Origin of the sequence: Butyrivibrio sp. MC2021 (genome assembly GCF_000621605.1) — a bacterium.
In the GTDB taxonomy this organism is placed as follows: Bacteria; Bacillota; Clostridia; order Lachnospirales; family Lachnospiraceae; genus Butyrivibrio.
The window spans coordinates 1-115,343 of sequence record NZ_JHXX01000006.1 but is presented as its reverse complement, the minus strand read 5'-3'; the positions used below and the strand labels follow the sequence as shown (position 1 = coordinate 115,343).

The window sequence follows — 115,343 nt, the reverse complement described above, 5'->3', positions numbered from 1 at the left end:
ATGCTTTTTATCCCCTTGTTGAACAGCTCAGAGAGACTGACGGTGCAGCTGATTTCCTTCAGAATCTGAAGGGTGCCGTAGGTTTTACCAAGCAGTTCACCAATACGGAGTTTGTTTCAGGTAATGCTAAGTACATTGAGAATACTTATATCGATGTTCTCAATAAGGCTTCAACAGCTGATTGGAACAGTCTTTCAGAGAATTTCTCAGGACTTGCTTCATCAATCCAGAGCACCCATGAGACTCTTAACAGATTCAATTCATTTCTTGGTCTTAACATAGGTGACACACCTATGTACATGGTTCAGACTGCTTTTTCCACCAAGCATTTCCTGCTTCTTTTAGGTGCGATCGCAGTTCCTGCACTGGCTGCTCTTACACAGTGGATCAATGTTAAGCTTATGCCTCAGGCAGCTGATAACAACAACGGTGGTAAGGTTGATCCTGATGATCCGACAGCTCAGATGGCTCAGTCCATGAAGACCATGAACCTTATGATGCCTATCATGTCAGCAATCTTCTGCTTGAATCTTCCCGCAGGTATGGGCATTTACTGGATTGCCGGTGCGGTAGTCAGATCCATTCAGCAGATCGTTATCAACAAGCACATTGATAATACAGACATCGATGCAGAGATAGCCAAGAACACTGAGAAGTATAAGAAGAAAATGGAAAAGATGAAGACTTCTCCTCAGATGAACCGCTATGCAAACATGTCTACAAGAAATATCAACAATACTCAGACTATCTCAGCTTCCAAGGAAGCCAATGAGAAGGCTCTTGAGAAGACCAGATCAATATACCAGGGAAAAGAGATCAAGAAGAATTCTCTTTTAGCCAAGGCAAATATGGTAAAAGAATTTAACGAGAATAATAACAAGCAATAATAATGCTTATGAATGTGGGAGGTTATAATGGAGTTCAAGGAGTTTACTGCAAAAAACGTCGATGATGCTATCACAGAAGCTTGCGAAAGCTTCCTGGTAACCAGCGACAGACTTGAGTATGAAGTAGTATCACAGGGTTCATCAGGATTTTTGGGAATCAATGCTAAGCCCGCTATCATCAAGGCAAGGGTTAAAGAGGAAAAGCCTGAGGTAGTTGAAGAGGTTAAGAAGCCTGTAGAGTCCAAGCCCGTTAAAGAAAACAAGCCTGCTAAGGAAGTTAAGGAAGTTAAAGAGAACAAGCCCGCTCCCAAGGCAGAAGAGAAGAAGGAAGAGAAGGCTAAGGCTTCCAATGTTAACGGTGATGAGCTCGTTGCAAGAGCCAATGCTTTTCTTGATGAAGTATTCGGTGCAATGAAGATGGAAGTTAAGATCAACGCCAAGTACAACGAGAATGACAGAATTCTTGATGTTGATCTTAGCGGAGATGAGATGGGAGTTCTTATCGGTAAGAGAGGACAGACCCTTGATTCACTCCAGTATCTGATTTCCCTTGTAGTTAACAGAGATGCTGCTGATTACATTCATGTAAAGGTTGATACAGAGAACTACCGTGAGAGAAGAAAGGCTACACTTGAGAACCTGGCTAAGAACATTTCTTACAAGGTAAGAAAGTCAAGACAGTCCGTTGCTCTTGAGCCTATGAATCCTTACGAGAGAAGAATCATTCATTCAGCACTTCAGAATGACAGATATGTTACAACACACAGTGAGGGTGATGAGCCTTTCCGCCGTGTAGTTGTTACACTGAAGAAATAATAACTATTAAAAAGAACCTGCTTCCTTTAACCCGTTGACAGAGTGAGCGGGTTCTTTTTATGTCTGTTGTGCTATAGTATTAATAGCGAGGTATGGGCTATGAGTTCAGTGTTGAATAATTTCGGAGATGATACAATTTGTGCGATTGCCACTGCTATGTCTGATGCCGGTATCGGTATTATCAGAGTCAGCGGAAAAAGGGCTGTCGAAATATGTGATGAGATCTATGTTTCCCCTAAGGGAGTACATACTCTCACAGAGCATAAGCCAAACACTATCAAGTATGGCTTTATTGTTGATGATTCAAAGTCGGAAGAAAACAAGATCATCGATGAAGTTATGGTTTCTTTTATGAAGGGACCCCATAGTTATACCAGAGAAGATGTGATCGAAATCAATTCCCATGGTGGAATGTTGGTGATGAATCAGATCTTGCAGCTTCTTCTGGACAAGGGCTGCAGACTGGCTGAGCCCGGTGAGTTCACCAAGAGAGCATTTTTGAACGGAAGAATTGATCTGACCAAAGCCGAAGCTATCATGGATCTTATCAGTGCACAGAACAATTTTGCACTGGAGAGTTCCAGGGAGCAGCTTCGCGGAAGTGTTTATAAAAAGATAAAATCCATAAGAGAGAAGATTCTTTATCAGATGGCATTTATAGAATCAGCTCTTGATGATCCTGAGAATTATGATCTTACAGGATTTCCTGAAAAGCTGGATGAGATAATAAACGGTCTTTCAAAAGAAATCGGACAGCTGTTATCCTCCGCTGATGAAGGAAAGATTAGAAAAGACGGAATTAAAACAGTTATTGTAGGAAAGCCCAATGCCGGCAAGTCCTCACTTCTTAATGCACTGACAGGAGATGAGAGGGCCATAGTTACTGACATTGCGGGAACTACAAGAGATATTATTGAAGAGACAGTTAGACTTGGAGACATTGTTCTTCACGTTATAGATACAGCCGGAATCAGAAACACCGATGACATCATCGAAAAGATAGGTGTTGATAAGGCAAAAGAAAAAGTTCAGGAAGCGGATCTTGTTTTGTATATCCTTGATTCCACTTCTGAGCTGGATGAAGAGGACAAGGGAATTATCTCCCTTTGTCACAATAAGAAGACTATTGTTCTTCTTAATAAAGATGACTTGCAGGATGATATTAAGATAACAGACGATATCGTTCGTATGCATTTTTCAGACTCAAAAGACGATACTTTACCCATAATAAGAACTTCAATGCTTAAAGGAAACGGTCTTGAAGATCTTAAGGATGCGGTATCGAAATTGTTCCTTAATGGAGATATTGTTCCTAAGCAGGAACTTTATATAACTAACCTTCGTCATAAGGATCTTTTGAAAAAATCATATGACAGTCTGCAGCTTGTAAAGCAGAGTATTGAACTTGGTCTCACAGAGGATTTCTTTACGGTGGACCTGACTAATGCTTACGCTTTTCTTGGAGAAATAATTGGTGAAGAAGTTGGTGATGATCTTGTTGAAGAGATTTTCTCCAAATTCTGTATGGGAAAATAATTTATGACAGAGATACGTGAAAAAATTGATGTTGCTGTAATAGGTGCCGGTCATGCCGGATGTGAAGCGGCTTTGGCCTGCGCAAGACTTGGCCTGGAGACTGTGATCTTTACCATGAGTGCTGACAATATAGCATTTATGCCCTGCAATCCACATATCGGCGGATCATCCAAGGGCCATCTTGTAAGAGAAATCGATGCTCTCGGCGGAGAGATGGGAAAGAATATCGACAAGACTTTTCTTCAGTCCAAGATGCTGAATACTTCCAAGGGTCCTGCGGTTCATTCCCTGAGATGCCAGGCTGACAAGATGGAATATTCCAAAGCTATGAAAAAAGTTTTGGAGAATCAGAAGAACCTGACTATAAAGCAGGCCGAGGTTTCAGAGATTCTTTTTGAAGAAGCAACAGAAGAAGAGAAGAAGAGCGGTTATCATAACACAATTGTCGGTGTAAAGATTTTCTCCGGAATCATTTATGAAGCCAAGACTGTTATTCTTTGTACCGGTACTTATTTAAAGAGCAGATGTCTAACCGGTGAGGCTATCACTTACTCAGGTCCCAACGGACTTCAGCCTTCTAATCTGTTATCTGATTCCCTTATTAAAGCAGGTATTGAACTTCGTAGATTCAAGACAGGAACCCCTGCAAGAATGGATGGCAATTCAATCGACTATTCAAAAATGTCTGAACAGTTTGGTGACACTCCTGTAATTCCATTTTCCTTTGATACAGATGCGAAAACTATTCAAAAAGAACAAGTTTCCTGCTGGCTTACATACACAAATGAGAAGACCCATGAAATAATCAGAGACAATATTCACAGGTCCCCGATCTATGCCGGAATCATAGAAGGTATCGGCCCCAGATATTGTCCTTCCATAGAAGATAAAGTTGTGAAGTTCCCTGATCATGAGAGACATCAGGTATTTGTTGAGCCTGAGGGAACCTTTACTAATGAGATGTACATTGACGGAATGAGTTCTTCACTTCCTGAGGATGTACAGCTTGCAATGTACAGAACAGTTCCCGGCCTGGAAAACTGTAAGATTGTAAAATCAGCTTATGCTATCGAGTATGACTGCCTCTGTCCCGGACAGCTTTCACCTTACCTTGAGATCAAAAATGTGAAAGGTCTTTTCTCCGCCGGACAGTTTAATGGTAGCAGCGGTTATGAAGAGGCTGCGGCCCAGGGACTTTATGCAGGAATCAATGCTGCAATGCAGATTTTCGAAAAGCCCTATCTTGAGATTGACAGGTCAGAGGGTTACATAGGAGTTCTTGTGGATGATCTTGTTACCAAAGAAAATCTCGAGCCCTACAGAATGATGACCTCAAGAGCAGAGTACAGATTACTACTTCGTCAGGATAATGCAGACATCAGACTTCGTAAAAAAGGTTATGAAGTTGGACTTATTGATGAAGATAGATATAACAAGTTAGTTGCTAAGATCGATGCTATTGATAAAGAGGTTGAGAGATTAAAGAAGACCACAGTTGGAGCTAATGCCAGAATTCAGAAATTTATGGAAGACCATGGAAGTTCCACACTTAAGACAGCAACTTCTTTGGCAGAACTTATCTGCAGACCTGAGTTTGATTATGAGTCTCTTGCTGAAATTGATTCTGAGAGATGTGAACTTCCCAAGGATGTAATTGAACAGGTGGAGATCACCATCAGATATGAGGGTTACATCCAGAGACAGGAAAGACAGGTTGAGCAGTTCAAAAAACTTGAGAAGAGACTTATCCCTGATGATATAAACTATGATGATGTATCAAGTCTTCGTCTTGAAGCAAGACAGAAGCTTGAGAAGTTCAGACCAAAGAATATCGGACAGGCATCAAGAATCGGTGGAGTTAATCCCGCCGATGTATCTGTACTTATAATTTACCTTGATTCAATAAACAGAGGAAACAATGATGAGAACTAAGTATGCTAAGATGATCAATGATTTTTCTAAGTTGGGATTATCATTGTCGGACAAACAGCTTCATCAGTTTGATGATTATTTCAATATGCTGGTGGAGACCAATAAGGTAATGAACCTTACAGCCATCACTGAATTTGATGATGTATGTAAGCTTCATTTTGTTGACAGTGTATCCGCAGCTGCATATTTTTATTTTTCAAAAAAAGCATATTCACTGGTGGATATTGGTACCGGCGCAGGCTTTCCCGGGATTCCTCTGAAGATCATGTTTCCGAATCTCAATGTGACATTACTAGATTCTTTGAATAAGAGACTTAACTTCCTTAATGATGTTATAGAAAAATTAGACCTTAACAGTGAGGGTAGTATACATACCCTTCACGGAAGAGCAGAAGATTTTTCTATGGCGAAGGAAGGTTCCCTCAGAGAAACTTTTGACATTGCTGTTTCCAGAGCGGTAGCTAATATGGCTACATTATCCGAGTATTGTTTACCCTATGTAAAGGTGGGCGGTAAGTTCATCGCTTTCAAGAGCGAGAAGGCCTCCGAAGAATTACAGAATGCAAAGGGTGCATTACATCTCCTGGGTGGTAAGCTTTCTGATTGCCAGGAGTTCATGTTACCGAATTCAGATATCAGCAGAACTATATGTATAGTTGATAAGGTTGAGAAAACTTCCAAAAAGTATCCTCGTAAAGCAGGGGTTCCGTCAAAACAACCCCTTCAATAATATATCTAGTGTCAATTAAAAAAATATAAATAAATGTTTCACGTGAAACATTTCAATTTAAAAGAGAATTAATACTAAAAATTGTTTCACGTGAAACATTAAGACCCAAGATATTGTGTAAAAACCGTGAAACATTAATAGAATATCGATAATTGTACTGCTTTTGAATACAATTAGACACCACAATATATAGAAAACTGACCGGATCACTTAAAAAGTTAAGCAAAAGAAATCTTAGTGTGCTACAATCATAGTAGTGTTTATAAATGAGTGGAGGAGAAATGGGAAGAATCATCGCAATCGCTAACCAAAAAGGTGGAGTAGGAAAGACTACTACATCAATCAATCTTGCAGCAGCTCTTGCTGAAAAAGGTAAGAAAGTTCTTGTTATTGATACCGATCCCCAGGGTAATACCACCAGTGGATTTGGTCTTGATAAGAACGAATTGGAAAACACCATCTACGAACTTATGATAGGGGAGTGTTCAGTAGATGAAGCAATCAACAAAAATGTTGTTGAAGGTCTGGAGGGATTAGACATCATTCCTTCCAATGTTAATCTCGCTGCTGTCGAGATAGAACTTATCGACGCAGATCAGAAGGAGTATATCCTTAAAGAAGCAATCGAGAAAGTAAAAGATAATTACGATTTCATTATTATTGATTGTCCGCCATCACTTAGTATGCTGACAATCAATTCTATGACTACAGCCAGTACAGTACTTGTACCTATTCAGTGTGAGTACTATGCGCTGGAGGGATTAGGACAGCTGGTTCATACAGTTAACCTTGTAAAAGAAAGACTTAATCCTGAACTTGAGATGGAAGGTGTAGTATTTACTATGTTCGATGCAAGAACCAACCTTTCACTTCAGGTAGTAGAGAATGTAAAAGAGCACATCGAGGAGAATGTCTACAAGACAATCATCCCAAGAAATATCAGACTGGCAGAGGCACCCAGTTACGGACTTCCGATCAATTTATATGAACCAAAGTCCGCCGGAGCAGAAGCATACAGACTTCTTGCCGATGAAGTAATAGCAAGAGAGTTCTGATTTTAATTAGTTGGAGGAGAACATGGCACCAAAGAATGCAAAAAGAGGTTTGGGAAAAGGAATTGATTCCCTTATCCCTGCCAAGGTAGCACCTTCCAAGGCAAAAGAAACCAAGGAAGCGGAAGTACCTGTTGAAGGACAGGTTACCAAAGTTAAGATCACCAAGATTGAACCTAACAGAAAGCAGCCAAGAAAGACTTTTGATGAAGATAAGTTATTGGAACTTGCAGATTCAATCAAGCAGTACGGAATCATCGAACCACTTACTGTTGTAGACAGAGGCGAACACTATGAGATCGTCGGTGGTGAGAGAAGATGGAGAGCAGCTCAGAAGCTTGGTCTCAAAGAAGTACCGGTAATAATCAGAAATCTTACTGAGCAGGAGATCGCTGAGATTTCCCTTATCGATAACCTGCAAAGAGAAGATATAAATTCCATTGAAGAGGCGGAAGCCTTCAAGCAGCTTATTGATGAGTTCGGTTACACTCAGGAACAGGTTGCTGAGAAGATGTCCAAGAGCAGAGTATATATCACCAACTCACTTCGTCTCTTGAAGCTCTGTCCTCAGGTAAGACAGATGGTAATCGATGAACAGATCACCAGCGGTCATGCCAGAGCACTTATCTCAGTGGAGAATCCTGAGGAACAGTTCCAGCTGGCTCAGCAGGTATTCGATCAGAAGCTCAGCGTTCGTGAAACCGAGAAGCTGGTTAAGAATCTTGGTAAGACATCCAAGAAGAAGGCTCCCAAAAAGAATGAAAGTCTTGAAGCTGTATATGCCAGTGTTGCAGAAAAGTGCAAGCAGGCCATCGGAACCAAGGTTGAGATTGTTTCCAAGGGAGACGGAAGCGGCAAGATCGAAATCGAATTCTATAGCAGCGACGATTTAGAGAAAATCACTGACAGACTTTGCAAAGAGTAATAAATTGTTTGGGGGATAAAACATGGAGAGCGGCATTTTTTCTGCGATAGGTCTGGCCAGTCTGGACCCTGCGATACTGTTTATTGTACTTTTGGTCCTTTTGATAGTAGTATTTGTTTTGTTCATTCTTCAGAGTAAGAAGTTGAAGAACCTTGAGAGGAAATACAATAAGTTCATGCAGGGAAAAGAAGCTGAGTCCCTGGAGGAAGAAATTGTTGGAATTTTCCACAACAACAGAGCTATCAAAGCTGAAAATGATAAAAACAGAAAAGACATAATTGATATCAACAAAAGAATGGCTCACACCGTTCAGAAAATCGGTCTTCACAAGTATGATGCTTTTGATCAGACCGGTGGAAAACTTTCTTATGCCATCTGTTTTCTGGATGAGGAAGATAACGGAATCCTTATCAACTCAGTGCACAGCGCTGATGGAATCAACTATTCATATACAAAGGACATCACAGCGGGAGTTGCCGATGTGGAGCTCACCGGTGAGGAGAGAAAGGCCTTTGATCTCGCACTGCAGAGTGTGAATAGATAAATTAAATTGTATACAATTAAAAATAATATAAATATTTTGGAGGAATACAGGAATGATCGACATTAAGTTTTTACGTGAGAATCCTGACGTAGTAAGAGAGAACATCAAGAAGAAATTTCAGGACGAGAAGCTTCCCCTTGTGGATGAAGTGATCAAACTGGACGAGGAGAGAAGAGCCAATCAGCAGGAAGCTGATCAGATCCGTGCCAACAAGAACAAGATTTCCAAGGAAATCGGCGCACTTATGGCTCAGGGCAAGAAGGAAGAAGGAATGGCCCTTAAGGATGAGGTTGCTAAAGAGGCAGCTCGTCTTGAGGAGCTTGAAGCTAAGCAGAAGGAACTGGATGAGGAAGTTACCAACAAGATGATGATCATTCCTCAGATCATTGATGAGTCGGTTCCGATCGGAAAAGATGATTCACAGAACGTAGAGATTGAGAAATTCGGTGAGCCTGTAGTTCCCGATTTCGAGATCCCTTATCACACAGATATCATGGAGAGCTTTGACGGTATCGACCTTGACGCAGCAAGAAGAGTTGCAGGTAATGGTTTCTATTATCTCATGGGCGACATCGCAAGACTTCATTCAGCAGTTATTTCTTATGCAAGAGATTTCATGATAGACAGAGGCTTCACATATTGCGTACCTCCTTTCATGATCCATGGCAACGTAGTTGCAGGTGTTATGAGCTTCCCTGAGATGGAGGCCATGATGTACAAGATCGAGGGCGAGGACCTTTACCTTATCGGAACATCAGAGCACTCAATGATCGGTAAGTTCATCGACCAGATTATTCCTGAGGAAGAGATGCCCAAGGCTCTTACCAGCTACTCACCTTGCTTCAGAAAAGAGAAGGGTGCTCACGGTATCGAGGAGAGAGGTGTTTACAGAATCCACCAGTTCGAGAAGCAGGAGATGGTTGTTATCTGTAAGCCTGAAGAGTCCAAGGTTTGGTATGACAAGCTCTGGAAGAACACTGTAGATCTCTTCAGATCCATGGATATTCCTGTACGTACTCTTGAGTGCTGCTCAGGAGATCTTGCAGATCTTAAGTGCAAGTCCTGCGACGTTGAGGCATGGTCACCAAGACAGAAGAAGTACTTCGAAGTTGGCAGCTGTTCTAACCTTGGCGATGCACAGGCAAGAAGACTTAAGATCAGAATCAAAGGTAAAGACGGAAACTACCTTGCACATACCCTTAATAACACTGTTGTTGCTCCTCCGAGAATGCTCATCGCATTCCTTGAGAACAACCTTCAGGCAGACGGTTCAGTCAGAATCCCTGAGGTTCTTCGTCCTTACATGGGTGGCAAGGAAGTTCTTGTTCCTAAAAAATAATTATTAGAAAAGAGGTAGTTTTTTTGCATAAGTTCTTGCGGGCAGTAGGGTTTTCCCAGATAAAGGACAGAAAAGAACTGATCAAGATGATAACCGCATCGATTCAGAATGCTGAGAAAAGATCCTACGTAACAACTAAAGATAATGTGATGCTTGCAGAGTTTGCAAAGGATTACGCAGACAGGATAGGTGTTGCTGTATGTGGTGAATTTGATGATGAAGATAAATTCATCTACGAATATTACTATCCATATCTTATTCCCACCGGTGTCAGCACCGAGGAGGATATCAATGTTGAACGCCACGCAGCACAGTATTCCTATGCCGGCGTTGTAAACGAACCAAGAATCGGCGTTACACTTATCTACTACTTACAGAATATGGTGCCCTATGTGAAGCTGGAAAATGAGAACAAGTTCCCCATCAAGGGAACGACCCTCAGTCTTTCCTCCCTTTCCGTCCAGGGCCAGATCCTTATGCCCATAGCCAAGACCGATGAAGAGAAGGCTGTGGCAAGGAAAAAGACAAATTACAGAAATAACCTTATCAATAATGCCAGACGAGGAGACGAATCAGCCATTGAGTCTCTGACTCTGGATGATATGGATCTTTATACTTCAATCTCAAGGAAGATCAGAAAGCAGGATGTCTTCAGTCTTGTGGACACTTACTTCATGCCCTACGGTGTGGAGTGCGATCATTACTCAGTGCTGGGTGAGATCATAGAATGTACCAGGGTTACCAACTATGTGACCGGGGAAAATATCCACATAATGAGGATCAACTGCAACGACCTTGAGTTTGACGTATGTATCAACGAGGTTGACCTTCTGGGTGAGCCTGCAGTTGGCAGAAGATTTAAAGGAAACATCTGGATGCAGGGTGTTATCAACTTTGCAGAGATGAATCCTTGATAATGCTGATAATCTACAAAAAGAAAGGAGATTAGTATGGCAACACCACATAACAGTGCAGAAAAAGGTGACATTGCAAAAACCGTCCTTATGCCGGGAGATCCGCTTCGTGCGAAATTTATTGCAGAGAATTTCCTCACAGATATAAAGTGCTTTAACGAAGTAAGAGGAATGCTGGGCTTCACCGGTAAGTATGAAGGAAAAGAAGTGTCTGTAATGGGACATGGAATGGGAATTCCTTCAATCGGTATCTACACCTACGAGCTTTTCAATTTTTATGATGTTGATAATATCATCAGAGTTGGCTCAGCAGGCGGACTTCAGGACAATGTCAACGTTATGGATATAATTTTTGCCATGGGTGCACACACAGATTCCAACTACGGATTCCAGTTCGGACTTCCAGGAACCTTTGCTCCCACAGCAAGCTACAATATTCTTGAGAAGGCAGTAGCCATTGCCAAGGATAAAGGCGTTACTTATCACGTAGGAGATGTTCTCTCCTCAGATGCATTCTATAAGAAGTGCAATGAGAGCGAGCTTTACAGAAACTTCGGAGCCCTTGCGGTTGAGATGGAGACACCTGCTCTTTACATGAACGCTGCAGAGGCAGGCAAGAACGCTCTTACAATTCTTACAATTTCCGATCATCTCTTCAAGGCTCAGGAGCTTTCCGCACAGGAGAGACAGACCAGTTTCACAGACATGATGGAGATCGCGCTTAAGACAGCTATACAATTATAATTGTTGGGGTTTTTATGGGAAATATTTCAGTAATACTCGTTTCTATTGCGGTTTTCACTGCATTGGTCCTGTATCTGACCATCAATCAGGACAACCGTGAGAAATGGGTAGGCTTTGCTTTTTCAATCGCAGCTCTCTCGGGACTTACCATATACGGATTATCATATTCCAGAAGTCCTGATCCCGGGATAGTTGAGGTTTTGAGAACAGTAATAGACACAGGCCGTATGTTTGCCGGCATGAATAACGTGGCGGTATTCACAGAGGTAGTGGGAGAGGGATCCCCCTGGCTTATTCTGTTCTGGAGCGCACACTTTTTAGCCTATTATTCAATGGCCAGCGTTTTTATCCTGGTACTGGGAAAAAGCGCCATCAGCAAATTCAGATCCTGGCTCCTTCGGATCAACGATGTGGAGCTTATTTACGGAATCAACAAGAGCTCTTTGGAATACGGCAGAACAGTAGCCGAGGGAAAAAGAGTGTCTGTGGTGTTTGTGGATACAGATGCCATGAAGTGGGAATCCGACATAAGGCAGATAGGTGCTCTTATCTACTCGGACCCTTCAGCCCTGAATCCTGACAAGAAACTTTTGAAGAGACTTGGGGTAAAAAAAGGTAAAGGCAAGTTCCATCTCACAGCCCTTTCAGATAATGCGGATCAGAATTTTGATTATGCTAAAAAGCTGCTGAGCAGCCTTGAGAAAGCAAACATCAATCCTGAACAGACAGGAATAACCATTATCGGAAGAGAAGAGATGGAGGGCATAAGGCTTCTGGCCAGTCCCGGATACTACGGCTACGGACAGGTCAAGGTTTTTGAAAAAACTGAGCTTATCGCCAGACTTCTTTTACAGAAATTCCCCCTCTGCGACGTGGTTGAATTCGATGATGAGGCAAAGGCACACAACGGAATCGAGATCGTCCTTATCGGTTTTGGAAGACTTGGTCAGGAAAGCCTTAAAAAGCTTGTGGCCAACGGCCAGTTTGAGGGAAGTTCTTTTAAAGTAAGAGTCTTTGATCCGAATTTCCACAACATAGACGGTTACTATCACTACAGATATAAGACCATGCTTGAAACCTACGACATAGAGTTTTTTGCGGCGGATGGAAGAAGCAGACAGCTGACTGACTACATTCTTGAGAACGCAGAGACTATCAACTATGTGGTGACAGCGGTGGGTGACAATGAACTTGGAAGAGAGATTGCCACCAATATTCTCGATCTTTTTCATGAGAGAAAGAGAGTTGTGCCGGTTTATCAGTGTACAAGCGACAGCGTATGGTGCTATAAGTACGGCGAAGAGAGAAAGATCTGGAGTCTCAACGACGCCGATATTCTCTACGGCGGCAAGATGGATGACAGAGCCAAAGAGATCAACCACTACTACTGCGGCGAAGAGGGTGATGTGGACAGACAGTGGGCTGAATGTGATTACTTCAGCCGCATGAGCTGCAGAGCCAGCGCAGACTTTTTGACAGCGCTTTTCAAGAGACTTGAGATCGTGGGAAAAGATTCCGTTTCTCCGGAGGTTCTTGAGAATCTTGCCAGAACCGAGCATCTTCGCTGGAGCGCATTCCATTATTCCATGGGCTTTTCCGGCATGACCCCTGAAACCCTCAAGGAGAGGGCGGAGCTGTTTAAGACTGACACCTCCATCAGGATTACTAAGGATATGGCCGGTAAGCAGCATGCCTGTCTTATTCCCTGGGAGGAGCTGGATGCTCTTTCAGATTTTGAGAATAAGATCACAGGAAAAAATGTTGATTACAAGCAGATGGATCGTGACAACATAAATGTCATGATAAGTCTTTTGGCAAAAGTTAAGAAGAAATAATAAAGATAAAGGTGCATGACCTTGGGGCCATGCACCTTGTTTTTATATTTCGGATTTAGCTTTTTCCTGGGCAGCGATAACCTTGTCGCAGAACTCGTCAAACTCAGGATCCTCCTGATATCTATCCAAATGTGCAAGTATATAATCAAGAGAAATTCTAACTCCCTCGTGGAAGGGAATGTTGGTGGTCATCTGAGGAACAAGGCGTTTGAGTTTGCTGTTATCAAAAATGACAGATACCGACTTATCTCCCAAAAGGCTTCCGGTGAAGTCATAGCCGTATTTTTCTCCGGCGTCAGCAAGAAACTTAGAGGCTACATAGTAAGGCTTTAACTCTACACCCAGGGCATCTGCGATGGTCTGATAAATCTGATTCCAGGACAGGATCTCGTCTCCCGTGATCTGGAAAGCCTCTCCGATAGCGTGTCTGTTGCCCATAAGTCCTGTAAAGCCAACAGCAAAGTCGCTGTTAAAGGTAAGAGCCCAAAGGGATGAGCCGTCCCCCTGGATGATAACAGGTTTGCCTTCCTGCATACGGCGGATCACCTGATAAAATCCTTTGTTTCCATGAACTCCGAGAGGGATAGTCCTCTCATCATAGGTGTGGCTTGGCCTAACGATTGTAATAGGGAAGCCTTCCTCTCTGTACTTTTTCAAAAGAAATTCTTCGCAGGCAATCTTGTTTCTTGAATATTCCCAATATGGATTGGCCAGGGTTGTGCCCTCGGTTATAACGTGATGAGCCGCGGGCTTGTTGTAAGCAGAGGCAGAGCTTATGAAAATATATTGTTTTGTCTTATCTTTGAAAAGTCTGTAATCCCGCTCCACTGCTGAAGGAGCGAAGGCAATGAAATCGCTGACTACGTCAAAGCTCATGCCTTCAAGTTTTTTTGCCACGCCTGCTTCATCATTTATATCTGCGGTAATGAGATTAACTCCTTCGGGAATCTCGTCTTTGCGGTTGCCTCTGTTGAGAAGATAAACATCCCAGAGAGGATCCTGTGAAAGGAGCCTGACGATTCCCATGGAGATTGTGCCGGTTCCACCGATAAATAGAGCTTTCATAGTTCGCCTCCCTTATACCATCATCTCATAGATCTTTGTGCAGTCGTCAGTGTTAAGAGTAACAAAGCCTGATATACTGCCGCCGAAGCGCTTAACATATTTTCCTGCGTCATTTTCTGTATCTTTTCCAAATGCAAAGTAGGCAGGCTATTGTTCAGGCTTTTATCGGAAGCCAGATCTCTGAGTAGTAATCAGGGTCCTGGGAGCCCAGTTTATACTTGGTTTCATCACTGTAGAATTCGATGTTGAGGCCCGCAGCCAGCTCATAATTGCTGGAGGGAAGCCACTCGTTGAAAACTTCGGTGTTAACGCTCTGCAGAGCCTGTGGCATCGCGCCGCGGCAAGGGAACACTGCCCAGGTGTACTCGGGGATTTCCCTGACTTCATATCCCTTTTCCCTGGCCAGATCTTCGTTATAGTTATCTGCGATATAGTAGCGGAACTGATCTCCGGGAATCTCGTCATCGCAGATACCATACTGTCCCATTATCTTGTTATCAGGATTTGCAAACACTTCGTCCCAAAACTTGGGAACAGTGCCATAGCTATTGGTATAATCGATGTTCTTCGATACGCCCATAATCTTAAATGCCGGTTTTTTCTCGATTCTGTAATCCATAGTTTTTCCTCCATCTAACGTCAGCTTGATATGCAGCGGTGGAAAAGCTTTTATGTTTCCACCCTTATTTCTTACATCAGTTGGGGTGATCCCATGAAATCTTGTGAACGCTTTGGTGAAGCTGTCTGCTGAATCATAGCCGTACTTTACGGCGAGATCGATGACCTTGATGTCTGTGGAGATCAGCTCTTCTCCTGCAAGAGAGAGCCTTCTCATCCGGACATATTCTCCAACGGTGTATCCGCATAGCATGGAAAAGCCTTTCTGGAAATAAAAAGCGGATGTGTTTACTTCCTCAGCAATTCTGCCCACCGTCAGGTCCGAAGTCAGGTTAGCCTCAATAAATTTGATTGCGTCTTCAATGATCTTCGTCCAGTTCATAAGTTACCTCCAACTTGATTGTATCTTTAGTATAGAGGATTTGTACAGCCCATTCCCGACATTAAATGCTTTCTTTTGTCGGCGGTTTTAAATTAGCAAAACAAAAGGAGCACGATGATATCGTACTCCTTGTTCTAGCTTGTTTTAGTTTGACTTATGCAACTGTGTCGTCATAAGACTTTTCCGGCTGTGTGGTCTGCTCTGCTGCCTTTTTAGCTTTTACTGAAATGATAACAGCAAATACAACACAGATCGGCACTGAAAGTAATAATCCCATAAACAGTGATCCAACAATGCAAGCGATGAAGCCGCCGATTGCAAGACCATTGAATTTCTTCTTAAGTCCAAGAAGAAGTGGAACTAAACCTACAAGTGCTCCGGCAACCAATGAGCCAACAATTGCACCAATTGCAAAAGCAACCTGATTTGCGTCCATATTTATTTCCTCCCAACAAATTTTGACAAAATTATATCATACAGGAATTTATATCACAATCAGAATCACTTTTTTGCCTGATCAATTTCCTGAAGAGATTGGGGTCAGACCCCAATCTCTTTTTTGTACAAATGGACCACAAACCCCGTCCCCCAGGTCCATCACCATACTATGTATAAATCCAATGGTCTGTTATAATTACGGGGAAAATAACGGAAAATTAGCATAGGTATTGGAACAAAGAGCATGAATTATTTATATTGTCCTGCAGGGAACTATGAGGATTTCGCCAGTGGAAGAGTGATACACGGCGCCAAAGGAATCCCGAATTTCCCTGTCAGATTAATTGCAGAAATTTTTGGACGGGCGATGGCGGTTTCACCTAAGAAAGACCATCTGGTGGTTTATGATCCCTGCTGTGGAGGCGCATATTCCCTGGCAATCATTGGCTTTTTTTACGGAAGCAGTATTGAAAAAATCTATGGAAGTGATATTTCCGAAGATATGATCGAATGTGCCCGAAAGAACCTGGAACTTCTTACTTATGAAGGGCTGGACAGAAGGCACAGCGAGCTTCAAAAGCTATATGAGGAATTCGGAAAAGACTCACACCGTGATGCAATAGGGAGCGTAGAGACATTAAGGCAAAGGCTGGGCGGAGAGATCGCGTCAGAGGCTTTTGTTGCTGATTGTACCAAGGCGCTTCCTGACATAAAGCCGGATATAATCATAACGGATATTCCCTATGGGAACCTCGTGGACTGGGGCGGCGAGGGCGAGATAAGCGCCATGATGGAAAGCCTGTACAATATAGCAGGCGATGGTACCATTCTGGCTGTATGTATGGATAAGAGCCAGAAGATTACCGGCGATAAGTGGCAGCGCACTGCCAAACAGAATATAGGAAAAAGGCGATTTGAGATTTTGTGCAAAAAACAGCTATAACCGATTGCACTATATTATTCAGCGTTTGAGGGCTGTATGATAATTCTTGTCAGGAGGACAGAGCAATGGAATACAGAGCAACAGTTGAGTCAGCAATTGACTATGGCAAACAGGAAAAAATGGATGACTGGATTCATCAATACCTTAACGCGGAGGGGAAAAACGTTCCTCTTTCGGAGGGGTTAAAGAGTAGCAACAAGTATTATTTCAGTCCTGCAAAGTTCCCAATAAGCCTGTTCAAAAGGTGTTCAGGTCCGGAAGATAATATGAAGTACTGCGTTGATAAGGGCTGGTGGGAGTACAAGATTTCTGAACTTACCAAGGTAATACAGTCGGGAGTAGAAGTAGCCCCCATCATTGTAAATTACGTGGACGGAGAGTTTGAACTGAACGATGGCAACCACAGGTTGCAGGTGTATCAGGATCTTGGAATCTCGCAAAGCTGGGTTATTATCTGGATCAATGAGGAGCAGGAAGTAAAAGATTTTATGTGCAAATATGGGGACTATGTCAAGAATTGCACAGTTATAAAAAGATAAGTTGGAGGGAACTTAAATGAAACTGTATATTATCACCGGATGCTGCGGCTCCGGAAAATCAACAATGAAGGATGCTTTAGCAGACATTCTCGACCAGAATAGATTTGCCTGTATAGACAGCGATGAAGTGGGCCTTAACTGGTGGGACTATAAGGGAACTGAGAGAGAATCCAAATATATAAGGATGATACTATGGCCAAGGCGGTAGAAATGGCAGGTGGTAAAGACCTTGTTTTTGTCTCCTGCATCAATCCTCAGGACTACATCGCAAGCCAGGAAATCCCTGAGTGTGTCGAGTCCACAGACTTTATTGTCCTTTGTCCCGCTGATGAGGAGATAGTTAAGCGCCTTAAGGCAAGACCTGAGGAGAGAGGCTTTACTTCTTACGATAAGATTGAACCCCATGTTGGTTTTAACAGGTGGTTTAGAAAAAACAAAGGGAAGTTTTCAATGTTCATCGACAATACGGATAAGAGTGTCGATGAGACAGCAAAGATGATAGAGTTGTTTTTGATTAAATGAAAAAGGAGCCTCAGACAGGCTCCTTTCGCCTAAAAATCAACCATAAACTGAGCTCTTTGTATAGCCAAGATGTTTTTCCATCATGAAGCATTTAGCTGCATTGACAATTCTTCCATGACCAGATCTATATTATTGCTTCTTACAAATAATAGTTTTTGATCTTTTCCTTTCACTGACATTAGCTTGTAGTATGCAGCATGAGAAAGAACTTCTGTGTTACAGATTATATAGTCCTTGTCTTTTACTGCAGCAGCAGGAAAGGTCTTGTTTTCGGAATTTAAGTATGTCCATTCCGGAAACTCAGTTTTCATTTTGCTTTGCCAGTTGTCGTGGCCTCCTATAACGACCACTTTTCTGCCTAACCAGTTGTCGTAATCTATATCTGACTCTTTTGGGCCTGCACTATTTGAATCATCTTTACTAAGCAAATATACATAATTCCGTAGCGCAGTAAGATCTTTTGCGGCATTTTCATGCTGCTTTTTCATAGATTCATTTTCTTCACGAAGGCGGGTAATTTCCTGATTTAGTGAAGTGACTTCTTCTTCAAAATCATGAAGAGAATTTTGGATGTAAAGTTTTTCTTTGTTAAGATATTTCTTTTCTAAAGATAATGATTCTTTTTCCTTTTCATAAGAATATTTTTCAAGAGGAGATAAAGTCTCAATAAAACTGGTTACACGTTTCTCAAGTTCTGCGATGTACTTACACAGTGATGAAATATGTAAAGCATACCAATAGTTTCTTTTATTCCATGTGGGCATTAAACCCAATAAGTTATTGATCTCCGAATCTGTGAGGTTATAATGAGCCAGTTTTCTTGGACTTATCCCATAACTTTGCATAAGCTGCCTAACCATATCGCTTTGAGGAGCAGTTGTAACATCAAAAGAAGAGTTTGGCATGTATATTTCTGTAGTTGATGACAATGTTCCATACTCACTTTTAAATTTTTCCAAAAAATCTTTGTGAGTATTGGTGTTTTCATTAGTTATTGAAAGATTTTTTTGACTATCAGATTGCTCTTCACATATAAATTCATCAATATAGCCTGCTAATGAATTAAGCATAATTAGCATGTCATAATCAAGGATAAGGGGTAAATCCATATTCTCGGCCAGGACTAACGATATTGGTACGATACACATTTTGTACAGGAAAGGAATGGAAGCAGTATTTAGCTCTTTTTTGACAATATCACGTAGAACATCAGAATTTATACCATTTGATCTTTTTAGAATCTTTTTTATATGAGGAAAGCCATTACTAATTAGTTCAATGAAGCTTTTATAGATATCCTCTGATTTTTCAATTCGCATTATTTCAAGCATTGCATAAAGCATACGAGAGTATGGAATAAGGTGAGCTCTTAAGTTGCTTTCAAATACAGTATTTTCTTTCATGTTTGTTAAGTAAAACGAATAATACTCCGGATGCTCAAGCCACAGTTCTTTTAGCTTCGTATGGCATTTTTCCTGGTTTACAATCCCGTAGATTAAATAGTAGTCAATTTTAAATGATTGAGAGCACTCCGACTTTAACAATGGAGTAAGATACCCGATATAATAAGCTTTGTCGCGGTCTGAAAGACTAGAATCGCTAAGAAATTTCTCTGTTTTACCAGCGGCTGCTATATCAAATATTTTCACAAGATCATCCTCGTCGAGAGAAACACTGTGAAATTTGGAATCGAAAGAGGCAATCTTATTATACAGATCAAGTTGTTCTATCACCGCTGACTCCATAATATGTTTTAAAAATATTTCTCTGGTTTCCGGAATAGATAAAATTTTCCTTACAAATGCTTTTTTGCCTGACACAGAATAGTCTAAGCCCTTAAATATTATTTTTTCCCCTAAATCCATTTTTCCTCCAACAAATATAAAAATATTAATAGCAAGTGGATAAATAAACGATCTGTTTAAGAAAACATTAGAATTGTTTAGAACCACAGGACTGTATTATAGAAAAATCGATTAGAAATGTCAACACGCTAATGGACCTGGGGGACGGGGTTTGTGGTCCATTTCGCTGTATCTACGATTCGTATACATCGGTATATCGTCAAAAATATACTCCATTTTGCAGACTTTTTCAGAAGCTTCAAGCTGCTTTTTTCTTCTAAAAGTTATTCCGATGAAGAGCTTATGCAGTTATCAGAAAAATCAGAACATGCCTTAAGCTTTGGTATAAAGACCACGCTTCTTGCCGGTATCTGTGTTGTACTGATTGGTTTCGTTGTCTTCATGCAACATCTGTCTGACCCTGCGACCATCGGAGCAAACCTTGCTGTAATGGTGCTTACTTCACTTTATGCCTGCATAATCTCTCTTATTCTTCTGATAATCAAGGGAAGGCTTCATCGCTTTCATGCATAGTCAGTAGTTCCTGAAGAGATTGGGGTCAATCTCTTTTTGGTATAAATGGACCACAAACCCCGTCCCCCAGGTCCATACATTCCGCCACTCACTTAAGTCGCACCGGAGAGGGAGAGGCTCTTTTTTTCTTGCGAGACGAGCATCCATCCGAAATGGGATAACATTGTGAAAAGGGGAGAAGTAACAGAATCTTGTGGGGGAGGCAGACACCCTTCGGCGGAATGGAAATTCGCGAGTCATTCGTACGACGATGATGATTTAGGAGCGCTTCAGACAGTCAGGCAGGCGAGTGTTCTGAACTACGTGAAATGAGACTGACTGGCTGGATGAAGCGCCCTAAATCACTGAGCCGGCGAAGCGAGCAAATTTTCATTTCGCCGGAGGGCGGCTTCCTCCCTCATAAGATTCAGCACATCCCCCTCTTACGCCAATATCCCCATTCGGATGGATGCGGACTCCCAACAGCACAAAAAAAGAGCCTCGGTAAAGAGGCTCCGGACTGTTCCCGATGCGATTCGAACGCACGACCTTTCGCTTAGGAGGCGAACGCTCTATCCTGCTGAGCTACGGAAACATGCTTGATAACCAAGACTTATCTATACTAGCACATACCAAAGAGTTTATCAAGAAATAATAGAGAATTCATATTTTATATAGTAAAATATAGATTAACAATAAACCTTATTGCGTTTGTGAGAGAAGAGGATATGAGCAAAAACTCAAACAGTTTGCTTTTTAGATTTGTTGCTATATTTATTGCATTTATCTTGATGGTTCTGACAGCCTGCGGCCTTTCGACTTACTTTATGCAGATGAGCACCTACCAGGCACAGGTGGAGCAGAATGCCCACAACCTGGCCAATTATCTCCAGGAGCTCATCAAGGCTGATAAACAGGACTTCATTGAATATCAGAACTGCATTCTTCGGTATAACGACAAGATTAAGGTTCCCTATAATTTCGATGGGGACTATTTACCTGCCATGGCAGAGTATTACAGCATTTTGGCTGAGGAGTATCCCGGAATGTCCGTGGATGACGACATTCCTTTTGAGGAACTCTCCGACAGAGCCAAGATCGCTTTTGCCGTGTATACCCATGAGTACTGGCTCAACGTATTTGAGAAGGCCAGAGATACCTTTGGCGCCAGATACTGCTATTACGTTACTCCATTTCCTCACGAAGATGAATACATGATATATATCATCGATTTCATGAGGGAGGAAGTCCAAATTGACGGCGAAAGCTGCATAGCTCTAGGAGTTGTTGCCGAGCATCCCAGGGATGAATTCAAGAACATGTGGCAGGCATGGGAAACCGGACAGGTACCTTCCGGCTATGATATCGCGGACAATGAGTTTGGCAAGACCTATGAGTATTATGCCCCTCTTATAATTGACGGTGAGACCATCGGCGTCATCACAGTTGAGATGGATGCGGTCCAGCTGAACAAGGAGATCCTCAGACTGACATACATACAGATTTTAGGGGCCGCTATTATGCTGGTACTCTGCGTTCTGTTACTGCTTTGGTTCCTGAACCGGAAGTTTATCAGAAGGCTGGGCTTTGTGGTTGAATGCGTCAAGGAATACACCATTGAGAAAAATCCCGGAATTGCAGATAAGCTGGATGATATAGCCAAAACGAGGGACGAGATAGGCGCCCTGGCAAGAGAAATCTCTGTCATGATAAGGGAGCTGGATAAATTTGTAAACAATCTCGTGAAGACCACCAGGGAGCTTACCGCCACCAAGAAGCATGCGGACGAGCTGAAGGCCCTTGCCAACAAAGACGCCCTCACCGGAGTCAGAAACAAGGTCTCCTATGACAATGAAGTTAAGCGTCTGGACCAGGAGCTTGAGTACGGCGAAAAGAGATTCGGAATCTGCATAATGGACATCAATTTCCTTAAGAAGGCCAACGACGAATATGGCCACGACAAGGGAAATATTGCAATCAAAAAACTTTGTGATATGATATGCAAAGTGTTCAGACATTCCCCTATCTTCAGAATAGGCGGGGATGAATTCGCCATAATCCTCAGAAACAGTGATTATGACGACGTAGAGGCGCTCATTAAGCAGTTTGATGAAAACATGATGAAGCTCGTCTCCGGAGAGAACTTAGCACCCTGGGAAAAGATCACTGCGGCTGTGGGATATGCCGTTTTTGACCCGGAGAAGGACCATTGCGTTGAGGATGTATTCCGCAGGGCAGATGCTGCAATGTATGAGAAAAAAGTACAGATGAAAACAGAGGGGAAAGTATAATCTGTAAAGAATGGGAAAAAGTTTTGGCGGGATAAAAAGAATACTAATGACACTAATGGCAGGAGCAGTAATGCTTCTGCTTTCGTCATGCGCAAATTCCGAAAGACAAAAGGCAGTGGAGTACATCTCTGAGAAGTACACCGTGCCCTCAGAGAATCAGCTTATCGTCTACACTTCTCACAAGGAAGAGGTCTATCTTCCCATAATCCGTGAATTTGAAAACAGAACCGGCATCTGGGTTGAGATCCACGCCGGGGGCACCGCAGAAATGCTGGAGCAGGCAAGACTTGCTTCGGAAAAAGGCCAGTGCGACATCATGTTCGGCGGGGGAATCGAAAGCTATGAGGCCTCCAAGGACCTCTTTTTGCCCTACAGAGCCCTGGACAGGGAAAAGCTTGATTCCAACTACGTCTCAGAGGGAAACTATTATACTCCTTTTACCGAACTTCCCATTGTATTTATCTATAATTCCAAGCTGGTGGACACCAAGGACGCCCCCAGGACCTGGTCCGATCTTTTTAATTCCAAATGGAAGGGAAAAATAGCCTTTGCGGACCTGTGGAATTCAGGCACCAGCTACACCATCGTCTCCACCATGGAGCAGCTCTTTGACGAGCCCGCAGACAGCCTTCTGCCCAGGTTCTATGAGCAGCTGGAGGGCAGAGTGCTGGGCTCCTCAGGCCAGGTAATTCCCAAGGTTTCAGACGGTTCTTTTCTTGTGGGCATAACCCTGGAGGAGACCGCCAAGAAGTACATGAACGCCGGCTATGACATATCCATGATCTACCCCCAGGACGGCACCAGCGCTGTACCCGACGGCTGCGCCATGGTAAAAAATGCGCCCCACAGCTATAATGCCGGACTCTTCATCGACTTTGTGGTGAGCGCCGATACCCAGAACTACGCCATGGAGAAGTTTTACCGAAGACCGGTACGAGGGGATATTCAGCTGCAAAAGAGCTACGGCAGGATAAAACAGATCGAGTTCGACATAGAAAGATCAGCCCGGGAAGAGCCAGAAGTTTTCAGTCTGTGGGATCAGCTCACAGGCAGGGAAGGGGGCTGAGCCATGAGATTTATAAGACAGTCCTTTAAAAGACAGATCTTCGTGGTGTTCCTTTCCGTCACGCTTTTGCTGGTCATCTTCGGCGGAATTCTGACCCTGCAGGGCTTCCAGGCCAGGGTAAAACAGGACTATGAAAAAAGAGACAGAGAGCAGGAGAAGATCATCGGGGAAAAGATCCTGAGTATGATCAGCCTCTCGGAGGCGGCCCTGGACGGCATCGAAGCCGATGAAGTCCTGGTGGATTCCCTGACTCCCGGAAGAAAGAATACCATTGAGATTTACGCCTCCCTTTATGACAAGACCAAGGATATAAGAGGCTTTTCCACCATAGACATGTACATGGGGGAGAACTGCATGTACAGCACCAGAAGCGGTTACAAGTCAGACCCCCTTCCCCTGGAGTACTCAGTTCTCAAGGATGCAGATACGAAAAACGGAAAGACCGCCTACGGCCTTGACCCGGGAAATGCCTCCGAGAGCGGAGCTCCCCTGATTCTGGCAAGAAAAATCGTGGATGGAAACAAGCCCGGTTTTGCAGTGATAAGAATAGGACAGGAGGCCATAGAAAGCGAGTTGGGAAGCCAGTTAAATGCCAAGGACGGCTTTATGCTCACCAACAGATTCTTCAGACCCTTTTGCCTGATAGGAGCAGCACAGGACGGCAAGACCTTAAGCCAGATCAGAGGAAACCTCATGGGGGGAATCCTCTACAACACAGGCCTTAAAGGGAACATCTACATAGAAGAGCTGGAGGACTACGGCCTTCTGACAATATATACAACGCCCCCGGCACTGGAGGAAAGTGCCATCAAGGCGGGCTACCAGATCATCCTCATACAGGTTGTCATCAGCGTTATCGTGTGCCTTCTGGTGGCTTCAAGGCTCAGCGGGTATCTCTCAAAGCCCATCGGAACTCTGGCCCTTGCCATGAAGCGCTTCAGAAAAGGAGATTTCGACACCAAGATAGAGCTCTCCAGAGAGGATGAGTTTGAGCAGCTGGCCACGGGCTTTAACAAGATGACCACACAGCTGAAGGAGACCATGGAAGAGCAGGTTCAGGCCGAAAGGCAGGTCAACGAGACCAGGATACAGATGATGCAGGCCCAGCTCAATCCTCACTTTTTGTACAACACCTTAGATACCATCAAGTGGGTTGCCAAGGCCAATCAGGTGCCGGAGGTGGCCACCATGTCCGCATCCCTGGCGGGAATCCTTCGTACCAGTATCTCCGAGAGCCAGTTTTGTCCTTTGTCAAAGGAGCTGGAGCTGGTGCAGAACTACTGCGAGATACAAAAGATCAGATTTGATGACAAGTTCCAGATAACCATAGATGTGCCAAAGGAGCTCCAGAGCGCTGTTATCCCCAAGCTGATCCTGCAGCCCATCGTAGAAAATGCCATTATCCACGGCATGGACGAATCCATCAACGGCCATATCTACGTGGCTGCCATAAGAGACAGGAGAGATGGGAAGGACCTTCTCAAGATCTCCGTCCAGGACGACGGAAAGGGCATCAGCGATGAGATGATGCAGGCCCTTAACAATGATGATGTGGAGACTTTGAAGGGCCATCTTGGACTTAACAATGTGAATACAATTATCAGACTCTACTACGGAAAAGAGTATGGTGTCATGGCCTTCAGGCCCACCCAGGGCGGAACGGTAATGATAGTAACTCTGCCTTATTCAGAAGAGGAACCCCAATGACAAAAGTAATGATCGTTGATGATGAAAAATACGTCCGCATGGGCATAAAAGGAGACACCGACTGGGCCCTTATCGGCTGCGAAGTGGTGGGTGAAGCCTCCAACGGCAAAGAAGCCCTTGAGGTGGCAGGGCAGGTGCAGCCTGACCTTGTGATCTCCGACATCAGAATGCCACAGATGGACGGCATAGAATTTACCGAGAAGCTCCTGGAGAGATTTCCTGACACCAAAGTCATTTTTCTCACCGCCTACAGTGAGTTCGAATACGCCAGACAGGCAGTGCGTCTTGGGGTATCCGATTATCTCCTGAAACCCTTCCAGGACGGCGAACTGGAGGCTGCCATACAGAGACTTCTTCACCTTCATCCGGAGAACTCCGCCTCTGCAAAGGATCTGGAGGAAGAGCTGATCCCTCTTAAGAAAAAGAATGAGATCCAGAACCGCTACGTTCAGACCGCCATTGAGTATATCGAGAAGCACTTTGCGGACACAGATTTTTCCGTGGGTAAGCTGGCGGAATCCATGAGCGTCTCCGAAGGTCATATCAGCAGGCTTTTTAAATCCGAGACCGACACCAGTATCGGCAACTACCTGACCAAGTACAGGATAAAAAAGGCCATGGACTACCTGAAGGACATAAACGTCAAAGTCTACGAAGTGGCAGAAAGAGTGGGCTATCAGGACATCGCTTATTTTTCCAATACCTTCAAAAAGCTGGTGGGAAAGAGCCCTTCGGACTATCAGAGCAAAGGGCTTGAATGATCTTTTTTAATAATTGAATAAAGAAGTCAGATTTCTACAAAAAATATCAGAGTAGTCATCTGCAAATGTGAACAGACTATGAATAAACTGTAACTATACAGAGCCAAGCAGAAATATATGAAATGCTGCTATCGAACTTGTTCGAATAGAAGTATTTCATAATATTTCTATTTGGCGGATATCCGACAATGAGGAAGTGCTTGCACTTCCGAGTTTGGCTCTGTATAGTTACTTTTTTTATTCAAAAGGAGGGTAAATCATTGAAGAAGAAAGTTTTAGCTACAATTCTGACGTTTGCAATGGTAGTTACATCACTTGCAGGTTGTGGAAGCTCAGGAAACGGAGGATCAACATCTGCTCCGGCAACTGATACACAGCAGACAGCAACAGCACAGACACAGACAACTGACAATACAGCAGCAGCAGAGACTCCCGCAGCTGAGCCTGCAGCAGAGCTCACAGGTATCGATGCCATCATCGCAGAGGCAGAGGGCATGACCATGGAAGAGCTGGCTAACAAGGCCATCGAGGAGTCCAACGGAAAGACCTTCTACGGTGTAGGTAACAGTAGCCGTGGTAAGTCCGCACTTCCTCTTTTCATCGAGTATCTGCAGACCATCGATCCTAATTACAGCATGGAATTCGAGTGGCAGCAGCCCAAGAACAACAAGATCTTCGAGCAGCTCACATCAGATTCCCTTAAGAGCGAAGGCACTTTTGCCATGACTCTTATCCAGGACGGTAACCAGATCCAGTCCAAGATGGTTGATACAGCTATCTTAAAGACCTTTATCCCTAAGGAGTGGGCAGAAGCCAACGGCACCACAGCCGATGCTTACACAGGCTTCCTTCCTCTTCAGACTCTTAACAAAGTATTCATGTACAACAACACAGGTTCAGCAACCTATAACAACTGCTGGGATTTCGTTTATGACGGCGCACATCCTCTTTTCATGGGCGTTGACTCTGAGATCGTAGGAAAGAACTTCCTGATGATGCTCACAGAAGACAAGTACGCTACATGGCTTAAGGAAGCTTATGACGCTCTTGATGACACCAAGAAGGCATACTTCGAGCCCACTATCCAGGCTATGCAGGCAGATGCAGGCGACCTTGGCCTTGGCGCAAACGGCGCTTATGCTCTTGCATGGATCAAGCTCTGGGTTAACAACTACAACGAGCAGACCGACGACGGCCCTATCTGCAACACCCTTGTTGATGCTTCCGCTACAGATCAGGCAGGACTTCTTGTTTATTCAAAGCTTCGTTCCGTTGAGGAATCAGCTTCCGTATCAGTTAACAACATCAATGTAGCAGCTTACCAGGATGGCTACACAGGAATCGGCGGCTATGGCTATTGTCACTATCTGTTCCTTACAAAGAACAGTCCTCTTCCTTGGACAGCATGCGCATTCATCGCTTACATGACCTGCACAGAGAAGGGCTTTGAGGCCTGGGGTAAGGACATGGGCGGATATTCAGCTAACCCTAACGTAGCAGCTGAGATCGAGGCTACCTTCCAGCATTCACAGGGCGGCGGAGATGAGTTCCCTGCAAAGAACGACCGCGGCTATGACTGGTGGACAACAGAGGGCGAGCTGGTTCTCGAGGATCCTGTATACTGCTCAGAAGTATCCTTCACAGTAGGCAGCTGGATCGACGTTCTCGACCACTATTCACCCGGGGAATAATTAATATCAGATAACTAACGGTGGGGTCTGTCCTCGGACAGGCCCCATATAATGAGAAAAGGGGAAGAGCATGCAGCAAGTCGCAAAACCGGACAAAGGAGCGATTTTCAGGAATAAGGTTAAGACATGGTTTTCACAACCCCAGAATATAATATTGCTTCTGTTTGGAATTGTGTTAACCTTCAGTACCGTCGCACCTATCGTCGCAATAGTAAAAGATACCTTCGCGATCCATCCGGGAACCATTGATCAGCACCTGACCAAGAGGGCCACCGGATACACCATCGTCAACTACACAGACCTTTTTACCAGTAAGCTGGCAAAGACCAATCTGTGGAATCCGCTGTTAAACACAGTGATCCTTTCAGTGCTTACCTGCTTCATATCAATTCTTTTCGGAGGCCTTTTCGCTTTCCTTGTAACAAGAACCGATATGAAGTTCAAGAAGTACTTAAGCTCAATCTTTATTTTCCCATACATCATGCCCCAGTGGACTCTGGCTGTTGTATGGCAGCACATGTTTTATTCAAATAAGATAACCGGTACATCGGACGGTCTTCTGGCCGCCATTTTCCATGTGTACTTCCCCCATTGGTGGTGTCAGGGCGTGTTCCCCAGTGCCATGGTTCTTGGCCTTCACTATGCGCCTTTTGCCTATATCCTTATAGGAGGCATCTTCAAAAACATGGATGCCAACCTGGAGGAAGCCGCAACAATCCTGGATACTCCCAAGTGGAAGATCATGTTTAAGGTTACGCTCCCTATGATCAAGCCCGCTATCCTTTCCACCATTCTTCTGGTGTTCGGAAGCGCCATGGGAAGCTACCCCGTACCTCATTACCTGAATCTTACAACACTTTCAACCAAGTACATTTCCATGAACAGTAAGTACACCGGCGAAGCCAGTATCCTGGCCATCATCATGATGATCTTCGGCGTCCTTATCCTGGGAATGAACCAGCTCTCACTTAAGAGCCGCAAGAACTACACCACAGTAACGGGTAAATCCGGTCAGCTCACCAAGCTCTCCCTCGGAAAAGCAGGAAAATGGATCGTTGGAATCATTTTCATCGTGATCACTTTCTTTACCAGCATCTGGCCCATCCTTCTTTTCGCACTGGAGACCTTTCTGCCTAACCCCGGTGACTACAGCTTCCTGTACTCCGGCAACCTGGCACACCTGACCAGCAAGTGGTGGGTAACCAACGAAAATATCACAGAAAACGGAATGTACGGCCAGCCCGGTATCCTCTACAACAAGACCATTTGGCACGCCTTCTTCGGAACTCTTTTCCTGGCAGTTGTGTGTGCCCTGATAGCAGGTACCATCGGAACTCTCATCGGCTACGCCGTGGCAAAAAAGAGAAGGAACAAGTGGGCAAACTACGTAAACAACGTGGCATTCCTGCCTTACCTTATGCCTTCCATCGCCGTGGGAGCAGCGTTCTTTATCCTGTTCTCCAACGAGCATATCAATCTGTTTAACACATACACACTTCTGATCATTGCAGGTGTTGTAAAATACATACCTTTTGCTTCCAGGAGCTCCTTAAATTCCATGCTCCAGATCAGTAACGAGCTGGAGGAAGCAGCAGTGATCATGAATACCTCATGGATAAAGAGAATGACCAGGATCATCATTCCCATTCAGAAGTCATCCATCATCAGCGGATATCTGCTTCCGTTCATGACCTGCCTTCGTGAACTTTCACTGTTCCTGCTTCTCTGCACCCAGGGCTTCATCCTTTCAACGACCCTGGACTACTTCGATGAGATGGGATTGTATGCATTCTCAAGTGCCATCAACCTGATCCTCATCGTTACGATCTTAGTATTTAACACACTGGTAAACAAGCTGACTGGCGCAAGCCTTGACAGTGGAATCGGAGGAAAATAATAATGCCGGAAATCATTTTGGAAAATATCACAAAGCGTTGGGGAAAATTTTTTGGCGTTGATAATGTGAGCCTCAATATTCCCGACAATTCTTTTATCACACTTCTTGGACCGTCAGGCTGCGGAAAGACCACCATTCTTCGAATGATCGCAGGTCTTGAGACCCCCACCGAGGGCCGCATCACCATCGGCGACAAGGTTGTTTTTGATTCAAACGCAGGTATCAACGTGCCTACCAACAAGCGTAGGGTGGGCTTCCTTTTCCAGAACTACGCCCTGTGGCCCAACATGACAGTTTATGAGAACATCTCTTTTGGTTTAAAGAACATCCACGAGGAGATGCCTGTTCTGGACGTGGCTGCCAAGAGGGCCGGTGACATGGTAAGAGCCCTTCAGAACGGTCACAAGGTAAAAGAGGTCATCGAGGAGTGCCGCGACAAGAACGGCAAGCTGGATGAGAACAAGGCTTATGTTAAGCTCATCGACAACTACAGCCTTTCTATCTTTACAGCAAAAGAGCTCTTTGGCCTTGGAATCCACACATCATCAGATCCTCAGGCCGCAGCCAAGACCAAGCTCTCCGAGTATGAGAATAAGCTCTCTGAGATAAAGAAGAAATACGAAGCTGAGGGAAAAGGCTTAAACGACAAATATGAAGTAACAAAAGACGGAATGGCTATTCTGGAAAACAGAAAGCTCACCAAGGAGGAGATCGACTCAAGGGTAAGGGCCTGCTCCCGTATCGTTAAGATCGGAATGTTCATGGACAGATATCCCGCAGAGCTCTCCGGCGGACAGCAGCAGAGAGTTGCAATCGCAAGAACACTGGCTCCGGAGCCACAGGTTCTTTTCATGGATGAGCCCCTTTCAAACCTGGATGCCAAGCTTCGTCTTGAGATGAGATACGAGCTCCAGAGACTTCATGTGGAGACCGGTTCCACCTTCGTATATGTAACCCACGATCAGATGGAAGCCATGACTCTGGCCACCAAGATCTGCCTTGTCAGCAACGGTGTGCTTCAGCAGTATGCGCCGCCTCTGACAGTTTACAACCGCCCTTCAAACCTCTTTGTTGCGGATTTCGTTGGCAATCCTTCCATGAACTTTGTGGATGCCAAGGGAATGCAGGATCCGGACGGAAACCTGACCCTGACAATCTTAGGGGATAAAAAGGTAAGATTTATTCCTGAGTATGCCCTGGATATGAATGCCTGGAGGCATGTGAGAGATCAGAGCATCGAGGAAAAGGCCAAAGCTGAAAAAGAGCGTCTTTCCAAGAAGGGTGCTGTGGAAAAGAGTAACAAAGACGAGGTATTCAAATACCACGTTCAGAGAGTGGAAGAGCAGGACGACAGTATCGCAGACGAGCCTGTGATCACCGATGAGGACTTTGTTATCGGTATCCGCCCTGAGGCCATTGACCTTGATGAAAACGGCAGGATCGATGCCACCATTTACGGCGCGATGCCCACAGGTATGGAATCCACATTGAAGCTCAGAGTTGGCGAGTTCCTCCTTACAGGAGTTATCTTTGGAAATTCTCTTTTCAAAATCGGCCAGGAAGAGAAGATAAATATATCAGGAAATGACATACTCTTATTTGATCGAAAGTCAGGCAGGCTCATATGTGCCGGCAGTCTTGAACTATAATAATTAAAAAAGGGAGGGAATCCGGAATTGTTCCAGATTCCCTCCTATTTCATTTGTCAAAGTCTTTCGGGTTGCCCTGTAAATTACTTCTCAAACTCGGCTGCTACATCCTTAAGCAGTGCGCGAATCTCCAGGTGCTGCGGGCAGACAGCTTCGCAGCCGCCGCATTCGATGCAGGCGCTGGCCTTGCCACTGGTGGCTGTTAAATTGCCGTAGTACATGTTCTGGTTCCAGTCGTTGAATACCTTCTTGGTATTCAGACATGCAAACAGCTCAGGAATCTTGATGTCCATAGGACAGTGATTCTCCTCCACGCAGTAGTGGCAGGCTGTACATGGGATCATATCAAGACCCTTGTAGATAGCTGTAACCTTCGCAATAGCTCCAAGCTCTGCTTCAGACAGAGGCTTGAAATCCTTCATGAAGGAAACATTGTCCTTCATCTGAGCCATGTCGCTCATTCCCGAAAGAACAATTCTGATGCCCTCCTGGTGTGCCGCAAAGCGGATAGCATAGCTGGCATTGGAAAGACCGTCCCCAAGCTCCTCGTATACTTTTGCTGCTGCATCAGGGAGTTTCACAAGGCTTCCGCCCTTAACAGGCTCCATAACGATGATGGGCTTGCCGTGCTTTCTGCAGACGTCATAAACCTTTTTACTCTGAACAGAAGGATCATCATAATCCACATAGTTGAACTGGATCTGAACGACCTCAATCTCAGGATAAGTTGTAAGAATGTTATCAAGAACCTCAGCCTTGTCGTGGAAGGACAGGCCCACATGTCTTATTTTTCCTTCCTTCTTCAGTTCAAAAGCTGTCTCATAGGCCTTGCATTTTTTGAAGTGCTCAAAGTTCACAGCATTCTGTGCGTGCATCAGATAAAAATCGAAGTACTCCACACCGCAGGCCTCCAGCTGACTCTGGAAGAAGGGGCGGATCTCCTCCTGGCTGTGGAAATAGGGCTCCGTGAGCTTGTCTGTCAGAAGATACTTATCTCTGGGATATCTGTCTGTCAGCGCCACCTTGATAGCCTTCTCCGACTTGCCGTCAATATAGCCGTGAGCTGTGTCAAAATAGTTAAATCCGTTGTTAATGAAATAGTCGGTCATCTCCTTGAACTGCTCGATATCTACCTCCGAGCCGATCATAGGAAGTCTCATACATCCAAAGCCAAAGAATGTTTTAATTTCTGGAAATGATCTGTCCATCGCTTGCCCTCCGAACATGAATATCTATTCAACTGGTTCTTATATTGTATCATAAAAGATTATCGAATTTTAATATATTTATTATATATATCTTGGTATAATATAAATTGACACCTTTTCATAATTTTGATTCTTTTTTGTCGGATTTACAAGGATGTTATCATGGACAATATTCCTATTTCAGTAGTATTAGAAAACCTGCTTAGACTAAGCCCCGCCGGGATTTTCTGGAAAGATACAGAACGGCGTTTTCTTGGTGCGAACCAGATGTTTTTGGATTACTATGGCCTGGAGTCAGTGGAGAATCTGATTGGAAAAACAGACGAAGATATGGGCTGGCATATAGACCCGGCTCCCTTCAGGGCAGAGGAACTCAGAGTGATCCATAACAACGAGGTCTCCTACAAAGTTCCCGGACAGTGTATCGTCAAGGGAAAGGTCCGACAGATCCAGGCAACCAAGCATCCCCTTATCATGGACGGCAAGACCGTGGGTCTCATGGGATATTTTGTGGATGTCACCGAGACTATGGCAGAGAGGGACCGCCTGGCTGTGCTGTCCCAGACCGATGAACTCACAGGACTTTTGAACCGCAGGGCCTACACAGAGATCGCATCTCAGTATGAGCAGCAGTATTACAAGGAAGGCACTGATTTTGTGCTGTATATGCTGGATTTTGACAACTTCAAAAATATAAATGACAGGCATGGCCACGAATACGGCAATCTCATTCTTCGCTCCGTCAGCAAAGCCCTTACCCAGGCTGCATCGGATAACAGCGTGCTGTTCCGTTACGGTGGCGATGAATTTGTAATCCTCCATCAGTACAAGGATATGGAGGATATAGATACTTTGGAAAAAAAGCTTATGAAGGCCGTGGTGATACCCAGAAACATAGACGGAATAAGTATTCAGGTGAAGGCCAGCATCGGTCATTCCTGCTTTTCCGAGACCGGTTATCTCTCCGATATGATCGAAATGGCTGACAGGCGTATGTACGACATGAAGGCTGAACACAGGAAAGAAAATAAGTAGAATTTGTGAACAATTCGCGGATTTGTTGAAGTGAAGGTGGCGATATGCTAGGATTATTCTTGGCTTATCGCCATTTTTTTGAAAAAAGTATTGTGTTGGAAGGAGAATTACTAAATGGCAAACGAAGAGAATTTACAGCAGACAGAAACAGAGAAGATTCTTGAGGCAGAGGCAGTTCAGGAGAACACCGGATTAGGAATCGTAGGTGCGATCCTTGGCTCACTGGTTGGCGTTGCAGCCATCGTCCTCATCGGACAGCTGGGCTATGTAGCAGCTATCGGTGGCGTGGTTATGGCTCTTGCAACTTTCTTTGGCTATGAGAAGCTTGGCAAAAAGCTTACAACCAAGGGCATCGTTATCTGCACAGTCATCATGATCGCAATGGTATTTGTTGCAGCAATGGTTGATTGCACAATTGCTATCTGCAGCGGCATTGGTGATGTAGGATTCTTTGATGTATTCTTTAAACTGTTCCCATTACTCAGCTATGCTGATGCTATGGGTGAGTTCTTCGGAGAACTTGCACTTCTTTATTTATTCACAGCTCTCGGAGCAGTGCCTTATATCAGACGCAAGCTCGCTGAGAGAAAGCACATCAATGAAGTGTTAGACAAGTCCGGAAGAGCAGCTTAATTGCTATAAATATAAGCCTGTCTCCCGTTGTTTTGTAACGGGGCAGGCTTTTTTGTTTAATAGTTAGTCTTGTATTATATTATGTTTTATAAGAGGTTATATTTATGAAAAGACAGACAAAAAGAATCATGGCAATCATACTGGTTGTCCTTATGGTGGGCGGAACCGTGGCCAGCTGCGGAAGCTCACTGGGTGATAATGTAGAGGTATCTCAGTCGGGAGATGAGGACGGCGCAGACGCCGACTCTGACCCGGCCCTATCGGACACCGAGACGGCACAGGAAGCGCAGGAGCAGAAAGGGGTTGATGATATGGAGATAACAAGAACCATAAAGCTTGATACAAGCAAGATCCAGACCTTTAATGATACCAACGGCGACGGCTACGGCGAGTTTCAGGGCTGGGGCACATCCCTTTGCTGGTGGGCCAACAGATGCGGCTACAGCGAGGCTCTGACTGAGGCCACAGCAGAGGCTTTTTACAATGCAGACACCGGCCTTGGCATGAACATCGGTCGTTACAACATAGGTGGCGGAGACAATGTCACAAACGAGGACGTTACCGCTGCCATGAAGGAAGAAAATCCATTTTTACATAAAGAGCATATAAGACGCTCCGACTCAGTGGTTCCGGGCTATTGCAAGGATGTGACCAAGATTGATCTTAGCAAAAACAGCAGGGACTACTACAGGGAGAACTTCGAGAGAGCTGATTTTGACTGCGGTTTCGCCTGGAACTATGACTGGGACGCAGACAAAAATCAGATGAATATCCTCATCGCTGCGGCTAAGGCAGCAGGGGACGAGTTCATCGGAGAAGCTTTTTCCAATTCCCCGCCGTATTTTATGACGGTTTCAGGCTGCTCCTCAGGAGGGGAGGACCCTTCCGTGGACAACCTGAGAGAGGATTCCTACACAGCCTTTGCCTGCTACATGGCGGACGTTATGGAGCACTGGGCAAAAGAGGGCGTGATGAACTTCCAGAGCGTGGCACCCATGAACGAGCCTGCCACCAGCTACTGGAAGATGTGGAGCGACAAGCAGGAGGGCTGCCATTTTACCCAGGGAGAGTCCCAGTCAAGGATCCTGGTGGAGCTCAGCAAAGAGCTGGAAAGCAAAGGCCTTGAGAGCATCATTTCCGCCTCCGACGAGACCAGCATTGAAGCGGCCATCATGTCCTACAAGCACCTGACCCCCGAGGCAAAAGAGGTGGTGGGCAGGATCGATACCCACAGCTATCAGGGAACCCAGCGTGATATGCTCAGGAACACAGCCATGGAGGGCGGCGTGAACCTCTGGATGAGCGAAGTTGACGGAACCTTCTCCATCGGCAAAAAAGACACCGGAATGAGCGCAGCCCTTGGCTTTGCGGATGCCATCAGACAGGACCTGAACGGAATGCTTCCCAGCGCCTGGATCATGTGGGACGCAGTGGACCTTCACGTGGATTCCAATAATAAATGGGACACCTGCAAGAGAGAGGAAGCGGACAAGATAATAGAAGAGGGCACTCCTTTCTGGGGAATTGCCATCGCTGACCACGACAAGCAGGAGCTCCTTCTCAGCAAAAAATACTATGCCTACGGCCAGTTTTCCCGTTACATCCGCCCGGGCTACACACTGGTGGGCTCCAGTGATTTCACTGTGGCAGCGGTTAACAAAGAGGACAACAGTGCGGTTATCGTAGCCATCAACACCAACTCCGACGACCTTCTTTGGGAGTTTGACCTGTCCAAGTTCGATGTGGGCTGCAACAGTGTGACCGCCATCCGCACCAGCAAAGATGAGGACTGGGCCAATGTCACCAAGTTTGTGGGAACAAAGATAGATGGGAATAAGTTTTCCGCCTTTGTAAAGGGAAGCTCCATAACAACGTTTATTATCAGATAAAGAGAGAAAAAATGAAGATAGAAAATTTAAAGAAGCGAATCGTCATGTCATTGTTCGGCGTAATCACCTGTGCTTCGGTTCCGCCTTCTTTATGGGGCCGCTGATCGAAGTATTCAACGTACATATCACAAGACCAATTCTGGCAAAAAAATAACTTGGGGCCACAAACCCCAAGTTTTTTTGTGCAGATATTTATTTGTCTATTACTCTAAAAGTGACGGTCCTGGTTCCGGTGTAGTTTCCTTTACCGGTGATTATGGCCTTAATTTCTGTCCCTGCGGGGATGATGTCAAGAGGGCTGACCTCGCTTCCCGCGGAAGCACTAATGTCTTCAAGGCCCTTGGATTTCTTTTTAGGATTCTTATAGCGATGTACAGTGGTTTTACCTGCATAAACATATGTGATCTTTTTACTGTAATCTGTTCCGGCGGTAAGCTTTTTCCTGTTTTTATCATATACTGCGATCCCGGGAGCAGTGAGTCCGGGTGTGGCCTTGGCATAAACATAGTTTGCAGAAGCTTCCAGGGAGCTTATGTCTGAAAGGACAACCTTGAAGTCCTGTGTCAAAGAGCCTTTGAAATCACCTTTGAACTTAATGGTAACTGTGGCGTTACCGGGTTTTTTATTCTTCTTATAGGAAAGCGTGTAGTCAGTTCCCTTTGTAAGTCCAATGGTTTCACCCCAGCTTGTCCAATGAGTAATAACGACATATGGCTTTGCGCCGCCCTTTGTATAGGGGACATCTCCGATCGCATCGACCTTGATCCGTTTGCCGCCATCCGCATTAATATCAAAGGGCAGGATCTTAAAAGGCTTTTTGATAGTGCCGCGATAGTTTCCTATACCGGTGATGACTATAGTAGCGGTTCCTGCTTTGTAATTATTCAGGTAAGACACTGTATAATCTTTGTCTTTTACCAGCTTTCCGGCAGCATTTTTGGCGGTAAAATCAGCTTTGGAAGCGTAAATGATCATGTTATCCTGAGTAGCGGCAGTAAAGACTTCATATGTCTTTTTGCTCTCAAAACCTGTAATATAGCACTTCTTAATGGATTTTGTGCCTGTCTTCACCCACTTGGCGTAAAGCGTCACATTTTCATATAATCTTTTGCCAAAATCATATCTGGTCTTAAAACCGGAATCTTTGTACCACCCATCAAACAGGTAGCCACTGCTTGATATGGAGGGCTCTTTTACATAGCTTCCGAAGGACACTGTCTGATCCTTCAGAGTCTTGTCACAGCCTGTTACGAACTTAACTGTGAAAATATCAGCATCACCCTCAGGGATGAATCTGGAAGTATAACCGGGGGTCAGACTATCAATACTTTCATACCAGGTGCGATTATTCACAGGAAAATAGAGGTTTGCGTTTTTAAAGGCCAGTCTACCTATGCCCTTTAAACAATCTGATGGAAAGTGAATATCAACATTCTCGTGACCATATAAACAGCTTTCCAAGGGATAGAAGTCGGGAAGGCCTTTGCCCACATTGATGCGCTTTCTTACTTTTGGAAGGCCATAATCGTTGAGATCGGTAAGGGAGTCCGGGATGTCCAGGGTATCAACGGTTATACCAAAAAATGCGTCTTCCTCAATCTTTTTGACACCGGTTCCAAGGTTAACTTTAGTCAGGTTATCGCAGGATTCAAAGGCATAACTCCTGATTGTCCTGACGTTTTTACCTAATGTGACCGACTTTACGCAGGAATTACTAAAGGCTCTGAGTTCAATAGTCTCAGCGTTTAGTTCAAGGTGCTCAAGGTCCGGGGATTCTGCGCCAAAAAAACTATAGGTTCCGAGACTTTTGGTATTCCTGATAGCAGCTGCAAGTTCGGGTGCCTCCGTTGCCGATAAACAATAGAAGGCATAAGAGCCAATTTTTTCAAAAGATGTATTTGGGGCAACGCAGAAAGAATCAAGGCTGTCGGCGTTGTAAAAAGTATAGTCGCCTATTGTCTTAACCGAAGACGGAATATATATTTTTTTTACAGTGGCCGTACGGAGGAAGGCAAAATTACCAAGATACGTGATTCCGTTGCCAATCTCAATTTCTTTGACCTTTGTATAATCTTCATGTTCGATCCAGGGTGCAGCGTTTGAAAGGGCGTAATCGTACATGGGGCCTGTGCCGGAGATCACCAGCTTTTTCTTGCCCTCATAGGCTTCACTGTCCGTGATCTCCCAGGTGATGCCGACTCCGCATTTATTATCTTTTTTTCTGTTAAGGGGATAAAAAGTTATTTGCCCATTAATAAGCGGGAAACCGAGGTATGTGTATATGAATTGTCTGGCATACTCATCTGTCCAGCCTGATCCGGTGTGATAAACAAAGGTATGTACACGAATAAATCTGTGAGGATCATCTTTGTCCGTAATCTTCGGCGCATTCCCAAGGAAGATGAGCTTTCCTATGTTGCTGTTGTAAAAAGCCAGCACGTTAAATACTTCCAGGGAAGCGGGGAAAGTGATGCTGTCTGTGCCATTCCATATATATGCAAAAGAATATGCACCGATAGATTTAACGGATTTACCAATTGTAATATCAGTAAATCCGGCGTGCTTGTAAAAGGCATAGTCTCCGATGCTTGTGATCTTATCGCCGATCACAAGCTTAATGCAGGTGCCCTTGCAGCAAGGTGCCCAGGGAGCAGGTGACTCCTCGGTGTAATTGTCCATATCGCCGGAGCCTGCTATTGTAAGAGTGTAATTTGCGTATGACCAGGTGGCATTTGTTCCACACTTGCCGCTGGTGGCAGGCGCGACGTACTCAGTGAGCTCTGCGGATTCCTGAGCCTCATCCGGATAGGCGCCGCCGTCCTCTGCTATAGTGATCTCTTCAGAATCAGGATCAGCTTCAGAAACTGCTTCCGGAGCATCCTCTTCATTCAAAATATTGATATCTTCACCGGTGGCATCCTCGCCGGCAATAATTGATCCTTCTTCAGTTATCGTGGAATCTTCATCTGAAATGTCCGACAGAATTACTTCATCTGACTCTGCTGCGCTTACATCGGACGATGTAAACCCGGCATTAAACAGCATTACTGCACTCAGAATAAGCGCAGCACTTCTTATTATATTTCCCATTTTGATACTCCCAACAAACTTTTTTTAAACTGAGGGCATTGTACCACACGGTGCCCGGGACTTCAACGATTACAGCGGGCAGCAGAAGCTTTTTATCACAAGGCCTATATTGGCAAAAAAATAACCCCGAAGACATGAAATTGTCTGACACTATGGATGAATATCCTAAAAAATGATAAAATATTTATTGCCTACCGTTATTGACTTTTTAGGATCACATAGGGTTTAAAATATGCCAAGAAAGCAGAGCCTTAGCACAACCTATATCCCGGTGCATCTTCAGAAGCTGATGAAGCAGATTCCCGAATCTGCTTTTACTACTGTTGTTGCGCCCATGGGTTATGGGAAAACTACCGTCATCAACCATTTTCTTGAGGAAAGAGCCAAAAAACAGGACTGCAGTATCATCAGAATCAGCATTTATTCTGACAATCTGCCCGTATTTTGGAAAAGCGTTCAGGATGCCTTCAGATACGAGGGCTATCCTTTTCTTGATAACTATGCCTGTCCCACGGACCTTATCGGCGGGAACCTTGTTATGGATGCCATTTGCCGCGCTCTGGCCGGGGAAAAAGATATCTATATTTTCATTGATGATTTTCATCTTCTTTCAAAGGGGCGACTCCCCGGATTTCTGGCGAAGGTCGCAGACCGCCTTCCACCCAATATCCATGCCATAATTGCAAGCCGTGAAAATGTCATCAGCGATATGGAAGCCATAAAGCTTGGGCGAAAAGCATGCGTCATCTCCCCTGAGGATCTGAGGCTTGAGCGGGAGGAAATCGCGGCCTACGTCCACCGCTGCGGCATTGACATGTCAGAGGAGCAGCTGGAGGAACTGTGCTATTCCACAGAGGGCTGGTTTTCCGCGGTATATCTGTGTCTTCGCACCTATATGATCGGCGGCATCATTCCCGGCAGGGACTCCGATATTTACTCTGTTTTCACCACAGCCATGATAGATTCCCTACCTGAGGATATGCGCAGATTCCTGATAGTAATGGGCCTTGCGGATGAATTTTCCGTGGAAATGGCTGAGTTTATCACAAATAATAAGGCCTCCGGGGATATCCTCAAGAAGCTAGCCAAACAGAATGCCTTTGTAAAAAAGCTCCCGGACAGCAATAACTTCCGCTTCCATCACATGATGAAGGAATGTACAGAGAAGCTTTTTGACGAATTTGATAAAGAGGCAAAGGATTTTTACAGAAACCGCTACGGCGAGTGGTACGAGCAGCATGATCAGTATATTCATGCCATAACCTCCTACAGCTGCAGCGGAAATTATGATGCCATCCTCCAGGTGATTCAGGCTGATGCGGGAATTCTTTTGTCCTGCTGGGGCCCTGCCCAGATACTGCAGCTGCTGGATAACTGCCCGGTGGAAGTTCTGGCCAGATACCCCCTTACCATACTGGTCCTTATGAGATGCCTTTTTAATTTCAGACAGATCCCCAAGATGCTGGAGCTCAGGGACCTGCTGCAGAATGTAATAGAGAACAGTCAGGATATTCCTCCTGTTGAAAAGGGTAATCTTTTGGGAGAAAGTGATCTTATCATGAGCTTTCTCATGTTTAACGACGTCACAGCCATGAGCAGGTTCCACAGGTCTGCCAGCGAGCAGATGACAAGGCCCGCCATCAGTATAACCAACAAGGGCGGCTGGACCTTTGGCTCCCCATCGGTTCTTATGATGTTCTACAGACAGCCCGGGGACCTGGAAAAAGAGCTTTCGGAGATGGACGAGTGCATGCCCCATTACTACAAGGTCACCAATTACCACGGCTACGGCGCCGAGAGGATAATGAGAGCCGAAGCCCGCTACATGCAGGGGGACTTTGTTGACGCCGCCATAGCACTGGGGAAAGCTTATATCCAGCCGGAAAAATGCGATCAGGACAATATGAAGCTCTGCTGCGATTTCCTGGATATGAGGATGAACCTTTTTGCAGACCATGAGCTGACTATCAATCCTGATGACAGGAAAAAAGAGATACTGAAGAACTATAACGCAGGACTTATAAATATCTGGAATGCCTCCTGCGCCTACTACTATGCCCTTCTTGGGGATGTGGAAAAGGTGCCCAAGGTATTCAGGGAGCACCTTCTGGAGCGGGTTAACATCTTAGAGCCCGGAAGGCCCATGACAGAGATGATAGAGAACAGTGTGTACCTTGCCCAGCAGGACTATACCAAGGTTCTGGGCCGGGTGGACCGGCAGATAGCCATTTGCGAGAGGATGAACTACTGCCTGGTGAAGATCTACCTTCTTATCCAGAAGGCCGCCTGTTTAAACGCAGTTCACAAGGTCACCGCAGCTGGGAAAGTCCTGATGGACGCCCTGGAGCTGGCACAGCCGGACAATCTGATGATGCCCTTCGTGGAAAACTATGAAGCTCTTGAACCGCTTTTTGATGAAGTCCACAGCTTTTTTAACCACGGACAATTCATCGACAGGATAAAAGAGCTGTCCTTAGTCTGCAGAAAAAGGCTTGAGAAAAATTCGGGAGTGCTGGAGGTTCAGGTATTCTCAAAGCTCACCGCCAGAGAAGGGGAGGTGGCATCTCTCATGGCCAAGCGCCTCACCAACCACGAGATCGCAGAGAAGCTCTTCTTATCCGAAGGCAGTGTAAAGCAGTACAGCAACCAGATCTACTACAAACTCAACATTAAAGGAGACACCCGAACCAAGAGAAAGCGCCTGCTGGAGCTTCTCGGAGGAAGTGAATAAAAAACCTAACTAATGGTTAAGTGTTAAATATTTAAAGGCCACTGTAGAATTTTCTTACGGTGGCTTTTAGTTTGTTTGAAAAAGTTTTTCTGTGAGAGAGGTGGGATATGATGAGTAAAAAATTCTTAACGAGGTTACTGTCATTCATACTGGGCGCAGGCCTTGTATTGCAGCCTGTGGCAGCATACGCTGCAGAACCTGCCGAAGGGGAAGAGGAAGAACAGATAACCCTTGAAGAAGCTGTGGATGATGCAGAAATTTTGGAGGAAGCTCCGGAAGAGGAAATTGCAGTTGAGGAATATGAAGCAGACGTCCAAAGCTATGATCCAAAAGAGGCAGAGCGTCAGGAGGATAGCAATCTGTCCAATCTTGAATGTAGTGTTTATGGGAATAGGCTCTGTTATATGCGTGCCCGCGGAGCGGATATGTATATTTTGGAAGCAGAAGGTGAAGGAAAGAATTATTATTATGAAGAAAATGACGGCGTTATTGATTTGGATTATCATTTCCGAAGCCTTGAATTTAATTCGGGTACATACGCTTGCAGGTTTTATGGTATTAAAAGAGACGGGGGTATTGTTACCAAAGCAGTAGAATTCCAATATACCTATACTGCCCCTTATACATATATTAGAAAATTTTCAGCTACAGCCCATATTCAGGATTATTTTAATCGTAGAGTTCAAGGTTGTTATATCGAAAAAACCAGTGATCCCAGGTTGAAACTTGAATTCGAAGGGTGGACGCTGGAAAAACCGAAGGGGAGCCCCCATTATCTGTGGGATAAGGAAACACAAATTCTTCCCGGTACATGGTACCCAAAATTTAAGGTATCTCTTGAACCAAGCGCCAAAGCCAAGGAGCCTGATTTAGTGTTTTCTGAATTACTCAGGGTTACTATAGATGAGACAGAATACACATTTTTCCAGAGAAAAACAGAAAATGGTACAGTCTATCAATATTATAAAGGGCCCAGCCTTACTTTTGATCCGGTTCCCATTCAAAATCTAAGGATTGTAAATAATATGGTAAGTTGGGACCATTTTAATACTCCTTATCAGCATACGGTGTGGGATTATGTAGTTAGGATAATATACGGTGATATTCTATACGGTGGCGGAAAAGAAGAATTTATAACACGTAATAATTCTTTTTATAATGTTGATAAGTTCCTTCAGGAAAAAAATGTGGACTCCGGAAGTTATCAGATTGTTGTCTGGGCCAGGACTAGGGATGAAGTTGTAGAAACTCTACCAACCTCAATTTTTTATAATTATGTCAAACCAAAAGAAACCATTTCTACACTTAGTGTAAGCAGTAATGAAGATGAGATCATCGGATATAAAAAGCCTGTTAAAGACCCTGATATTGTAAATGATGATAAGCCTCAGGTCAGTGCCGGGTTCGGCGGATGGCAGGAAAAGATCGAAGGCCCGCAGGAGCAATGGGAGACCTATGATCTTGGTGTATTCAAAACCGGAACATACAGATATCTTGTGACAGTAAACTTTGATAAGAACTATGAAGAAGATTACGCATTAGATCCAAAATTAAAGCTGACTGTCAATGGAGTAGAGTTTACCAAAATAGATGATGATGATGACGAGATCACTTTTGCATCACCGGAAATAACCGTGGATTATCCTGAGCTTACCAATGTTAAATTTGAGGGAGATGTCCTCTCCTGGGACCCCGTAGATGACGAAGACCTGTGGTTTTATCAGATCAATGTGGGCAAACATCAGAAGATAACCTCCGAGTGCAGCGTAGATCTTAAAGAGATATGCGATGCACTCAGATACTATGGCGGAATCATTCCCATAGAGCTCTTTGCTATTGCATACGAATACAAGCCTATTACCCAGGTATACAGTTTTGATTATGAATATGACGGACCGCTTCCAAAGGACAGAACCGTTATTAGTGAGCTGACCCTGCAAAGCTCCATCAAGGGTATGTTCCGGGAGGGATATCCCAATTCAAATATGCTCTCCGCCGGGAACCAGTTCTGGATCGACTGCCTTGAGGGCTGGTGGGAAATTTATGAAGACGACGAGTGGAGCAGATATAACGAGCCTACGTTCGGAAAAGGCACCTATAGATACAAGAATAAGATCAGCATTGATGCGGATTACAAAGATTCCTATATGCTTGATCCCAAGCTCACTCTGACTGTGGATAAAAAGGAATGGTTCAGGTGTGAGACTGAGTACGATATCAATGATGAGGTCATATACATTGTATTTGTATCTCCTGAATATGTTCTTCCGCTTCCGGAAAAAGCAAAGATCACGACTATATCTGCAAGCTGTGAGGATCCAAGTGGCTATGTCATAAAGGACGCAGAGCAGGCGTTACCTGAGCTTACCAATATTGACAGAGAGGAAGTTGACATAAAGACAGCATGGGTACTGTATGAGAACGGAGAACCCAAGCAGCCTGAAGGAAATACCTTTACGCCGGGAGAGTGGCACCTCGCTATTGCAGTATTGGTAAAAGAGGATTATGAAGACATCTACGAGCTTGAAAGAACCACGACCTTAACCATAAACGGCGAAGAATGGACCAATGTCACAGGAAAAGGCGATCCGCACTATGGAGTATACTTTGTTTCTCCCGGGTATGTGATAGAAGATGATGAGCCTGTTGAAGTAACCGGAACCTGGCACTCCAAGTGGGGCACGACCTACTTTGAAACAGAGGAGGGCGAGAGGCTTTCAGGTCTTCATAAGATAGAGGGTGAATTATACCTCTTTAGCGCAAACGGAACTCTTCAGAAGAATGTGTTCCATGAAGAAGGGGAAAAGAAGTACTACTTCGGCAGCGACGGAAAGGCCGTAAAAGGCTGGCTTAGCAAGTGGAATGCAACTTACAGGTTCGATGATGAATTCGTTATGATGAAAGGCTTTGCCGATATCGATGAAGATACCTACTACTTCAATGATAAGGGGCATCTGGTTAAGAGCGGCTGGATAGAAGAAGAGGGCAAGAAATACTATGCCAAGTCCGACGGCAAGCTGGCCAAGTCAGAGACCATAAAGAGATGGGGCAAGAAATACAGCTTTGATGCCGACGGAGTGCTGCTTCCATAACATTTTTTGAAATTTTTTATGAGAGAGGTGGATAGTATGAGTAAAAAACTATTAACAAGATTGTTGGCACTGACTATGTGCGCAGGTCTTATTTTGCAGCCTGTGACTGCCTATGCACAGGAAGTGGATGCTGAAGCAGATCTCGAGGAAATTGTCCTTGAGGAGGCTGCGGAAGAAGATATTGAGGTTGGAGGCGGGCTCATTATTATCGATGAATTTCCTGAGATTTCCGGAGTGAGCATATCCGATAATATGCTGTATTGGGATCAGCTTGGCGAATGCCGTCTCTATCTCATTGAAATTGGTGATGTAAAAGAAGTTGTTAAGTATTTTCCACCCCTTGATCTTGAGTTTTTCTGTGAGATATCTGATGTACCCTTCGGTTCATATACAGTTAAGATCACGGCGGTAAACGGAGTGGAAGTTGATAGCATTGCACTTTCAAAGACTGCAGAAATACCCTGGGTTTATGGAAAACCTACCCCTTTAGAGAAGACAAAGATCACGAAAATTGAAGCCACATCAAATATGGGGGAATTTGTCAAGTTTGGTGAACCCACAAAGGCTCCTGATTTCACTTTTGCTGATTACGAAGGTATCGTAGTTACCGGAGGAAGATGGCTTAAGAGAACAAGTGGTGGCGAAAGAGTTGAATCAACTGAAGAAACCTTTAGTCTGGGCGATTGGTTCTATGAGGTAGAGCTGGGTATTGACGATGAACATAAGGATCTCTATGAGTTTGATCAGTACATGCAGCTATATGTGGACGGAGTAAGATGGATCGGAATAGATGTGGCTACTTTCCGTTGTCCCGGAATCTCAGTAATTGATGAGGAGAACCGAGTTACTCTCAAGGAGATAAATGCTACCAGCGATATTCCTGAGATATTTGTAAATGGCGGTACTTATAGGACTCCCAATATTACGAATGATGACGGAATAGTATATTTTTCCTCAATGTATACTGATAAGAAGGACGGAGACAACTGGAAAAATATATATGCCTTCGGACCTACTTTAACTGAAGGAGAATATGTATATTATTTCATAATGAGCTTAAAGGATGATTATGTATATACCCATAAGCTCACAGAAGAAACAAAAGTAATAATAGACGGCCTGGAATGCACTATGGTATCCACAGGTACCATAGTGGGCGACGGAATGATCATGGCAACTTTTAGAACAGGAGTTATCGAGATTAAGGGTGAAGAACCTATTGAACCTGACGATCCTGATGATCCCAATAATATCGAAGGCGGAACCTGGAAGACAAAGTGGGGCGCAACCTACTATGAGACTGAGGATGGTCAGAAGCTTAGCGGTGTTCAGAAGATTGACGGAGAGTACTATCTCTTTAGCGCAAACGGAACTCTTCAGAAGAATGTGTTCCATGAAGAAGGGGAAAAGAAGTACTACTTCGGCAGCGACGGAAAGGCCGTAAAAGGCTGGCTTAGCAAGTGGAATGCAACTTACAGGTTCGATGATGAATTCGTTATGATGAAAGGCTTTGCCGATATCGATGAAGATACCTACTACTTCAATGATAAGGGGCATCTGGTTAAGAGCGGCTGGATAGAAGAAGAGGGCAAGAAATACTATGCCAAGTCCGACGGCAAGTTGGCCAAGTCAGAGACCATAAAGAGATGGGGCAAAAAATACTCCTTCGATGAAAATGGAGTACTGCTGCCATAAGATTATTTTAAGAATAGTGTGAATATCTGACGAATGACAAATACTAACTAATGGTTAGGTGTTTATTTTGTTATGGGTATCTTAAAATTTATTTTGCAACGGCCGTAGAGTTTTGGTATTAAATTTCATTTTTGAGTGAGGTGGGATAGTATGAGTAAAAAATTATTAACGAAACTGTTGGCACTAACCATGTGTGCAGGCCTTGTAATGCAGCCTGTTACCGCTTTGGCCCAGGAGGAGCCTGAGGAGATCTTCCTTGAGGAGGATGATATTTTTGGGGCAGCTCCCGAGGAAGCGCAGTTACAGGAAACCGGCTATCTTGCAAGACTGAGGGATGAGAACGGCATTTTGATGTATGACCCTTATGAGGGGGCAGCACAATACGAGATTGAAATAGAGGGCGACTCTTATTACACAGAAGAGACAAGCTTTAATTTAGCCCAGGCCTTTTTTGACTTGGAGAAGCCTTTTGGCAAATATTTAATTTATATTGCTCCGCTGGATGAGGCCGGAGAGCGGATGTTCCCGCTTCATGAGTATCCTTTTACCTTCCAGACATTGCCAGCCGGAGAAAAGCACCAGATTACAACAATTAATGGAACATCCAATATAGGCGAGATATTCGTGGACGGCCATAAGTATCAGGACCCGGATTTCGTGATCCCTGCTCCAATAACAATTTACAAAATTGAATGGCTGAAATATATGCACGGAAGCTTTACTCCTGTCAGAGCTGATTCCAATGACTTTTTCTCTGCTGGGGACTATCGCTACAGACTGTCGGTGCTGAGGACTTCTGAGTATCAATACACCCATGAATTCGGAACTGAGCTGCATCTTATTATAGACGGCCAGGAATGGATCCGCGAAGGCGGACGGGAAACCTCCGATGGCAAGATTCTGGATGGCGTGTATGTTTCACCCACAATGACCATCAAAGAGGAGCCCGTTGGCCCTATTGATCCCGGTGATCCGGAAGATCCGATAATCATAGTAGATCCTCCGATAGACCCTGTTGATCCTATCGATCCTATCGATCCCGATGACGGCGAATGGTTCGAGAAGTGGGGCGCAATCTACTACATGACCGCAGATGGCCAGCTTCTTACAGGAATGTGGAACATTGACGGCGAGTTGTACTACTTCAATGAAAAAGGCATTATGCAGACCTGCGTTTTCCATCAGGAAGATGGAAAGATGTACTACTTCGACAGTGACGGAATGGCAGTATCAGGCTGGCTTGAAAGATGGGTTTCCACATATTACTTCGATGAAGACTGCGTAATGCAGATCGGCTTCGTTGATATCGACGGCGATACCTATTACTTCGACGAGCACGGCCATCAGATGCACAGCTACTGGGTAACTGAAGGCGGCAATAAATATTACATCCAGGCCGACGGCACCATGGCCAAAGGCATATCCATCCGCCGCTGGGGCAAAAAATACACCTTCGACGCCGACGGAGTACTTATTCATTAACGTTTCTGAATTCCAGGGCATCCGCATATAACAGTGCGGGTGCCCTTTTATGTCGCTTTTTCCCTACGGCATAAAAGTAATATTTTTTGCCAGAAACCCAAAAAAATGGGAGAAGAAAACCAGGCTGCAAATCTTATCTTCAAGATAATCATAGACAGGGACAATGGGGAGGGATTTGATGCGCCCTGCGGAAATACAAAATGCGAGACATTCGGATGACGACCTTGATTTAGTAGGCCTTCAGAGGACTGGCCGTCAAGCTGTTCTGAACAACGTGAAAGCTTGGCGGACTGGCCTATGAAGGCCACTAAACCAGGAAGTCAACGACGCGAGTATTTTGTGTTTTCGCAGGGCGCAGCGAATCCCTCCCCATTGTCCCGTCCTCTATTAATGATTGAAAGCCGCAGTTTTCATGGTTTATAATGATTTTTGACTAAGTTTCATGATGCGAAAGCATATTTATATATCGTGAATGAGGAGGTATTGTATGGAAAACAGACCTGCAGGTAGGAAAAAGAATGTGACGGAAGGCGGCTCCGGCGTACACAAAAGAGGCGACGGCCTTGGCACCGGTCCCGTAGGCAGCGGCAGCTTCGGCGGAGGAAACGGCGGCGGCAGCGGAGACGGCGGCCCCCAGAGATCCGGCGGAAGAAGCCCACTTTTTATGATAATAGTAATTGCAATAGTACTCCTGGGCGGCGGTGGCGGCCTTGGCACAATGCTTGGAGGCGGCGGTTCCACCGGCTCCCAGCAGGTGGTTCAGTATGACACCCAGCCCTCCCAGACAACAACCTCATCCCAGGGTTCACAGTCAGTATCCCTTGGTGGCGGCAGCGGCTCACTTCTGGGTGGCCTTCTTGGCGGAGGCTACAGCCCCTACGGCGGTGAGGGCCTCAGTTCAGCAGCCTGGAGCAGCGAGAGCAACACAGGAAAGCTCAACACACAGGTGGCTGCAGGTGCCAGAGAAAAGCGCACAGTGATCAAGGGCGACGGCTCCGATATCGTAACCATCATGGTCTACATGTGCGGCGCAGACCTTGAGTCCAGAAGCGGCATGGCAACCAAGGACCTTCAGGAGATGCTTCGTGCAGACCTTGGAGATAAGGTAAATCTTATCGTTTACACAGGCGGTGCCAAGAGCTGGCAGAACAACGTGGTTTCCAGCTCCACCAATCAGGTATATCAGGTAAAGAACGGCCAGCTCGTACTTTTGAAGGACAACCTGGGAAGCGTTCCCATGACCAAGCCCGAGACCCTTTCAGGCTTCATCAAATGGTCAGCCCAGAACTTCCCCGCAGACAGATATGACCTTATTTTCTGGGATCACGGCGGCGGATCCGTGGGCGGTTACGGCTATGATGAGAAGTTTGCATCCGCAGGAGCCATGTCCCTGGCCGGCATCAACACAGCCCTTAAGGACGGCGGCGTTACCTTTGATTTTGTGGGCTTTGACACCTGCCTTATGGCAACCGTTGAGAATGCCCTTCTTGTTTCCAACTACGCAGATTACCTGGTGGCATCAGAGGAGACAGAGCCCGGTGTAGGCTGGTACTACACAGACTGGCTCACAGCCCTCGGAAGAAACACCTCCATGTCCACCCTTGAGATCGGCAAAAACATCATCGACTCCTTTACCAATGCCTGTGCCCAGAGCTGCCCCGGTCAGAAGACCACACTTTCAATGATAGACCTGGCAGAGCTCTCCCATACAGTACCTGCAGAGCTGGCAGATTTTTCCAAGGACACATCGGAAAAGATCCAGAGCAGCGAGTTTGCCTCTGTTTCAACAGCCCGCAGCACCACAAGAGAGTTTGCGGCATCCTCCAAGATAGACCAGGTGGACCTGGTGGATTTTGCCATCAGAATGAATACCAAAGAAGCCACAGAGCTGGCAGATGCCTTAAAGAGCGCCATCAAATATAACAGAACCAGCTCCAACATGACCAACGCCTACGGCCTTTCAATCTACTTCCCCAGCAAGAAGCCCGGAAAGGTAGACGGCATGGTCAACACCTACGCAGCCATCGGAATGGACGACGACTATGCTAAGTGTATTCAGGACTTCGCAGCCATGAACGTTGCAGGTCAGGCTGTTGCAGGCGGAAGCGCCACAGCTTCACCTATGGGCTCACTTTTCGGAGATTATACAGGAAGCGGCAGCGCAGCCGGTGGCTCCTCAGCAGAGCTTATCGGCCAGCTTCTTTCAACCTTCCTTTCCAGCGACTTTAGCAGTATTTCAGGCCTCAGCGCCTCCAATACTTCTTTCCTCGGAAAGAGCCTTGATGTGGATAAGGCAGCCCAGGTCATCGCAGGCCATCAGTTTGATGCTTCACAGCTCTTCTGGAAAAAGAACTCAGCGGGAGAGGACGTTATCACTCTCACCGAGGACAACTGGAATCAGGTAAGCGACCTAACATTCAGCATGTACTACGACGACGGCGAGGGCTACCTCGAACTTGGTAAGGACAACGCCTTTGAGTACGACGAGGAAGGCAACCTTATGGCTCCCACAGACAAGACCTGGCTCGCCATTGACGGACAGGTGGTTTCATACTTTGTCATCGATTTTCAGCAGGAAGGCGACAGCTACGCCATCACAGGCCGTGTTCCCTGCTATGTAAACGGCGACAGAGCTGAGCTCATCATTGTCTTTGACTCAGAGAATGAAAACGGCTACGTGGCCGGTGCCAACTACGATTACGTGGAGGGCGAGACAGAGACTGTAGCCAAGAACGTGACAGAGCTTGAAGTTGGTGACACTATTGAGTTCATCTGTGACTACTACACCTATGACAAGAAGTTTGTGGACGCCTTCTACATCGGAGACCCCATGACTCTTGATAAGGACATGAAGGACCTTGTTATCAGCAACGTTTCTGTCGGCGACGGCCCCGTTATGGTGGGCTTCTGCTTCACAGACGGCTATCAGCAGCAGTACTGGACACCTTTTCTTAAGTATTGATCGGTAAAAAAATGGGTAGAAAAACGGAACTTACGACTCTGTGCTATCTTGAGCGGGATGACAAATACCTCATGATGCACAGAGTCAGCAAAAAGAACGATATAAATAAAGACAAGTGGATCGGCGTCGGCGGCCATTTCGAGGACGGGGAGAGCCCCGAGGAGTGTGCAAAGCGCGAGATCTACGAGGAGACAGGCTTTGACATCCCGCTGGATCAGCTCAGGTACAGAGCGGTCATCACCTTTATTTCCGATAAGGGCGACTACGAGCTCATGTCTCTTTTCACAGCCAAATGTCCCGCCGGAGAGCCAAAGGAATGCGACGAGGGAAGGCTCGAATGGGTAAAAAAGAGCGACGTCTTCGACCTCAACATCTGGGAGGGAGATAAGATATTTTTCCTTCTTCTTGAGGAGAGCGAGAAGTTCTTTTCCCTGAAGATGGCCTACGACCTGGAGGACAACCTCCGGGAAGCTGTTCTGGACGGAAAAGAGCTGGATTTCAAGGCTGTTTTGTCCAAGTTGTAAATACGGAAAGTTTTGATCATGGAAGAAAAAAGTAAAGATTTTCTTGCGGGCAGAGTCAGAGACCTGGCCACAAGAGCATATATGAACAACTTTGTCACTCACACGGACTTTTTGTCCGTGTCTGAGCTGGCGACATTTTATCAGATTCTGGCAAGCGAAGGGATCTCCTCAAACGTGCATGAATACTGCGGCGCGAAGTACGTAGTCTACGGCGGCTTTGAGGATGCGGAGAGAGCGATGATCTGCTTTTTGCCGGAGTATCTGGATGAGGAGGGCTTTCTTATGGCGGAGGCCGCGGAAAGTCAGGTCCTTAAGTGCATCCATGTGCTGCCGGTAAATGCGAAGTTTTCCGATGAGCTCACCCATAGAGATTACCTGGGAGCCCTGATGAATCTGGGAATAGAGAGAGATCAGATAGGCGACATTCTCACGGGGGAGAAGGAAGCCTATTTTTTTGTGACCGAAGAAATGGCGGAGATGATCTGCAAAGAGCTCATAAGGATCAGACACACCTCTGTGAAATGCAGCATCGTGAATCCTGCGGAGTGCACTATCCGTCCCGCTTTTGAGGAAAAAAGCGGAAGTGTTGCCTCGGAAAGGATTGATGCTATCCTTGCTTTTGTATATAATCTCTCAAGGTCAGAGTCCCAGAGACTCATAGAATCAGAGCAGGTCTTCATCGACGGCCGCACAGCCTACAGCGGCGGCTACGACCTGAAGGAGGGGGCACGGGTATCCGTCCGGGGCCACGGCAAGTTCATCTACCTGGGCCAGACCGGCACCACCCGCAAGGGCCGGTGCTTCGTGAAGGTTAAGTTATTTGTTTAAAAATTCTATATAAGGAGACGCTATGAAAAAAAGTAATTTTGTGGGGAAGCGCGTCATGGCCGCCGTTCTGGCCGTTATGACAGGTTTCATGATCACTCCCGGTGCGGCAGTAACCGCCAGAGCCGGCGAGGAAGCCGAATATGAAGAAATCATATTCGAAGAGCCGGCACAGCAGGCAGAAGATAGCTCTTTTGAAGAGCAGACAGAGCTTGAAGAAGCTGAAGTAATTGAAGGAACCGAGGAAACCGAAGAGACTGAGGAAGTAGAAGAACTCCTGCAGGAGGAGGAAATCAGTTTTGAGGCTGACTTAACCTTTGGGGATTACAGATACTATCTTTCCGGAGAAGATGCTGTAATCTCTCATTATTACGGAAAAGAAGCGGACGTTGTTATCCCGGAGGAAATTGACGGTCATAAGGTCGTTATTCTTGCCAATGACGCCTTCAAGGGAAAGAGCGCTCTTGAGACTGTTATAATTCCCGATACCGTTCAGAAGATCGGTTGTGGAGCCTTCAGATATTGCAGCTCTCTTCGCAAAGTGCAGCTTTCTAAGGAACTGACTTCTATCGATCAAAAGGCTTTTGAAGAATGTACAAGTCTAAGCGACATTACCCTTCCAGATAAACTGGAATACCTGGGCACCAAAGCTTTTGCGAAGGACAAAGCCCTTATAGAGATAACGATTCCGGCGTCTTTGAAAGATACCGGTGTAGATCCCTTTGAATATTCTGTTCAGAAAATGATCTTTGCGGAAGGAATGACAGCCATTCCGAGTCAAATTGCTGATGACGATTACTATTTAAAGGAAATCGTAATTCCCGATACAGTAATTTCCATCGGTGGTTATGCCTTCAGAAATTGCCAGAATCTGGAAGAAGTTGTGCTTCCGGATTCTGTTACAGAGATCAAAGAGTATGCCTTTTACGGATGTTCAAAAATGATACTTCCTTCAAAAAGACTTCCGGAAAATATCAGTTATATCGGATTCGGAGCATTTGACGGGGCAAGGGCTATCACTGAATTGACGATTCCCAAAGGATTGACCTCCGTAGGCCGAATGGCTTTTAGCAGCGTAAAAACCATGTATTTTGAAGATGGAATGACCGCTATTCCTGCAAATATGTGCGCCGAAGCAAAGATGCTTTCAAAGGTTGTAATACCGGATTCAGTAACAAGCATTGGATATCAGGGATTTTACAACTGTGATTGTTTAGAGAATATTGAGCTTCCGGAGAGGCTTGAAACTATCGGGGACTGGGCTTTTGCAAGTACCGATAAACTGGACAATGTCGTAATTCCGGATTCAGTAACCAATATCGGAAATTCAGCATTTAAATACTGTGATGGATTAAAGACTCTGCATTTACCCAAGTCCCTTGAGGCTGTTGGGGAAGGGGCTTTTGAAGACTGCGGCGGGCTTGAAAGTATCGTTCTTCCAATGGGGGTAAAATTCATAGGAAGATACTCTTTTGCTTTTTGCGATAAGCTTAAATCCATAGAGCTTCCGGAAGGTCTTGAGTATATAGGTGATAATGTTTTTAAATATGACCATGCTCTGGAAAAAGTAACTGTTCCATCTACAGTAACAACCATGGGAGCTAATATTTTCTATGACTCGGTTAAAAAGGTGGAATTTGCTCAGGGTATGAAAAATATTCCTGAAGAAGCCTGCTCCGGCGCCGATAAGCTCACTGAAGTCATTATTCCTGAAGGCGTGGAGACTATCGGTAAAATGGCATTTAAGAACTGTAAGCAGCTTGAAAAGGTTGTTATCCCGGATGGAGCCACAACCGTGGGCGAGAAGGCTTTTGAAGGTAACAGGCTTCTTAAGGTAACTGTTCCGAAAAGCCTGCAAAATATCGGGGATAAAGCTTTTGATGACTGTACTATAGTGCAGAAATGCGGAGAGGATCTCTGGTTTGAGGTCAATTTAGCTTTACATAGCGCACAAGTTGCAGGAACAGGTGAAATAGGAAATTCAACTGACAATGTTTTTGGAGCATTTATCTCGGATGTTAAGTTCCTGGAGCTGGGCGAAGGTATAACCGCTGTTTCAGACCATGCTTTTGAAGGAACCACAAACCTCAAGAGCGTTGTCATGGGAGACGGGGTTAAGACCATTGGAAAAGAGGCTTTCAAGGATTGTCCAAACCTTCAGAGAGTGGATTTTTCAGCGGGGCTTGAGACCATTGGAGACAGCGCTTTTTCCGGCTGTGCAGCTCTTAAAAATGTGATCTTTGCAGGGGATGCGCCTGTGGTTTCTGAGACAGCAATTCCCTCAGGCAGGATAAATGCTGTTTATCCTGCTGGCAATAAAACCTATAACAACACTTGGAAAGCCCGGTTCCCATACATGAAGTGGGAGACCTTTAACAATAACATTCCAAGAAAAGATATTGTTCTTATTCTTGATACCTCCAGGCCAATGTCTGATTATGGCCGAGGCGGAAACATGAAAGAATCAGCCATTTATTTCTGCGAAAAGCTGGGAGGACGTCTTAACAATGTCAGAATCAGCATTGTGGACGCTCAGGACTTTGAGAGTGTTGTTTTGGCCACCAATACCACTGATACTGTCAGAGAAAAAGATGCAATAAAGAGTTTAAAAATACATAACTCAAAGTCTTCTTTTGGTGAAGGTATGGAAGAGGCCTACAACATTCTGGCGGCATCAGAGGCTGAAAACAAGGCCGTTATCCTTTTTAGCTGCGGAGAACATAAAGGATACGAGAAGCAGGAAGCAATATACGGCTATGGCCAGACTTTCAGAGAGATTGGATGCGGCACCTACTCTGTGCTCATAACTCCTGAAGAAGAGGGAGCAACTAATATGCTTCTCTTTGCCGGCGCTGCTCAAAATATATGCTTTATCAATGATATCGACAGATTTACAGACATTTTTGCAGGTGAGAAGGTTGTAGAGGATCAGGAAAATGATTTCATTGCAGCCTTCACAGATCTTGCAGAAAAGCCCGAAGAGGGACTTTGCTTTAACCCTGAAAATGAGCGTTATGAGGCAGTGTTCAAGGGAGAAGCCGTTACACCAAAGGTTCTGGTTACATCGTCCCAGGGCATTCTCAAGGAAGGCACCGACTACACTCTTAAGTACAGCGGAAACACCAAATTAAATGCAAAGGGCAATCCCGCCACAGTGACCATCACAGGTAAGGGCAATTATTCCGGCAAAAAGGTGCTTGAATTCTACCTTTTACAGGATGAGTCCGAAGGACCAAAGGAAGGAACCCTTGCAGTTAAGGTTGAGTTCAAGGCTTCCGGGCATGTTTATAACGGAAAAGCCCAGACAGTTACCTGCACCACAGATTCAGAGGCAGGAGAGCTGGCAGTAACCGATGCTTCCGGCAAGCTCCTTACACTTGGGGAAGACTTTATTCTTAAATACAACTCCAATGTTAATGTGGGAACAGCCAAAGTCACAGTTCGCGGAATCGGCGAGTACACGGGCAGCGTTACCAAGACCTTCAAGATCACTCCTGATACTGCAAGCGAGATCGAAGCTTTGGTGGATGAGTCAGCTCCTGTTATCTATGACCCCAAGGGCGCTTCACCAAGGCTCAATGTTACAGTAAGCCGCGGCGAGGAAACACAGGTCCTTAAAGAGGGCAAAGATTATGTGATCAACTGTAAGAACAACAAGAAGGTTGGAACCGCCAAGTGCACAGTTTCCTTCCTGGGTAACTTCAAGGGACATGGAAAAATTAAGGATATTCCTTTTACAATTATTCCTGCATCCTTCAAGAAGGCGGATATAATTGTTCCCAATGTGGCATACAACTATAAAAAGGCCGGAACATATCGCTCTAAGCCTATCATCTCAATAGACGGCGTGCTTTTGAGCAAGAATGATTATGATGTTAAATATTTCTGCGGTGGCAGGGAACTTGAGAAGAAAGAAAAGATAACCCTTGATGTCTGGAACGAGGAATATTCAAGAAACATTGACGTGGTTATCACCGGAAAAGGAAACTACGAAGGCGACGTATTCTATTCAGATTACAATGTGATCCTGAGTTTAGCCGCAATTGACCTCTCCAAGGCCCAGATTATAGCCAAGGAACAGAACGCCAAGGGCAAAAATGTTCCCATCAAGACTCAGCAGTATACCGGAAGCGAGGTAAAACCTGAGGTTGCTGTTGTTGTCACTGTCAAGGGACGAAAGGTAAGAGTTCCTTCATACATGTATGAGGTAAAATACCTGAATAATGTCAAAGCCGGAAAAGCAACGGTTATGGTCGTTGGCAAGGGCGATGACACCGTAGGCAAATGTAAGACAACATTTACCATTGCAGCAAAGAAAATAAGATAAAAATAAGCAAACAAAAAGGTCATCGCAATCCCACCTGGGATTTTGATGACCTTTTCTTTATATTAGATCAAATGGTTAGATTAAATAAGCTTTCCAACGAACTCAGCTACGTCTTCCATCTTAGCTGTAGGCTCGAAGCGGGCAACTACGTTACCTTCGCGGTCTACAACGAACTTTGTGAAGTTCCACTTGATATCAGGATTGTTCTTGTAATCCTTGTCGATCTTCTTGAGCATAACGCTCATGGCCAGGGCTGAAGGACCCTTGCCGAAGCCCTCAAAGCCCTTCTGGCTCTTAAGGAACTTGTATAACTCGAGCTGGTTCTCACCGTTAACATCAGATTTCTTCATCTGAGGGAACATGGTGTTGTAGTGAAGCTGGCAGAACTGATGAACCTCTTCATCTGTTCCGGGAGTCTGTCCTGCGAACTGGTTGCAGGGGATATCCAGGATCTCAAGGCCCTGATCGTGATACTTCTCATACATAGCCTCGATCTCTTTGTAGTGAGGTGTGAAGCCGCAGTTTGTTGCTGTATTTACAACAAGTACAACCTTTCCCTTGAAGTTATCTAAAGAAAACTCGTTTCCCTGTCCGTCTGTTACAGAATAATCATAGAATCCCATTAGTATTCCCTCCTAAAAAATTGAAATCTTATATATAAGTTATTTGTTAATCGTTTCTTGATAATGCAATTATATTTTGCACAATCTAAAATGTCAAGCATGTTTTTATAAAATCGCATAAAAATATTTTGCAATTCCCACATAAGAAAGAGTAAAATCAAGAGTACAAGCGGATTTTAAGCTGTTTTATAAAAATACATTTTGGGGGATAAAAATATGATTTTTAAAGAATTTGAACTTAAAGAAGAGGGTTCATTAGAGGGAGCCAGGCTCACTGTTTTCATCCAGGAGCCCTCAAAAGAGTTGTATATAAGTAAGAGACCCATGGTGCTCCTTTGCCCCGGTGGCGGCTACGAGTGGACTTCCGACAGAGAGGCTGAGCCCCTTGCCTACGCCTTTATGGCCAAGGGCTTTAATACAGCCATTCTTCGCTATTCCTGCAAGCCCGCCCAGTACCCCACAGCACTTCTGGAGCTGGGAAGAGCCGTTCTTATCATAAGAGAGCACGCAAAAGAGTGGGAGGTTGACCCGGATTCCATCATAGTCCAGGGAGCCTCCGCAGGAGGACACCTGGCAGCCAGTTTTGCCTGCTTCTGGAAGGAGGACTTTTTATCAGAAAAGCTCCTGGGAGCAGCCACCAAAGCCAATAAGGAAAAGCTTCGTCCCAACGGCCTTCTTCTTTGCTACCCTGTAATCACTTCCGGGGAGCACGCCCACAGAGGCTCCTTTGACAATCTTATCGGAGGCAGATATGAGGAGCTGGGAGATAAGGTTTCTCTGGAGAAACAGGTCAACGGAGACGTTCCCAGGACCTTTATCTGGCACACCTTTACAGACGGCTCTGTGCCGGTGGAAAATTCCCTATTGTTTGCAACCGCATTGAAAGCGCATAATATTAATACAGAACTTCATATTTTCTGTGAGGGAGGTCACGGACTTTCTCTCGCCAATGAAATAACCGAGAGCCCCAGCCGCAAGGAGATCGTTCCTTCCTGTGAGGTTTGGATAGATCTGGCCGCCACCTGGCTCAAGGCCTATTTCAAATAATGAACGAACCCAAAAGAAAGATTTGATATATGGGCAATTTTATAGTTTTTGACCTTGAGTGGAATCAGGGTGAAGCGCCGGTTACCAGGGGAGATAAGACCCTGACCTTCGAGATCGTTGAGATCGGCGCTGTCAAACTAAATGAAAAAAGAGAGAAGATCGGCGAGTTCAGCCGTCTTATAAAACCCCAGGTCCATCAGCAGATGCACCGGATCACCGGCAAGCTCATCCACCTTACCATGGAGGATCTTGAAAACGGAGAGGATTTCCAGTCCGTGGCAAAAGAGTTCCTGGAGTGGTGCGGAGAGGATCCCAAGTTCTGCAGCTGGGGACCTTTGGATCTTACGGAGTTTCAGAGAAATCTGGACTTTTTTGGCATGCCTCTTTTGTCCGACAGACCGCTCCCCTTCTATGATGCGCAGAAGCTTTACAGTCTTGCCTACGACGATGGTAGGTCCAGAAAGAGCCTTGCCAATGCGGTGGAGGAGCTGGGACTTACAGAGGATATCCCTTTTCACAGGGCGCTGGCGGATGCTGAGTACACAGCCAAGATTTTCAAGAGATTCAGCGACAGGATCCTCCAGAGAATATCCTTCGACACCTATGTGACCCCCAAGACCAAGAAGCAGGAGATCCACATAGTTTTTGATAATTATGCCAAGTACATCTCCAGGGAGTTCGACACCAAGGAGGACGTGCTGGAGAACATGGAGATCATGAGCACCAGGTGTTATATCTGCCACTGCAATATCAGGCGCAGGGTAAAATGGTTCTCCCCCAACGGCAAGCACTATTACTCCGCGGCCTACTGCGACAAGCACGGCTTCATGAAGGCCAAGGTGAGAATAAAAAAGGCTGAGAACGGGAGACTCTTTGTTATAAAAACCTGCAAATTCATCACCCCTGAGGAAGTGGAGGCCATGAAGGCCAAACAGAGGAAGGTGAAAAAGAGGCAGAATCCCGAAAACAGCCAGTGATCAAAACTTCTTATTATTGAATTTAAGCTTTTTGGACTCCTTTTTCCTTCTGTTGTAGCGGATCCTGTCGCTGCGCTTGGCGTGGGTCTGATTGTAGATTATCTGGGAAACGATAATGCTTATCAGTGTAACCAGAAGGATAAGTCCGAAGGCACAGATAATAACGTGCTTCACATTTATATATACTGTTCCTGTAACATTAGCCGCTTCAGTCTGAGCGGCTTTTTTCATTGCTGAATAGCAGATCAGGGTTTCTCCCACGGGAGCCTTGTTGAAGGTGTAGGAAACCTTGGCCACGGCGTTGGGAGATATTTTTTTGTCCTCCTCTGTCAGGTCGTAGGAAATGTCGTAGGCGGTATCCTCTATATCTGCTGTCTTGGGAAGGATCAGGGCGTCACTTCCTCTGATTCCCAGGATGGTTCCAGAGCTTCCGAAGACGTCGTGTTCCGATTCGAAAAACAGTGAGTCGTCAGGCATGTATCTGCTGTCGTTATCAGCGATGTTCACAGTCCTGAAGTTGTTAAAGCCGTAGTCGAATAAGGTGACGGTGTCCGTAAACTGGGCCGGGGACTCGTCCTTAAGCACAACGCAGATAAGTCTCATGCCGTTTTTCTCGGCGCAGGTAACCAGTGTCTCCCTGGCCAGGCCTGTGTAGCCTGTCTTTCCTCCAAGGATTCCCTCGTAGCTCACTTCTCCTGTGATAAGCTTGTGCTTATTGTTAAGGTAGAAGTCGTCGGGCTGAGTGGCAGTGGGAGTAAAGTGATATCTCGGTGTGTTTCCCACCTTGCAGAGAAATTCGTTGTTAAAAAACTCTCTGGCGATAAGGGCCAGGTCATAGGCGCTGGTGTAGTGGTTCTCGTCCTGAAGACCGTTGGTGTTGTTAAAATGGGTGTTGGTGCAGCCAAGCTCCCTGGCTCTCTCATTCATCAGGTCCACGAAGCCCTCGATACTGCCGCTGACATGCTCGCCCACGGCATTGGCCACCTCGTTGGCACTTCCCACCATGATTCCGTAGAGGGACTGCTCCAGTGTCAGGGACTCGCCCACATCCATTCCGATGGAGGATCCGTCGTGGGGAACGCTGAACACCGCCTCATTGGAAAAGGTGATCTTGTCATCAAGGCTGGCATTCTCCACCGCCAAAAGACAGGTCATGATCTTGGTGGTGCTGGCGGGGTACAGCTCCTCGTGGATGTTCTTGGCATAGAGGATGGTTCCCGTTCCGGCTTCCATAAGGATAGCTGCCTCGGCGGGGATCTCAGGCCCCTCCGGCCATCCCGCAGTGTCATTACTCTGAATGGGAAGGAGCTTTCTCTCCTGGGCCTCGGCGGCATAGTCCGGTGTTTCCGCCAAAACTGTCATTGAAAAAGGCGAAAGCGCCGCAGTTCCCAGGGCCATCGCCATCAATCCTGCCACGGTCTTATATATGAAATTGTTCCTTTTATTCTTAATAAATCTGACCGCTCTCATAGTAAGAAAATAATACAATATAGAATCCCCAGAGTCAAAGCATTGTTGTGGCTATTTCGGACGAAAAAATGTATAATATTTATATATGTAACTGAATGTTTTTTGTTGCTTTCTTGGGGAGATTTGGGGTATGACATTCAGCATCACAAGTTTTTTATTCGTGGGGGCAGTTTTTCTTTTATTCTATTTCATCAGAAGGAGGGCAAGAGCCTATTTCCTGCTGGTGGCCAGCATAGCATTTATCGCGTATCTGGATGTACATTCCTGCATCTGGGTTCTTATGACGTCGTTAATTATCTTCGGACTTGGACATCTGTTGCAAATATCCCTGGAAAAGGACACAACCGCAGCAAGGAGCATACTTCTGCTAGGCATAGGCGCCTGCGTCATATCGCTTTTTGTCTTAAAGCACGTGGCCCGGTGGACCTTCACTGATGACATTTTCAAAAGTCTTATTATGCCCGTGGGCTTTTCCTACTATATTTTCCAGGCTATCGCATATCTTTCCGATATCTACAGAAAAAAGATAAAGGCTGAGGACAACCTTTTATTTTTCCTTCTTTATATGTGCTATTTTCCAAAGTTCGTCAGCGGACCCATTGAGAAGCCGGGACAGCTCCTGCCTCAGATAAGAAATCTCCATAAAGTCAGGATGTTCGATGACAAGCAGCTGTCCATAGCCTTTGCGGACATCATTTACGGCTTTTTCCTGAAGGTCATCGTGGCGGACAGGATAGCCATGTATACACCGAAGCTTCTGGAGTATCCCCATATTTTCGGGACTCAGTGGCTCTTTGCGGGGATGCTGATGTACACACTTCAGATCTACTGCGACTTTGCGGGCTACAGTGCCGTGGCGGTGGGAGTCAGCAGGGTCTTTGGAATCACCCTGACGGAGAACTTCCACGCACCCTATCTTTCCCCGGATATCACCACCTTCTGGAGAAGATGGCATGTTTCCCTGTCATCCTGGCTCAGGGACTACGTCTATATTCCGCTTGGGGGAAACAGAAAGGGCTTTAACCGCAAGCTCATAAACATCATGATCGTATTTATCGTCTGCGGCCTGTGGCACGGAGCGGGGATCAGCTTCATTATCTGGGGCCTTCTCCATGGCATCTACAGCATCATGGACAATATCTTTTTTGCAAAGATAAGAAAAGAGCATGGGGAGGGGCTTTTGGGGATTGTTGTTAAGGTGCTTGGCACGGTCCTTACCTTCTTTTCCGTGGCCTTTGCCTGGATATTCTTCGGAGCACCCAGCACCGGATATGCCCTTAGCTATATTGGCAGGATGCTTAGTTTCAGCACCGGCGGGATTCCTCTTGAGACCCAGACCCTGGAGCTGGGGGTAACTCTTATGGACAGGAACATTCCGGTCTACGCATTGGCAGTATTTCTTTTGGACCTGCTCCTTACAAAGACAGGGCTGCCCTTCGGACAGGCGGTGCAGAAGATGCCTATTTTTACCAGATATACACTGGAGTTTGTGATAATCATGGCCATAGTGCTTCTTGGGGTATACGGGCCGGGCTATAACCCGGCGGATTACATGTACATGGAGTTTTGATTCACTGATTATTCGGGGGGATGATCATGGGAAAAATGCTTAAACAGAAACTGCTACAGAAAAAGAACATCGCGAGGCTTCTTTTTATTGCTATCACTTTAGTATCGCTCTGGTACTGGGACGGGGTTATGTGCGTGAAAAACGACCACGGCATCAACCAGGCCAAGGCCATGTACCATCAGCCCAAAAACACCATAGATGTGGTGATGATGGGCTCAAGTCATATTCACTGCGATATTGATACGGGGCTTTTATGGAAAAAATACGGAATAGCCTCCTTTGACTACAGCGCAGCGGAGCAGCCTCTTTGGATGACTTACCACTATCTGATAGAGCTGTGCAAGTACCAGAAGCCAAAGGTAATGGTCCTTGACCTGTATTCACCGGCCATAAGAAAAGACGATTATCAGTACGACTGGATAAAACCCAATGTCCTGGGAATGAGATTTTCACTTAATAAGCTGCAGATGCTGGCGGTCAGCGTTGAATCGGATAGGTGGGAAGAGTTTTTCCCGTCTATGGCTGTGTATCACGACAGATTCGACGAGCTTACCCCGGAGGATTTCACCTATCCCCTGAGCGCCCACAAGGAGATGGAGAACTACAAGGGCTTTGCGCCACGATTTGAGAGAAATCCCCAGGAAGAGCCTGAGATTACGGAAAACCACAGCGGTGGTCTCACTGCCAAGAGTGAGGAATATCTTCAGAAGATAATAAAGTACACCAGGGACCAGGGAATCGAGCTGTTCCTCATAGTTTCCCCCTATGTGGTCACCAATGAGGACGAGCTGGTGTTTAACAGGATCCGTGAGATAGCTCAGATGAATGACATTGAGTTCTACAACACTATCTATGACTGCGCAGAGATGGGAATCGATTATGAGACGGACTTTTATGACGCATCCCACCTCAACTACTACGGTGCCACCAAGTTCACGGATTATCTGGGAAATGAGCTGAAGATCCGCTTTGACATCCCTGACAGGCGCGGGGACGACAGATATGACTCCTGGGATACCAATTACAGGAATATATGCGAAATGGCTGGGAAAAGCTCATAATGCTCAGACTATGCAAACTGCTCCTATTGGTGTAAAATTAATGAGTATATATGTACAAAATTTATTGTTTTAAGCACTAAGGAGTAACATGCGTTTACGTAATATAGCAGGATCCAGAGAAGTTATCGCGGACAGTAAGTTCACAGTCAAGGATCCTGAGAAGAAAAAAGGACTTTGGAAAAAAGAGGTTTTCGGCAACGACAAGCCTATACATATCGAGATCGGAATGGGCAAGGGCCGTTTTATCATGGACATGGCAGCCCTGAACCCGGATATCAACTATATCGGAATTGAGAAATATTCCAGCGTTTTACTGAGAGCTATCCAGAAGCAGGAAGAGCTTCAGCTCCCAAATGTGATCTTCATCAGGATGGATGCAGAGGTCATCACAGAGGTCTTTGCACCGGCTGAAGTAGATAAGATTTACCTCAACTTCTCAGATCCATGGCCCAAGGACAGACATGCCAAGAGGCGTCTCCCGTCCAGGGAATTCCTTGGAAGATACGACAAGATCCTGAAACCTGAGGGAGTCGTAGAATTCAAGACGGATAACAGAGATCTTTTCCAGTTCGCACTAGATGAGGTGGAACCGGCGGGATGGACACTGGACGCAGTGACCTATGATCTTCATCACGACGAGGTTATGAACCGGGGCAACGTGATGACCGAGTACGAAGAGAAGTTCTCATCACTAGGCAATCCAATTTACAAGTATATTGTAAGCAGAAAGGGGACAAAATAATGGACTACACGTTTAACAGTCAGAATTTCGAAGAAGAAGTTTTAAAGAGTAAGTTGCCTGTTCTCGTTGATTTTTCAGCAGATTGGTGCGGCCCCTGCAAGATGATGGCCCCAATGATCGATGAGTTTGCTGATGTGTACGAGGGAGAGCTCAAGGTTGGCAAGATCAATGTTGATATGTCTCCGGACATCGCACAGAAGTACAACGTAATGTCAATTCCGATGTTTGCTTTCTTCAAAAACGGAGAGGTTATCGAAACAGCAGTCGGAGCACTTAATAAGTCTAAATTACAGGGAATTATAGATAAGGTGCTGGCATAAAAGCCAGCACTTTCTTTAGGGAGAGCAATAGCCGTGGCAGATAAAATTACTAACTTTGAAGACTACAAAAAGCGCGGAAGCAGCGATGATATTGATATAGAGATTGTGGATCCCTATAACTTTTTTACCGAGGAAGAGCGAGAAGAGTATTTCAGGGAGAGACAGAAACAGCAGCAGGAGCAGCGAAAGAAAGAAGCCATAGAGAAGGCTGCCCAGCCTGAGATAACTCACGAAGAGCCTCCGGTGGTAAAAGAGCCCGGAAAAGAGCCTGAGGATCTTGAGAAGACCGGGCTTATCAGAAAGCACTACTACGAGAAAGAAAAACTTCGGGAAGAATATCCTGAGGATGAAGAGTACGAGGACGAAGACGAAGAGTATGAAGATGAAGAATACTCTGAGGATGAGGACTACGACGAAGATGAAGACTATGATGAGGACGAGGAAGACGAGGAGGCAGAAGGCAGGGACCTGATGCTGGTGGTAGTGAGATTCGCTTCCATCCTCACTGGAATAGTTATTCTGGCGGCAATTGCCTTTGGTGCCTACAAGTTCATCGGACACAAGCTCCGTCCCGACCCGGATGAGGAGCCTGCGGAGGAGGTTGTAGTGGCCCTGCCTGAAGGCTATCAGGAGACCAACGACATGGTGACAGTCACCGCTGTGAGCCTGAACCTCAGGACAGTTCCCAACTCCGGCAGCGATTCCACCATAGTAACATCTGTTCCCAAGGGAACAAGCCTAAAAAGAATCGCCCAGAGCAGTACAGACACCTGGGCGATAGTAGAGTACGAGGGACAACAGTTATATGCTTCCTCCAAATATTTAGCGGCTCCTTGATTTTAGCCATGAGTAGAACTTATCCACGGCTTCTGATAGGTTGTCACAGGATCTGACAAAGGTATCCGCGTGTGCAAGGACCTCTTCCTTGGAGGTGCCTACGGCATAGGCGGATATTTTAAGGCAGCAGTCCTCTTCAAGAGAGCGGTAGTCCATATTTACCAGCAGGGTCTCATGAAATGAAGAAACCGCGGTATAGAGCTCCGGATACCTCTTTCTGACGATGGCGAATTCGTCCAGGATCTGCTCTCTGCTCTGAAGGCAGAACAGCATGTACACTGCGTTGACCACCTCTTTTGGTTCCAGTGAGGTGTCCCCGGATTCATCCTCGGGATCCTCGTTGGTCACGAAGTACTCGCAGATCTCCTGCACAAGAGCACCAACCTTTGAATTATCATACAATTTTTGAAGTTCATCGAATTTTTTGTTTTCCATGATATATATTTTAGGATAAAAAGAAGGAAATTACCATGAAAATTGGAATATTCGATTCCGGAATCGGTGGATTGTCCGTATTACATGAGGCTTATCACCACCTGCCGGATCAGGAATATATTTTTTATGCGGATACCGAGCATGTTCCCTACGGCCTTAAGACCCCGGAGCAGATTAAGAGTTATGCCCGGGACATCACACAGTTTCTTATAGAAAAAGGTGCTGAGGCCATTGTGGTTGCCTGCAACACCGCCACCAGCGTGGCCATCAGGGATCTCAGAAGCAGCTTTTCCCTGCCGATCCTGGGTATGGAGCCGGCGGTGAAGCCTGCGGTGGAGGGCACCGAGGATAAGAGGATCATGGTCATCGCAACCCCGGTAACCATCCGGGAGGACAAGCTTCGGGACCTTCTTCACAGAGTTGACGAAGACCACAGAGTTGACCTTCTGGCCATGCCAAGGTTTGTGGAGTTCGCAGAAAAAGAGGAGTTCGAGGGCCCTGAAGTCTCCGAGTACATCAGGCAGCAGTTTTCTTCTTTTAACAAATCAGAATATTGCGCAGTGGTGCTTGGTTGCACCCATTTTAACTACTTTAAACCGTCTTTAAAGAAATATTTTAACGATAATGCTTTACTAGTGGACGGTAACTTTGGTACAATACATCACCTGGCGGATGTGCTTGGTCTTAAAATGTCGGAGACCCCCGATAATGAGGTGAAATTTGATGACAACCACAAGATGTTGTGTCAGATAAAAACCGACTACTATTTTTCCGGAAAAATGGTAGAAAATGAAAAAGACCTGGAACACCTCCGAAGACTGCACAACAGGCTTGAATTCGTGCGATCAAATTAATTTTGGGAATTGTCACTTTTAACTATTGAATTAAACAATATAGTGTATTATCATTAAAGTGTAACCACAAGATATAGTTGTCCTTGTGGTTACATTTATGATGTAAGAGAGAATTTTTTATAAGGGGGTTAATATGAAGATCATTAAGAGAAGCGGTAAGGAAGTTGCTTTTGACGGAGCCAAGATCATTGCTGCTATCGAGAAGGCCAACAATGAAGTAACTGAAGAGAAGAAGCTTACCGCCGGTCAGATCAGCGACATCGAGAGAAGCGTTGAGAAGCAGTGCGGATCTCTTACCAGAGCTGCCAGCGTGGAAGAAATACAGGATATGGTCGAGGACGGCCTTATGAAATCCGGTAAATTCGAGGTGGCAAGGAAGTACATCACCTACCGCTACAAGCACGCTCTCGTTAGAAAATCAAATACAACCGATGAGCAGATCATGTCTCTTATTGAGTGCAGCAACGAGGAAGTTAAGCAGGAGAATTCCAATAAGAACCCCACTGTTAACAGTGTTCAGAGAGACTACATGGCAGGAGAGGTCAGCAAGGACATCACCAGAAGATTCCTTCTTCCCGAGGATGTTGTTAAGGCCCACGAGGCAGGACTTATCCACTTCCATGACTCTGACTATTTTGCACAGCATATGCACAACTGCTGTCTGGTTAACCTTGAGGATATGCTTCAGAACGGCACGGTTATTTCCGAGACCATGATCGAGCGTCCCAAGAGTTTTTCAACAGCCTGCAACATCGCAACCCAGGCTATTGCCCAGATCGCCAGCTCACAGTACGGCGGACAGAGTATCACTCTTTCCCACCTGGTTCCTTTCGTTGATGTCAGCAGACAGAAGTTCCGCAAGGAAGTTGCTCTTGAGTTCGAGACTGCCGGCATGAAGATCAACAAGAAGCAGGTTAACGAGATCGCAGAGATGCGAGTTAGAAAAGAGATCGAGAGAGGATGCCAGGTTATCCAGTATCAGGTAATCACACTTATGACCACCAACGGTCAGGCACCTTTCATCACAGTATATATGTATCTCGATGAGGTTCCCGAGGGACAGCAGAGAGAGGATCTTGCAGTAGTTATCGAGGAGATGCTCAAGCAGCGTATCCTTGGCGTTAAGAATGAGAAGGGACAGCTGATCACCCCTGCATTCCCCAAGCTCATCTACGTACTTGACGAGGACAACATCCATGAGGATTCCAAGTACTGGTACCTCACAGAGCTGGCAGCTAAGTGCACAGCCAAGAGACTTGTTCCCGACTACATTTCAGCCAAGAAGATGAAGGAGCTCAAGAAGGGCGATGTTTATCCTTGCATGGGATGCAGATCCTTCCTTACTCCCGACAGCGAGGACAACGCCGAGGGCCTTTGCAACAAGGGCAACAAGGCACACGCCCAGAACTACAACGAGGGCGACCACAAGTATTACGGACGTTTCAATCAGGGTGTTGTAACCCTTAACCTTGTAGATGTTGCATGCTCCTCCTCCAAGGACGAGGATAAGTTCTGGCAGCTGATGGAGGAGAGAACAGAGCTTTGTAAGAGAGCCCTTATGTGCAGACATGAGAGACTTCTCGGAACTCCTTCCGATGTAGCTCCTATCCTTTGGCAGAACGGAGCCCTTGCAAGACTTCAGAAGGGCGAAGTTATCGATCCGCTTCTTTTCGGTAACTACTCAACAATTTCCCTTGGTTATGCGGGACTTTGCGAGTGCACCAAGTATATGAAGGGCGTATCCCACACAGATCCAAGAGGTAAGGACTTCGCACTTAAGGTTATGCAGTTCCTTAACGACAAGTGTGCTAAGTGGAGAGCTGAGACCAATATCGCCTTCAGCCTTTACGGAACTCCTCTTGAGTCCACAACCTACAAGTTCGCTAAATGTCTTCAGAAGCGTTTCGGAATCATTCCGGATGTTACAGACAAGAACTACATTACCAACAGCTATCACGTTCATGTAACCGAGCAGATCGATGCCTTCACCAAGCTCAAATTTGAGTCTGAGTTCCAGGCACTTTCACCGGGAGGAGCCATCAGCTACGTTGAGGTTCCCGATATGAACAGCAATATAGAGGCAGTTATCTCAGTTATGAAGTACATTTACGACAACATCATGTACGCTGAGCTTAACACCAAGTCAGACTACTGCCAGTGCTGCGGCTACGACGGAGAGATCAAGATCGTAACAGATACAGACGGCAAGCTGATCTGGGAATGCCCTAACTGCGGCAACCGCGACCAGAACAAGATGAACGTTGCAAGAAGAACCTGCGGCTACATCGGAACCCAGTTCTGGAACCAGGGAAGAACACAGGAGATCAAGGAGAGAGTTCTCCACATGTCCAATCCTGTACGCTAAATAGGTTATATTTCTGAATACCTTAAAGGGGGTTCAGAGGGAGAAAATATTATGATTTCATATGATAAGCCGGGGAGTATTCCTCGGCTTATCGCATAAGCGGAGAAAACTATGAACTTTGGACAGATTTATCTAAATGACGTAGCCAACGGCGTGGGCTGCAGAACGGCGCTTTTTGTCAGCGGCTGTACCCATCACTGCAAGGGCTGTTTTAATGAGGTTACCTGGGATTTTAACTACGGCGAGCCCTATACACAAAAGACAGAGGACGAGATAGTGGAGTCCCTTAAGCCTGATTACATCGCAGGCCTCACCATCCTTGGGGGCGAACCCATGGAGATCTGCAACCAGGAGGCTCTTTTACCTCTGATAAGGCGCATAAAAGCGGAACTTCCAAAGAAAACTATTTGGATCTACTCCGGTTATCTCTGGGAGGAGCTGACAGATAAGGACAACAAGCGCTGCCACGGTGAATATACGGATGAGATACTGGCATCCACGGATGTCCTTGTGGACGGCGAGTTCATGTTGGATAAAAAAGACCTGATGCTGAGATTCAGAGGCTCTTCAAATCAGCGTGTCATCGATGTTCCCCAGTCCCTGGAAAAGGGCGAAGTGGTGCTGTCAAAATACAACGACCGCGATACTTCCAGGATGCAATGATCCCTAAACCCCGTCCCCGGGGCTCATCAACTCATCTGTGCATATTCTTCTTTTGTGTAGAACTGTGTGGACTTCAGATACTTAGGAATATCCTTGGACTCGCCGTTGATCCTGATGTCCGCATACTTGTTGGCAATCTCAAGGACGTACTCGTTCTGGTCTGTAGGAAGCTTACCTACGATGGTAACTCTGATCTTGAGGTTTTCATCAAGGTTGGCAACATTGAAGAGGGATAAAAATCTCTTACATCTTCCCTTGAAGGAAATCTCGGGATCCAGATTATCAAGATTGGTGTTGTTAAACTCAAATACTATATTGAGCCAGCCGTCCTCCATATACAGAGCTGTGTCGCAGAACTCCTCAACATACTCTCTGTTCTGGCTTGCCCTTGAGATTCGTGAGAACTCCTCCAGCTCATCCACGAAGGTCAGGAAAGAACCTGTATTGATGCTGGCAATCTGATAGCTGTCCCTGGTGTGATCTGCGATGGAAGACAATATGGCATGAAGCGCCATTGTTCTGTTATCGGGGAAAGCGGTAATCTTGTCAGGCCTGTTATAATCAATATCCTGAAATGCCTGAAGGTTCTTCATAAGGAGGAATGCGCTCATGATACCATGCTGATAGGCTTCGAAATCGTTGTAATAAGCAGCCTTTCTGCTAAAGGGCGAATGGAAGTAGGTATTAACTTCGAAAGTATTCTCGATAAGAGCCCTCTCCTCATCGCTGACAGAATTAAGGACCTCCATGAGCTCATCCATCTCATTATTCAGGGCATAATTTTTCGGCATGAGTCTCAGGAGAAGTTTTAGCGTTTCTTCCGGCAGATTAGGCTTGTTAGATACATTAAGAATAGTTACTTTTGAAATGAAATCGATAAACTGATTTACAAACTCCTGCTGGATATTCTCATATTCAAAACTGAAATTGTCAAAGTTATGAATGGCGAAATAAGGTAGAACCTTATTCATAGCCTTATTGATCTTCTCGATCTTCTTAAGAGGATACCCCAGGTCATGGGTAAGGGCCGATACACATCTGACGGAGTCATCAAGGCAATCGGACTCGTCTGCCTGTTTTACCAGATCTTTCAGACGGTTTGCATGGCCATGGCTCAGGATTGGAAGCTTGTCCGCAACTTCCATGATCAATCGGTTGCCTTCCTTTTCCTCTCTATCTAAGTGGTACAATTCATAGAACTCCGGGTTATCGTGAAGATATTCACCAAGGAAATAAACCCAGAGGCAGTGAAGAGTGTGATCTCTGTAGAAAGAATCCGAAGCAAAGATCAGCTCCTCGAACTCCACATAGGAATCAAAATATTTAAAGATCTTGTCATATCCCTTTTTGTTAGGGGAAATATAGCTCATAGATGCCTCAAAAAGCTTCTTCCAGAGAACAACAGCAATCTGAATCTTGTTGTTCATCTTCTCTTCAGCGATCAGCTTCTCAAGAGCCTTCCTGATATCTGCCTTGATGTCATCCTTGCCCTGAAGGAAGGAAATCTCGTCCTTCTCCATGCGCTCAAGGTAAAAACGCATGACGGTTTTTTCGTCAATAAAATGTTCCACAAACATACCCTCCAAACAATATCTTAATACCGCTACTATAACGGATTTCAGTCTACCAGGCAATGAATGTTTGTTCAAAAACTTCATTACTATAAAGCGTTTATCGCTTCGTAGTGTTAAAGCGCATCATGCCTTGACAATAGTCATAAATACGAATAGAATCATTTTTAAATATATAAAAAGACGTTGAAGAGGATTAGTAGCTGCGTAAGCTTCACAGAGAGAGGGCCGTTTGGTGGAAGGCTCTTAGGATGAAACAGTGAACCTGCCTTGGAGTCCTGTATGAAAGCTAATTTACAGAAAAAGCGTAAATGCAGCGTTTCCCGCGTTAAGGGGTAGTTGAGAGAGATTCGCCTTTCCTTATTATTTTTGGATTTGGGGCGGATTTAAAAAGGGTGGTACCGCCGATGAACTTCGGTCCCTGATTTGGGATCAAAGAGCATCGGCTTTTTTGATTCCTTTACAACAAATCAAAAAGGAGAAAAAAGAAATGGCAGACAACAAGAAACTCGTATCTGAGATCACCTCCATGGATGAGGATTTCACACAATGGTACACAGACGTATGTATCAAGGCTGATCTCGTAAGTTACTCAAACATCAAGGGCTGTATGGTAATAAAGCCTGCAGGCTACGCAATCTGGGAGCTTATCCAGAAGCACCTTGATGCAAGATTCAAGGAGTCAGGCGTACAGAACGCTTACCTTCCTATGTTTATTCCTGAGTCACTTCTTCAGAAGGAGAAGGATCACGTTGAGGGCTTTGCACCTGAGGTTGCATGGGTTACTCACGGCGGTCTCGAGGAGCTCACAGAGAGATACTGTGTACGTCCTACTTCTGAGACTCTTTTCTGCGATTATTATAAGGGAGAGATCCACTCCTACAAGGATCTTCCTCAGGTTCTCAACCAGTGGTGCTCAGTAGTTCGCTGGGAAAAAGAGACAAGACCTTTCCTCAGAAGCCGTGAATTCCTGTGGCAGGAAGGCCACACAGCTCACGCTACCTTCGAAGAGGCTGAGGAGAGAACACAGCAGATGCTTGAGGTATATGCTGATTTCTTCGAAAACGACATGGCAATTCCTGTAATCAGAGGCCAGAAGACTGAGAAGGAGAAGTTCGCAGGTGCTGAGGCTACCTACACAGTAGAGGCTCTTATGCACGACGGAAGAGCTCTTCAGAGCGCAACCAGCCACAACTTCGGCGACGGCTTTGCCAAGGCCTTCGGTATCCAGTATGCAGGAAAAGACAACCAGCTTCACTATGTAAATCAGACTTCCTGGGGACTTACAACACGTTCCATCGGAGCTATGATCATGGTACACGGCGACAACTCAGGTCTTGTGGTACCTCCTAAGATCGCTCCTGTTCAGGTTGTTGTTATTCCTATCCAGCAGAAGAAGGAAGGTGTTCTTGACGCAGCTTACGATATTGCCAAGAGCCTTTCAGCCTTCAGAGTAAAGACAGATGACTCCGACAGAACTCCCGGATTCAAGTTCGCTGAGCACGAGATGAGAGGTATTCCTGTTCGTGTTGAGATCGGACCTAAAGATCTTGAGGCCGGCAAGTGCGTTCTTGTAAGAAGAGACACAAGAGAGAAGATCGAGTGCGCTATCGCTGATGTTCCTACCAAGGTTGGAGAGCTTCTTGACCAGATCCAGAAGGATATGTTTGAGAGAGCAAAGGCTCACCTTGAGGCTCACACCTTTGTTGCCCACAACAAGGATGAGTTCGCAGAGGCCTTCAAGGAGACCAAGGGCTTCGTTAAGGCTATGTGGTGCGGATGCCGCGAGTGCGAGGACAAGATCAAGGAAGAGTTCAATGTAACCAGCCGCTGCATTCCTTTCGAGCAGGAGAACATTTCCGACACCTGCGTAGTATGCGGACAGCCTGCAAAGAAGATGGTTTACTGGGGCAGAGCATATTAATCTGAAATAATACAAAAAAATAAGGCTTGGCGTCTGTTATATGGCGCCAAGCCTTTTTCATATGATAATTTAACTCCCGTTTATTAGTTTGCATCTGCATTATACAATATACGAATGGGTTTTTATACTTCAAAATATTCCATATTTATGCTTATGTAAGCTCTTACATTTCTGATTTTGTTCATTTATTATATCCCTATCAGCGAAACAAGTATGCGGATAATTTTTGATGGTTGTAACAGGAGGCAGTATGGGAGACGGAAGATTTGATCTTTTAACATTCGGAGAGATAATGCTTCGCCTCTCACCGCCTGATTACGAGCGCATCACAAGAGGTGATGTGTTTGATAAGAGGGCAGGAGGCTCTGAGCTGAATGTAGCATCCGGTGTGGCTCTTTTGGGACTTCGTACCGGCGTTATTTCAAGGCTTCCCCAGAATGCACTGGGAACCTTCATCAAGAACAGGATCCGTTTCGAGGGTGTATCTGATGACTATCTCATTTATGATGAGTCACCGGAGGCAAGACTTGGTATTTACTACTATGAGAACGGCGCAGCACCGAGAAAGCCCTCAATTGTTTACGACAGAATGAATTCCTCCATCACAAGGATTTCTCTTTCAGAGATTCCCGATGAGGTCTATTCTTCCACCAGAATGTTCCACACCAGCGGAATTTCACTGGCACTTAATAAAAATACCTGCGAAGTTGTCACAGAGATGATCAAGCGCTTCAAGCAGGGCGGAGCAATGGTTTCCTTCGACTGTAACTACAGAGCGAACCTTTGGAGCGAAGAGGATGCCAGAGCTGCCATCAAGAACATTCTTCCTTATGTTGATATTCTTTTTGTATCAGAGGAAACATCAAGACGCATGATGCAGAAAGAGGGAGATCTTGAGGATATCATGAAGAGCTACACCAAAGAGTATCCCGTCAAGATCGTATGCACCACTCAGAGAGAGGTCATCAGCCCCAGGAAGCATAACTTTACTTCAACAATATATGATGCCCGTCAGGACAAGTTCTTTACCGAGAAGCCTTACACGGACATCGATGTAATAGACAGAATCGGTTCCGGAGATGCCTATGTATCAGGTGTTCTCTACGGAATCCTCAAATATGATGATGTACAGAAGGCTCTTTCCTACGGAAATGCCACATCCAGTGTGAAGAACACCATTCCCGGAGACCTTCCCGCCAGCGACCTTCGTGAGATCGACAGCATCATCAGAAATCATCAGTCCGACGGCCCCGGCAGCGAGCTTAATCGCTAAAAGGCCACATTACAATCGCCGATTTACGTTCGCCATAACGTATTTCCTTTATAAAACCTCTAATTGCAAAAAGACCGGTTCCTCCCGGTCTTTTTACAATTAATAAATTACTATCTTGTCATCATATGGGAATAGTAGCGGCGCTTGTAGTCGTACATTCTCTTGTCCGCCAGAATGAATACCGAGTGGGTATCCTCTTCCTTAACTTCTGAGTTATAGGCGTAGCCATAGGATGTGCTGTGGTTTACTTCCGGATCTTCTTTGTCCAGCTCATCGAGTCTTTGCTTAAGGGCGTCCAGTCTTTTTTCCAGAACTTCTTTATCCACATCCTCCATAAGAACCAGGAACTCATCGCCGCCTATCCTGCAGCAAAAGCCGATATCGGAAAAAGTAGAGGACAGAGCCTCCGCAAAGGCTTTCAGGAGCCTGTCTCCGGCGGGATGTCCCGCGTTGTCGTTTACTTCCTTAAGGCCGTTTAGGTCAAGACTCAGGATACAGTAGTCTTTATCCGAGTTGTTGAATTCCAGGAATTTTTTGTCGCAGCTGGCCCTGTTGGGAAGGCCCGTGAGATTGTCCGCGTAGGCGATCTGTCTGAGGGAAGCGTACTCTCTTTTTTGCGAAAAGGCATGGGTCATGAAAATAAAGTAGTTAAGGAGCTGCACAACGGCGAAGAACATGGCGCCAAGGGGCAGCAGCACCAGGATGATATTCTGTCTGTAATCGATATAGATGTGGAGCGAGGAAATGATCGCAAATATAAGGAACATCAGGGTCAGAACGCACACTCCCGCCATCAGGGTTCTGGTGGAGGGGTTCTTTATCTTGTTTTTTACATCCGTGTACTCATAGGAGGCTATGATAATGATGCTTATAGCCGACATCCCAAGGTACGGGGACTGGAAGTGGTGAATATGCACGATTCCAAAGATATGCAGCACGATAAAAAGGGTGCTGAAGGAAAGGGATGCAATACCAAGAATAATGATAACCTTGTTGTTATACCGCTTATGGAGGTCATATATAAGCAGGTAGGTCAGTGGCACCATCAGGAACTGGGCCACATGTTCCGCAAAGGTGCTGAAGGCATTGGTCACCAGTATCTCAGCACATTCGTAGGCGGTGATGATCCAGACTCCGATCAGGATGTTAAGCAGGGAGCATATGACCTGAGTGGAGACCCCGGAGGACTTGGTGTAAAAAAGCAGCGAAATGGACAGAAATACCTGGCCGAAGATGATCAGGAAAACACCGGTAAACAGCGGAATATACACGGTGCTCAGATTGTATCTGTACAGATCGTCAAAGTCGCCGATCATGGGGCTTAAGAGATTGGAGGAGGTGTCGTTCTCCACCACAGAGAGCCTTATGCTCAGGGTCTGATTCTTGAAATCCGTAGGAAGAGCGACTTTGTTGTAGCCCATTCCCACAAAGGTATTTTCCCTCAGGGCTTCCTTATATTCCTTTGCGATCAGGGTATCATCCAGATATACCTCATAGGCACTGTACTGGGTCTTGAAAAAAAGGTATGGGAAAGGAACATTTGGTGCATTTAAAGGGTTGGCGTAGGTCAGAGTTATGGTATCGCCTCTTGAAAAGCTGGAGCCCACTTTGGTGCTGAGCTTTTCAAGGTTGGTATTTATGTACTGCTCATTGTGATAGGTCACGGTCCAGCCGTTTTTCAGGATAGTAATGGGATGCTCCGGAACGAAGACCAGGAGACGGTGCAGCAGGAACATCACAATGGCGATGATGGCTATGGAGGCGGATAGGAAGGATACTGTTTTACGCATGTAAAGTCACCTCCCTGTCACCCTGATGTTCGCGCTTCATCTCATACATGCGGTTGTCAGCCAGCATGTAGACCTCCTGGGCAGAGCCGTTGGGGACCTCGTGGCTGTAGGCATAGCCGTAGGAGACGCTGTAGGAAAAATTAACTTCTTTATGATTCCATTCATTTATCAGTGAATAAAGCTCGTGAATACGCTTGGTGGCGTTCAGAGCCCTGTCTTCTATCATGATGACAACGAATTCGTCGCCGCCCATTCTTCCGATGAGATTGGCATCCCAGAAGCAGTCGGAGAGGATGGTGGCAAAACCTGTAAGCAGGCGGTCTCCCTCGTGATGTCCCAGGGTGTCGTTGACCTGTTTTAGCTTGTTCAGGTCGAGACTTATGATGGTGTAGGCATCTTTTTCCTCCGTGAGCATTTTCATCATCTGCTCACAGCGGGCGCGGTTGGCCAGGCCTGTCAGGGGATCCGTATAGGCCAGATTGGAGATCCTGCTCTGAAGGGAGTCGTAGTTGGTGCTGTAAATATTGAAGAATAGATAGCTCACCAGCAGGCAGGAAATAAGGATCAGAGAACCGATGGTGATGCCGTTAAGCTCTGCGTAGACCTCGCCCTTGGAGCTGAAGTAGGTCAGGTAATTGTAGTTTATGATGTCATAGAGGGACAGCAGGGCAAAAAGGACTATTCCCACCAGGAAGATATTGTCGGAGCTCATGTTTTTCTGCTCCGAGTCATGCCTGGATTTCAGGTAAAAATGGATCAGCAGGAACACCACCAGGATACTTTCCGCCACGGTAAACACGTGAAGGATAATGGTGTAGGCCGCAAAGCGCCTTACATGCAGAATATGGAGTACCACCGAGGACAGGAACAGAAAGACGTCAAAGATAAACAGGCCGGTAAAGATCTTTTTGGCTTTGCCGGTGTGGACGGACATAAGGTAGCCCATGAAGGCTGTGGGTATGTTGTAGAGCGAACCGTAGTCGCAGATGATATTAAGCAGAGGATTGTCCACCAGACCGTCGATGATAAGGTAGAAGGACAGGATATAAAGACCCAGTGTCAGGGCGATAAGACCTGAGAAAAGAAGCCTCGTATCGTGATTATGGTAAAAGAACAGATAGGGGGACAGGATAATAAAGATGATCCCCAGGGTAAAAAGGAAAATTCCTGTAAAGAAGCTCACTCTGATATGCAGGGAGCGCTGGGTCATCAGGTCGGCTCTGGTGCCTATGGAAACCGGGGAGAGCCCCGAGAAGGCGGCCTTCATGGTGCCCGTAAGCTGGATCTTGAGGGTTTTTCCCTCATAGTCATCCCCCAGGGGCGCCACGTTGATCTTTTTCGGAACGGTGGTGTTGGTGTCGTAGTAGTCCTGGCCGAAGCTGTAGATAAGCTCCTGATCCAGATAAATATTTACAACGGCTCTTATGGAAAAATAGGAGACGCAGGGGTGTTCAAAGTCGAATTTCTCAAGGGTTCTGGAAATGGACACGGTCTCCCCCTCATTTACCATGCCAAGTCCCGAATTGGTCAGAGGCGCAGTGTAGGTAGTGCCGTCAGTACGGGTGATGGTCCAGCCGTCACTTAGTGTGAGATAATTGGGGGTAGTTCTGGTGATATGGTCGTTATAGCCAATAAAAAGAAACCCTGTGAAAAGTAGGGCAAGTAAGAAAAATGCTATTCCTGACTTGTGAGAGTGTCGATATTCCATACCAAAATCCTCTTTATTACACATATTTAGTATATAACCATCTGGGGGAAAATCCTATAAAATAAATGTAAATCTTATGTTATTCACATTTTTAGAGGTTTACGATATTATTTAGTTATGAAGATTACAATGCCAAAGAATGCGAAAATGATACTGGACACCATTCATAAGGCAGGCTTTGAGGCCTATATTGTGGGTGGGTGTGTTAGAGATGCGCTGCTTGGAAGGGAGCCCGGGGACTGGGATATCACCACCAACGCACTGCCGCAGGATATAAAAAAGCTTTTCAGAAGGACCATAGATACAGGAATACAGCACGGAACCGTCACTGTCATGGTGGACAAGGAAGGATATGAGGTTACCACCTACAGGATCGACGGCAAGTACGAGGACAGCCGCCACCCCAGCGAGGTCACTTTTACCAAGAATCTCACTGAGGATATGAAGAGACGTGATTTCACCATCAATGCCATGGCCTACAACGAGGAAGAGGGCCTGATAGACAGGTTTGGAGGAATAGAGGACCTGGAAAACAGGGTCATCAGATGCGTAGGGGACCCCAGGGAGCGTTTTTCCGAGGATGCCCTGAGGATCATGAGGGCAGTGAGATTCTCCGCCCAGCTGGATTATTCCATCGAGGAGAAGACCCGGGAGGCCATAAAAGAGCTGGCACCGACCCTGGAGAAGATCAGCGCAGAGAGGATACAGGTGGAGCTGGTGAAGCTTCTGACATCTCCTCACCCTGACAGGATAAGGGATGCCTATGAGATGGGCGTTACGGCGGTTATACTGCCGGAGCTGGACAGATGCATGGAGACGGAGCAGAACAACCCCCATCACATGTACAGCGTAGGAGAGCACATCATTCAGAGTCTGATGTATGTGCCTGATGACAAGGTTCTGAGGCTTACAATGCTTTTCCACGACCTGGGTAAGCCCCTGGTTGAGACCATAGATGAGGATGGAATAAGTCATTTTTACAGGCATGCCATCAAGGGGGCGGACATGGCCCGGGATATATTCAGAAGGCTGAAGTTCGACAGGGATACCATGGATCTGGTGTGCAAGCTGGTTTTGCACCATGATGACAGATTCCCCGCCGAGGAAAAATATGTCAGAAGAGCCATGAACAAGGTGGGAACCCGTGAGCTGGAGCTTCTTTTGCAGGTCAGATATGCGGACACCATGGCCCAGAGCGATTACGCCAGAGCGGACAATCTGGAGCTCATCGAGAAGACAAGAGAGGTTTACAGGGCTGTTCTTGAGAAGAATCAGTGTGTGAATATTAAGAGCCTTGCGGTCAACGGAGGCGATCTTATAGCCCTGGGAATCACTCCGGGAAAGAAGCTTGGAAGCATTCTGGAGCTTATGCTGGAGGATGTTCTGGAGAATCCGGAGCACAATACCAAGGAATATCTTCTGGGCAGACTTGAACTTTTTTCCGAAAAAGCGGAGCAGAGTATTTAAGGCGCTTTGTGTTTGGGCGCTATGAGGGGTAATTATGAGAAATTGCATGTATGCAGGAAGGATAATGACAGCACTTGTGCTGAGTCTTGCGCTGGTTGTTACGGGGCCCGGCAGTGTGATATCTTTTGCCGGCGGTAACGAGAAAGTGAACATCTCGCTGGTGGGCAAGTATGATTCCGCGGACACTGCGGCCATCAGGGCCATTGACCTGGACAAAAAGCAGATCAGGTTCAGGAACCATTCCACAGGCAGGACCTACACTTTGAACTACGACAACACCAGCATGATGTATGATAAGTACGGCGGGCCGCTTTCTGCCAGCCTTCTTGAGGTGGGTGAGGTTGTGGAGGTCACTTTCCTTAAGAGCACCAAGAAGATCACCACCCTCAATATGTCAGACAAGGTGTGGACCATTGAGGATACCAGGGACCATGAGCTGGTAAGGGGCGATGGCACCGCCAAGATAAAAAAGGATGTGTACAAACTGGATGTCAGGACCCTGGTCATGGCTGACGGAGATCTGGCTCTGGCAGAGGATGTTCTTGCTACGGACACCATAACCGCCAGAGGTATCGGCAGGGATGTTTACAGCGTTGTTGTTACCAGTGGTCACGGCTATGTGAGCCTTTCTTCGGACACCGTGGAGGACAGGAGCCTTGTGGGAGCCTGGATCGAGCTGGACAACGAGGTCATTCACAAGATTTCACCCAATATGCTGCTGAGTGCTCCCGAGGGAGATTACAAGCTGCAGATCCTTGGAAACGGCGCCAACTACCAGCAGGATGTGAAGATCGCCCGCAACCAGGAGACCGTGGTGGATACGGGCAATGTCACCATAACAAAGCCCAAGGAAGGTCTTGTGACCTTTGAGATAAAGCCTGAAGAGGCAGAAGTTTTTGTGGATGGTAAAAAGGTTCTGACAGGAACCCCACAGACCATTCAGTACGGCTACCACAATCTTAAGATCATGGCTGACGGGTATGAGACCCAGACCAAGTATCTGAAGGTGGGAACGCCCAAGTCCGTCATCAGGATAGAGCTTGAGCAGGAAAAGAGCAGCGAAGAAGCGGCTTCCAGTGCATCAACCTGGGATTCTGCAAGTAAATCAAATTCCAAGTCGGACAAGTCCTCCGAGAAAAAGAGCAGGAGCAGCAATGACTCAAGCAGGAAGGCCTCCAGCGCAGCCAGCTCGGCTTCTTCCAAGGATGTCAGCGGCAACGACTCCGGCAAAAAGAAGACTGACAAGAACAAGGTTATCAAGGGCTACAAGATCTACGTGGATGAGCCCGACGGAGCAGAGCTGTACTTTGACGGCAGCTATATAGGAATTATCCCCACCAATATGACAAAGGTGTCGGGAACCCATGAGATAATTTTGAAAAAAGAGGGCTACAAGACCAAGAGCTACAGGATCAGCGTGGATGAAGAGGAAGTAGACAATGTCTACAACTTCCCTGCCCTTATCAAGAAAAAGACAGATGAGGCGAGCAAGGATAAGAGTTCCGAATCAGCATCCCTTAGTTCTTCAGCCAGCTCCAGCAATTCCAGTGCCGATCCTTCTGAGGATGCCTCTGACAGCGGCTCAGGCAGCAGCTCAGCGGCGGATGAAGGCACAAGCGCAGCACCGGAAGAAAAGAGCAGCGATTCCGGCAGTGAAGACGGCTCCGGTTCAGCTTCCACGGGAGCAAGTAACAGAGATGACGAGGCCGATGACGCAGCCAGCACCGCTTCCGGGGACTAGAATATATTATTAAATGGAGATTTAAGAAATGAGATTAGATAAATATCTGAAAGTAACAAGACTTATCAAGAGGCGTACCGTGGCCAACGAGGCCTGCGATGCAGGAAGGGTCACCATCAACGGAAGACCCGCCAAGGCCTCTGCAGAGGTGAAGGTTGGAGACAAGATCACCATTGGCTTTGGAAACAAAGACGTAAGCGTTGAGGTCCTGGATGTACAGGAAACCATCCACAAGGAAGACGTAACTAACCTCTATAAATACATTTAATGCGATTTGACGTAGAATTTAGTGAGTATTACAATATATATAGAGTTTTTATGTGAAAATGTAAGATTGGGGTTTAAAAATGGCAAGAAAAGCACGTTACAAGAAGCGTGGATTTCAGAATAAATCCGGTATCATCCTTACCACAACAGTAGTTCTTTTCCTGGTTATCGCAGTAGCTATCAAGGGATACGGCCTTAAGCAGAAGGCTGACGGCCTGGCAGAGAAAGAGGCACTGCTTCAGGAGCAGATCGAGGATGAGCAGGCACGTAGCGAGGATATCGCAGAGTTCGAGAGATACACGCACACTCGTAAGTACATAGAGGATACCGCCAAGGAGAAGCTTGGACTGGTATATCCCGGTGAGATCATCTTCAAAAATACCGGTGAGTGACGACACAACTTAAGCGCAGACATTATCTGTCTGCGCTTGTTTCATTTTGGGTTCCCCGGACGGGCCTGCCCTAAGGCAGCCCCGGTGCATCGAAAAGCCAAAGTGCTCCGGCAAAAGAAAATACAATGCGGAAACGAGAAAATGAATCAGTTTGAGCAAAGAGTCCTTAACTTCATACGGAAAGAAGATATGCTCCGGGAGGGAGACAGCGTAGTCGTAGGCTTCTCCGGGGGTGCGGACTCTACTGCGCTCATGACGGTGCTCTTTGAGCTGAAGAGACTTCTTAAGATTGAGCTTGTGGCGGTTCATGTGAATCACGGAATCAGGGAAGAAGCGGGAGAGGACGAAGATTTTGCCCGCAGGTTCTGTGAAGAACGAGGAATAGAGTTCACTGCAGTGACCAAGGATATCCCAGCCTTGGCTCGTCAGTGGAACATGACTGAGGAAGAGGCCGGAAGGAAGGCCAGATACGAGGCTTTCGAGAAGGCGGCAGAGGAGATGAGAGAGAAGAACAGCGCCGGCCGTACTCTTATCGCCGTGGCCCATCATGAGGACGATGTGGCGGAGACGCTGCTTATGAACCTGGCCAGAGGTTCAGGAATTCGCGGAGGAAGTGCCATCAGGCCCGTAAGGGACAATGTTATCAGGCCCCTGCTTTGCGTATGCAGAAGAGAGATCGAGGAATACCTGGAGGAGAAGGGCCTTTCTTACTGCACGGATAAGACTAATGCAGAGAACATCCACACCAGGAACAAGATAAGAAACGTGGTTTTGCCCTATCTTACCGAGAATATCAACGAGGCAGCCCCTGAGCATCTGTGCAGGGCAGCGGCGGATTTTGCAGCGGCGGAGGAATATATACGGCAGCAGGCCGAGGAACTTTTTTACCAAACAGCGGACAACTCCCGGCAGGGGGAGATAAGGCTGAATGTCAGGGAGCTTTCGGAGAAACCCGGTATCATCCTGCAGCATCTGGTGCTTCGTATGTTTGAGGAGCTGGTTCCGGGCCGCAAAGATATCGGAAGAGCCCATGTGGAGACGGTTTTGGATATATTATCCACTACTTCGGGACAAGCAAGCATAAATCTGCCCTATGGTATTTTGGCACAGAGAAACTATAATGAATTTATAATGAGCATCCAAAGTTCGGAAAGGCATGATGGATGTGAAACGCAGACGGAAACCCGTTTTGACCTGTTAACGCTATTAAAAGAAAAAAATACACAAAAAATTAACATTAATTTACCCGAATTGGGTGTGGCGGAAATTGAAATTTTAGAGTACAATGGCAAGACATCCTACCCTACTGCTTCATATACGAAATGGTTCGATTATGATAGAATACAAAGGGCTGTTTTTAGGCGCAGGGAGCCACAGGATGAGATTATCCTTGATAAAGAGGATTCCTTTTACAGTAAAAAGCTGTCGAAATACATGACCGACGAGAAGATTCCTGCCTCCAGGCGGGATACCATGCTTGTTCTGGCCGACGGCAACAGCATTATCTGGGTTCCCGGATACCGCTACGGCAGCAAATATAAGGTAAGCTCAAAAACCAAAAGAATTTTGGCTATAAATATAATCAATGGAGGATATAACAATGGCTGAATCAGTTCGAATTCTACTTACAGAGGAGGAGGTTGACAAAAGGATCAGTGAGCTTGGCGCCATGATCAGCAAGGATTATGCAGGAAAGACCGTACATCTTGTATGCGTACTTAAGGGCGGCGTTTTCTTTATGTGTGAGCTTGCGAAGCGCATCACAGTTCCTGTAACCATGGACTTCATGTCAGCATCCAGCTACGGCAGCTCAACCAAATCCAGCGGAGTAGTCAAGATCGTTAAGGACCTTGATGAGCCTTTGAAGGACAGAGATGTTATCATCGTTGAGGATATCGTGGATTCAGGAAGAACCCTTTCTTACCTTATCAAGATGCTGGGCGACAGAGATCCTGCCAGCATCAAGCTCTGCACACTTCTCGACAAGCCCGAGAGACGTGTCACAGATGTCAAGGTGGACTACACAGGATTCGATATTCCTGATGAGTTCGTTGTAGGCTACGGCCTTGATTACGACCAGAGATACCGCAACCTTCCTTATATCGGAGTTGTAGAGTTTAATTGATAAAGGGGAGCAATGCAAGCATCGTTCATGCTTGCATGATAAGATGCTTACATTAGCGACCCGAACAGATATGAGGAAGTAGCACGGTAGTGCGGATTCCGAATATCTGTAGGATTGCGAGAGCGCAGCGGAGCAATCCGTATCAATTAAACGGATTATATAGAAAAGTATTGTACTAGGGGGAAAAAAATTGAATCGTTCGAGGAATATTAGTCCTATTTTTATTTTTGCACTGATTATGCTGGTATTCGTGGTAATACTGGAGTACGGCAGCAGTCTTATGACAGGGGGCAGCACCAACTATTCCCGTTCCAACCTTGAAAGTGACGTTGAGGCAGGAAGAGTACGCTATGTTGTCATAATGCCTAATGCAGAGACACCCACAGGATCAGTGAAGGTCAGCCTGAATGAAGCCAAGGAAGATATAATTTTTTACACCACTGACGTTGTTGCCCTGGAGGAATACCTCTCAGCCCATGACGTAACCGTTGAGGTCAAGGATGTTCCTTCGGAAAATGTGCTGATCAGTATCATTCCCATAATCGTGGGTCTGGTGCTGATGGTCTTCATCTTTAACCTGATGAGCAATCTTCAGGCCGGCAACTCCGGTAACAGCAAGATGATGAATTTCGGCAAGAGCAGAGCCAAGATGTCTACCGGTGAGGAAAACAAGGTCAAGCTGGACGACGTCGCAGGCCTCAAGGAAGAAAAAGAGCAGCTTTTTGAGATCATAGAGTTCCTTAAGGATCCCGGCAAGTTCACCCAGGTGGGAGCAAGAATCCCCAAGGGCGTTCTTATGGAAGGCGCTCCCGGAACAGGTAAGACCCTTCTTGCAAGGGCAGTAGCCGGTGAGGCAGGAGTTCCCTTCTTTAGTATCTCCGGTTCTGACTTCGTTGAGATGTTTGTTGGTGTAGGTGCTTCCAGAGTAAGAGACCTTTTTGCGGAAGCCAAAAAGAACGCACCCTGCATCGTATTCATAGATGAGATCGACGCCGTGGCAAGACGCCGTGGTACCGGCATGGGCGGCGGACATGACGAGAGAGAGCAGACCCTTAACCAGATGCTTGTCGAGATGGACGGCTTTGGAGTCAACGAGGGAATCATCGTTATGGCGGCCACCAACAGGGTAGACATTCTTGATCCCGCTATTCTTCGTCCCGGACGATTTGACAGAAAGATCACAGTTTCCAGACCTGATGTGGGCGGGCGTGAGGAGATCCTCAAGGTTCACGCCAAGAACAAGCCCCTTTCAGAGGATGTTGATCTCAAGCAGGTAGCTCAGACCACAGCCGGCTTTACCGGTGCAGATCTTGAGAACCTTCTGAATGAGTCAGCTATCAACGCTGCCATCAGCAACAGGAAGTTTATCAATCAGAATGATGTAAATAAAGCCTTTATCCAGGTTGGAATCGGAACCGAGAAGCACAGCAGGATTATTTCCGATGATGAGAAGAAGATCACCGCTTATCACGAGACGGGACATGCGATCCTCTTCCACGTGCTTCCTGATGTGGGACCGGTTCACACCATTTCCATCATCCCTACGGGCCTTGGGGCAGCAGGTTACACAATGCCTCTTCCGGAGAAGGATGAGATGTTTATTACCAAGCGGAGAATGCTCCAGGATATCATGGTTTCCCTCGGCGGCAGAATTGCTGAGGAGATCATTTTCGGTGATATCACCACAGGAGCTTCCAGTGATATAAAAAAAGCCACACAGGAAGCCAGAAACATGGTTACCAAGTATGGAATGTCAGACAATATCGGCGTTATCAACTATGATGAGAACGAAGAAGATGTGTTTATCGGATACGACATTTCTCACAGCAAGAAACACAGTGAGCTCATGGCCGGCGAGATAGACAGGGAGGTTAAGCTCATCATCGACAAGTGTTACGCCAAGGCCAAGGAGATCATCCTTCAGTACGAGGATATCCTCCATGCCAGCTCCGAGCTTCTTATGGAAAAAGAGAAGATCGGTAGGGAAGAGTTTGAAGCTTTGTTCGAGGGACATACCATCACAACTGATGTGGAAGTAGTTTTATAAAGAAAACCATTTTGTGAATTATTCACAAAAAGATGCTGTTGTTTTTAGTAAATTTGTGAAGTATGCGTCTTTACTCAGGGGTAGGTGGGTGCTAGTATAATATGCGTAACCCCCCAATACATTATATAGTTTTTTGCTATACCCCATAAGAAAGAAATACCTTCTCTAAAAAGACAGCTTGCCGCTGTCTTTTTTGCTATATTCATTTATAAAAATCGGGGAAAATATTTAAGTTATGAATACCAAAGCCTTTTTTCACGACATGACGCTGGATTACTTAAGACCGGCGGAGCCGGATGCAAACAGAATAACGAGAGTTCGTTTCAGGTGCGAAAAAGATGAAGCGCAGCAGATCGACCTCATCTGGGGAAATGAAAGACATACCCTTAAGATCTCTGAGACGGACGGAGAGTTTGATTACTATGAGGCTCAGGCTGAGGCAGGAACAAATCCTTTTACCTACTATTTTGAGATAAGAGGTAAGGACGGCAGCTATTACAAGTACGACAAGAGAGGCTGTTGCCACGAACCCATGGAGAGCATGAAGTTCAGGATCCTTCCGGGCTTCCATACCCCTAACTGGGCCAAGGGCGCAGTTATGTATCAGATATTTGTGGACAGATTCTGCAACGGAGATCCTTCCAATGACGTGGTCGACAGGGAGTACGCTTACAACGGCGGCTATTCCGGACAGGTCAAGGACTGGGATGCTTATCCCGCCACCAGCTTTGATTTCTGCAATTTCTACGGCGGAGATCTCCAGGGAGTTCTGGACAAGCTGGATTATCTCAAGGATCTTGGAGTGGAGGTTATCTATTTTAATCCCCTCTTTGTATCTCCTTCATCACATAAGTATGATATTCAGGATTATGACCACATCGATCCACACTTCGGCAAAATAATCGAAGACGGCGGAAAGCCCCTTCCTGAAGGGGAGCACGACAACAGCAGGGCAACCAAGTATATCAGCAGGGTTGCCAACAGAAAGAACCTCTATGAGAGCGACATGCTCTTTGCCAAGGTGGTGGAGGAAGCCCACAAGAGAGGCATGAAGGTCATCCTCGACGGCGTATTCAACCACTGCGGTTCCTTTAATAAGTGGCTGGATAAAGAGGGAATTTACGGAAATTACAACGGATATGAGAAGGGAGCCTACGTTTCAGAGGACAGCCCCTATCACAGCTATTTCTCCTTTAACGGAGGCAACTGGCCCAATAACAATAATTACGACGGATGGTGGGGCTACGATACACTTCCCAAGCTCAACTACGAGGGCTCCAAGGAACTGGAGGAATATATCCTCGGAATCGGCAGAAAATGGGTGTCCCATCCCTACAACGCAGACGGATGGAGACTTGATGTGGCAGCAGATCTGGGCCACTCTCCGGAATACAATCACTACTTCTGGAGACGCTTCAGAGAAGAAGTTCTGAAGGCCAAGCCCGATGCCCTTATCCTGGCGGAGCACTATGGCCCTGCCAAGGAATGGCTCTCCGGAGACCAGTGGGATACCGTCATGAACTATGACGCTTTCATGGAGCCTGTGAGCTGGTTCCTCACCGGAATGGAGAAGCACAGCGATGAGTTTCAGCCCTACAGAGTGGGCAATGCAAGACAGTTTTTTGACTGCATGTTGTACGCAGGGGGAGAGAACTTTACTACACCTTCACTGTACACAGCCATGAACGAGCTCTCCAACCACGACCACTCCAGATTCCTTACAAGAACCAGCCAGAAGGTGGGAAGAACAGAGACCCTTATGGCAGCTTCCGCCAACACCGGCATCAAGAAGTCGGTTCTCAGGGAAGCGGTTGTGATCCAGATGACCTGGCCGGGAGCACCCACTATCTACTATGGTGACGAGGCCGGCGTATGCGGCTTTACAGACCCTGACAACAGAAGGACCTACCCTTGGGGACATGAGGACAAGGACCTCATCAATTTCCACAGGGAGGTTATAAATATACATAAATCCTGTCCGGAGCTTAAGACAGGTTCAGTCAGAGAGCTCCTTGCGGACAATAACTTTATTGCCTACGGACGTTTCAACAGAACCGCAGCCACAGTGGTTGCTGTCAATAACAATGACTTTATGGTGACAAAAGAGATCGAGGTTTGGCCTCTTGGTATTCCAAGGGATGCCAAGGTTTCTGTTATGCTCAAGACCGATAATTCCGGCTACTACACCAGCAACAACGCATTTACAGCGGTGGACGGAACCCTGACACTGACTCTTTCAGCCAGGGGAGCAGCGATCCTCAGATACAACAGCTTCGAGGCAGTATCCAATGACGAGTTCTGGGCAGAGAACGAACTCGACTTCGGAGGCAACAAACTGCACTAAGTGTACTAAATTTCTTTATTTTTCCGTATTGTGGTTATATAATGGTAATAACCATCAAAAACACAAGTAAGGGAGAGAAACAAATGTTAGTATCCGCAAAAGACATGCTTGTAAAAGCAAAAGAGGGCCACTATGCAGTAGGCCAGTTCAACATCAATAACCTGGAGTGGACTAAGTCAATTCTTCTTACAGCAGAAGAGCTTAAGTCCCCTGTTATCCTCGGTGTTTCCGAAGGCGCAGGTAAGTATATGACAGGTTTTGAGACAGTTGCAGCTATGGTTAAGGCTATGGACAAGAGCCTTGGAATTACAGTTCCTGTAGCTCTTCACCTTGATCATGGTACATATGACGGATGTTACAAGTGCATTAAGGCTGGTTTCACATCCATCATGTTCGACGGTTCACACTATGACATCGAGGAGAACGTTGCTAAGACATCTGAGCTTGTTAACGTATCTCATCAGCTTGGCCTTTCAATCGAGGCTGAGGTTGGTTCCATCGGTGGCGAGGAAGACGGCGTTGTAGGAATGGGCGAGTGTGCTGATCCTGAAGAGTGCAAGAGAATCGCTGATCTCGGCGTAGATATGCTTGCAGCAGGTATCGGTAACATCCACGGCAAGTATCCTGAGGGATGGCCTGGACTTAGATTCGACGTTCTTGATGCTATCCAGCAGAAGACAGGCGTTATGCCTCTCGTTCTTCACGGCGGCACAGGAATTCCTGCAGATATGATCAAGAAGGCAATCTCTCTTGGCGTATCCAAGATCAACGTTAACACAGAGTGCCAGCTTTCATTTGCTGACGCTACACGTAAGTACGTTGAGGCCGGCAAGGATCTCGAGGGCAAGGGATTTGATCCTCGTAAGCTTCTTGCTCCCGGCGCTGAAGCTATCAAGGCTACAGTTAAGGAGAAGATGGAACTCTTCGGATCAGTTGGAAAGGCTTGATAGAGAGTTCATTTTTAAGAAATTGGGACGGGGCCCAAAGCGGACCCCGTCTTTTTACGTGGAGGGTGTATGCATAACGAACTGACAAAAAAAGATATTGAGGATATGGAGGCAGAGATCGAACACCGCAAGATAGTGGTTCGAAAGGAGCTTTTGGAGCATGTTAAGGAAGCCAGGGCTCAGGGGGATCTGTCCGAAAACTTTGAGTATTACGCAGCCAAGAAGGCCAAGAATCAGAATGAGAGCAGAATCAGATTCCTGGAGAGAATGATAAAGACAGCTAAGGTAATTGATGACAACGCATCCGAGGATGAGGTTGGCATGAACAAGTCCGTAACGGTTCAGATAGTGGAGGACGGCTCCGAGGAGACCTACAAGATCGTCACCACCATGAGACAGAACTCTTTAAAGGGACTTATAAGTGTAGAATCTCCACTTGGAAAACAATTACTTGGACATAAAGTAGGTGACCGTGTTAATATAAGAGTAAGCAATGATTACAATTACGATATAATTATTACTAAAATTGAGAACACAGGTCTCACGGAAGACGACGTTATAAGAGACTTTTGATCTCAAGAAACGGAGGCTTTATGCGCGTTTTTCAGCCAGTTGATCCTGAAGATATTGAAGATGGACCGTATACCTTTGTCGGCGATAAGATAATTATCACAAGTTCAAACGGCAATAAGGTTAACATCACCGCAGCAGCCTGGGGGGGTGTCGGTTACTTTTGGGATAAACGTCTTGTGCTTATTGTTGTTCGCAAAAACAGATACACAAGAGAAATGCTGGATGCTTCAGGAGAATTTTCTGTAAGCTTTGTGGACCAGCAGGAGTTTAGAGGCGCTCTTAAATACCTTAGCCTTGTATCCGGAAGGGATGAGGACAAGGTTGCGGGATCGCGCATGAATATTGGATATTATGAGGGCATCCCCTATGTCGAAGAGGCAGGGGAGGTCCTTGTATGCAAGATCGTCTTTAGGCAGGAACTTGATAAAGCAGGCTTCTTGGAGGAAAGCTTTGCTGAAAAGTTTTACAAGAATGAGGATGATGTTCATATCCTCTATGCGGGAGAGTTAAAAAAGATCCTGCTGAGATAAGTGGTTTTGTGAAATAAAAATGGGGATAAAGATATAAGACTGATTACTGAGAGGACATTATGAAGATCAGCAGCATCAAGAATATCTTTGTCGGCATAATAACTACCATAGCGGTAGTGGCAGGGGCGCTAAATGGTTGCGGACAGGCAGCGAACCCTGCTGAAAGTGCGCCTGAAGGAGCTTCAGAGGAGGCTACATCCCTGCAAGTGTCAGAGCAGTATATCGGAAAAGCTCAAGAAAAAAGTGATAAAAGCGAGGTCAGAAGTGCTGGTATCACTATTCGAATAGCATCCTGGTATGAGGAGAGCTATCTTAGATATCTCAAAGATTATTTATCAGCTCAGTTTCCCGAGTATAAGTTTGAATTCCTTTATTTAGACAAAAGTAATTATGAATCCCTTATGGATGACCAATTGGCCTGCAAAGCTGCGCCGGACGTGGTGTGCATTGACCCTTCCATGGCAAGAAAGCATGCAAAGGCGGGAAATATACTGGAGCTTTCTTACCTGACAGGCAATTTTTCCGAGGAGGGAAAAGAACCCTTCATGTATGACGGTAAGGTCTATGCAGTTCCTGATACCTGTAATTATGAGTGCTTCTTCTACAACAAGACACTCTTTGACAAGGAGCGTGTCAAGGAACCGGAAGATTTCATGGCTTATCTTCAGATGTGTGATTTCTGGAGGGTAAAAAAGCATATAAAGCCGCTGGCAGCAGGGCTTAAGGACGAGAGGCTCATTGCCAACAGCGCCATTCTTTTCCCAAATGCCGGATATTTCATGACTATGTACGGCAAGACCTTTGGAGACAGATTGCAGTTCGGAAAGGCCTCTTTTTACAAAGAGTTAAAGGAAGACCTGAGCTACTGGGAAATGATGCTGGATTACAAGGTGTTCACACCGGATATGTTCCTTATGGACAAAAGAGGTGCAATTGAAGAATTCGCTGCAGGAGAGGCTGCGATGGTGGTTGGAGATCCGTCGGACTACAACCAGATCATGAAGGCCAAGCCCGATTTCGAGGTGGGAGTCTTCTGCATCATGGACAGAAAGGGAAAAGACTCAGCCATGACAGGCGGAAGCGAGTGCGGCTTTGCAGTTAATGCCCATGGAAAAAACAGAGAAGTCGCCAAGGCTGTGGTGGCGTCATTGGCAACCATCAATGGCCAGGAGGCCCTGTGGAAGGACAGAAAGGGCAGCCAGACATACCTTGAGAATGTAAAGTTCAGAAACCCGGAGTGTTTTGACCAGATCACAGAAATAATAGATTCCAACAGGCTTGTGGCTCCGTATTATCAGTGGGGGCCTCACAGCCATGAGCTTTATGAGATATTTGGAAAAGAGCTTCAGCAGGTTCTTTTACGGAAAAAGAGTCTGGACGAAGCATTGCAGGATATGGATACCCAGGCACAGCTGATACGTGAAGAAGAATGACATTGAGGGACTCATATGGAAGCAAAGAATAAGAAGAGCTTAAAGATCCAGTTGCGAGTTACATTTGCGGTACTGATCGTCATACCTATCATTATACTTGGTGTGTATGCGTATGTGGTTGCCAGAAACAATCTTATACAGCAGACCAAGCTTGCCATGCGTGGAAATGCAGATGTTATCGCATACGGAATAGAGAACAATGTCAAAAGAGAAAATGACGTTATAAAGTTCTTTTCCTATGAGACGGAGTTCAGAAAGGCGCTTCAGCACGTGGATAGGGATGCCTATTCCTTCACGGAGCAGCTAAACAACGAGATCGAACCGCTTATCTGGTACTACTTAAGTAGCGATGTCAATATTTCTGAAATCCATATTTACTCGCATCTTCTGCCCCAGGACCATATCGGAGATTTTGCCAGTATCCCTTCTACTAACCAGGAGAAGGCATGGTATGAGGAGTGTAAAAAGGAATATTCAGCCATGTGGGTTACCGATAATCAGGGCGGTGTCTATGTAATCAAGTCGCTCCTTGATGTGGCGACCTCTTCGAATGTTATCGGTATGATCACTATCAAGGTCAATAATGACCAGTTTTTCTCCATCGTTAATCAGACCAGCTATTTATCAAATGGTATCTATGTTCTCAATAATAATGAGGAGACCGTTATTCATAAAGCAACGGAAAGCGAAGCTGTGGACTATGCCGTTTTGGAGACCATAAAAGATGGCAAGCATGAAGAGACGGCAGAGAAATTCAGCTATACCCAGAGCTTCTATCTTTTATCCTCCGAAAAGATCACTAATGACTGGACGGTTTATTACTATGTGGATCGCCGTGACATAACCACGGACGTATTCAGAATGCTCAGGACCGTTATTGTCATTGCCATCATAATCTTCGTTCTTTCCTATGGATCTGCGTCCATTTTTGCCAATAACCTCATCAAACGTGTCAACAGCCTTAATGCTGTGGCTAATGAGGTCAAGAGCGGAAACTTCGAAGTGGCCTACTACGACAGATATGAAGATGAGATAAGCATGCTGGCGGAGTCAATGACAGGCATGGCCATAAAGCTCAAGGAAATGATGGATGAGATCAACAAGCGAAATGAGGAGGATATCAAGCTAAAAGAGAGCGATATCCATTACAGAGAGTGGCTGTTTGACTTTGTGGTTGAGCAGAACAACGATATTCTTGCGGTTATGAACGGCGAGGACTTCGCTCCTGACTTCGTGACCTCCAATGTGGAGGCAACCCTTGGAATTCCTCTGGACGAGGTAAAAGAGGATATCAGAAATCTTTCAACGGTTCAGATTGAGGATGAGAGATTCAAGGAAAACGTCAAGATCAGTGACAAGATCGAAGAGTGCATGCGCACCGGCGATATTGTGGTCATGGAAGAGATCAAGTTTGAGAATGCCAAGACCAAAGAGCATCTGTATTACAGAGGCGTGGTAGTAAGCACCATCGATGATGGCGGTAAGCGTCTTGCCGTTGCCCTCTATGACAGAACCCAGGAGTTCAGGCGTAATCACCAGCTGCAGGAGGCTCTCCATGCGGCTGAGACAGCCAACAAGGCAAAGACCAGCTTCCTTGCCAACATGTCCCACGATTTCAGGACACCTATGAACGCCATTACAGGATTCAACCTCCTTATCGAAAAGCACAGCACTGAGCCCGATAAGGTTAAGGAATATACCCATAAGATCAGCCTTGCATCCCATAACCTCCTGGGACTTCTTAATGATGTCCTTGATATGAGTAAGATCGAGAGCGGCAAGACCACCCTTGATATTCAGGAGATGGAGATTAGAATGCTCCTGGAGGAGGTTAATACCGTTATCGGAATGCAGGCCAAGAATAAGAACCAGGAATATATCGTCAATCAGGACGGTCTTTTACACGACAAGTTCATGGCTGATAAGCAGAGAGTCAATGAGATCCTGGTCAATATCCTTGGAAATGCGGTTAAATACACCCCTGAGGGCGGCAGGATCGAGTTTACCATAGAGGAGTCCCAGACTTCATCTGAGGGCTTTAACAATGTGCGCTTCACGGTAAAAGACAATGGTATCGGTATGAAGGCCGAGTACAAGGATAAGATCTTTGATGCCTTCTCAAGAGAGGAAAAAGGCGCCACCAAGACCATTCAGGGCACAGGCCTTGGAATGGCCATCACCAAGAGCCTCGTAGAGCTCATGGGCGGTACCATCAGGGTTGAATCCGAGGAAGGAAAGGGCTCCACCTTTACGGTTAATCTGAGACTTCAGGTTGTGGAGACAGATTATCAGGATGCCTGGAAGAATCTGGGTGCAACTGTATTCCTGGGAGTTAATAACAACGGAATGGAGAACCGGTTCTTTATGGAACAATTGAAGAAGAGCCAGCTCGCCGGAGAAGTGGTTATGAGCGGAAGTGCCGCACTGGCAACCATCGCTGATTACCATGAAAAGGGCATGGAATTTGACTTTATCACAGTGGATGACTCCATAGAGGATATGTCTCTTGCGGAGCTTATTAAGAAGATAAGAGCCATAGAGGAAATGAAGGGCACCAGGATAGTTGCGGCAGTGGAAGATATGGACGCTGTGGAAGACGAACTGAAGGCTGCCGGAGCCAATATTGTGATACAGAAGCCTGTTCGCGAGTTCATTATGAGGCAGGCTCTGGAGGAACTGAAGGAAAAAGAGAAGGCTGAAGAAACCTCTGAGACTGCCACCAAGCCTTTGCAGGGCCTTAAGTTCCTGGCTGCTGAGGACAATGATATCAATGCGGATATCCTTATCGAGCTGATGGATATGGAAGGTGCCACCGTTACCCGTGGCGTCAACGGACAGGAAGTTGTTGAGATGTTCAAGAACGCCAATGAGGGCGACTATGACATGATCCTTATGGATATCCAGATGCCTGTTATGAACGGCTATGAGGCGGCTGCAGCCATCAGAGCCCTGGGCACAGACTGGTCCCAGAGGATTCCTATCATCGCCATGACCGCCAATGCCTATGCGGATGATGTTCAGCAGGCCTTTGACGCCGGCATGAATGCCCATGTCACCAAGCCAATAGATATCAGGATCGTGGAGAAGACGATTCTGGAATTCAAGAAATAATGGCATTAATACGCAATTAATGAGAAAATAATATGAGTTGGTGTAATCTATCCAAATACTAATGCGGAGGAATTATATGAACGGTATAAAAAAAGTTACGGAAAAGATTTCCTGGATCGGCGGAAGCGACAGAAGATTAGAGCGTTTTGAGAACATTTTTCCCATCCCGGAGGGAGTTTCCTACAATAGTTATTTTATTGATGATGAAAAGACTGCGGTTTTCGACACTGCAGATATCACCGTTTCAGATCAGTATCTTGATAATCTGAAAGAGGCTCTTGCGGGAAGAAAGCTGGATTATCTGGTGGTTCTTCACATGGAGCCCGATCACTGCTCGCTTATCAATACTGTAGTGGCCCTGCACCCCGAGGTTACGGTGGTGGGCGGAGCCAAGACTTTTACCATCATGGAGCAGTTTTTCCCTGAAGCAAAGGAATTTAATAAGCTGGAGGTGAAGGAAGGGGAGACCCTTTCCACAGGAACTCTGGAGTTCAGCTTCGTGGCAGCTCCCATGGTTCACTGGCCTGAGGTTCTTATGGCTTACGAAAAGAGCACCGGAGCTCTGTTTAGCGCAGATGCTTTCGGAACCTTCGGAGCCCTGGACGGCGGAATCTTTGCTGATGACTATGATTTTGAGAAGGACTTCCTTGGAAGTGCCAGAAGATATTATGCAAATATCGTGGGCAAGTACGGAATGCAGGTGCAGGCTGTACTGAAGAAGGCAGCAGGCCTTGATATCAAGATGATCCTTCCTCTTCACGGCCCTGTCTGGAGAAAGGACATCGCCTGGTTTATCGACAAGTATCAGAAGTGGAGCACCTACGAGCCTGAGGATGACGGAATTGTCATTGTTTACGGAAGTCTCTATGGTCATACCAAGAGCGCAGCTGATGCGGTGGCTTCAAGGCTTCGCGAGAAGACCGGCAAAGGCCTTAAGGTTTATGATGTTTCCGGCACAGATGTTTCTTACCTGATAGGTGAGGTATGGCGCTGCAAAAAGATCGTTCTTATGTGCCCTACCTACAACAATGGTATCTACCCGCCTATGGCAGCCTTTTTACATGATATGGAGGCCCTGGCGGTTCAGAACAGAACTTTCGCCCTGGCTCAGAACGGAACCTGGGCGCCTGCTACGGTCAAGCTCATGACCGAGAAGCTGGCAGCTCTTAAGAATGTCACTGTTCTTGAGACTAATCTTACTATAAAGAGCGCGCTTCACTCAGGGGATGAGGAAGCGCTGGAGGCTTTTGTAGATGCGATAATATGATGTAGGTGTCAAAAGTATCTTTTGACACCATATGATATACGAATTGCTCCATGACTATCGTCATTCTCGCAATTCTACATAATATAAAAATAAAAGGATTTATGTGGAGGTTTTGGTGTGAAAAAAGGGTTTGTTTTTAAGAAGTTATGCGCTGCGGTTCTCACTGCGGCAACTGTTGTCATGGCTGTTGGTGCCCATGATGTGGCGCCTTCTTCAGGAGTTGTGGCAGAGGCAGCAGGCAGAGTAGTTAGTATCAATTCCTGTCTCATCCAGGGAGGAAGCGTGGTGGTCAATGTATCAGCCAGCTCACTTCCCGGATCTGACGACGGGCTCTATTATCTTTATGCCGACGAGGTATATCAGGACGGAACAGTAGGTACAGTGGTTGCCACCACCCCAAGGGCTGAGGCAGGCACCTTTACCTTCGATCTTGGACTTAATACTCCCGGTTCCAATCTCAGTAAGAAATTCCTTGTAGCAGTTAAACAGGGCGGTTCCATGGTTCAGGTCAGTGATGAGCACTATATCACCAACCCTGAGGCTGTTGCCACACAGACCGTTGGAAGAAATGATCACGGTATCAAGGGAATCCTTCCCAACAACGCCGAGGCTTCTACCTTCAAGGATCTTGGTGTAGCACAGATGGTTTACAATCTTTACATGGGCGATATCGTAGGACCTTCATCAGACCCTGCCGTTGCTACAACAGAGTTTGCCTATGACGGAAGAGTTTATCAGTTCAATACAGCTGCTCTTTCCCAGTATGACGGCTTCGTTCACTGGTGCAAGGCCAACGGCTTCCAGCTGACAATGACCATCCTTAACAATAAGACTGCGGCAGGTGCTGATCTTATCCATCCTCTTTCAAGAGATTCCCATGTCTGCCCCGGCTATGCCATGAACACCAAGGAGGACGGCGGCACACAGCACCTTAAGGCTATCGCAGCTTTCCTTGCTCAGAGATATTCAGGCGGTTCCATCGGAACAGTTGATAACTGGGTTATCGGCAATGAGATCAATGCAAGAACAGAGTGGTACTACATGAATTCCACCAACCTTGAGCTCAATGTCAGCGAGTATGTTAAGGCCTTCCGTATTTTCTACAACGGAATCAAGTCTGTAAATGGCAATGCCAAGGTTTACAACTCCATCGACCAGGAGTGGCAGAGAAAGTCCAATCCCGGATGCTTCCTGGCTAAGGACTTCCTGGACAGATTCAACTATTACATGCTTCGTGAGGGTAACATCGACTGGTCACTTTCAGTTCACCCTTACAACGCTCCTTTGTTTGATCCTTACGCATGGAAGCAGCAGGCTCAGTATGTAAGCCAGAGCCTTTCTACTCCATACATCACCATCGAGAATATCTATCTTTTGACAGATTATATGTGCCAGGCTTCTTTCCTTAATCCTGCGGGACAGGTAAGAGATATCTCTCTTTCAGAGATCGGATATACTTCCAGCTTTGGCGAAGAGTACCAGATGGCATCAATTGTTTACGCCTACACAATGGCAGCCAACAATCCTTACATCAAGAGCTTCATCCTCTTCAGAGAGACCGATGATGCCCACGAGATGGAGAGCCACATCGCCCAGGGGCTTAAGAACCTTGACGGAACACCCAAGGCTTCCTACGGCGCATACAAGGCTATGGGAACAGCTGCGGCAGCAGGCTACAAGGCCCAGGCAGCAGCAATAACCGGTATGGACATCGACGCCATGGTTACACAGCGTATATTCATGACCCGCGGCGGCTGGTTCTTGAACGACTGATTGGAAATGAATAGTTGATTTTGACTAAAACCGACATAGTTTGCGCTATGTCGGTTTTTTGTTGCGGTTTGGGACGAAAAGAATAATGGTAAGGTGCATTGATGACCGGAGGACGTTCTTGGAGGGAACCTTCGAGAAGTTTCCCTCCGCCACTTGGGCATCCTCTCTGTAAGCTTTATCTCTGGGCGCTGCCCAGACCCGTCCTCGTCGGAAGGCAGGAGGGCCGGCGAAAAAGATGCCGGCCCCCCGCCGGAATAGGATTTGCCTGTGTCATGATATCAAGGGCTTTCGCGGCATAAATCCTCGCGCGAGACAATACATGGCTCCCCGTCTCGCTTTGGCGCTGTGGTTTATTCCACGGTCCCTTGACATCACTCCCGCTCCGGGAAGTGGCGTGGATAATCGCTGAAAAGGCTTAATTTGCAACTGATTCTACACTAACCACACGCACGGAGTGCATAACATAATCCGTGCGTGTGGTGTTTTTTGGAAAACAGCACGCAGAAAGAGCATTTATTATGCTGTGCGTGTATCGGTTTAGTTCATTGAACACGCAATCATACGAAGATGGCCAATGCGCGTGTAGTCACTGTGCCAAAAATCAACTTTTCAACACGCAAAAAACAGTATTGATGTGATATGCGTGTTGCTCTGTTGTTGAATGATACACGCAGAATGGTAGCCTCAATATTCTGGCGTGTTTATGGGGTGAAAAATCAGGGGAATAGGATAAGACCGACCATTCCGGTGTATCTTATCCTATTTTGCTCGGGGGGAAGAGAACTCTGCGTTACTTCAGCTGACAATTCCTACCCTGAGCGGGAATGAAGTCAAGGAACCGTGGAATAAACCGCAGCGCCAAAGGCTTATGGGGAGCCATGGATTGCCCCGAGCGAGGATTTATGCCGCGAAAGTCCTTGACTGAATGGAGCGACCAACCCTTAACCTCCGGGATGGCACCTCGAGTGCCATCCCTTGACTACCAAGGGGGGCTTCCGGTTGTCACAACGCATTCGGGTTAAAATGTAGCACTCGGGAACAGTCCCCAAACGCATCGCCAGACCCCTCATTAATGTTGAATAAACAATGGAATTTATGCTAGTATAATGTGAATGGAATTATAGCAAATATGCTACGTAAACATAACAAGAAGAAGTAGGTTGGGAAAGAAATGGGTTTAGATTTTGATTCAACAGAAAAAGAGCTTGAAGCGTTAAAGAAGATCACTGAGAGACAGAAGGAGCTTCTGGGCGGACTTTACGGGGATTTCTTTAATACAGCGAAGGCCACTGTTAATAACGCAAAGAATTCATTATCCGGCAACGGATTTAACTATGACGCCATCAAGAGAGAGGAATCCGATAATAAGACTACTCTTGAGTTTGACGGCGATAAGACAGAGACACCAAAGAAGCCTGAAAGCTTTACACCTTCAGCAACAAGCAGCGAGGACGCCATGTCCAAGGCCAACTCTGCACTGGATGAAGCCAAGGCTTTAATAGCTGCAGACAAGCACGCAGTTGCAGCTTCAGGACCCAAGGAAGAGGAGAAGCCCCAGGAGCCTGAAGAGGATCCCATGGAGACTCTTGATAAGCTCATCGGCCTTGCTACCATCAAGGATGACGTCAAGGAGCTGGCTGCTTTTGTAAAGGTTCAGAAGCAGAGAAAAGAGCAGGGACTTAAGTCAGTACCCGTATCTCTTCACCTTGTATTTACAGGTAATCCCGGAACCGGTAAGACCACCGTTGCCAGAATCATCGCCAAGATCTACAAGCAGATCGGCGTTCTTTCCAAGGGACAGCTGGTGGAGGTTGATCGTTCAGGCCTGGTTGCAGGTTATGTGGGACAGACAGCCATCAAGACCACAGAGCAGATAAAGAAGGCCATGGGCGGCGTTCTTTTCATAGATGAGGCATATTCACTGGCTCAGAAGGACGATGCTTTCGGACAGGAAGCCATCGATACCATCCTTAAAGCCATGGAGGACAACAGAGATGACTTCGTTGTTATCGTAGCCGGCTACACCAAGCCCATGAAGAAATTCATCGATTCCAACCCCGGCCTTAAATCAAGATTTAACAAATACATTGAATTCTCAGATTACAATATCGATGAGCTTGAGCAGATCTTCTACATGAACTGCGACAAGTACGATTACAAGGTAGATGAGGATGTGAAGCACCAGATCAGAGCCCTTATCACAGCCAAGAAGATCGAGAACATCGACAACTTCGCCAATGCCCGTGAGGTTCGTAACCTCTTCGAGGAAATCATCACCAACCAGGCCCGCAGAATTTCAGGCCTTGAGAATCCTTCCAATGAGGATATGATGACAATTACTTTGGATGATCTTTTTGATAAGCCCGCTAAGAGCGAAGAGAAGGCTGAGGAGAAATCCGAAGAAAAGACCGAGGAGAAGCTTGCTGAGGTAAAAGAAGAAGCTTCTGAGACAGAAGCCAAGGCTGAAACTGAAGATACAGAAGTAAAAGAAGAAGTAACTGAAGAGACTGCTTCAGAAGAAAACGAGAAAGAATAAATAATAAATAATATTAAAGGGCCTCGCCGGATGAATCATCATCTACAGCGAGAGCCCTTTTCTTTTTCCTTCAATCATCTTTGAAAATGCTTTCCGTAATTATTCCAGAAGTAGTTGTACTCTTCATTTCTTGCGAAAACGAAGGCATAGTGTGAATTTCTTTTTTCCTGCTTGAGACTGTTCAGGTAATCAGCCTGGTAGGGGGCTGAAAAATCATGGTTATCATAGATCACGATAAGAGGCACCTCAAAAAAGCTTTTGTCCGCCGCAATCTCTTTATCCTCATCGGTCTCAATGAAGCGAAGAGGTATCCTCACCAGCTCTGACATAAAGAAGTCTGAGATATCAGGCGCGGCCTCATCGATGGAGCTAAGATAGGTGCGGACCCATTCCTCGCCCATACCTGCTGCAGAGTACTGCTCAGCTGAGTTAATTGAAGGAGAAAACATAGGCAGATTCACCTTCTTTCCATATACAAGCTTTTTAACGGTTTCGGGAGACAGGAAGAATTCTTCCGCTATCTCCATAATTGACTGCCCGGCGCTGTAGCGGCTGCAGATGGCTGCGTTTCGCTTGTTCAGCTTCTCCCGGTAGCCTGAGGCTTCTCCCCAGCCCTTGGGTTTGTCTGTCTTGGGAATGTAGATCAGCTTCCCTTCAGCGTATTTTTGCACTTCCTCCAAGAGCCTGGCAGGAAGAATGTCCTTGGCGTTTTCGTATTTCATAAAAGTCTCCGAATTTATCCGAGTATTTTGTTCATGCGCTCCTCGAGAGCATTGATGGATCTTACGATGGACTCGCAGGACTCGATGTCATCAATGGATGCGTGCCAGCGCAGGGTGGCGATTCCCTTGTAGTAAGCCATGCACAGGAAGCGCTCCTTGAAGTTCCTGATCTCGATGTTTCTCTTCTTAGCATACTCGTAGAGCTTCTCAGGAACAAGAAGATATGGCTTGTTGAGATCCAGGATCGCGAAATCCATCATGTAATCCATGATTCCGGCTCTGCCCCAGTCAGCGCAGTAGGTCTTTCCGGCCTCATCTACGATCATGTTGCGGAAAAAAGTATTGTTGTTGGCCAGGTATCTCTGGTCCTCGCAGAAAGGCGCATACTTAAGGGCCTTATCCACGATGTCATAGTAGTAATCCTTCTGAAGGAATGTGGTTCCGAACATCTTGGTCCAGTTCTTCCAGTAGCCATCTTCCGGCTCCTCCACAACATCCTTTTTGATGAACTCCTCGATGGACTTCCAGGGTGCCTGATTGTTCTCATCAAACTCGCCGTAGCCGGTCAACGAAGAGATGTCGGTTCCTGCGATCTCAAAGATCATGTCAAAAAAGTTCTCATAGCACTTCTCAAATTCCTCAGGGCTTAGCTCATTGGCGTTTCTGCCCTTGGGACTTAACTCAATTTTTTCCTTAGTAAGGTTCTTTATAAAAATATCTCTGTTCATTATCTTATCCTTCCCCAATTGCTTGTTTCAAACGGTTTTCTGTTGTGTAAAGCGCTTTTACATTTTTTATATTATCAGCAGGGAAGGGCATTTCAAATAGGTAAAACCATTATAACGGAAGTATACCTATAGCAAAAAGAGGACATACAAAAAGCAACTATCGGAAAATCCTGACAGTTGCTTCTGCATATCCTCTTAATCTCAAGTCGGGGCGACCCGATTCGAACGGGCGGCCTCTACGTCCCGAACGTAGCGCTCTACCAAACTGAGCCACGCCCCGATAGCCAATATAGATTAGCAACATTAGAATTATATCATACAGGAGGGAAAAAACAAGATATAATTATATTGTAGACCTGTATATGAGCATAGGAGGGGGATCATGTCTCGTAAGCAAAGATTGACGCAGCAACAAAGAATAGCAATGCTTCTGATCATCTGGCGACTGCCGGAGTTCGTTACTTCTTTTTTAGCGGCCTGTGCCAGCGGCTCGGCTGTGGTGTGGCTGGAATTCGTGGAGTGCGCCAGCATCGTGCTTCCGGGTGCCATTCTGGCGGTCCTGTCCGGGAAGCTCAACAGGAATCTCAAGTACGTTTTTAACTACGGAACGGGCAAGGTGGAGGCCATCACAGCCCTCAGCTGTGAGATGTTTGATCTGGCGGGTATCCTGTGTCTTTTGTTTTTTGCGGTGAGGAGCATCATCATCGGGAAAGAGGAGAGCGGCAATCTCAGGTTCGCTCTGATAGTCAGCATTTTCGGACTTATCATCGACATCTTCATTCTTATCAGGCAAAAAAAGATCCTGGAGGAGAGTCACAGCAAGATGTACCACACCGCCTATGTCAGCGCCCAGAAGGAGTTCTTTTTTGACGCCGCATCTATCGTGACCCTGGTAATAACCATCATATTTGAAAATAAGCCCTGGATCAGATTTTTTTCCCCGGCAGCCTGCATTCTGATTGCGGTTCCTTTTTCCGTGATAGTGCTGAGGCATCTGCGTGAGTCCGTGGAGGAGCTTATAGACAGAACATTGGACGAGGACAGCCAGCTCAAGATTATCAAGGTTATAAACGAGCATTTTGACAGCTTTGAGGAGCTGGGGGCGGTAAAAAGCAGGATAACGGGGCAGCATAAATACATAGACATAGAGATGAAGTTTAAAGAGGATATGCCCTACTCCCAGGTGAGAGAGGTGGCAGATAAGATCAGTAAAAGAATCAGCGAAGAGATGGAGCACAGCAACGTCAATATAGTCATCATCTGAAATAAAAGACCCTTACACTACGGGAGATGTGTGTAAGGGTCTTCTTTCATATATATCGACGGAAGAATATGAAAGCGTAGTTAAGCTGCGTTTTCCTTTTCGCCGTTAGTCATATTTTTGTGCTGAGCAATAAGTGTCTTAGCTGCGATGTAAGCAAGTACCAGTGAGAGAGCAACCAGAAGAACAGCGATAACTGACTGGATAAGAGCCCAGTAATCAGCAGCTCCTGAGAGGTATGCTGTCATCTTGGCATTGATGGTCTGAACAAGAGAGCAGATGGTTACTGCCAGCATGAAGGTCATAGGGATGTAGAACATCTTGTTGTTCTTTCCTACTGCGCCGAGCCATGTGCAAACTGCAAGAAGACCGATGGCTGCAAGAAGCTGGTTAGCTGCACCGAATAAAGGCCAGATCTTGGTATAGCCGTTCATACCAAGGGCAACGCCCAGTACAACAGTGAGGGCTGTTGATACGTAAGGGTTAGCAATGATGCTTCTAAAGCCTGTTACATCCTTGTGGGTCTCGCCGTCGTTCAGGAAGAACTCCTGGAACATGTATCTTGCAAGACGTGTGGCTGTATCCAGTGATGTAAGGCAGAATACAGATACAGCAAGGATAAGAAGCTGATACATAATGCTCTGAAGTCCGGGAGCAAAGGTTCCGATCATGGCTGAAAGTCCGCCGGCAAATACCTGTGTAGGGCTTGCATAGGTGCCGTTTGAAGCTGCTGCCCATACGAAACCGATGGCGCAAAGTGAGATAACAGCTACAAGACACTCGATAAGCATTGAACCATAGCCTACAACCTGTGCATTCTTTTCGTTATCAAGCTGCTTAGCAGAGGTTCCTGATGAAACCAGTGAGTGGAAGCCTGAAATAGCTCCGCAGGCGATTGTTACGAAGAGAGCAGGGAAAGCTGTTCCTGTTGTGAATACGCCGGTTCCCTTAAGAGCTGCATCTCCGAAGGCAGGAACCTGGAAGCTGCCGTTTCCTGATAATACTCCGCCCACAACTGCAACCACGCCGGCTGCGATCATGAAGTAAAGAAGGAATGAGCTAAGGTAATCTCTGGGCTGAAGCAGGATCCATACAGGAGTTACGGAAGCAACAAGGATATATGCTCCAACAACCCACATCCATGTGTTGTAGGAAAGTGAGATGGGATGGAAGTTAAGTCCGATAGCTACGATAGCAATGATTCCCAAAACACCGAACACAGAAGCAATGCCGATGGGCATGTTTTTACGATAAAGTAAGAATCCGAATCCGATGGCAAGAACCATGAAAAGAATTGAGATCATGGCTGTTGACTCGTTGGCTGCCAGGGTAGCGCCTTCTACGGCAGCTCCTGCAGCTGTGGTATTTCCAAAGGTGCTGGCAACGATGGAGCTGAAGGCTGCCACAACCAGGATAAGTGTCAGATAACCGAAGGTAAGGAAAAGCTTCTTAGCTGCTCTTCCCATGGAATTGTCGATGATCTCGCCGATTGATTGACCTTTGTTGCGAAGTGATGCGAAAAGAGCACCGAAGTCGTGAACTCCTCCGAAGAAGATTCCACCGATGAGAACCCATAAAAGAACAGGAACCCATCCGAAAACTGCTGCCTGGATAGGGCCGTTGATAGGGCCGGCACCGGCAATTGATGAAAAGTGGTGTCCCATAACCACCGGGGTCTTGGCAGGAACATAGTCCATACCGTCTTCCAGCTCGTGAGCCGGAGTCTTTCTTGAAGGGTCGATTCCCCACTGTTTTGCAAGCCATCCGCCGTAGAAAACATAGCCTGCGACAAGGATCAAGGCGCTTGCAATAAGTAATACTGCTGCATTCATGATACTTTCTCCTCCTTATTCCCTTTTTGGGATTTAAAAATGCTCAAAAAGAGCGTTTTCAGCTCTTTGGCTGCATAGTTGGTAAGGCAGGTCTCGCTGTCAAGGAATACACAACCCAGCTTGCCTTCGCTGTGGCCTCTGAAATTCATAAGGTAGCCCTTATCAAAGCGGAACTTCCTGATGGCCTTCTGAATCTCGGGACTGGGAGTGGTCTCTGAGATGATGACAAAAGAGAGGTAGGAACACATGTGATCCTTTTCGGGATATTTCTCCCCTCTTCGTACCATCGCAGGCTCCATGTCCTGTTCCATGGTGCGCTTTACTTCATCTAATAATGTTTGATCAATGGAATCGGTTTTAATGAAAAGAACGTGCTCATAGGCTCTTATGGCCCAAAGCTTTGCTTCTTTTTTCAGAACATATTTCTCTCCGAGGGAAAAGAAGCGGGCATAGGCTGGATACACCTTGTTTTCCAGGGTATAGTCCTCGAAAATGTCGAAGTTTGCCCGATATCTGTCTAATAATACTCGGAAATATGCTTCAGATCTTGTCCCCATTGAATACTTTTTCTCCCAAATACTTGATTTGTTTTAACTTTATCACTGTGACGCATTATTGCAAGATAACAAAATTAATCTTTTTTGACATTAATTTTGTAATGTATTTGGAGTGAAATTATTTTTTTTATCAAAAAAGTGTTATATTGTGAGAGGTGGACAATTATTGGAGGAAAATGAGATGATCACGGAAATACATGACCTTACAAGCCCGGAGCTGGCTATCTACAGCGAGCAGTCGGAGGTAAGGCTTTACAGGATAAATGAACCGGAGCCTGGGATTTTCATAGCAGAGAGCCCTAAAGTGATAGTCAGGGCCCTGGATGCGGGCTATGAACCCATATCTCTTCTTCTGGATAAAAAGCAGGCAGAAGGGGAGGCAAAAGAGCTGGTGGCAAGGTGCCTGACAGAGTATCCGGAAATACCGATATATCTGGGAGAGGACCCGGTGCTGACCCGGATTACAGGCTTTCATCTGACAAGGGGGACACTGTGTGCCATGAGAAGGCGCGGCCTGCCGGATGTGGCGGAAATCTGCAAAAGCGCAGAGAGAATAACGGTTCTTGAAAATGTCACGAATCCCACCAATATCGGAGCCATAGTCAGGAGCGCGGCAGCTCTTGGCATGGACGCAGTGCTTTTTACCTATGACTGCAGCGACCCGCTGTACAGAAGAGCCATCAGGGTCAGCATGGGCACTGTTTTCCAGATTCCATGGACTTTTTTGCCCAGGGGAAATGCACCTGAGCTCTTAAGAAGCTATGGCTTTACTTCGGTGGCCATGGCCCTTAAGGAGAATTCGGTCAGCATCGATGATGAGCGGATACAGAGGGCCAAAAAGCTGGCGGTATTCATGGGAGCTGAGGGGGAAGGGCTTCTTGATGAGACCATCGAATCCTGCGACCACTGCGTGATGATTCCCATGTATCACGGGGTGGATTCCCTCAACGTGGCAGCAGCCAGTGCAGTGGCATTTTGGGCGGTGAAAAAAAAGGATTGACCCGGCCCTTGGGGCAGGGATTATTCTTTCCGTAAGAGATGGAAATTCGGAAAGGAGATAGCAAATGAGTATTGGGGACAGCAATATGAAAGAGACTATGACAACCGGCGAAATGGCGAGGATGGCCGGTGTATCACAGAAGGCACTGAGAGTTTATGACGAAAAGGGGCTCCTTAGGCCCGTGGGGTATTCCGAGGGAAATTACAAGCTCTACGACAAGAACTCTCTTATGATCCTGGAAAAGATCATTGCCCTCAAGCACGTGGGCTTCAGCCTTGAGGAGATAAAGAGCAATCTGGAGAACAGCGATCAGGAGTCTATTGAGGAGACCCTGAAGAACCAGCTGTCTCTTATGGAAAAGAAGATATATGAGATGCAGAAGGCTGCGGATTGCATAAAGGTGGCACTGGCAAGGCTCAGCAGCGAGCCTGACTGGGACAACGTGGCGGATGTTATCCGGAAGATGGAGATGTCCCAGGGCCAGGACGAGAGAAGATGGTATGCCGCAAGCCACGCCGCAGACGGCATAGAGTGGTATGTGAAGATCTATGATTCTCTGGATTTTGCGGAGGGCAACAGGGTTCTGGACCTTGGCTGCAGCTACGGACTTCTCTGGAGGGAAAACAGGGACAGGATACCGGAGAACTTCATTGTGGACGGCGTGGATATCCACGAGGGCTGGGCCGATGATTTCGAAGAGTATCTTAAGGAGCAGCAGGGCAAGCTCCCCGCAGGCACGCAGATGCAGATATTCTTTGAGAACCTGGAGGATGAAAAGACCTGGGAGCACCTCAGGCAAAACAGCTATGACCGCATTGTCATGCACTATCTGCTCTCATATTTTGAGAAGCCGGAGGAGCTTATCCGGAAGGCAGCAGGAGTCCTGGCTCCCGGGGGAATGCTTTCCTTTACAAATGTGGGAACAGGAGCAGAGCACAGCTACTGGATAAAATTCTTTGAGGAACATGGCTTTGACAAGTCCTGTGTGGAAAAGAGAAAGAAGCTCCTTGAAAAGAAGGAAGAAGAGTTTATTGATCAGATTTCAGGCTTTTTTACAAAGGTAGAGAAGGTTAGCCTTCCGGGGCCATTGTCCTATGATGACTCGGAGGTTCTGTTTGACAGGATCCTGAAGAAATATAAGGAGGGAGAGAAATACCTTTTATCCGTGAAGGAAAAAATGCTGGAATGTTTCGATAAGCTGATAGAGAGAGACGGCGAGATAGTGGTGGATATCAACTCTACCTTTATTCATTGCTTTAATTAAAATGGGTAATACGATAAGAAGCGCTCTGTTACTGGGTTAACAGGGCGTTTTCTTTTATAATTCTATAGAATAATGTTGCTTAATCATTCCATCTTCTTCAAACTCATTAACGAGTATTCCTTTGCAGCTCTTGGCTGTAGCGGCTGATGCAATATTAGCCTTATCACAGGCTATGATGACCTGGTCCATATGCAGCTGTTTGGCATATGCTAAGGCCAGCTTCAGCTGTTTTTTACCATAACCCTTACCGCGCTCAGAGGGTCTTATTCCATAAGCGATATTTCCGCCAAGCTTCAAGTCATCCGTAAGAGAATGATGGATCTTGATGCAGCCTATCAGCTTGCCATCGGATACGCGCCTGGAGAAGAACGTGCTTGTCTGTATCGGTCTCTCGGGGGTTGATACCCTTATGGCATCAATATGTCTGAGCCATTCATCATAATCATCATAGAAAGCCAGGCCGCCACTTCCGTGAACCTCCATGTCCCCGGCGGTAAAGTGCTCGTTTTTATATTCAAGGGCTTCCTCTTTCGTTTCTGCTGAGGGCTCAATCAGAAGCAGATCGTTGCCTTGCTCGGAGTAAGGATTATCAAGGTCAAAGGTTTCTTTGGCCATACTTATAGCGTCATCAAGCATCTGATTGCCTGCTACATCACTATAGTTCAAATACTTTTTGACCTGATTTACTGTAACCAGCTCTCTTCCATACACTTTTCCGGTGGCAGGATCGACGTGGCTTTCGCCTATATCCTTGATTCTGGCAATCATTCTGACCTGAGCATATTTATTGCCATTGTCATTCACCAGAAGATAACCAAGATAATGTACATCTGTCAGTTCTACGTTTACTTCTTCCACATATTCCCTGCAAAGAGTCTCTTCGAAAGACTCGCCATTCTCAGGCTTTCCGCCGGTCAGCTTGTACCTGCCGTCCTCTATGTGAAGAAGGGTTCTTCCATCATTGGAGAAGACAACGCCATAAACCTGCTTGACCGGAAGGCCCTCAGGAACGGGAGATTTAAACCATGTAAAAGTTCCAAAAAGCATTTTCTCAATAACTATGATTGACTCCTCGTGTTCGCCGATCATCTCCACAGAAATCTTATCCACTACAGTTTGAAAGCTGACATCGAGGTTTTTTACATATTCATAGGCTGCGTTTAACTCTTGCTCGCTGCCAAGTTTTCCAACAGTTATATGAGGGATGTAAGGAATATCGAGATAGAATTCTTTGAAATGTTCTGAATAAAGCTCATCATGTATGGCCTCAATTATTTCTTTTCCCTTTTCTATATCCAGAAAGAGATAATTGTCGGATGATTTGCTGAACCCATGCAATGTCAGTTCAAAAGGGCCTACGTTCTTTAGACTGCTTGTGAGCTTCTCTTCCAATTCTTCATTGGTCATTTCGGAATCAAAGGGAAAAACCAGGGTGATATGTGGGCGAACCAGCTTTGCTAAAGGATCGAATCTATCCCTGATTTCATCTATGATCTCTATATTATTGAATTGTGGAAATATCATTATTGTTCTTAGCATTATGATCCATCACCCCCGTCCCCATGGTCCATTAATTTCCATTATACACATTTGGCGTTGACTTCGCCCCTGGGGCAGGCTTTATTATTTCAGTATTACTTTAAAAAAGGCAAATGTGGAGGAAAAAGTAATGGCGGGACAGATGACACACATGGAAGTTGCTTACAGAGTCGCAGAAAAAATGAATATTTCTTCAGGAAAAGAGGAATTGCCGTAGCTTCTTAAAGCTTTCCTTGATTTCATTAAAATCCCAGGTTGACGCCTATTGCCGGGAACGTTAATAATAGGAATATCGTTAAATTCAAGAATAGCGGAAGAGAAGGAGCAGTAAATATGGCATCCAGCATCATGCATCTCGCGGTTACCTGCGAACTTACCAAACGTTATGACTTCAAGGATTTAAACAGGCTCAAATTCGGAGCGATTCTTCCTGATGCCGGCAAGGGACAGGCCGGACATATCAATACATTCATCTGGGGACGAAACAAGAAATCCTATAATTTTGAATTCTACAGAGAAAAATTTGGGGAGCTGATGAAGAACGACGACCTGTATCTGGGCTACTATCTGCATCTGGTGCAGGATATCTGCTACAGGCATTTTGTCTACGACAAGTACAAGTGGAACCCCATGATTCCGGGCAATGTGGACAAGCTCCATAAGGACTACTCCATAATAAACTACTATGTGGCTGAAAGGTATGGCCTTAAGAACGATATTGCTATTTCTGCGGGATTTGAGAACGAGGAGATAAACAGTATCGCAACCTTTGACGTTAACTGGCTGGTGGAGTCCATGGCCGGTTATTTTGAAAAAGTGGAAGATGACGACATTTTCTTTTTTACCAGGGAAATGGCTGACGAATATATCGCCGAGGCAGTGGAGCTCTGCGCCAAGGAGCTGGAGGCTCTTAGAAGCGGCGGGAAGCTGATCGAGAGCTACGACAACGCATGGGTCAACAGAGTATATTCTCTGCTGGAGACAACCCTGAACACCAGAGACCTGGGCGGATACAGGATTGACGGAACGGAGAACTATACCAAATACTGCCGTCTTATACGAAGCGATGTACCACTTCACCCTTCGGAAAAAGATATTGAGTTCCTTAAGAATACCGGAATCACAACACTGATCGACACCAGATCCCGGGAGGAAAAGGAAGAGAGGCCCCATGGGCTTGCCGGAATGGAAGGCTTTAATTACTGCGACATTCCTATCGTTGAGGGAAGCGGAATTCCGGAGAGCGTAGAGGCTGTGCCGGAGAGTTATTTCAAGATTGCCCATTCTCCCAACACCGGTGAGTTCTTCAGGACTATAGCCAACGCACCCTACGGAGTAATGTTTAACTGTCATGCGGGAAAAGACAGAACCGGCGTCAATTCGGCCCTTATCCTTTGGCTTTGCGGTATCAGAAAGAGCGACATCGTTTTTGATTATATGCGAACAAAAGAGAACGAGCAGCCCCGCTTCGAAATCATACATGAGAAGAACCCTGATATTGATATGAACATTGTTATTCCCAATGAGAACAATATGATCAGATTTTTTGAACTGATGGAAGATAAGTACGGCACAGCAAATAAGTATTTTGAGGCCATAGGTATCGGAGCGGATCTTCAGAAAAAGATAATCGAAAAGCTTTGTAATTGACGAAATGCCCTATTGACCTGGCCCCAGGGGCAGGCCTTATCCTTTCGGTAAGATAACAAAACAAGCAGAAAGGATAAAGCAAAATGAACATTGGGGAATATATTGAGAATTACAAAAAAGAAGGCGGCTACATAAATGTCATGAGAAAGCATGTGGGTCATGCGCCCCTCATCACCATTGGAGTAGGCACCATCATTGAAAATGAAAAGGGCGAGATCCTGCTCCAGAAGCGCAAAGACAACGGCAAATGGGGAATTATAGGCGGCGGAATGGAAATCGGCGAGAGCTTCGAACAGGGCGCAAGGCGTGAAGCCAGGGAAGAAGCGGGAATTGAGCTGGGAGAAATGAAGCTGTCTGCCATCTGTAACGGCCCTGACAGGTTTATCACTTATCCAAACGGGGATATTTGCTACGCCTCGTGTGTGGTCTTTCGGACAAAAGAGTTTTTCGGCGAGATAAAGAACGATCCGGAAGAAGTCTTAGAGCACAGATTCTTTGATAAAGATAATGTGCCGGAGGAAATAAACGATTTTGACAGGCTATTCATTAATATCTGGAGAGAGCCTGAAGCCGGAGTGGCGATATATAACGGAGAGAAGCTTTACCGGCAGTAACACCACAATCAAAGAAAAAGCCTCATGGCCTTGGCGGGCACATGAGGCTTTCATTATTTTTATTATCTTTTACGCTTTGCTTTTTGCTCTTTTGCGATCAACCAGGCTTGATACGATTACTGCGCAGGATGCATCACCTGTGATGTTCAGGGTGGTTCTTCCCATATCAAAGATTCTGTCAACGCCGGCAACCAGTGCGATACCGTCGACCGGAAGTCCTACGGATGTAAGAACCATTGCCAGCATTACCATACCGGCGCCGGGAACACCTGCTGTTCCTACGGAGGCCAGGGTAGCTGTCAAAACGATGGTCATCATCTGTGAGAATGTAAGATTGATACCATAGCAGGATGCAATGAAGATAGCGCAGACACCCTGATAGATCGCTGTTCCGTCCATGTTGATGGTGGCTCCAAGAGGAAGTACAAAGCTTGAAACTTCCTTAGATGCGCCGAGCTTTTGTGTGCATTCCAGGTTAAGAGGAAGGGTTCCTACTGAAGATGCACTGGAAAAAGCAAACATGATAGCCGGAAGCATTCCTTTGAAAAACTTCAAAGGAGAAATACGTCCAAGGGTGGAAACAGTGAGTGAATATACAACAACAGCGTGAAGCACGTAGCAAATGTAAGCTGTCAGAAGAACCATGGCAAGGGATCCGATAACCTGTGGGCCGTTGGCTGCTACAACAGGAGTCAGTAGACAGAAAACACCGATGGGAGACAGCTTCAGGATCATTTCCATGCATTTCATGGAAACATCGTTACAAACATTTATTCCAAAAATGGCCGGTTCGCCTTTTTCGCCAAGCAGGATTACTGAAAAGCCAATCAGAATAGCCATGACGATTACCTGGAGCATGTTGGCTTCTGTGATGGGCATCAGGAAATTGGAAGGGAAGATGCCAACCAAAACATCCATTCCGTTAATGGCTGCAGGTACTTCATAGGTAAGACTTGCGGTTGTCAGAACAGGGAAGCTTCCCTTAAAGAGATTACCAACAAACAGTCCGATGGTGATGGCAACTGCTGTTGTTAAGAAGTAGTAAACAACAGTAATTCCACCGATCTTTCCGACTTTTTTGATATCCCTCATGGATACAACGCCGGACAAAATGGAGAAAAGTACGATAGGACATACAATGAACTCAACCAGGTTCAGGAATATCGTACCAAAAGGCTTGATGTAGGTGGCTGCAAACTCAGCATGGTTTTGCAGCAAAAGACCACTTTTTTTGAGGCACAAATAACAAAACCCCCAGAAAACATCTGGGGGTTCAAAAAGCGATAGACGGGGCTCGAAGTAATAGCCCGTTTCGAAAACCGCATGGAAAGGAGGTTTTCGGCACTCTCCTCTTCAACAAAGACCACTTCAAAGACCACATTTATTCATCATCTTTTGATTGTTGAGGATATAGATAGGTTTTCCAATTTTCTGGAAATCCCATGGAACCAATATCGATATTTGAATACTTATCTATCAATTTCTCTACATTTTCAAGAAATCCTATCCAATGAGCATCTTTCTCAATAATATGACTTATACAGAGCAAAACTGCAAAAATACGGTTATTATCTATTCCTGCTTCGGTATATTGCTTATAAAGAATAGGCTTTTTAGCAAGTTTTGCATTGTATATCCTGCCATAGTGAGCACAGATATTTCTGACATAGGAGATAGACTCAATCCAGCTTTCATAATATGTATATCCGATACCAAAAGACTTTGCGATAGCCTTCTTGTCGGAGTTCTTCATGTTCTTAAAAAACTTAGATAAAGTACCAAAGCTGCATATCTCTACAAGAGCATACATGGGAAGATCTCTGCCCTCGTAGTTTTCCGTGAAATTCTTTACAAATGGAGCACGCAAGTTTCGCCTTATTTCTTCGTTAATATCTGACATAAATTGTTTATGATATTCTTCGTCAACAAAATTGTCTTTGTCCTTATATCCAAGTACACCATAGTGCTCAGATACGTAATTTCCTATTCTGCATCTAGCATTAATTTCTATTTTCTCAATCAGCGGGAAGAGTAACTGCCTAAAATTTGCATTGAACAGATATAATTCTGATATGTAATGACCTCCTGTCAAGAGAAAGCTTACAGGAATCCACCACATAATTATTTAGTTGTTTCTGAAGGCACCTTGAAAGGGCCTCGGGGTATCAGTTCCCGGCATTGGCCACTCTGATATACGTGGATTGGTTACCGACAGGTCAATGGTCCGCCGTGAGCTCTACCGTCTACCATCGTGGATCACAGATTGCTCCGTGCCAACATAGAATTATCGTAGATAGCTCGAACCTTGAAATGGCCGAAGCCCTTTCAAGATGTCTTCAGTTGTTGCTTTTGTTTTGGCCAGATGTAAATGGCGTAAGCCATCTTACATCTGCTTGATTACCCACTATAACAGTGGGATGATGATGTCAAGGCTGCGAAGCACCGCCTTGGGCGGCTTGGCCTTGAGATTAGCAGCGCACTGTTATAACAGATTAAGCTATATTATCGGTCATCATGCCCCACATAAAGCAAGCGAGTTCTCTTGCAACTGCCATTATTGCCACATTTCGCTTTTTTCCATTATTTAATACCATTTTGTAGTATTTGCGTTTCAGACGTTCATTAGCTTTATCTGCATATGCAATAACTTGTGGAGTATTTCCATTTTGACGAGCTTTGATTGTTTTGGATTTGTAACCAACTCTGCCTCTAGTATAGCATTGAGATGCTTCTGTTAACAGAGTTCGTACGTGACTATTTCCTGCTTTTGTAATGCTAAGCCTAGTGGTATCGTCTCCACTGGATGCTTCGCCAGGAACAAGTCCTATATATGAGGCAAACTTTTCTGCGGAAGAAAAACGATTAAAATCTCCGACCTCAACAATAACTGATAATGCAGAATGAGTCTGAATACCAATGAAACAACATAGCTTTTTTACAGATTCTCTGTATTCATCTACTGATGCAAGTTCTTCGATTCGCTTATCAAGACGTTCTATTTTATCAGTAAGCGTAGCATATGTAAGCAAGTACTCATCAAGAATCTCTTTATATAAACCTTCGGGTTTTAATGCTTTTAACCAATTGATATGTGCTATTGTCCAGTGACTTTTACTTTCGTATCTATAGTCGTGGCGAAGGCAAAAAGACTGAATTTGTTGTTTGATCTTTTTTAGTGCAAGTTTATGATCATTCCGCATGCGCAGATATTCTTTAGTCTGTTCATCTTTGGCAGTAGGAATATGTACTGGACTATAATTGTTTTGACACAAACATCTGCCAATAAGCTCAGCATCACGCTTATCAGTTTTTATTCTCTTGTTATTACGCTGAGAAAGCATGGTAGATGGCGCTAGTATCACACAGTTAACATTTCGGTCTGTTAGCTGATGATATAAAGTATAGCCAAGACACCCGGCTTCATAACCGCATATAAATGTAGTATCGTTACCGTAGATTGAGCGAAGGAATTCAAGATACTTTAAAACTGCTTTGTAATCTGCTGAAGTACGCTGGTAATACAAACCTTTTTCGACTTCAATTGTATAAGCGCAAAGTGTAAAACTTTCCTTATGGACATCCATACCTACGTAAACTGTGTTATTATTCATTTAGTGACCTCCTTTTGTATGCGGTAATCCCTGTTACCATTGACTCGACATCTTTAGTATACAGGTGAATCCACGTTGCTACAAAATGGAGGTCATTACATATTGTCTA

88 protein-coding genes, 2 tRNA genes and 1 other annotated feature (1 of these 91 running past the window's edge) are annotated in these 115,343 nt (G+C 45.8%); of the genes, 68 read left to right on the top strand and 22 right to left on the bottom strand.

The genetic code is table 11. The annotated features are described in order from the left end of the window. The 12 genes from T359_RS0112175 to T359_RS0112120 all read left to right on the top strand — a co-directional run. Positions 1 to 887, top strand: partial view of a YidC/Oxa1 family membrane protein insertase gene (locus tag T359_RS0112175; RefSeq protein WP_026517727.1) — the 3' portion only. It extends 427 nt beyond the left edge of the window; the window shows 887 of its 1,314 coding nt (coding positions 428-1,314); the start codon falls outside the window, past its left edge; the stop codon is at positions 885 to 887. Positions 888 to 914: 27 nt separating this feature from the next. Beyond that, positions 915 to 1,703 (top strand): RNA-binding cell elongation regulator Jag/EloR, encoded by a 789-nt coding sequence (gene jag / locus T359_RS0112170; protein WP_026517726.1) that lies wholly within the window; start codon positions 915 to 917, stop codon positions 1,701 to 1,703. 99 nt (positions 1,704 to 1,802) lie between these two features. After that, on the top strand, positions 1,803 to 3,239 hold the full coding sequence (gene mnmE / locus T359_RS0112165) for a tRNA uridine-5-carboxymethylaminomethyl(34) synthesis GTPase MnmE (protein ID WP_026517725.1): 1,437 nt from the start codon (positions 1,803 to 1,805) through the stop codon (positions 3,237 to 3,239). A gap of 3 nt (positions 3,240 to 3,242) precedes the next feature. After that, complete coding sequence (mnmG, locus tag T359_RS0112160; protein ID WP_026517724.1) at positions 3,243 to 5,171, top strand: tRNA uridine-5-carboxymethylaminomethyl(34) synthesis enzyme MnmG; 1,929 nt, start codon at positions 3,243 to 3,245, stop codon at positions 5,169 to 5,171. Continuing rightward, on the top strand, positions 5,158 to 5,901 hold the full coding sequence (gene rsmG / locus T359_RS0112155) for a 16S rRNA (guanine(527)-N(7))-methyltransferase RsmG (protein ID WP_330370189.1): 744 nt from the start codon (positions 5,158 to 5,160) through the stop codon (positions 5,899 to 5,901). Before mnmG ends, rsmG begins: the two co-directional genes overlap by 14 nt. 281 nt (positions 5,902 to 6,182) lie before the next feature. Then, positions 6,183 to 6,956 carry a ParA family protein gene (locus T359_RS0112150; protein WP_026517722.1) on the top strand — a complete coding sequence of 258 codons (774 nt, stop codon included), beginning with the start codon at positions 6,183 to 6,185 and terminating at the stop codon, positions 6,954 to 6,956. A 22-nt stretch (positions 6,957 to 6,978) separates the two neighbouring features. Next, positions 6,979 to 7,878, top strand: coding sequence for a ParB/RepB/Spo0J family partition protein (locus T359_RS0112145; RefSeq protein WP_026517721.1), 900 nt, complete (start codon positions 6,979 to 6,981; stop codon positions 7,876 to 7,878). A gap of 22 nt (positions 7,879 to 7,900) precedes the next feature. Continuing rightward, positions 7,901 to 8,422 (top strand): DUF4446 family protein, encoded by a 522-nt coding sequence (locus T359_RS0112140; RefSeq protein WP_026517720.1) that lies wholly within the window; start codon positions 7,901 to 7,903, stop codon positions 8,420 to 8,422. Between the two features lie 52 nt (positions 8,423 to 8,474). Continuing rightward, positions 8,475 to 9,761 (top strand): serine--tRNA ligase, encoded by a 1,287-nt coding sequence (gene serS, locus T359_RS0112135; RefSeq protein WP_026517719.1) that lies wholly within the window; start codon positions 8,475 to 8,477, stop codon positions 9,759 to 9,761. 23 nt (positions 9,762 to 9,784) lie between these two features. Further along, positions 9,785 to 10,675 carry a DUF3881 family protein gene (locus T359_RS0112130; protein ID WP_026517718.1) on the top strand — a complete coding sequence of 297 codons (891 nt, stop codon included), beginning with the start codon at positions 9,785 to 9,787 and terminating at the stop codon, positions 10,673 to 10,675. 36 nt (positions 10,676 to 10,711) lie between these two features. After that, positions 10,712 to 11,419: a purine-nucleoside phosphorylase gene (gene deoD, locus T359_RS0112125; RefSeq protein WP_026517717.1), complete on the top strand. Its 708-nt coding sequence runs from the start codon at positions 10,712 to 10,714 to the stop codon at positions 11,417 to 11,419. Between the two features lie 14 nt (positions 11,420 to 11,433). Continuing rightward, the gene (locus T359_RS0112120) at positions 11,434 to 13,254 is read left to right on the top strand and encodes a hypothetical protein (protein WP_026517716.1); all 1,821 of its coding nucleotides are present in this window, start codon (positions 11,434 to 11,436) and stop codon (positions 13,252 to 13,254) included. Positions 13,255 to 13,296: 42 nt separating this feature from the next. Here T359_RS0112120 and T359_RS0112115 read toward each other — a convergent pair whose 3' ends face one another. The 3 genes from T359_RS0112115 to T359_RS0112105 form a co-directional block, all read right to left on the bottom strand. Continuing rightward, positions 13,297 to 14,319, bottom strand: coding sequence for an NAD-dependent epimerase/dehydratase family protein (locus tag T359_RS0112115; RefSeq protein WP_026517715.1), 1,023 nt, complete (start codon positions 14,317 to 14,319; stop codon positions 13,297 to 13,299). A 154-nt stretch (positions 14,320 to 14,473) separates the two neighbouring features. Then, positions 14,474 to 15,319 carry an AraC family transcriptional regulator gene (locus T359_RS0112110; RefSeq protein ID WP_026517714.1) on the bottom strand — a complete coding sequence of 282 codons (846 nt, stop codon included), beginning with the start codon at positions 15,317 to 15,319 and terminating at the stop codon, positions 14,474 to 14,476. A 154-nt stretch (positions 15,320 to 15,473) separates the two neighbouring features. Next, positions 15,474 to 15,755 (bottom strand): hypothetical protein, encoded by a 282-nt coding sequence (locus T359_RS0112105; RefSeq protein ID WP_026517713.1) that lies wholly within the window; start codon positions 15,753 to 15,755, stop codon positions 15,474 to 15,476. 246 nt (positions 15,756 to 16,001) lie between these two features. On the opposite strand from T359_RS0112105, the gene T359_RS0112100 reads away from it, so the two are divergent. From T359_RS0112100 to T359_RS21675, 4 genes are all read left to right on the top strand, one after another. Then, entirely contained in the window at positions 16,002 to 16,700 is a 699-nt protein-coding gene (locus T359_RS0112100; protein WP_026517712.1) for a hypothetical protein, read from the top strand. 65 nt (positions 16,701 to 16,765) lie between these two features. Then, entirely contained in the window at positions 16,766 to 17,239 is a 474-nt protein-coding gene (locus tag T359_RS0112095) for a ParB/RepB/Spo0J family partition protein (RefSeq protein WP_026517711.1), read from the top strand. A 16-nt stretch (positions 17,240 to 17,255) separates the two neighbouring features. After that, complete coding sequence (locus T359_RS21680) at positions 17,256 to 17,447, top strand: hypothetical protein (protein ID WP_026517710.1); 192 nt, start codon at positions 17,256 to 17,258, stop codon at positions 17,445 to 17,447. Next, a complete protein-coding gene (locus T359_RS21675; RefSeq protein WP_026517709.1) occupies positions 17,432 to 17,761 on the top strand; it encodes a hypothetical protein in 330 nt (109 codons plus the stop codon). Before T359_RS21680 ends, T359_RS21675 begins: the two co-directional genes overlap by 16 nt. Before the next feature lie 80 nt (positions 17,762 to 17,841). On the opposite strand, the gene T359_RS0112080 is transcribed toward T359_RS21675, so the two are convergent. Further along, a complete protein-coding gene (locus tag T359_RS0112080; protein ID WP_026517708.1) occupies positions 17,842 to 19,626 on the bottom strand; it encodes a hypothetical protein in 1,785 nt (594 codons plus the stop codon). Between the two features lie 282 nt (positions 19,627 to 19,908). Between T359_RS0112080 and T359_RS22525 the strand changes: the two genes are divergently transcribed. Continuing rightward, positions 19,909 to 20,139, top strand: coding sequence for a hypothetical protein (locus T359_RS22525; protein WP_155840115.1), 231 nt, complete (start codon positions 19,909 to 19,911; stop codon positions 20,137 to 20,139). A 500-nt stretch (positions 20,140 to 20,639) separates the two neighbouring features. Here the strand turns inward: T359_RS22525 and T359_RS0112070 are convergent. Next, positions 20,640 to 20,713, bottom strand: a tRNA-Arg gene (locus T359_RS0112070). A gap of 133 nt (positions 20,714 to 20,846) precedes the next feature. Here T359_RS0112070 and T359_RS0112065 point away from each other — a divergent pair. The 7 genes from T359_RS0112065 (at position 20,847) to T359_RS0112035 (ending at position 31,180) form a co-directional block, all read left to right on the top strand. Then, positions 20,847 to 22,409: a GGDEF domain-containing protein gene (locus tag T359_RS0112065; RefSeq protein ID WP_026517706.1), complete on the top strand. Its 1,563-nt coding sequence runs from the start codon at positions 20,847 to 20,849 to the stop codon at positions 22,407 to 22,409. Between the two features lie 46 nt (positions 22,410 to 22,455). After that, positions 22,456 to 23,475 carry an extracellular solute-binding protein gene (locus tag T359_RS0112060; RefSeq protein WP_242839090.1) on the top strand — a complete coding sequence of 340 codons (1,020 nt, stop codon included), beginning with the start codon at positions 22,456 to 22,458 and terminating at the stop codon, positions 23,473 to 23,475. A gap of 3 nt (positions 23,476 to 23,478) precedes the next feature. Then, positions 23,479 to 25,182, top strand: coding sequence for a sensor histidine kinase (locus tag T359_RS0112055; protein WP_026517704.1), 1,704 nt, complete (start codon positions 23,479 to 23,481; stop codon positions 25,180 to 25,182). Beyond that, a complete protein-coding gene (locus T359_RS0112050) occupies positions 25,179 to 25,943 on the top strand; it encodes a response regulator transcription factor (RefSeq protein WP_026517703.1) in 765 nt (254 codons plus the stop codon). The genes T359_RS0112055 and T359_RS0112050 overlap by 4 nt, the downstream gene beginning before the upstream one ends. A 260-nt stretch (positions 25,944 to 26,203) precedes the next feature. Further along, entirely contained in the window at positions 26,204 to 27,634 is a 1,431-nt protein-coding gene (locus T359_RS0112045) for a hypothetical protein (protein ID WP_026517702.1), read from the top strand. 70 nt (positions 27,635 to 27,704) lie between these two features. Then, positions 27,705 to 29,531: an ABC transporter permease gene (locus T359_RS0112040; RefSeq protein ID WP_026517701.1), complete on the top strand. Its 1,827-nt coding sequence runs from the start codon at positions 27,705 to 27,707 to the stop codon at positions 29,529 to 29,531. 2 nt (positions 29,532 to 29,533) lie between these two features. Continuing rightward, entirely contained in the window at positions 29,534 to 31,180 is a 1,647-nt protein-coding gene (locus tag T359_RS0112035; RefSeq protein WP_026517700.1) for an ABC transporter ATP-binding protein, read from the top strand. 83 nt (positions 31,181 to 31,263) lie between these two features. On the opposite strand, the gene T359_RS0112030 is transcribed toward T359_RS0112035, so the two are convergent. Continuing rightward, positions 31,264 to 32,388: an aldo/keto reductase gene (locus T359_RS0112030; RefSeq protein WP_081795564.1), complete on the bottom strand. Its 1,125-nt coding sequence runs from the start codon at positions 32,386 to 32,388 to the stop codon at positions 31,264 to 31,266. 162 nt (positions 32,389 to 32,550) lie between these two features. Here T359_RS0112030 and T359_RS0112025 point away from each other — a divergent pair, with 162 nt between their 5' ends. The 3 genes from T359_RS0112025 (at position 32,551) to T359_RS20230 (ending at position 35,945) form a co-directional block, all read left to right on the top strand. After that, complete coding sequence (locus T359_RS0112025) at positions 32,551 to 33,423, top strand: sensor domain-containing diguanylate cyclase (RefSeq protein ID WP_026517698.1); 873 nt, start codon at positions 32,551 to 32,553, stop codon at positions 33,421 to 33,423. Positions 33,424 to 33,537: 114 nt separating this feature from the next. Continuing rightward, positions 33,538 to 34,056: a hypothetical protein gene (locus T359_RS20235; protein ID WP_051545337.1), complete on the top strand. Its 519-nt coding sequence runs from the start codon at positions 33,538 to 33,540 to the stop codon at positions 34,054 to 34,056. A gap of 104 nt (positions 34,057 to 34,160) precedes the next feature. Beyond that, a complete protein-coding gene (locus T359_RS20230; protein WP_051545334.1) occupies positions 34,161 to 35,945 on the top strand; it encodes a glycoside hydrolase in 1,785 nt (594 codons plus the stop codon). 192 nt (positions 35,946 to 36,137) lie between these two features. Here the strand turns inward: T359_RS20230 and T359_RS0112010 are convergent, their stop codons facing one another. Then, positions 36,138 to 39,035 (bottom strand): leucine-rich repeat protein, encoded by a 2,898-nt coding sequence (locus tag T359_RS0112010; RefSeq protein ID WP_026517697.1) that lies wholly within the window; start codon positions 39,033 to 39,035, stop codon positions 36,138 to 36,140. Between the two features lie 232 nt (positions 39,036 to 39,267). Between T359_RS0112010 and T359_RS0112005 the strand changes: the two genes are divergently transcribed. The 8 genes from T359_RS0112005 to T359_RS0111965 all read left to right on the top strand — a co-directional run bounded on the left by T359_RS0112005 (position 39,268) and on the right by T359_RS0111965 (position 56,673). Beyond that, positions 39,268 to 41,766, top strand: coding sequence for a LuxR C-terminal-related transcriptional regulator (locus tag T359_RS0112005; protein WP_026517696.1), 2,499 nt, complete (start codon positions 39,268 to 39,270; stop codon positions 41,764 to 41,766). 107 nt (positions 41,767 to 41,873) lie between these two features. Then, positions 41,874 to 44,858 carry an N-acetylmuramoyl-L-alanine amidase family protein gene (locus T359_RS0112000; protein ID WP_026517695.1) on the top strand — a complete coding sequence of 995 codons (2,985 nt, stop codon included), beginning with the start codon at positions 41,874 to 41,876 and terminating at the stop codon, positions 44,856 to 44,858. A 36-nt stretch (positions 44,859 to 44,894) separates the two neighbouring features. Continuing rightward, complete coding sequence (locus tag T359_RS0111995; RefSeq protein WP_197027095.1) at positions 44,895 to 46,553, top strand: N-acetylmuramoyl-L-alanine amidase family protein; 1,659 nt, start codon at positions 44,895 to 44,897, stop codon at positions 46,551 to 46,553. Positions 46,554 to 46,703: 150 nt separating this feature from the next. Further along, the gene (locus T359_RS0111990) at positions 46,704 to 48,035 is read left to right on the top strand and encodes an N-acetylmuramoyl-L-alanine amidase family protein (RefSeq protein WP_155840113.1); all 1,332 of its coding nucleotides are present in this window, start codon (positions 46,704 to 46,706) and stop codon (positions 48,033 to 48,035) included. Positions 48,036 to 48,522: 487 nt separating this feature from the next. Next, positions 48,523 to 50,997: a clostripain-related cysteine peptidase gene (locus tag T359_RS0111980; RefSeq protein ID WP_026517692.1), complete on the top strand. Its 2,475-nt coding sequence runs from the start codon at positions 48,523 to 48,525 to the stop codon at positions 50,995 to 50,997. An 11-nt stretch (positions 50,998 to 51,008) separates the two neighbouring features. Next, positions 51,009 to 51,521: an NUDIX hydrolase gene (locus T359_RS0111975; RefSeq protein WP_026517691.1), complete on the top strand. Its 513-nt coding sequence runs from the start codon at positions 51,009 to 51,011 to the stop codon at positions 51,519 to 51,521. Positions 51,522 to 51,539: 18 nt separating this feature from the next. After that, positions 51,540 to 52,349 (top strand): YlmH/Sll1252 family protein, encoded by an 810-nt coding sequence (locus tag T359_RS0111970; RefSeq protein ID WP_026517690.1) that lies wholly within the window; start codon positions 51,540 to 51,542, stop codon positions 52,347 to 52,349. A 22-nt stretch (positions 52,350 to 52,371) separates the two neighbouring features. Further along, positions 52,372 to 56,673 carry a leucine-rich repeat protein gene (locus T359_RS0111965; protein ID WP_026517689.1) on the top strand — a complete coding sequence of 1,434 codons (4,302 nt, stop codon included), beginning with the start codon at positions 52,372 to 52,374 and terminating at the stop codon, positions 56,671 to 56,673. Positions 56,674 to 56,753: 80 nt separating this feature from the next. Here the strand turns inward: T359_RS0111965 and T359_RS0111960 are convergent, their stop codons facing one another. After that, a complete protein-coding gene (locus tag T359_RS0111960; RefSeq protein ID WP_026517688.1) occupies positions 56,754 to 57,296 on the bottom strand; it encodes a glutathione peroxidase in 543 nt (180 codons plus the stop codon). 216 nt (positions 57,297 to 57,512) lie between these two features. Here T359_RS0111960 and T359_RS0111955 point away from each other — a divergent pair, with 216 nt between their 5' ends. After that, the gene (locus T359_RS0111955; protein ID WP_026517687.1) at positions 57,513 to 58,343 is read left to right on the top strand and encodes an alpha/beta hydrolase; all 831 of its coding nucleotides are present in this window, start codon (positions 57,513 to 57,515) and stop codon (positions 58,341 to 58,343) included. A gap of 29 nt (positions 58,344 to 58,372) precedes the next feature. Continuing rightward, positions 58,373 to 59,320 carry a 3'-5' exonuclease gene (locus tag T359_RS0111950; RefSeq protein WP_026517686.1) on the top strand — a complete coding sequence of 316 codons (948 nt, stop codon included), beginning with the start codon at positions 58,373 to 58,375 and terminating at the stop codon, positions 59,318 to 59,320. On the opposite strand, the gene T359_RS20225 is transcribed toward T359_RS0111950, so the two are convergent. Next, positions 59,321 to 60,808 carry a D-alanyl-D-alanine carboxypeptidase family protein gene (locus tag T359_RS20225; RefSeq protein WP_242839089.1) on the bottom strand — a complete coding sequence of 496 codons (1,488 nt, stop codon included), beginning with the start codon at positions 60,806 to 60,808 and terminating at the stop codon, positions 59,321 to 59,323. A gap of 112 nt (positions 60,809 to 60,920) precedes the next feature. Between T359_RS20225 and T359_RS0111940 the strand changes: the two genes are divergently transcribed. The 5 genes from T359_RS0111940 to T359_RS21670 all read left to right on the top strand — a co-directional run bounded on the left by T359_RS0111940 (position 60,921) and on the right by T359_RS21670 (position 65,320). Next, positions 60,921 to 62,360, top strand: coding sequence for an MBOAT family O-acyltransferase (locus tag T359_RS0111940; RefSeq protein WP_026517685.1), 1,440 nt, complete (start codon positions 60,921 to 60,923; stop codon positions 62,358 to 62,360). Positions 62,361 to 62,386: 26 nt separating this feature from the next. Then, positions 62,387 to 63,421: a hypothetical protein gene (locus T359_RS0111935; protein WP_026517684.1), complete on the top strand. Its 1,035-nt coding sequence runs from the start codon at positions 62,387 to 62,389 to the stop codon at positions 63,419 to 63,421. An 88-nt stretch (positions 63,422 to 63,509) separates the two neighbouring features. After that, a complete protein-coding gene (gene trmB / locus T359_RS0111930; RefSeq protein ID WP_026517683.1) occupies positions 63,510 to 64,163 on the top strand; it encodes a tRNA (guanosine(46)-N7)-methyltransferase TrmB in 654 nt (217 codons plus the stop codon). Next, a complete protein-coding gene (gene trxA, locus T359_RS0111925) occupies positions 64,163 to 64,483 on the top strand; it encodes a thioredoxin (RefSeq protein WP_026517682.1) in 321 nt (106 codons plus the stop codon). The genes trmB and trxA overlap by 1 nt, the downstream gene beginning before the upstream one ends. 33 nt (positions 64,484 to 64,516) lie before the next feature. Continuing rightward, positions 64,517 to 65,320 carry an SH3 domain-containing protein gene (locus tag T359_RS21670; protein ID WP_051545333.1) on the top strand — a complete coding sequence of 268 codons (804 nt, stop codon included), beginning with the start codon at positions 64,517 to 64,519 and terminating at the stop codon, positions 65,318 to 65,320. Here T359_RS21670 and T359_RS0111915 read toward each other — a convergent pair. Next, entirely contained in the window at positions 65,306 to 65,755 is a 450-nt protein-coding gene (locus tag T359_RS0111915) for a hypothetical protein (protein ID WP_155840111.1), read from the bottom strand. The genes T359_RS21670 and T359_RS0111915 overlap by 15 nt on opposite strands. A 35-nt stretch (positions 65,756 to 65,790) precedes the next feature. Between T359_RS0111915 and murI the strand changes: the two genes are divergently transcribed. The 3 genes from murI (at position 65,791) to nrdG (ending at position 69,637) form a co-directional block, all read left to right on the top strand. Further along, on the top strand, positions 65,791 to 66,609 hold the full coding sequence (murI, locus tag T359_RS0111910) for a glutamate racemase (RefSeq protein WP_026517680.1): 819 nt from the start codon (positions 65,791 to 65,793) through the stop codon (positions 66,607 to 66,609). A gap of 133 nt (positions 66,610 to 66,742) precedes the next feature. Further along, the gene (nrdD, locus tag T359_RS0111905; protein ID WP_026517679.1) at positions 66,743 to 68,974 is read left to right on the top strand and encodes an anaerobic ribonucleoside-triphosphate reductase; all 2,232 of its coding nucleotides are present in this window, start codon (positions 66,743 to 66,745) and stop codon (positions 68,972 to 68,974) included. A gap of 111 nt (positions 68,975 to 69,085) precedes the next feature. Next, positions 69,086 to 69,637 (top strand): anaerobic ribonucleoside-triphosphate reductase activating protein, encoded by a 552-nt coding sequence (nrdG, locus tag T359_RS0111900; protein ID WP_026517678.1) that lies wholly within the window; start codon positions 69,086 to 69,088, stop codon positions 69,635 to 69,637. A gap of 26 nt (positions 69,638 to 69,663) precedes the next feature. Here the strand turns inward: nrdG and T359_RS0111895 are convergent, their stop codons facing one another. Then, positions 69,664 to 71,208: a hypothetical protein gene (locus T359_RS0111895; RefSeq protein WP_155840109.1), complete on the bottom strand. Its 1,545-nt coding sequence runs from the start codon at positions 71,206 to 71,208 to the stop codon at positions 69,664 to 69,666. A gap of 177 nt (positions 71,209 to 71,385) precedes the next feature. Beyond that, positions 71,386 to 71,634: a binding site (T-box leader), on the top strand. A 64-nt stretch (positions 71,635 to 71,698) separates the two neighbouring features. Here T359_RS0111895 and proS point away from each other — a divergent pair. Both proS and T359_RS0111885 read left to right on the top strand, forming a co-directional pair. Beyond that, on the top strand, positions 71,699 to 73,132 hold the full coding sequence (gene proS, locus T359_RS0111890; protein WP_026517676.1) for a proline--tRNA ligase: 1,434 nt from the start codon (positions 71,699 to 71,701) through the stop codon (positions 73,130 to 73,132). A gap of 250 nt (positions 73,133 to 73,382) precedes the next feature. Then, a complete protein-coding gene (locus tag T359_RS0111885; protein ID WP_026517675.1) occupies positions 73,383 to 74,405 on the top strand; it encodes a sugar kinase in 1,023 nt (340 codons plus the stop codon). A 110-nt stretch (positions 74,406 to 74,515) separates the two neighbouring features. Here T359_RS0111885 and T359_RS0111880 read toward each other — a convergent pair whose 3' ends face one another. Together T359_RS0111880 and T359_RS0111875 are read right to left on the bottom strand one after the other, a co-directional pair. After that, positions 74,516 to 76,195, bottom strand: a complete 1,680-nt coding sequence (locus tag T359_RS0111880; protein ID WP_026517674.1) for a GGDEF domain-containing protein — start codon at positions 76,193 to 76,195, stop codon at positions 74,516 to 74,518. Next, complete coding sequence (locus tag T359_RS0111875) at positions 76,188 to 77,903, bottom strand: GGDEF domain-containing protein (RefSeq protein ID WP_026517673.1); 1,716 nt, start codon at positions 77,901 to 77,903, stop codon at positions 76,188 to 76,190. The genes T359_RS0111880 and T359_RS0111875 overlap by 8 nt, the downstream gene beginning before the upstream one ends. A 117-nt stretch (positions 77,904 to 78,020) precedes the next feature. Between T359_RS0111875 and T359_RS0111870 the strand changes: the two genes are divergently transcribed. From T359_RS0111870 to T359_RS20210, 16 genes are all read left to right on the top strand, one after another. Then, positions 78,021 to 79,370: a CCA tRNA nucleotidyltransferase gene (locus T359_RS0111870; RefSeq protein ID WP_026517672.1), complete on the top strand. Its 1,350-nt coding sequence runs from the start codon at positions 78,021 to 78,023 to the stop codon at positions 79,368 to 79,370. Positions 79,371 to 79,404: 34 nt separating this feature from the next. Beyond that, positions 79,405 to 81,111, top strand: coding sequence for a PEGA domain-containing protein (locus T359_RS0111865; protein WP_026517671.1), 1,707 nt, complete (start codon positions 79,405 to 79,407; stop codon positions 81,109 to 81,111). 28 nt (positions 81,112 to 81,139) lie between these two features. Next, positions 81,140 to 81,379 carry an RNA-binding S4 domain-containing protein gene (locus tag T359_RS0111860; protein ID WP_022779283.1) on the top strand — a complete coding sequence of 80 codons (240 nt, stop codon included), beginning with the start codon at positions 81,140 to 81,142 and terminating at the stop codon, positions 81,377 to 81,379. A gap of 79 nt (positions 81,380 to 81,458) precedes the next feature. Further along, positions 81,459 to 81,770 (top strand): FtsB family cell division protein, encoded by a 312-nt coding sequence (locus T359_RS0111855; RefSeq protein WP_026517670.1) that lies wholly within the window; start codon positions 81,459 to 81,461, stop codon positions 81,768 to 81,770. 141 nt (positions 81,771 to 81,911) lie between these two features. Continuing rightward, positions 81,912 to 83,378, top strand: coding sequence for a tRNA lysidine(34) synthetase TilS (tilS, locus tag T359_RS0111850; protein WP_026517669.1), 1,467 nt, complete (start codon positions 81,912 to 81,914; stop codon positions 83,376 to 83,378). Further along, positions 83,371 to 83,895, top strand: a complete 525-nt coding sequence (hpt, locus tag T359_RS0111845; protein WP_026517668.1) for a hypoxanthine phosphoribosyltransferase — start codon at positions 83,371 to 83,373, stop codon at positions 83,893 to 83,895. Before tilS ends, hpt begins: the two co-directional genes overlap by 8 nt. A 190-nt stretch (positions 83,896 to 84,085) precedes the next feature. After that, positions 84,086 to 85,942 (top strand): ATP-dependent zinc metalloprotease FtsH, encoded by a 1,857-nt coding sequence (gene ftsH, locus T359_RS0111840; RefSeq protein ID WP_026517667.1) that lies wholly within the window; start codon positions 84,086 to 84,088, stop codon positions 85,940 to 85,942. Between the two features lie 235 nt (positions 85,943 to 86,177). Beyond that, positions 86,178 to 88,286: an alpha-glycosidase gene (locus T359_RS0111835; RefSeq protein ID WP_026517666.1), complete on the top strand. Its 2,109-nt coding sequence runs from the start codon at positions 86,178 to 86,180 to the stop codon at positions 88,284 to 88,286. Between the two features lie 83 nt (positions 88,287 to 88,369). Then, positions 88,370 to 89,233, top strand: coding sequence for a class II fructose-1,6-bisphosphate aldolase (gene fba / locus T359_RS0111830; protein WP_026517665.1), 864 nt, complete (start codon positions 88,370 to 88,372; stop codon positions 89,231 to 89,233). 69 nt (positions 89,234 to 89,302) lie between these two features. Continuing rightward, entirely contained in the window at positions 89,303 to 89,806 is a 504-nt protein-coding gene (locus T359_RS0111825; protein WP_026517664.1) for a GreA/GreB family elongation factor, read from the top strand. 20 nt (positions 89,807 to 89,826) lie between these two features. After that, positions 89,827 to 90,336, top strand: a complete 510-nt coding sequence (locus T359_RS0111820) for a flavin reductase family protein (RefSeq protein WP_026517663.1) — start codon at positions 89,827 to 89,829, stop codon at positions 90,334 to 90,336. A gap of 59 nt (positions 90,337 to 90,395) precedes the next feature. Further along, a complete protein-coding gene (locus T359_RS0111815) occupies positions 90,396 to 91,769 on the top strand; it encodes an ABC transporter substrate-binding protein (protein WP_026517662.1) in 1,374 nt (457 codons plus the stop codon). A gap of 15 nt (positions 91,770 to 91,784) precedes the next feature. Then, complete coding sequence (locus T359_RS21665) at positions 91,785 to 94,880, top strand: ATP-binding protein (RefSeq protein WP_051545330.1); 3,096 nt, start codon at positions 91,785 to 91,787, stop codon at positions 94,878 to 94,880. 76 nt (positions 94,881 to 94,956) lie between these two features. Continuing rightward, positions 94,957 to 96,147: an FprA family A-type flavoprotein gene (locus tag T359_RS0111805; protein WP_026517661.1), complete on the top strand. Its 1,191-nt coding sequence runs from the start codon at positions 94,957 to 94,959 to the stop codon at positions 96,145 to 96,147. A gap of 117 nt (positions 96,148 to 96,264) precedes the next feature. Further along, positions 96,265 to 97,920: a DUF5722 domain-containing protein gene (locus T359_RS0111800; RefSeq protein ID WP_026517660.1), complete on the top strand. Its 1,656-nt coding sequence runs from the start codon at positions 96,265 to 96,267 to the stop codon at positions 97,918 to 97,920. Positions 97,921 to 99,091: 1,171 nt separating this feature from the next. Continuing rightward, complete coding sequence (locus T359_RS20210; RefSeq protein WP_081795562.1) at positions 99,092 to 100,456, top strand: AAA family ATPase; 1,365 nt, start codon at positions 99,092 to 99,094, stop codon at positions 100,454 to 100,456. Between the two features lie 74 nt (positions 100,457 to 100,530). Here T359_RS20210 and T359_RS22830 read toward each other — a convergent pair whose 3' ends face one another. The 3 genes from T359_RS22830 to T359_RS0111780 all read right to left on the bottom strand — a co-directional run bounded on the left by T359_RS22830 (position 100,531) and on the right by T359_RS0111780 (position 102,186). Next, complete coding sequence (locus T359_RS22830) at positions 100,531 to 101,178, bottom strand: CD3324 family protein (protein ID WP_197027094.1); 648 nt, start codon at positions 101,176 to 101,178, stop codon at positions 100,531 to 100,533. Between the two features lie 14 nt (positions 101,179 to 101,192). Beyond that, complete coding sequence (locus T359_RS0111785) at positions 101,193 to 101,906, bottom strand: hypothetical protein (protein ID WP_035784385.1); 714 nt, start codon at positions 101,904 to 101,906, stop codon at positions 101,193 to 101,195. Positions 101,907 to 102,112: 206 nt separating this feature from the next. Further along, positions 102,113 to 102,186: transfer RNA gene (locus T359_RS0111780), tRNA-Pro, on the bottom strand. Between the two features lie 102 nt (positions 102,187 to 102,288). Between T359_RS0111780 and T359_RS0111775 the strand changes: the two genes are divergently transcribed. Beyond that, the gene (locus T359_RS0111775) at positions 102,289 to 103,170 is read left to right on the top strand and encodes a cation transporter (protein ID WP_081795561.1); all 882 of its coding nucleotides are present in this window, start codon (positions 102,289 to 102,291) and stop codon (positions 103,168 to 103,170) included. A gap of 80 nt (positions 103,171 to 103,250) precedes the next feature. Here the strand turns inward: T359_RS0111775 and T359_RS0111770 are convergent, their stop codons facing one another. Both T359_RS0111770 and T359_RS20200 read right to left on the bottom strand, forming a co-directional pair. Next, entirely contained in the window at positions 103,251 to 104,999 is a 1,749-nt protein-coding gene (locus T359_RS0111770) for a carbon starvation CstA family protein (RefSeq protein WP_026517657.1), read from the bottom strand. Then, positions 104,996 to 105,556: a hypothetical protein gene (locus T359_RS20200; RefSeq protein ID WP_051545328.1), complete on the bottom strand. Its 561-nt coding sequence runs from the start codon at positions 105,554 to 105,556 to the stop codon at positions 104,996 to 104,998. Before T359_RS20200 ends, T359_RS0111770 begins: the two co-directional genes overlap by 4 nt. Before the next feature lie 181 nt (positions 105,557 to 105,737). Here T359_RS20200 and T359_RS0111760 point away from each other — a divergent pair, with 181 nt between their 5' ends. Then, positions 105,738 to 106,556 carry a TrmH family RNA methyltransferase gene (locus T359_RS0111760; RefSeq protein ID WP_026517656.1) on the top strand — a complete coding sequence of 273 codons (819 nt, stop codon included), beginning with the start codon at positions 105,738 to 105,740 and terminating at the stop codon, positions 106,554 to 106,556. A 64-nt stretch (positions 106,557 to 106,620) separates the two neighbouring features. Then, the gene (locus T359_RS0111755; RefSeq protein WP_035784382.1) at positions 106,621 to 107,820 is read left to right on the top strand and encodes a MerR family transcriptional regulator; all 1,200 of its coding nucleotides are present in this window, start codon (positions 106,621 to 106,623) and stop codon (positions 107,818 to 107,820) included. 54 nt (positions 107,821 to 107,874) lie between these two features. On the opposite strand, the gene T359_RS22520 is transcribed toward T359_RS0111755, so the two are convergent. Further along, positions 107,875 to 109,359 carry a GNAT family N-acetyltransferase gene (locus T359_RS22520; protein ID WP_155840106.1) on the bottom strand — a complete coding sequence of 495 codons (1,485 nt, stop codon included), beginning with the start codon at positions 109,357 to 109,359 and terminating at the stop codon, positions 107,875 to 107,877. Positions 109,360 to 109,692: 333 nt separating this feature from the next. Between T359_RS22520 and T359_RS21655 the strand changes: the two genes are divergently transcribed. Together T359_RS21655 and T359_RS20190 are read left to right on the top strand one after the other, a co-directional pair. Next, entirely contained in the window at positions 109,693 to 111,009 is a 1,317-nt protein-coding gene (locus T359_RS21655; RefSeq protein ID WP_051545323.1) for a tyrosine-protein phosphatase, read from the top strand. 83 nt (positions 111,010 to 111,092) lie between these two features. After that, complete coding sequence (locus T359_RS20190) at positions 111,093 to 111,623, top strand: NUDIX domain-containing protein (RefSeq protein WP_051545322.1); 531 nt, start codon at positions 111,093 to 111,095, stop codon at positions 111,621 to 111,623. A 69-nt stretch (positions 111,624 to 111,692) separates the two neighbouring features. Here the strand turns inward: T359_RS20190 and T359_RS0111725 are convergent, their stop codons facing one another. From T359_RS0111725 to T359_RS0111715, 3 genes are all read right to left on the bottom strand, one after another. Further along, positions 111,693 to 112,865, bottom strand: coding sequence for a dicarboxylate/amino acid:cation symporter (locus T359_RS0111725; protein ID WP_026517653.1), 1,173 nt, complete (start codon positions 112,863 to 112,865; stop codon positions 111,693 to 111,695). Positions 112,866 to 113,004: 139 nt separating this feature from the next. Then, positions 113,005 to 113,742, bottom strand: coding sequence for an Abi family protein (locus T359_RS20185; RefSeq protein WP_081795560.1), 738 nt, complete (start codon positions 113,740 to 113,742; stop codon positions 113,005 to 113,007). Between the two features lie 373 nt (positions 113,743 to 114,115). Further along, positions 114,116 to 115,234 carry an IS110 family transposase gene (locus T359_RS0111715; protein WP_026517506.1) on the bottom strand — a complete coding sequence of 373 codons (1,119 nt, stop codon included), beginning with the start codon at positions 115,232 to 115,234 and terminating at the stop codon, positions 114,116 to 114,118. Between the last annotated feature and the right edge of the window lie 109 nt (positions 115,235 to 115,343).

Excerpts from the sequence above, each read along its gene's own strand:
- nrdD (WP_026517679.1), top strand. The coding sequence starts at position 66,743 with ATGAAGATCATTAAGAGAAGCGGTAAGGAAGTTGCTTTTGACGGAGCC.
- T359_RS0111935 (WP_026517684.1), top strand. The coding sequence starts at position 62,387 with ATGGGAAAAATGCTTAAACAGAAACTGCTACAGAAAAAGAACATCGCG.
- T359_RS0112010 (WP_026517697.1), bottom strand. The coding sequence starts at position 39,035 with ATGGGAAATATAATAAGAAGTGCTGCGCTTATTCTGAGTGCAGTAATG.
- T359_RS0111760 (WP_026517656.1), top strand. The coding sequence starts at position 105,738 with ATGATCACGGAAATACATGACCTTACAAGCCCGGAGCTGGCTATCTAC.
- T359_RS0112005 (WP_026517696.1), top strand. The coding sequence starts at position 39,268 with ATGCCAAGAAAGCAGAGCCTTAGCACAACCTATATCCCGGTGCATCTT.
- jag (WP_026517726.1), top strand. The coding sequence starts at position 915 with ATGGAGTTCAAGGAGTTTACTGCAAAAAACGTCGATGATGCTATCACA.
- T359_RS0112055 (WP_026517704.1), top strand. The coding sequence starts at position 23,479 with ATGAGATTTATAAGACAGTCCTTTAAAAGACAGATCTTCGTGGTGTTC.
- mnmE (WP_026517725.1), top strand. The coding sequence starts at position 1,803 with ATGAGTTCAGTGTTGAATAATTTCGGAGATGATACAATTTGTGCGATT.
- T359_RS0111770 (WP_026517657.1), bottom strand. The coding sequence starts at position 104,999 with ATGAATGCAGCAGTATTACTTATTGCAAGCGCCTTGATCCTTGTCGCA.
- fba (WP_026517665.1), top strand. The coding sequence starts at position 88,370 with ATGTTAGTATCCGCAAAAGACATGCTTGTAAAAGCAAAAGAGGGCCAC.
- T359_RS0112080 (WP_026517708.1), bottom strand. The coding sequence starts at position 19,626 with ATGGATTTAGGGGAAAAAATAATATTTAAGGGCTTAGACTATTCTGTG.
- T359_RS0112100 (WP_026517712.1), top strand. The coding sequence starts at position 16,002 with ATGAATTATTTATATTGTCCTGCAGGGAACTATGAGGATTTCGCCAGT.
- T359_RS21655 (WP_051545323.1), top strand. The coding sequence starts at position 109,693 with ATGGCATCCAGCATCATGCATCTCGCGGTTACCTGCGAACTTACCAAA.
- T359_RS0111885 (WP_026517675.1), top strand. The coding sequence starts at position 73,383 with ATGGGAGACGGAAGATTTGATCTTTTAACATTCGGAGAGATAATGCTT.
- T359_RS0111950 (WP_026517686.1), top strand. The coding sequence starts at position 58,373 with ATGGGCAATTTTATAGTTTTTGACCTTGAGTGGAATCAGGGTGAAGCG.
- T359_RS0112140 (WP_026517720.1), top strand. The coding sequence starts at position 7,901 with ATGGAGAGCGGCATTTTTTCTGCGATAGGTCTGGCCAGTCTGGACCCT.
- trxA (WP_026517682.1), top strand. The coding sequence starts at position 64,163 with ATGGACTACACGTTTAACAGTCAGAATTTCGAAGAAGAAGTTTTAAAG.
- T359_RS0111785 (WP_035784385.1), bottom strand. The coding sequence starts at position 101,906 with ATGAACAGAGATATTTTTATAAAGAACCTTACTAAGGAAAAAATTGAG.
- T359_RS0111805 (WP_026517661.1), top strand. The coding sequence starts at position 94,957 with ATGAACGGTATAAAAAAAGTTACGGAAAAGATTTCCTGGATCGGCGGA.
- T359_RS0112000 (WP_026517695.1), top strand. The coding sequence starts at position 41,874 with ATGATGAGTAAAAAATTCTTAACGAGGTTACTGTCATTCATACTGGGC.
- T359_RS0111880 (WP_026517674.1), bottom strand. The coding sequence starts at position 76,195 with ATGCGTAAAACAGTATCCTTCCTATCCGCCTCCATAGCCATCATCGCC.
- T359_RS20235 (WP_051545337.1), top strand. The coding sequence starts at position 33,538 with ATGGCAAACGAAGAGAATTTACAGCAGACAGAAACAGAGAAGATTCTT.
- T359_RS0112065 (WP_026517706.1), top strand. The coding sequence starts at position 20,847 with ATGAGCAAAAACTCAAACAGTTTGCTTTTTAGATTTGTTGCTATATTT.
- T359_RS0111995 (WP_197027095.1), top strand. The coding sequence starts at position 44,895 with ATGAGTAAAAAACTATTAACAAGATTGTTGGCACTGACTATGTGCGCA.
- T359_RS0111820 (WP_026517663.1), top strand. The coding sequence starts at position 89,827 with ATGCGCGTTTTTCAGCCAGTTGATCCTGAAGATATTGAAGATGGACCG.
- T359_RS21680 (WP_026517710.1), top strand. The coding sequence starts at position 17,256 with ATGAAACTGTATATTATCACCGGATGCTGCGGCTCCGGAAAATCAACA.
- T359_RS0112025 (WP_026517698.1), top strand. The coding sequence starts at position 32,551 with ATGGACAATATTCCTATTTCAGTAGTATTAGAAAACCTGCTTAGACTA.
- T359_RS20185 (WP_081795560.1), bottom strand. The coding sequence starts at position 113,742 with ATGTGGTGGATTCCTGTAAGCTTTCTCTTGACAGGAGGTCATTACATA.
- T359_RS0111955 (WP_026517687.1), top strand. The coding sequence starts at position 57,513 with ATGATTTTTAAAGAATTTGAACTTAAAGAAGAGGGTTCATTAGAGGGA.
- T359_RS0112110 (WP_026517714.1), bottom strand. The coding sequence starts at position 15,319 with ATGAACTGGACGAAGATCATTGAAGACGCAATCAAATTTATTGAGGCT.
- T359_RS0111855 (WP_026517670.1), top strand. The coding sequence starts at position 81,459 with ATGGCAAGAAAAGCACGTTACAAGAAGCGTGGATTTCAGAATAAATCC.
- T359_RS0111860 (WP_022779283.1), top strand. The coding sequence starts at position 81,140 with ATGAGATTAGATAAATATCTGAAAGTAACAAGACTTATCAAGAGGCGT.
- T359_RS0111965 (WP_026517689.1), top strand. The coding sequence starts at position 52,372 with ATGAAAAAAAGTAATTTTGTGGGGAAGCGCGTCATGGCCGCCGTTCTG.
- T359_RS20230 (WP_051545334.1), top strand. The coding sequence starts at position 34,161 with ATGAAAAGACAGACAAAAAGAATCATGGCAATCATACTGGTTGTCCTT.
- T359_RS0111835 (WP_026517666.1), top strand. The coding sequence starts at position 86,178 with ATGAATACCAAAGCCTTTTTTCACGACATGACGCTGGATTACTTAAGA.
- T359_RS0112060 (WP_242839090.1), top strand. The coding sequence starts at position 22,456 with ATGACACTAATGGCAGGAGCAGTAATGCTTCTGCTTTCGTCATGCGCA.
- T359_RS0111970 (WP_026517690.1), top strand. The coding sequence starts at position 51,540 with ATGGAAGAAAAAAGTAAAGATTTTCTTGCGGGCAGAGTCAGAGACCTG.
- T359_RS22525 (WP_155840115.1), top strand. The coding sequence starts at position 19,909 with ATGCAGTTATCAGAAAAATCAGAACATGCCTTAAGCTTTGGTATAAAG.
- T359_RS0111875 (WP_026517673.1), bottom strand. The coding sequence starts at position 77,903 with ATGGAATATCGACACTCTCACAAGTCAGGAATAGCATTTTTCTTACTT.
- T359_RS20210 (WP_081795562.1), top strand. The coding sequence starts at position 99,092 with ATGGGTTTAGATTTTGATTCAACAGAAAAAGAGCTTGAAGCGTTAAAG.
- T359_RS21665 (WP_051545330.1), top strand. The coding sequence starts at position 91,785 with ATGGAAGCAAAGAATAAGAAGAGCTTAAAGATCCAGTTGCGAGTTACA.
- T359_RS0112040 (WP_026517701.1), top strand. The coding sequence starts at position 27,705 with ATGCAGCAAGTCGCAAAACCGGACAAAGGAGCGATTTTCAGGAATAAG.
- T359_RS22830 (WP_197027094.1), bottom strand. The coding sequence starts at position 101,178 with ATGAAATACGAAAACGCCAAGGACATTCTTCCTGCCAGGCTCTTGGAG.
- trmB (WP_026517683.1), top strand. The coding sequence starts at position 63,510 with ATGCGTTTACGTAATATAGCAGGATCCAGAGAAGTTATCGCGGACAGT.
- proS (WP_026517676.1), top strand. The coding sequence starts at position 71,699 with ATGGCAGACAACAAGAAACTCGTATCTGAGATCACCTCCATGGATGAG.
- serS (WP_026517719.1), top strand. The coding sequence starts at position 8,475 with ATGATCGACATTAAGTTTTTACGTGAGAATCCTGACGTAGTAAGAGAG.
- T359_RS0111990 (WP_155840113.1), top strand. The coding sequence starts at position 46,704 with ATGAGTAAAAAATTATTAACGAAACTGTTGGCACTAACCATGTGTGCA.
- T359_RS0111865 (WP_026517671.1), top strand. The coding sequence starts at position 79,405 with ATGAGAAATTGCATGTATGCAGGAAGGATAATGACAGCACTTGTGCTG.
- T359_RS0112150 (WP_026517722.1), top strand. The coding sequence starts at position 6,183 with ATGGGAAGAATCATCGCAATCGCTAACCAAAAAGGTGGAGTAGGAAAG.
- T359_RS0112030 (WP_081795564.1), bottom strand. The coding sequence starts at position 32,388 with ATGGACAGATCATTTCCAGAAATTAAAACATTCTTTGGCTTTGGATGT.
- nrdG (WP_026517678.1), top strand. The coding sequence starts at position 69,086 with ATGAACTTTGGACAGATTTATCTAAATGACGTAGCCAACGGCGTGGGC.
- T359_RS20200 (WP_051545328.1), bottom strand. The coding sequence starts at position 105,556 with ATGGGGACAAGATCTGAAGCATATTTCCGAGTATTATTAGACAGATAT.
- T359_RS0111870 (WP_026517672.1), top strand. The coding sequence starts at position 78,021 with ATGAAGATTACAATGCCAAAGAATGCGAAAATGATACTGGACACCATT.
- T359_RS0112095 (WP_026517711.1), top strand. The coding sequence starts at position 16,766 with ATGGAATACAGAGCAACAGTTGAGTCAGCAATTGACTATGGCAAACAG.
- T359_RS21675 (WP_026517709.1), top strand. The coding sequence starts at position 17,432 with ATGGCCAAGGCGGTAGAAATGGCAGGTGGTAAAGACCTTGTTTTTGTC.
- T359_RS0112115 (WP_026517715.1), bottom strand. The coding sequence starts at position 14,319 with ATGAAAGCTCTATTTATCGGTGGAACCGGCACAATCTCCATGGGAATC.
- murI (WP_026517680.1), top strand. The coding sequence starts at position 65,791 with ATGAAAATTGGAATATTCGATTCCGGAATCGGTGGATTGTCCGTATTA.
- mnmG (WP_026517724.1), top strand. The coding sequence starts at position 3,243 with ATGACAGAGATACGTGAAAAAATTGATGTTGCTGTAATAGGTGCCGGT.
- T359_RS0111825 (WP_026517664.1), top strand. The coding sequence starts at position 89,303 with ATGCATAACGAACTGACAAAAAAAGATATTGAGGATATGGAGGCAGAG.
- T359_RS0112120 (WP_026517716.1), top strand. The coding sequence starts at position 11,434 with ATGGGAAATATTTCAGTAATACTCGTTTCTATTGCGGTTTTCACTGCA.
- T359_RS0111975 (WP_026517691.1), top strand. The coding sequence starts at position 51,009 with ATGGGTAGAAAAACGGAACTTACGACTCTGTGCTATCTTGAGCGGGAT.
- T359_RS0111940 (WP_026517685.1), top strand. The coding sequence starts at position 60,921 with ATGACATTCAGCATCACAAGTTTTTTATTCGTGGGGGCAGTTTTTCTT.
- T359_RS20190 (WP_051545322.1), top strand. The coding sequence starts at position 111,093 with ATGAACATTGGGGAATATATTGAGAATTACAAAAAAGAAGGCGGCTAC.
- T359_RS0111815 (WP_026517662.1), top strand. The coding sequence starts at position 90,396 with ATGAAGATCAGCAGCATCAAGAATATCTTTGTCGGCATAATAACTACC.
- hpt (WP_026517668.1), top strand. The coding sequence starts at position 83,371 with ATGGCTGAATCAGTTCGAATTCTACTTACAGAGGAGGAGGTTGACAAA.
- T359_RS0111775 (WP_081795561.1), top strand. The coding sequence starts at position 102,289 with ATGTCTCGTAAGCAAAGATTGACGCAGCAACAAAGAATAGCAATGCTT.
- T359_RS0112050 (WP_026517703.1), top strand. The coding sequence starts at position 25,179 with ATGACAAAAGTAATGATCGTTGATGATGAAAAATACGTCCGCATGGGC.
- rsmG (WP_330370189.1), top strand. The coding sequence starts at position 5,158 with ATGATGAGAACTAAGTATGCTAAGATGATCAATGATTTTTCTAAGTTG.
- tilS (WP_026517669.1), top strand. The coding sequence starts at position 81,912 with ATGAATCAGTTTGAGCAAAGAGTCCTTAACTTCATACGGAAAGAAGAT.
- T359_RS0111715 (WP_026517506.1), bottom strand. The coding sequence starts at position 115,234 with ATGAATAATAACACAGTTTACGTAGGTATGGATGTCCATAAGGAAAGT.
- deoD (WP_026517717.1), top strand. The coding sequence starts at position 10,712 with ATGGCAACACCACATAACAGTGCAGAAAAAGGTGACATTGCAAAAACC.
- T359_RS0112035 (WP_026517700.1), top strand. The coding sequence starts at position 29,534 with ATGCCGGAAATCATTTTGGAAAATATCACAAAGCGTTGGGGAAAATTT.
- T359_RS0112105 (WP_026517713.1), bottom strand. The coding sequence starts at position 15,755 with ATGGACGCAAATCAGGTTGCTTTTGCAATTGGTGCAATTGTTGGCTCA.
- T359_RS0111980 (WP_026517692.1), top strand. The coding sequence starts at position 48,523 with ATGGAAAACAGACCTGCAGGTAGGAAAAAGAATGTGACGGAAGGCGGC.
- T359_RS22520 (WP_155840106.1), bottom strand. The coding sequence starts at position 109,359 with ATGCTAAGAACAATAATGATATTTCCACAATTCAATAATATAGAGATC.
- T359_RS0112145 (WP_026517721.1), top strand. The coding sequence starts at position 6,979 with ATGGCACCAAAGAATGCAAAAAGAGGTTTGGGAAAAGGAATTGATTCC.
- T359_RS0111960 (WP_026517688.1), bottom strand. The coding sequence starts at position 57,296 with ATGGGATTCTATGATTATTCTGTAACAGACGGACAGGGAAACGAGTTT.
- T359_RS0111755 (WP_035784382.1), top strand. The coding sequence starts at position 106,621 with ATGAGTATTGGGGACAGCAATATGAAAGAGACTATGACAACCGGCGAA.
- T359_RS0111915 (WP_155840111.1), bottom strand. The coding sequence starts at position 65,755 with ATGGAAAACAAAAAATTCGATGAACTTCAAAAATTGTATGATAATTCA.